Annotated in this window: 99 protein-coding genes, 1 tRNA gene and 1 pseudogene (1 of these 101 running past the window's edge); 49 read left to right on the top strand and 52 right to left on the bottom strand. The window is 72.6% G+C overall.

What is annotated here, in order from left to right; translation table 11 throughout:
• A protein-coding gene (locus tag IEY30_RS07145) for a ceramidase domain-containing protein (RefSeq protein ID WP_052358846.1) crosses the window boundary here: on the bottom strand, positions 1-433 show its 5' portion. Its footprint begins 251 nt before the window's first position; the window shows 433 of its 684 coding nt (coding positions 1-433); the start codon lies at positions 431-433; the stop codon falls past the left edge of the window.
• A 53-nt stretch (positions 434-486) separates the two neighbouring features.
• Here IEY30_RS07145 and tpx point away from each other — a divergent pair, with 53 nt between their 5' ends.
• On the top strand, positions 487-981 hold the full coding sequence (gene tpx / locus IEY30_RS07140) for a thiol peroxidase (RefSeq protein WP_030201524.1): 495 nt from the start codon (positions 487-489) through the stop codon (positions 979-981).
• On the opposite strand, the gene IEY30_RS07135 is transcribed toward tpx, so the two are convergent.
• Positions 951-2222: an MFS transporter gene (locus IEY30_RS07135; RefSeq protein ID WP_052358845.1), complete on the bottom strand. Its 1272-nt coding sequence runs from the start codon at positions 2220-2222 to the stop codon at positions 951-953. The genes tpx and IEY30_RS07135 overlap by 31 nt on opposite strands.
• 88 nt (positions 2223-2310) lie before the next feature.
• Between IEY30_RS07135 and IEY30_RS07130 the strand changes: the two genes are divergently transcribed.
• On the top strand, positions 2311-2814 hold the full coding sequence (locus IEY30_RS07130) for a MarR family winged helix-turn-helix transcriptional regulator (protein ID WP_030201520.1): 504 nt from the start codon (positions 2311-2313) through the stop codon (positions 2812-2814).
• A 13-nt stretch (positions 2815-2827) separates the two neighbouring features.
• Here the strand turns inward: IEY30_RS07130 and glpK are convergent, their stop codons facing one another.
• Positions 2828-4354 (bottom strand): glycerol kinase GlpK, encoded by a 1527-nt coding sequence (glpK, locus tag IEY30_RS07125; protein WP_030201518.1) that lies wholly within the window; start codon positions 4352-4354, stop codon positions 2828-2830.
• Positions 4355-4458: 104 nt separating this feature from the next.
• Here glpK and IEY30_RS07120 point away from each other — a divergent pair, with 104 nt between their 5' ends.
• From IEY30_RS07120 to IEY30_RS07095, 6 genes are all read left to right on the top strand, one after another.
• Complete coding sequence (locus IEY30_RS07120; protein WP_030201516.1) at positions 4459-5142, top strand: hypothetical protein; 684 nt, start codon at positions 4459-4461, stop codon at positions 5140-5142.
• Between the two features lie 35 nt (positions 5143-5177).
• Positions 5178-6902 (top strand): glycerol-3-phosphate dehydrogenase/oxidase, encoded by a 1725-nt coding sequence (locus tag IEY30_RS07115; RefSeq protein WP_030201512.1) that lies wholly within the window; start codon positions 5178-5180, stop codon positions 6900-6902.
• Positions 6903-6988: 86 nt separating this feature from the next.
• Positions 6989-7558, top strand: coding sequence for a TetR/AcrR family transcriptional regulator (locus tag IEY30_RS07110; RefSeq protein WP_030201509.1), 570 nt, complete (start codon positions 6989-6991; stop codon positions 7556-7558).
• Positions 7555-8745, top strand: coding sequence for an SGNH/GDSL hydrolase family protein (locus tag IEY30_RS07105; protein WP_229674879.1), 1191 nt, complete (start codon positions 7555-7557; stop codon positions 8743-8745). The genes IEY30_RS07110 and IEY30_RS07105 overlap by 4 nt, the downstream gene beginning before the upstream one ends.
• A gap of 76 nt (positions 8746-8821) precedes the next feature.
• Positions 8822-10075 carry a hypothetical protein gene (locus IEY30_RS07100; RefSeq protein ID WP_030201501.1) on the top strand — a complete coding sequence of 418 codons (1254 nt, stop codon included), beginning with the start codon at positions 8822-8824 and terminating at the stop codon, positions 10073-10075.
• A gap of 16 nt (positions 10076-10091) precedes the next feature.
• On the top strand, positions 10092-11018 hold the full coding sequence (locus tag IEY30_RS07095; RefSeq protein ID WP_030201498.1) for a carbohydrate kinase family protein: 927 nt from the start codon (positions 10092-10094) through the stop codon (positions 11016-11018).
• Positions 11019-11088: 70 nt separating this feature from the next.
• Here IEY30_RS07095 and IEY30_RS07090 read toward each other — a convergent pair whose 3' ends face one another.
• The 4 genes from IEY30_RS07090 to IEY30_RS07075 all read right to left on the bottom strand — a co-directional run bounded on the left by IEY30_RS07090 (position 11089) and on the right by IEY30_RS07075 (position 13558).
• Positions 11089-11682: a YdeI/OmpD-associated family protein gene (locus IEY30_RS07090; protein WP_030201496.1), complete on the bottom strand. Its 594-nt coding sequence runs from the start codon at positions 11680-11682 to the stop codon at positions 11089-11091.
• 50 nt (positions 11683-11732) lie between these two features.
• Complete coding sequence (locus tag IEY30_RS07085) at positions 11733-12143, bottom strand: VOC family protein (protein ID WP_030201491.1); 411 nt, start codon at positions 12141-12143, stop codon at positions 11733-11735.
• A 52-nt stretch (positions 12144-12195) separates the two neighbouring features.
• On the bottom strand, positions 12196-12621 hold the full coding sequence (locus IEY30_RS07080; protein WP_030201488.1) for a VOC family protein: 426 nt from the start codon (positions 12619-12621) through the stop codon (positions 12196-12198).
• Positions 12622-12688: 67 nt separating this feature from the next.
• A complete protein-coding gene (locus IEY30_RS07075) occupies positions 12689-13558 on the bottom strand; it encodes an Fpg/Nei family DNA glycosylase (RefSeq protein ID WP_030201486.1) in 870 nt (289 codons plus the stop codon).
• Between the two features lie 82 nt (positions 13559-13640).
• Between IEY30_RS07075 and IEY30_RS07070 the strand changes: the two genes are divergently transcribed.
• Complete coding sequence (locus IEY30_RS07070; protein ID WP_162181024.1) at positions 13641-16631, top strand: glycosyltransferase; 2991 nt, start codon at positions 13641-13643, stop codon at positions 16629-16631.
• On the opposite strand, the gene IEY30_RS07065 is transcribed toward IEY30_RS07070, so the two are convergent.
• Positions 16576-17790: a glycosyltransferase family protein gene (locus IEY30_RS07065; RefSeq protein WP_030201480.1), complete on the bottom strand. Its 1215-nt coding sequence runs from the start codon at positions 17788-17790 to the stop codon at positions 16576-16578. The genes IEY30_RS07070 and IEY30_RS07065 overlap by 56 nt on opposite strands.
• A gap of 13 nt (positions 17791-17803) precedes the next feature.
• Positions 17804-19684, bottom strand: a complete 1881-nt coding sequence (locus IEY30_RS07060; RefSeq protein WP_229674878.1) for a glycosyltransferase family protein — start codon at positions 19682-19684, stop codon at positions 17804-17806.
• Between the two features lie 216 nt (positions 19685-19900).
• Here IEY30_RS07060 and IEY30_RS07055 point away from each other — a divergent pair, with 216 nt between their 5' ends.
• The 9 genes from IEY30_RS07055 (at position 19901) to IEY30_RS07015 (ending at position 30789) form a co-directional block, all read left to right on the top strand.
• Positions 19901-21634 (top strand): glycosyltransferase family 4 protein, encoded by a 1734-nt coding sequence (locus tag IEY30_RS07055; RefSeq protein WP_052358842.1) that lies wholly within the window; start codon positions 19901-19903, stop codon positions 21632-21634.
• Positions 21631-22581, top strand: a complete 951-nt coding sequence (locus tag IEY30_RS07050; protein WP_030201471.1) for an ABC transporter permease — start codon at positions 21631-21633, stop codon at positions 22579-22581. The genes IEY30_RS07055 and IEY30_RS07050 overlap by 4 nt, the downstream gene beginning before the upstream one ends.
• Positions 22568-23365, top strand: coding sequence for an ABC transporter ATP-binding protein (locus IEY30_RS07045; RefSeq protein ID WP_030201468.1), 798 nt, complete (start codon positions 22568-22570; stop codon positions 23363-23365). The genes IEY30_RS07050 and IEY30_RS07045 overlap by 14 nt, the downstream gene beginning before the upstream one ends.
• Entirely contained in the window at positions 23362-24555 is a 1194-nt protein-coding gene (locus IEY30_RS07040; protein WP_052358841.1) for a glycosyltransferase, read from the top strand. Before IEY30_RS07045 ends, IEY30_RS07040 begins: the two co-directional genes overlap by 4 nt.
• A gap of 85 nt (positions 24556-24640) precedes the next feature.
• Positions 24641-25900: a UDP-N-acetyl-D-mannosamine dehydrogenase gene (gene wecC, locus IEY30_RS07035; protein ID WP_030201463.1), complete on the top strand. Its 1260-nt coding sequence runs from the start codon at positions 24641-24643 to the stop codon at positions 25898-25900.
• Positions 25901-25912: 12 nt separating this feature from the next.
• Positions 25913-27121 carry a non-hydrolyzing UDP-N-acetylglucosamine 2-epimerase gene (gene wecB / locus IEY30_RS07030; protein WP_052358840.1) on the top strand — a complete coding sequence of 403 codons (1209 nt, stop codon included), beginning with the start codon at positions 25913-25915 and terminating at the stop codon, positions 27119-27121.
• A 4-nt stretch (positions 27122-27125) separates the two neighbouring features.
• Positions 27126-28424: a nucleotide sugar dehydrogenase gene (locus tag IEY30_RS07025; protein WP_229674877.1), complete on the top strand. Its 1299-nt coding sequence runs from the start codon at positions 27126-27128 to the stop codon at positions 28422-28424.
• Between the two features lie 141 nt (positions 28425-28565).
• Positions 28566-29831 carry an extracellular catalytic domain type 1 short-chain-length polyhydroxyalkanoate depolymerase gene (locus IEY30_RS07020; protein WP_229674876.1) on the top strand — a complete coding sequence of 422 codons (1266 nt, stop codon included), beginning with the start codon at positions 28566-28568 and terminating at the stop codon, positions 29829-29831.
• A 73-nt stretch (positions 29832-29904) separates the two neighbouring features.
• Positions 29905-30789 (top strand): hypothetical protein, encoded by an 885-nt coding sequence (locus tag IEY30_RS07015; protein ID WP_030201453.1) that lies wholly within the window; start codon positions 29905-29907, stop codon positions 30787-30789.
• Here IEY30_RS07015 and IEY30_RS07010 read toward each other — a convergent pair.
• The 7 genes from IEY30_RS07010 to IEY30_RS06985 all read right to left on the bottom strand — a co-directional run bounded on the left by IEY30_RS07010 (position 30781) and on the right by IEY30_RS06985 (position 41970).
• Positions 30781-32862: a multicopper oxidase family protein gene (locus tag IEY30_RS07010; protein WP_229674875.1), complete on the bottom strand. Its 2082-nt coding sequence runs from the start codon at positions 32860-32862 to the stop codon at positions 30781-30783. The two genes, IEY30_RS07015 and IEY30_RS07010, sit on opposite strands and share 9 nt — an antisense overlap.
• Before the next feature lie 216 nt (positions 32863-33078).
• Positions 33079-38010 (bottom strand): ATP-dependent helicase, encoded by a 4932-nt coding sequence (locus tag IEY30_RS07005; protein WP_030201449.1) that lies wholly within the window; start codon positions 38008-38010, stop codon positions 33079-33081.
• A 139-nt stretch (positions 38011-38149) separates the two neighbouring features.
• The gene (locus IEY30_RS22175) at positions 38150-38401 is read right to left on the bottom strand and encodes a universal stress protein (protein ID WP_308423750.1); all 252 of its coding nucleotides are present in this window, start codon (positions 38399-38401) and stop codon (positions 38150-38152) included.
• Positions 38380-38598, bottom strand: a complete 219-nt coding sequence (locus IEY30_RS22170; protein WP_308423749.1) for a universal stress protein — start codon at positions 38596-38598, stop codon at positions 38380-38382. The genes IEY30_RS22175 and IEY30_RS22170 overlap by 22 nt, the downstream gene beginning before the upstream one ends.
• A gap of 113 nt (positions 38599-38711) precedes the next feature.
• Positions 38712-40523, bottom strand: a complete 1812-nt coding sequence (selB, locus tag IEY30_RS06995; RefSeq protein WP_030201446.1) for a selenocysteine-specific translation elongation factor — start codon at positions 40521-40523, stop codon at positions 38712-38714.
• Between the two features lie 3 nt (positions 40524-40526).
• Positions 40527-41849 carry an L-seryl-tRNA(Sec) selenium transferase gene (selA, locus tag IEY30_RS06990; protein WP_043417165.1) on the bottom strand — a complete coding sequence of 441 codons (1323 nt, stop codon included), beginning with the start codon at positions 41847-41849 and terminating at the stop codon, positions 40527-40529.
• A gap of 25 nt (positions 41850-41874) precedes the next feature.
• Positions 41875-41970 (bottom strand) — tRNA-Sec (locus tag IEY30_RS06985).
• Positions 41971-42055: 85 nt separating this feature from the next.
• Between IEY30_RS06985 and selD the strand changes: the two genes are divergently transcribed.
• Together selD and IEY30_RS06975 are read left to right on the top strand one after the other, a co-directional pair.
• A complete protein-coding gene (gene selD, locus IEY30_RS06980) occupies positions 42056-43066 on the top strand; it encodes a selenide, water dikinase SelD (protein WP_052358839.1) in 1011 nt (336 codons plus the stop codon).
• A complete protein-coding gene (locus IEY30_RS06975; RefSeq protein WP_030201439.1) occupies positions 43063-43461 on the top strand; it encodes a rhodanese-like domain-containing protein in 399 nt (132 codons plus the stop codon). The genes selD and IEY30_RS06975 overlap by 4 nt, the downstream gene beginning before the upstream one ends.
• A gap of 8 nt (positions 43462-43469) precedes the next feature.
• Here the strand turns inward: IEY30_RS06975 and IEY30_RS06970 are convergent, their stop codons facing one another.
• From IEY30_RS06970 to fdh, 4 genes are read right to left on the bottom strand one after another with little or no spacing between them, the layout of a single operon-like run.
• Entirely contained in the window at positions 43470-44780 is a 1311-nt protein-coding gene (locus IEY30_RS06970; RefSeq protein ID WP_052358838.1) for an L-lactate MFS transporter, read from the bottom strand.
• A gap of 34 nt (positions 44781-44814) precedes the next feature.
• Positions 44815-45927: an NrfD/PsrC family molybdoenzyme membrane anchor subunit gene (nrfD, locus tag IEY30_RS06965; RefSeq protein WP_030201433.1), complete on the bottom strand. Its 1113-nt coding sequence runs from the start codon at positions 45925-45927 to the stop codon at positions 44815-44817.
• Positions 45924-47027 carry a 4Fe-4S dicluster domain-containing protein gene (locus IEY30_RS06960; RefSeq protein ID WP_030201432.1) on the bottom strand — a complete coding sequence of 368 codons (1104 nt, stop codon included), beginning with the start codon at positions 47025-47027 and terminating at the stop codon, positions 45924-45926. The genes nrfD and IEY30_RS06960 overlap by 4 nt, the downstream gene beginning before the upstream one ends.
• Before the next feature lie 2 nt (positions 47028-47029).
• Entirely contained in the window at positions 47030-50356 is a 3327-nt protein-coding gene (gene fdh / locus IEY30_RS06955; protein WP_229674874.1) for a formate dehydrogenase, read from the bottom strand.
• Positions 50357-50577: 221 nt separating this feature from the next.
• On the opposite strand from fdh, the gene IEY30_RS06945 reads away from it, so the two are divergent.
• A complete protein-coding gene (locus tag IEY30_RS06945) occupies positions 50578-51354 on the top strand; it encodes an FUSC family protein (protein WP_052358837.1) in 777 nt (258 codons plus the stop codon).
• On the opposite strand, the gene IEY30_RS06940 is transcribed toward IEY30_RS06945, so the two are convergent.
• Positions 51331-52128, bottom strand: a complete 798-nt coding sequence (locus tag IEY30_RS06940; RefSeq protein WP_030201418.1) for an IclR family transcriptional regulator — start codon at positions 52126-52128, stop codon at positions 51331-51333. The two genes, IEY30_RS06945 and IEY30_RS06940, sit on opposite strands and share 24 nt — an antisense overlap.
• A 60-nt stretch (positions 52129-52188) precedes the next feature.
• On the opposite strand from IEY30_RS06940, the gene IEY30_RS06935 reads away from it, so the two are divergent.
• The 9 genes from IEY30_RS06935 to IEY30_RS06895 all read left to right on the top strand — a co-directional run bounded on the left by IEY30_RS06935 (position 52189) and on the right by IEY30_RS06895 (position 62238).
• Positions 52189-53541: an MFS transporter gene (locus tag IEY30_RS06935; protein ID WP_081920601.1), complete on the top strand. Its 1353-nt coding sequence runs from the start codon at positions 52189-52191 to the stop codon at positions 53539-53541.
• A 26-nt stretch (positions 53542-53567) separates the two neighbouring features.
• Complete coding sequence (locus IEY30_RS06930) at positions 53568-54728, top strand: cupin domain-containing protein (RefSeq protein WP_030201414.1); 1161 nt, start codon at positions 53568-53570, stop codon at positions 54726-54728.
• The gene (locus tag IEY30_RS06925) at positions 54725-55570 is read left to right on the top strand and encodes a fumarylacetoacetate hydrolase family protein (RefSeq protein ID WP_030201412.1); all 846 of its coding nucleotides are present in this window, start codon (positions 54725-54727) and stop codon (positions 55568-55570) included. Before IEY30_RS06930 ends, IEY30_RS06925 begins: the two co-directional genes overlap by 4 nt.
• Positions 55567-56280, top strand: coding sequence for a maleylpyruvate isomerase family mycothiol-dependent enzyme (locus IEY30_RS06920; RefSeq protein WP_030201409.1), 714 nt, complete (start codon positions 55567-55569; stop codon positions 56278-56280). The genes IEY30_RS06925 and IEY30_RS06920 overlap by 4 nt, the downstream gene beginning before the upstream one ends.
• 42 nt (positions 56281-56322) lie before the next feature.
• Positions 56323-57594 (top strand): FAD-dependent monooxygenase, encoded by a 1272-nt coding sequence (locus IEY30_RS06915; RefSeq protein WP_030201405.1) that lies wholly within the window; start codon positions 56323-56325, stop codon positions 57592-57594.
• Positions 57595-57638: 44 nt separating this feature from the next.
• Positions 57639-60185, top strand: a complete 2547-nt coding sequence (locus IEY30_RS06910; protein ID WP_030201401.1) for a DEAD/DEAH box helicase — start codon at positions 57639-57641, stop codon at positions 60183-60185.
• 2 nt (positions 60186-60187) lie between these two features.
• Entirely contained in the window at positions 60188-61030 is an 843-nt protein-coding gene (locus IEY30_RS06905) for an acyl-CoA thioester hydrolase/BAAT C-terminal domain-containing protein (protein WP_030201399.1), read from the top strand.
• 133 nt (positions 61031-61163) lie between these two features.
• Positions 61164-61364, top strand: coding sequence for a hypothetical protein (locus tag IEY30_RS06900; protein ID WP_156035447.1), 201 nt, complete (start codon positions 61164-61166; stop codon positions 61362-61364).
• 88 nt (positions 61365-61452) lie between these two features.
• Positions 61453-62238, top strand: a complete 786-nt coding sequence (locus tag IEY30_RS06895; protein ID WP_030201390.1) for a DUF1206 domain-containing protein — start codon at positions 61453-61455, stop codon at positions 62236-62238.
• Positions 62239-62353: 115 nt separating this feature from the next.
• Here the strand turns inward: IEY30_RS06895 and IEY30_RS06890 are convergent, their stop codons facing one another.
• From IEY30_RS06890 to IEY30_RS06880, 3 genes are read right to left on the bottom strand one after another with little or no spacing between them, the layout of a single operon-like run.
• Positions 62354-63085: a phosphatase PAP2 family protein gene (locus tag IEY30_RS06890; RefSeq protein WP_030201387.1), complete on the bottom strand. Its 732-nt coding sequence runs from the start codon at positions 63083-63085 to the stop codon at positions 62354-62356.
• Entirely contained in the window at positions 63082-63822 is a 741-nt protein-coding gene (locus tag IEY30_RS06885; protein WP_030201385.1) for a phosphatase PAP2 family protein, read from the bottom strand. The genes IEY30_RS06890 and IEY30_RS06885 overlap by 4 nt, the downstream gene beginning before the upstream one ends.
• On the bottom strand, positions 63815-64813 hold the full coding sequence (locus tag IEY30_RS06880; protein ID WP_030201383.1) for a diacylglycerol/lipid kinase family protein: 999 nt from the start codon (positions 64811-64813) through the stop codon (positions 63815-63817). The genes IEY30_RS06885 and IEY30_RS06880 overlap by 8 nt, the downstream gene beginning before the upstream one ends.
• A gap of 152 nt (positions 64814-64965) precedes the next feature.
• Here IEY30_RS06880 and IEY30_RS06875 point away from each other — a divergent pair, with 152 nt between their 5' ends.
• Both IEY30_RS06875 and IEY30_RS06870 read left to right on the top strand, forming a co-directional pair.
• The gene (locus tag IEY30_RS06875; protein ID WP_030201381.1) at positions 64966-65613 is read left to right on the top strand and encodes a DUF1345 domain-containing protein; all 648 of its coding nucleotides are present in this window, start codon (positions 64966-64968) and stop codon (positions 65611-65613) included.
• Between the two features lie 199 nt (positions 65614-65812).
• A complete protein-coding gene (locus tag IEY30_RS06870; protein ID WP_030201379.1) occupies positions 65813-65995 on the top strand; it encodes a hypothetical protein in 183 nt (60 codons plus the stop codon).
• Here IEY30_RS06870 and IEY30_RS06865 read toward each other — a convergent pair.
• Positions 65988-67241, bottom strand: coding sequence for an ATP-grasp domain-containing protein (locus IEY30_RS06865; RefSeq protein WP_188960109.1), 1254 nt, complete (start codon positions 67239-67241; stop codon positions 65988-65990). The two genes, IEY30_RS06870 and IEY30_RS06865, sit on opposite strands and share 8 nt — an antisense overlap.
• Entirely contained in the window at positions 67238-67972 is a 735-nt protein-coding gene (locus IEY30_RS06860) for an alpha/beta hydrolase (protein WP_052358836.1), read from the bottom strand. Before IEY30_RS06860 ends, IEY30_RS06865 begins: the two co-directional genes overlap by 4 nt.
• A 181-nt stretch (positions 67973-68153) precedes the next feature.
• Here IEY30_RS06860 and IEY30_RS21845 point away from each other — a divergent pair, with 181 nt between their 5' ends.
• Complete coding sequence (locus tag IEY30_RS21845) at positions 68154-69845, top strand: HNH endonuclease signature motif containing protein (RefSeq protein WP_052358835.1); 1692 nt, start codon at positions 68154-68156, stop codon at positions 69843-69845.
• A gap of 44 nt (positions 69846-69889) precedes the next feature.
• A complete protein-coding gene (locus IEY30_RS06850) occupies positions 69890-70330 on the top strand; it encodes a nuclear transport factor 2 family protein (protein WP_030201369.1) in 441 nt (146 codons plus the stop codon).
• A 61-nt stretch (positions 70331-70391) separates the two neighbouring features.
• Here the strand turns inward: IEY30_RS06850 and IEY30_RS06845 are convergent, their stop codons facing one another.
• Positions 70392-71108 carry an SPFH domain-containing protein gene (locus IEY30_RS06845; RefSeq protein WP_052358834.1) on the bottom strand — a complete coding sequence of 239 codons (717 nt, stop codon included), beginning with the start codon at positions 71106-71108 and terminating at the stop codon, positions 70392-70394.
• 746 nt (positions 71109-71854) lie between these two features.
• Here IEY30_RS06845 and IEY30_RS06840 point away from each other — a divergent pair.
• Positions 71855-73105, top strand: a complete 1251-nt coding sequence (locus tag IEY30_RS06840) for a DUF2786 domain-containing protein (RefSeq protein ID WP_052358833.1) — start codon at positions 71855-71857, stop codon at positions 73103-73105.
• Between the two features lie 36 nt (positions 73106-73141).
• Here IEY30_RS06840 and IEY30_RS06835 read toward each other — a convergent pair whose 3' ends face one another.
• Genes IEY30_RS06835 through IEY30_RS06825 form a run of 3 tightly spaced genes read right to left on the bottom strand, consistent with a single transcriptional unit; the run spans position 73142 to position 76313 of the window.
• Complete coding sequence (locus IEY30_RS06835; protein ID WP_030201362.1) at positions 73142-73492, bottom strand: TfoX/Sxy family protein; 351 nt, start codon at positions 73490-73492, stop codon at positions 73142-73144.
• Between the two features lie 7 nt (positions 73493-73499).
• Positions 73500-74954, bottom strand: coding sequence for an MFS transporter (locus IEY30_RS06830; protein ID WP_030201357.1), 1455 nt, complete (start codon positions 74952-74954; stop codon positions 73500-73502).
• Positions 74955-74987: 33 nt separating this feature from the next.
• On the bottom strand, positions 74988-76313 hold the full coding sequence (locus tag IEY30_RS06825; protein WP_030201354.1) for a M20/M25/M40 family metallo-hydrolase: 1326 nt from the start codon (positions 76311-76313) through the stop codon (positions 74988-74990).
• Positions 76314-76341: 28 nt separating this feature from the next.
• Here IEY30_RS06825 and IEY30_RS06820 point away from each other — a divergent pair, with 28 nt between their 5' ends.
• Positions 76342-77928 (top strand): LLM class flavin-dependent oxidoreductase, encoded by a 1587-nt coding sequence (locus IEY30_RS06820; protein ID WP_030201352.1) that lies wholly within the window; start codon positions 76342-76344, stop codon positions 77926-77928.
• Positions 77929-77940: 12 nt separating this feature from the next.
• On the opposite strand, the gene IEY30_RS06815 is transcribed toward IEY30_RS06820, so the two are convergent.
• Positions 77941-78489: a type 1 glutamine amidotransferase domain-containing protein gene (locus IEY30_RS06815; RefSeq protein ID WP_030201349.1), complete on the bottom strand. Its 549-nt coding sequence runs from the start codon at positions 78487-78489 to the stop codon at positions 77941-77943.
• Between the two features lie 150 nt (positions 78490-78639).
• Here IEY30_RS06815 and IEY30_RS06810 point away from each other — a divergent pair, with 150 nt between their 5' ends.
• Together IEY30_RS06810 and IEY30_RS06805 are read left to right on the top strand one after the other, a co-directional pair.
• Positions 78640-79368 carry an MBL fold metallo-hydrolase gene (locus tag IEY30_RS06810; RefSeq protein WP_030201347.1) on the top strand — a complete coding sequence of 243 codons (729 nt, stop codon included), beginning with the start codon at positions 78640-78642 and terminating at the stop codon, positions 79366-79368.
• A gap of 83 nt (positions 79369-79451) precedes the next feature.
• Positions 79452-80438 carry an LLM class F420-dependent oxidoreductase gene (locus tag IEY30_RS06805; protein ID WP_030201346.1) on the top strand — a complete coding sequence of 329 codons (987 nt, stop codon included), beginning with the start codon at positions 79452-79454 and terminating at the stop codon, positions 80436-80438.
• A 15-nt stretch (positions 80439-80453) separates the two neighbouring features.
• On the opposite strand, the gene IEY30_RS06800 is transcribed toward IEY30_RS06805, so the two are convergent.
• Both IEY30_RS06800 and IEY30_RS06795 read right to left on the bottom strand, forming a co-directional pair.
• A complete protein-coding gene (locus tag IEY30_RS06800) occupies positions 80454-80990 on the bottom strand; it encodes a DUF4395 domain-containing protein (RefSeq protein ID WP_030201343.1) in 537 nt (178 codons plus the stop codon).
• 69 nt (positions 80991-81059) lie between these two features.
• Positions 81060-82607: an MFS transporter gene (locus IEY30_RS06795; RefSeq protein ID WP_081920599.1), complete on the bottom strand. Its 1548-nt coding sequence runs from the start codon at positions 82605-82607 to the stop codon at positions 81060-81062.
• A 79-nt stretch (positions 82608-82686) separates the two neighbouring features.
• On the opposite strand from IEY30_RS06795, the gene IEY30_RS06790 reads away from it, so the two are divergent.
• Positions 82687-83484 (top strand): deoxyribonuclease IV, encoded by a 798-nt coding sequence (locus IEY30_RS06790; RefSeq protein ID WP_030201338.1) that lies wholly within the window; start codon positions 82687-82689, stop codon positions 83482-83484.
• A gap of 74 nt (positions 83485-83558) precedes the next feature.
• Here IEY30_RS06790 and IEY30_RS21840 read toward each other — a convergent pair whose 3' ends face one another.
• On the bottom strand, positions 83559-83822 hold the full coding sequence (locus IEY30_RS21840) for a hypothetical protein (protein WP_030201335.1): 264 nt from the start codon (positions 83820-83822) through the stop codon (positions 83559-83561).
• 310 nt (positions 83823-84132) lie between these two features.
• A pseudogene (locus tag IEY30_RS22250) lies at positions 84133-84354 on the bottom strand (DUF4118 domain-containing protein); the annotation flags it as partial.
• A 139-nt stretch (positions 84355-84493) separates the two neighbouring features.
• On the opposite strand from IEY30_RS22250, the gene IEY30_RS06780 reads away from it, so the two are divergent.
• The gene (locus IEY30_RS06780; RefSeq protein WP_030201330.1) at positions 84494-84904 is read left to right on the top strand and encodes a DUF3224 domain-containing protein; all 411 of its coding nucleotides are present in this window, start codon (positions 84494-84496) and stop codon (positions 84902-84904) included.
• 96 nt (positions 84905-85000) lie between these two features.
• Here IEY30_RS06780 and IEY30_RS06775 read toward each other — a convergent pair whose 3' ends face one another.
• Positions 85001-90121, bottom strand: coding sequence for a GH92 family glycosyl hydrolase (locus IEY30_RS06775; protein ID WP_030201327.1), 5121 nt, complete (start codon positions 90119-90121; stop codon positions 85001-85003).
• A 226-nt stretch (positions 90122-90347) separates the two neighbouring features.
• Between IEY30_RS06775 and IEY30_RS06770 the strand changes: the two genes are divergently transcribed.
• Together IEY30_RS06770 and IEY30_RS06765 are read left to right on the top strand one after the other, a co-directional pair.
• On the top strand, positions 90348-91379 hold the full coding sequence (locus IEY30_RS06770; RefSeq protein ID WP_030201320.1) for a LacI family DNA-binding transcriptional regulator: 1032 nt from the start codon (positions 90348-90350) through the stop codon (positions 91377-91379).
• 36 nt (positions 91380-91415) lie between these two features.
• Positions 91416-92462, top strand: coding sequence for a class I mannose-6-phosphate isomerase (locus tag IEY30_RS06765; protein WP_052358832.1), 1047 nt, complete (start codon positions 91416-91418; stop codon positions 92460-92462).
• A gap of 20 nt (positions 92463-92482) precedes the next feature.
• Here the strand turns inward: IEY30_RS06765 and IEY30_RS06760 are convergent, their stop codons facing one another.
• Both IEY30_RS06760 and IEY30_RS06755 read right to left on the bottom strand, forming a co-directional pair.
• On the bottom strand, positions 92483-93358 hold the full coding sequence (locus IEY30_RS06760) for an ABC transporter permease (RefSeq protein WP_188960108.1): 876 nt from the start codon (positions 93356-93358) through the stop codon (positions 92483-92485).
• The gene (locus IEY30_RS06755) at positions 93355-94395 is read right to left on the bottom strand and encodes an ATP-binding cassette domain-containing protein (RefSeq protein ID WP_030201313.1); all 1041 of its coding nucleotides are present in this window, start codon (positions 94393-94395) and stop codon (positions 93355-93357) included. Before IEY30_RS06755 ends, IEY30_RS06760 begins: the two co-directional genes overlap by 4 nt.
• Before the next feature lie 242 nt (positions 94396-94637).
• Between IEY30_RS06755 and IEY30_RS06750 the strand changes: the two genes are divergently transcribed.
• Entirely contained in the window at positions 94638-95036 is a 399-nt protein-coding gene (locus tag IEY30_RS06750; protein WP_030201311.1) for a helix-turn-helix domain-containing protein, read from the top strand.
• Between the two features lie 34 nt (positions 95037-95070).
• Here IEY30_RS06750 and IEY30_RS06745 read toward each other — a convergent pair whose 3' ends face one another.
• The 5 genes from IEY30_RS06745 to IEY30_RS06725 form a co-directional block, all read right to left on the bottom strand.
• On the bottom strand, positions 95071-96024 hold the full coding sequence (locus IEY30_RS06745; RefSeq protein ID WP_052358831.1) for a phage tail tip lysozyme: 954 nt from the start codon (positions 96022-96024) through the stop codon (positions 95071-95073).
• 12 nt (positions 96025-96036) lie between these two features.
• A complete protein-coding gene (locus tag IEY30_RS06740; protein ID WP_229674873.1) occupies positions 96037-97131 on the bottom strand; it encodes a peptidoglycan recognition protein family protein in 1095 nt (364 codons plus the stop codon).
• A 2-nt stretch (positions 97132-97133) separates the two neighbouring features.
• A complete protein-coding gene (locus IEY30_RS06735; RefSeq protein WP_030201305.1) occupies positions 97134-97883 on the bottom strand; it encodes a D-Ala-D-Ala carboxypeptidase family metallohydrolase in 750 nt (249 codons plus the stop codon).
• A 255-nt stretch (positions 97884-98138) separates the two neighbouring features.
• Positions 98139-98750 (bottom strand): ClpP family protease, encoded by a 612-nt coding sequence (locus tag IEY30_RS06730; protein WP_030201302.1) that lies wholly within the window; start codon positions 98748-98750, stop codon positions 98139-98141.
• The gene (locus IEY30_RS06725; RefSeq protein WP_030201300.1) at positions 98747-99355 is read right to left on the bottom strand and encodes an ATP-dependent Clp protease proteolytic subunit; all 609 of its coding nucleotides are present in this window, start codon (positions 99353-99355) and stop codon (positions 98747-98749) included. Before IEY30_RS06725 ends, IEY30_RS06730 begins: the two co-directional genes overlap by 4 nt.
• Before the next feature lie 128 nt (positions 99356-99483).
• Here IEY30_RS06725 and IEY30_RS06720 point away from each other — a divergent pair, with 128 nt between their 5' ends.
• Together IEY30_RS06720 and IEY30_RS06715 are read left to right on the top strand one after the other, a co-directional pair.
• Complete coding sequence (locus tag IEY30_RS06720) at positions 99484-100032, top strand: DinB family protein (protein ID WP_081920608.1); 549 nt, start codon at positions 99484-99486, stop codon at positions 100030-100032.
• Between the two features lie 24 nt (positions 100033-100056).
• A complete protein-coding gene (locus tag IEY30_RS06715) occupies positions 100057-101703 on the top strand; it encodes an FAD-binding dehydrogenase (protein WP_030201293.1) in 1647 nt (548 codons plus the stop codon).
• Here the strand turns inward: IEY30_RS06715 and IEY30_RS06710 are convergent.
• On the bottom strand, positions 101619-103031 hold the full coding sequence (locus IEY30_RS06710) for an MFS transporter (protein WP_043417160.1): 1413 nt from the start codon (positions 103029-103031) through the stop codon (positions 101619-101621). The two genes, IEY30_RS06715 and IEY30_RS06710, sit on opposite strands and share 85 nt — an antisense overlap.
• Positions 103032-103176: 145 nt before the next feature.
• On the opposite strand from IEY30_RS06710, the gene IEY30_RS06705 reads away from it, so the two are divergent.
• A complete protein-coding gene (locus tag IEY30_RS06705) occupies positions 103177-103629 on the top strand; it encodes a MarR family winged helix-turn-helix transcriptional regulator (RefSeq protein ID WP_030201287.1) in 453 nt (150 codons plus the stop codon).
• A gap of 181 nt (positions 103630-103810) precedes the next feature.
• Here IEY30_RS06705 and IEY30_RS06700 read toward each other — a convergent pair whose 3' ends face one another.
• From IEY30_RS06700 to IEY30_RS06670, 7 genes are all read right to left on the bottom strand, one after another.
• Positions 103811-104584, bottom strand: a complete 774-nt coding sequence (locus IEY30_RS06700; protein WP_229674872.1) for a phosphatase PAP2 family protein — start codon at positions 104582-104584, stop codon at positions 103811-103813.
• Positions 104585-104641: 57 nt separating this feature from the next.
• Positions 104642-105724 carry a DNA polymerase IV gene (locus IEY30_RS06695; protein ID WP_030201285.1) on the bottom strand — a complete coding sequence of 361 codons (1083 nt, stop codon included), beginning with the start codon at positions 105722-105724 and terminating at the stop codon, positions 104642-104644.
• Between the two features lie 94 nt (positions 105725-105818).
• On the bottom strand, positions 105819-106307 hold the full coding sequence (locus IEY30_RS06690) for a hypothetical protein (RefSeq protein WP_030201282.1): 489 nt from the start codon (positions 106305-106307) through the stop codon (positions 105819-105821).
• 72 nt (positions 106308-106379) lie between these two features.
• Complete coding sequence (locus IEY30_RS06685; protein ID WP_030201279.1) at positions 106380-107714, bottom strand: hypothetical protein; 1335 nt, start codon at positions 107712-107714, stop codon at positions 106380-106382.
• Between the two features lie 206 nt (positions 107715-107920).
• Entirely contained in the window at positions 107921-110101 is a 2181-nt protein-coding gene (locus tag IEY30_RS06680; RefSeq protein WP_043417156.1) for a penicillin acylase family protein, read from the bottom strand.
• Positions 110098-110508 carry a TIGR03618 family F420-dependent PPOX class oxidoreductase gene (locus IEY30_RS06675; RefSeq protein WP_030201273.1) on the bottom strand — a complete coding sequence of 137 codons (411 nt, stop codon included), beginning with the start codon at positions 110506-110508 and terminating at the stop codon, positions 110098-110100. Before IEY30_RS06675 ends, IEY30_RS06680 begins: the two co-directional genes overlap by 4 nt.
• Before the next feature lie 54 nt (positions 110509-110562).
• Positions 110563-111012, bottom strand: a complete 450-nt coding sequence (locus IEY30_RS06670; RefSeq protein WP_156035444.1) for a hypothetical protein — start codon at positions 111010-111012, stop codon at positions 110563-110565.
• Between the two features lie 82 nt (positions 111013-111094).
• On the opposite strand from IEY30_RS06670, the gene IEY30_RS06665 reads away from it, so the two are divergent.
• The 3 genes from IEY30_RS06665 to IEY30_RS06655 all read left to right on the top strand — a co-directional run bounded on the left by IEY30_RS06665 (position 111095) and on the right by IEY30_RS06655 (position 112978).
• The gene (locus tag IEY30_RS06665; RefSeq protein WP_030201266.1) at positions 111095-111490 is read left to right on the top strand and encodes a DUF2237 family protein; all 396 of its coding nucleotides are present in this window, start codon (positions 111095-111097) and stop codon (positions 111488-111490) included.
• The gene (locus IEY30_RS06660; protein WP_030201263.1) at positions 111487-112254 is read left to right on the top strand and encodes a pentapeptide repeat-containing protein; all 768 of its coding nucleotides are present in this window, start codon (positions 111487-111489) and stop codon (positions 112252-112254) included. Before IEY30_RS06665 ends, IEY30_RS06660 begins: the two co-directional genes overlap by 4 nt.
• 85 nt (positions 112255-112339) lie before the next feature.
• On the top strand, positions 112340-112978 hold the full coding sequence (locus IEY30_RS06655; RefSeq protein ID WP_030201262.1) for a hypothetical protein: 639 nt from the start codon (positions 112340-112342) through the stop codon (positions 112976-112978).
• Positions 112979-113060: 82 nt separating this feature from the next.
• Here the strand turns inward: IEY30_RS06655 and IEY30_RS06650 are convergent.
• The coding region (locus IEY30_RS06650) for a family 43 glycosylhydrolase (protein WP_188960107.1) at positions 113061-115343 on the bottom strand (2283 nt) is incomplete at its 5' end.

The following is a 115343-nucleotide window of genomic DNA, read 5'->3' as shown; positions in this document are numbered from 1 at the left end:
GCAGCAGGACGGCGGCGAAGAGGACGCGGCGCGACTCGGGCCAGACCCAGAGCAGCACGGCGAGCGCGACGAGGAGGGCGACCCCGCCGACGGCGGCGCGGCGGGGTGTCACCCGGCCGAGGCGCACGAGGGCGCCCGCGAGCAGGACGCAGCCCACGGCATACATGGGCAGGACGTCGACGAACTGGCCCCACAGCGTCAGGGTCGCGTGGAAGGCGAAGCTGCCGACGCCGACCGCGGCCAGGGCGACGGCGAGGAGCGGCATGAGCACGCGCTCGGGTCGCGTGGCCGGGCGCAGGAGCACGAGTGCAGCCACGCCCGCCACGACGAAGGCCAGCGACGACCAGGCGTTCGCGGGCTGCGCGATCCCTTCGGGGCGCACGAGCTCGCAGAAGCAGCGGGTCGTCAGGCAGGTCGCGCCGTCAGCGTGCATGCCGCGACGGTAGGCCCTCGGTGCCGTGCAGGGCACCCGTGTTAGATACCTCCATGGCCACCACCTCTCTCGGAGACACCCCCGTCCACACCGTCGGCGAGCTGCCGGCCGTGGGCGCGCCCGCCCCGGCATACACGCTGACCGGCACGAACCTGCGCGACGACGTCACGCTGCCCTCGGGCAAGCGTGTGGTCCTCAACATCTTCCCCAGCGTCGACACCGGCGTCTGCGCGACGAGCGTGCGCCGCTTCAACGAGATCGCCGCGGGCCTCGACAACGCGACCGTCGTCTGCGTCTCGGCCGACCTGCCCTTCGCCCTGAACCGCTTCTGCGGCGCCGAGGGCATCGAGAACGTCGTCGCGGCGTCCTCGTTCCGGTCCGGCTTCGGCTACGACTACGGCGTGCGGATGGAGGACGGCGGCTTCGCCGGGCTGCTGGCCCGCGCGGTCGTCGTCGTCGAGGCCGACGGCACCGTGGTGCACACCGAGCTCGTCCCGGCCATCGGCCAGGAGCCGGACTACGACGCCGCGATCGCCGCGCTGGCCTGACCGGTCCCTGCGGTCTCGTCCGTGACGGCCGGAGCGCCGCCGTCACGGACGAAACCGCGAACGCTCCGCACGAGGAGCGGACAGCACCCCGCGACCAGCATCCAGACAGCGATCGCCGTCATCAGGGCGTCCGTCGTGAAGTGCTCGCTCAGCGGTCCCGCGAGCACGTTGCCGACGGGCAGGGCGACGAACGAGATGAGCACGTCCCACGAGGCGACGCGGGCCAACCGGTCGTGCGGGACGCCCTGCTGGATCGCGGTCTGCCAGCCGACGTCGAAGTAGAGCAGCCCCGCCTGGGCGACGAGGGCGAGCGCCAGGATCGCGAGGAGCCCACCGGGCCAGGCGAACCCGAGCGGGAAGAGCGGGAAGAGGCCGAGGGCGACGAACGCCCAGAGCAGCATCCGGCGCGGCTGCAGTCGCATCGCGACGAGCCCGCCGACGAGGCCGCCGAGTCCCAGCGCCGCGGTGACGAGCCCGAGCGCGTGCGCGCCGCCGAGGTCGCGCACCGTCGTCACCTCGACGAGGACGATGAGGACGCCGCTCGCGACGTGGAACATCGCCGCCGACACGAGACTCGTCCAGAGCCAGTCCCGGCTGCGGATCTCGGCCAGGCCCTCGCGCACCTCGGAGAGCAGGCTCGTGCGGGCCGGGACGTGGCCGGCGCGGGCCCGCAGCCGCGCGACGCAGACGGCTGACCACGCGAAGGTCAGCGCGTTGACGGTGAAGCCCGGCACCGGGCCGAAGGCTGCGACGACGAGCCCCGCGAGGACCGGGCCCGCCAGCTGGGCGCCCGACTGCAGGAAGCTGATGGCGGCGTTCGCGGTCTGCAGGCCCACGGTCGGCACGATGAGGGGCCGGAGCGAGACGAAGGCGGGGAAGAAGAAGGCACCCGCCCCGGCGGTGACCGCCGCGAGGGCTGCGAGCAGCGCGACCGGCGGCTCGCCGAGGGCAGCGAAGGCGACCGCCGTGCCGCCGACCGAGGCCGCCCGGGCGAGGTCGGCGGCGACCATGATGCGGTGCGGCGTCACCCGGTCGGCCCACACGCCGCCGACGAGGCTGCAGAGCAGCCGCGCGACGACGCCGCTGGCCAGGATGACGCCGAGCTCTGCCGCGCCCCCGCCGGACAGGACGACCGCCACCGACAGGGCGATGGGGTTGAAGGCGTCGCCGACCCACGACAGCCCCTGACCGACGAGGAGGAGCCGGACGTCGCGGAGGCCGAGGAGGTCGCGGAAGGTCATGCCTTCGATATTAATTAGACGTCTGACTATCTGTCAACGAATAGTCAGAGGTGGCGCAGGACGTCAGGTCCTCTGCGAGACTGGGGGTATGGCGAGAGCGCGGCAGGACTCGGTCGACCGGCACGTCGCTCGCTGGAGCGGCCTGCTCGAGGACATGGACCCCGAGGTCGAGGGCGCCGTCACGCGCATGCAGGCGATCACGAAGCGGCTCAAGGCCGACGACCACGCCAGCTATGCCGGCACCGACGACACGATCGAGGACTACCGCACGCTCCACGCGCTGATGATCCAGCCGTATCCCGAGGAGGCGACCCCGGCGCAGCTCGCCGACGCGTGCGGCGTCACCCGGGCCGCGATGACCTCACGCCTCGACCGCCTCGTCCAGCGCGGTCACGCGACGCGCGAGGTCGACCCCATCGACCGGCGCCGCATCCTCATCCGACCCACGCCGTCCGGAAGGACCCTGTGGGAGAAGGGGATCGAGGCGGGCATGGCACGCGAGAAGGCCGCCCTCTCCGGTCTCAGCGCCAAGGAGCTGGCGACCCTCAACGGGCTCCTGCGCAAGGTCGTGCTGCACCTCGAGGGCGACTGAGCGGCTCCGCGCTTCAGGGGGTGTCCTCGTCGACCCAGTCGAGGGTGCGCTGGACGGCCTTCTTCCACGTGCGGAAGAGCCGCTCGCGCTCGGCCACGTCGAGCTGCGGCGACCAGCGCCGGTCCTCGCCCCAGTTCTCCCGGATCTCGTCGGTGCTGCGCCAGTAGCCGACAGCCAGCCCCGCGGCATACGCGGCCCCGAGGGCGGTGGTCTCGGCCACGACGGGCCGCACGACGTCGACCCCGAGCAGGTCGGCCTGGAACTGCATGAGGGTCTCGTTGGCGACCATGCCTCCGTCGACCCGCAGCTCGGTGAGCGGGACGCCCGAGTCGGCGTTCATCGCCTCGAGCACCTCGCGCGTCTGGAAGGCCGTGGCCTCCAAGGCCGCTCGTGCGATGTGGCCCTTGTTGACGAAGCGCGTCAGGCCGACGAGAGCACCGCGCGCATCCGGGCGCCAGTGCGGTGCGAAGAGGCCGGAGAAGGCCGGCACGAAGTAGGCGCCGCCGTTGTCCTCGACGCCGGCGGCGAGGGTCTCGACCTCCTTGGCGTCCTTGATCAGACCGAGGTTGTCGCGCAGCCACTGGACGAGCGAGCCGGTGACGGCGATCGAGCCCTCGAGGGCGTAGACCGGCTTGGCGTCCCCGAGCTGGTAGCAGACCGTCGTCAGCAGCCCGTGCGTCGAGGCGACGATCTCCTCGCCGGTGTTGAGGAGCATGAAGTTGCCGGTGCCGTAGGTGTTCTTGGCGGTGCCGACGTCGAGGCAGGCCTGGCCGAAGGTCGCCGCCTGCTGGTCGCCGACGATGCCGGCGACCGGGACGTCGATGAGGATGCCCGGCTTGCACGTGCCGTAGACCTCGGACGACGACCGGATCTCGGGGAGCATCGCGAGCGGGACGCCGACCGCCTCGGCGCACGAGGCGTCCCAGTCGAGCGTGCGCAGGTCCATGAGCAGGGTGCGGGAGGCGTTGGTGACGTCGGTGACGTGGATGCCGCCGTCGTCCGCGCCGCCGGTGAGGTTCCACAGCAGCCACGTGTCCATGGTGCCGAAGAGCAGCTCCCCCGCCTCGGCCCGCGCTCGGGCGCCGTCGACGTGGTCGAGGATCCAGCGTGCCTTGGGGCCGGCGAAGTAGGTCGCGAGCGGCAGGCCCGTCACGGCCTTGAAGCGGTCGGTGCCACCGTCGCGGGCCAGCTCGTCGCAGATCGCCTGCGTGCGGGTGTCCTGCCAGACGATGGCGTTGTAGACGGGTCGGCCGGTCGCGCGGTCCCACACGACGGTCGTCTCGCGCTGGTTGGTGATGCCGACCGCGGCGATGTGGGTGGCGTTGAGGTTGGCCTTGCCGAGGGCGCCGCCGACGACGAGGCGGGTGTTCTCCCAGATCTCCATCGGGTCGTGCTCGACCCAGCCGGCCCGCGGGAAGATCTGCCGGTGCTCCTGCTGGTCGACGGCGACGACCCGCCCCCGGCGGTCGAAGACCATGGCCCGGGTGCTCGTGGTCCCCTGGTCGATCGACACGACATGGCTGCGCTGCTCCGTCGGCATGACCAGACCGTACCGTCGGGGTGCATGGTCGTCACGGGTCCCGCCACACGCCCCGGCCCGGGGGCCGACCACGGGTCGCGACCCTCGCTGACTAGCGTTGCGCCGTGACCATCGAAGAGCTTCAGGCAGAGCTGACCTCGAGCCGAGGGTTCGCCGCCCGGGTCGTGCCGCCGAGAGGGCTGCGCCACTTCGGCGGCGGCATCCTCCTCGTCCTCGTGCTCATCGCGGTGACGGTGCTCTTCCAACGGGATCTGCCCACGATGTGGCCGAGCCTCGTCGCCTGGGGGCTGGTCGGTCTGGCCGTCATCGCGGCAGGGCTGCTCCACGAGCGGGTGCGCCTGCGATGGATCCACGCCGCCTACCTCGAGCGGGGCTGGGTCACCGCGCAGGTGCCCAGCGGTCTCGTCCGCGAGTCCGGCGACTCCACGACGTGGCTGCGGCGCGACACCGCGATCACCTCGGGCGAGGCGGACGAGCACGTCGACACGGTCGTGCTCGTCGGAGGTCCCCAGGTGACGCCCGAGAGCCTTCGGAGCGCCGCCGCGACGGTCCGGGAGCGGCTCGCGCCCCTGTCGAAGGACGACGAGAGGGAGCTGGGCCACCGGCTCCAGACGACCGTGCTCTACCGCGACGAGGACGCCGCGCGGCACCTCCCGGTCCCGCGGGACATCCGGCTGACCATGCAGACGGGGAGCTCGGACTTCGTCGTGGCGGTCGCGCCCCGGGAAGGATCCCGGCGCCGCCGCACCCGGTACTACGGCATACGGCCTTCGGGTGCGGCTCGATAGAGTGGCCCTCTCTGCAGCGACGTGAAGGGACACCGATGACGAGCCCAGTGCGCCTGGACACGGACTATCGCGAGCAGGCGTGGAAGCGCCTCGGCACCAAGCACTTCGACGTGCTCGTCATCGGCGGCGGGGTGACCGGCGGCGGCGTCGCCCTCGACGCGGCGACGCGCGGCCTGTCGACGGCCCTCGTCGAGCAGCGGGACTTTGCGTCCGGCACGTCGTCGCGCTCGTCGAAGCTCTTCCACGGCGGCCTGCGCTACCTCGAGCAGATGAACTTCGACCTCGTGCGCGAGGCGCTCAAGGAGCGCGAGCTCATGCTGAGCCGCATCGCCCCGCACCTGGTCAAGCCGGTCTCGTTCCTCTATCCGCTGACCAGCCGCGGCTGGGAGCGCCCCTACGTCACGGCCGGCCTGACGCTCTACGACTCGATGGGCGGGGCGCGCTCGGTCCCTCGGCACAAGCAGCTGACCCGCACCGGCGCGCTCAAGCTCGCCCCCGCGCTCAAGCGCGAGGCACTGACCGGCGGCCTGCTCTACTACGACGCCCAGGCGGACGACGCCCGGCACACGCTGACCACGGTCCGCACCGCCGCGGCATACGGCGCCACGGTCGTGGCCTCGGCCCGCGTCGTCGAGCTGCTCCGCGCGGGCGAGCGCGTCGTGGGCGCGCTCGTCGAGGACGTCGAGACCGGCGAGCGCACCGAGGTGCGCGCCTCCGTCGTCATCAACTGCACCGGCGTGTGGACTGACGACATCCAGACGATGGCGGGCGGCCGCGGCCGCTTCCACGTGCGCGCGAGCAAGGGCGTGCACATCGTCGTCGCGCGCGACCGGATCAACTCCGAGACCGGCCTCATCCTGCGCACCGAGAAGTCCGTGCTCTTCGTCATCCCGTGGGGCACGCACTGGATCATCGGCACGACCGACACCGACTGGGAGCTCGACCTCGCGCACCCGGCGGCGACCCGCGCCGACATCGACTACATCCTCGAGCACATCAACACGGTGCTCAAGGTGCCGCTGACCCACGACGACATCCAGGGCGTCTACGCCGGCCTGCGACCCCTGCTGTCCGGCGAGAGCGAGGACACGAGCCAGCTCTCGCGCGAGCACGCCGTCGCGCGTCCGCAGCCGGGGCTCATCTCCATCGCCGGCGGCAAGTACACGACCTACCGCGTCATGGCGGCCGATGCCGTCGACGCCGCCCGCGAGGACATCGGCGGCGACGTCTCCGACAGCGTCACCGAGTTCATCCCGCTCTCGGGCGCCGAGGGCTACGTCGCGCTCGTCAACCAGATCGACCGGCTCGCCCGGCACCAAGAGCTGCCCGTCTGGCGCATCACGCACCTGCTCGAGCGCTACGGGTCCCTCGTCCACGAGCTTTTCGCGCTCGCCGCCGACGACCGCTCCCTCTTCGAGCCGCTCCCGGGCGCCGAGGAGTACCTCCGGGTCGAGGCGTTGTATGCCGCGACGCACGAGGGAGCGCTGCACCTCGACGACGTGCTCGCCCGCCGCACCCGCATCTCCATCGAGACCCCGAGCCGCGGGGTCGAGAGCGCCCGCGCGGTCGCCGAGATCGTCGCGCCCGTGCTCGGCTGGGACGCGGAGCGCATCGAGGCCGAGGTCTCGGGCTACCTCGCGCGGGTCGAGGCGGAGCTCGAGTCGCAGAAGGAGCTCGCCGACTCCGAGGCCAACGCCGAGCGCCTCAGCGCGCCGGACGCGCGCCGCATCCCGGTGAGCCGGGCGCCCGAGGGCTCGTGATCACCGGCTACATGCATATGGGATTTGCCTAAAGGCTTTAGGGATGCGATGGTTCGGGGCATGACGAACCATCGCGAGCGCCAGACGTGCCCCGCGCCGGCCTGACGACCGAGAAGGTCGTGCTCGCCGGTGCGGATCTGGCTGACGAGATCGGCTTCGCCGGGCTGACCGCGTCGGAGCTGGCACGTCGGCTGGGCGTCCGCACGGCGAGCCTCTACTCGCACGTCGACGGCACCGACGACCTGCGGAAGCGAGTGGCCCTGCTGGCTCTCGCCGAGCTCGCCGACCGTGGCTCGGACGCGGTGGCGGGACGCAGCGGGCACGAGGCCCTTGTCGCCCTCGGCGACACCTACCGGGGGTATGCCGCGGAGCATCCCGGGCGGTACGACGCGACGCGGCTGCGCCTCGACGCGCAGACGGCTGCCGCGAGCGCCGGGCCGCGTCACGCCCAGCTCGCCCGCGCCGTCCTGCGCGGCTACCGGCTCTCGGCGGACGACGAGACGCACGCCGTGCGCCTGCTCGGCACCGTCTTCCACGGCTTCACCACCCTCGAGCTCAGCGGTGGCTTCGCCCATAGCACCCCCGACTCGCAGGCCTCCTGGGCTCGCATCCTGGACGGCCTGCACCACCTCCTCGACCACTGGAGCACCCCATGACCCAAGCCATGCCACAGCTGCCACTGCAGTCGGTCCCCCTGTCGCCCGAGATCGTCCGCGGCGTCGCCGAGCTCGAGCCCAGCGCCCGCGGCCTGGTCCCGCACCGGCTGCCTGCGTGGGCGCGTGCCCAGGTCCCCGACCCCCAGCTCCTCATGGCGGAGGGACAGCCGTCCGGGGCGAGGATCGCGTTCCGCAGCACCGCGACGGTGATCGAGCTCGACGTCCTGGCCACCAAGCGCCTCTATCCCGGCCTGCCGCCGCGGCCCGACGGCGTGCTCGACCTCGTCGTCGACGGCCGCCTCGTCGACCGGGCCCGCGTCACCGAGGGCGACACGATCACCATCGACCTCGCGACCGGCACGAGCGAGACCACCCGCGGACCGGTCGCGACGGTGCGCTTCGAGGGGCTGGACCCCCGCGACAAGAACGTGGAGCTGTGGCTCCCCCACCTCGAGACGACCGAGCTCGTCGACCTGCGGACCGACGCCCGCGTCGAGGCCCTCGGCGACCGGAGCCGCCGCACGTGGGTCCACCACGGCAGCTCGATCAGCCAGGGCTCCGGTGCCGATCGCCCGACCTCGACGTGGCCCGCCCTCGCGGCGCGCCTCGGCGGCGTGGACCTCGTCAACCTCGGACTGGCCGGGAGCGCGCTCCTCGACCCTGCCGTTGGTCGGGTGCTGCGCGATACGTCGGCGGACCTGCTCAGCATCAAGATGGGCATCAACGTCGTCAACGCCGACCTGATGCGTCGCCGGGCGTTCGGACCGGCACTCCACGGGCTGCTCGACACGGTGCGCGACGGACACCCCGACATCCCCCTGCTCGTCGTCACTCCCCTGCACTGCGCGATCCACGAGGACACTCCGGGCCCCGGGGCCTTCGACCTCGAGGCCCTGGCCGAGGGTCGGCTGGGCTTCCGGGCCACCGGCGACCCGGCCGACGTCGCGGCCGGCCGGCTCACGCTGGGCGTGGTCCGCGAGGAGATGGCCAGGGTCGTGGCGCAGCGGTCCGCCACTGACCCCCACCTGCACCTGCTCGACGGGCTGTCGTTGTATGGCGCCGACGACGCGATCCGGCTGCCCCTTCCGGACGGGCTGCACCCCGACGACGCCACGCACCGGCTCGTGGGCGAGCGCTTCGCCGCCCATGCCTTCGCACCCGCAGGACCGTTCGCCGACCGGTCCTGACGCCGCAGGTCCACTGCTCTGCAGGCCAAGGCTCGACAACGGCTCCTCTTCGCGCCGACGTTCCTACACTGACGGGATGAGGACCCGACGCGGTGTGCCCGCGGTCGCCGCCGCGCTGGCAGCGTTCGCGCTGCTGGCGGCCGGCTGCGGCACGCCCAACCCGACGGTACAGGCGAGGCTCGAGGGCCATGCGGCCGGCCACACTGCGACGACGGGAGCCACCGGGCCCACCGCATCCACCGGGTCCGCCGGGCACACGGACGCCACCGCGTCCGGCCACGGCGCGAAGCCCGTCGTCCCGGCCCAGCCTGCGGCGCTGCGCGGCGGCGAGACGATGCGGACGGTGACCTCTCCGGTCGCCTACACCCCCAAGGCGCCGACGACCGGCACCGACGACTACCGCTGCTTCGTCCTCGACCCGAAGCTCGCGCGCGATGCCTTCGTCACCGGCTTCGACATCGCTCCGGGGCAGCCGCAGGAGGTGCACCACGTCATCCTCTTCCGGGTGCCTCCGTCGGCCGCGGCGGCGGCCCGGGCGAAGGACGCCGAGAGCGGCGGCAACGGCTGGACCTGCTTCGGCGGCACCGGTCTGGGCTCGCGGGGGGCCAGCCTCGACGACGCGCCGTGGGTCGGCGCGTGGGCGCCCGGCGGCCGCGAGAACGTGCTGCCCTCCGACGTCGGCATCCCCCTGCAGCGCGGCTCCCTGCTCGTGATGCAGGTGCACTACAACCTCCGACACGGCACGACGCCCGACCGCACGTCGGTCAAGCTCCGCCTGTCGTCGTCGACGAAGCTCAAGCCGCTCGAGACCATGCTCTACCCGGCTCCGGTCGAGCTGCCTTGTCGTGCAGGCAAGTCCGGGCGCTTGTGTGACCGCTCCGCAGCCGTCGCCGACGTCACCGAGCGCTTCGGCCCGATGTCGCGGCCCATCGTCAACGGGCTGCTGCTCGTCTGCAACGGCACGGTCATCCCGACGCCGGGACCGACCCAGTCGTGCACCCGCAAGGTCGAGGCGCCGGCCACGATCCGCGCCGTCGCCGGCCACATGCACCTGCTCGGCTCGTCGCTGCGCATCGAGCTCGACCCCGGCACGCCCAAGGCCAGGACGCTGCTCGACATCAAGGTCTGGGACTTCGACAACCAGGGCTCGGTCCCCATCCCGGCCACGGCCATCCGCCCGGGGGACTCGATCAAGGTCAGCTGCACCCACGACCAGGCCTGGCGCGACAAGCTGCCGGACCTCAAGGGACTGCCCGAGCGCTACGTCGTGTGGGGTGAGGGGACCACCGACGAGATGTGCCTCGGGCTGCTCAGCGTCACCCGTCCCTGACGTGCAGAATGGCCCGGTGACACCGCAGACCACTGACGTCCTCGTCGTCGGCGGCGCCGGCGTCGACACCATCGTGCGCGTCGAGACGCTGCCCGTTCCCCTGGCGGACTCGTACGGCGTCCCGCCGATCGACACGGTCGTCGGGCACACCGGCAGCGGGGTCGCGCTCGGCTGCCACCGCCTCGGCCTCGCCACGCGTCTCGTCGACGTCATCGGCGACGACCACGAGGGCCGGATGCTTCTCGACCGCTTCGCGGACGAGGGCCTCGCCTTCGACCACGTCGTCCACGAGAGCGGCACGCGCCGGGCGGTGAACCTCGTGGACGCCACCGGGCGACGGCTGTCGTTCTACGACGCGCGCCACCCCTACGACCTGGCCCCCGACCCAACGCTCTGGCGCGGACCGCTCGCGCACACGCGGCACGTGCACGCCTCGATCATGCCGTGGACCGTGGCCGCGCTCGACGACGCCGCCGCGGCCGGGGTCACGACCTCGACCGACCTGCACGACTGGGACGGGCGCAACCCGCACCACCGGCCGTTCGCGTATGCCGCCGATCTCGTCTTCGTGTCGGGCTCGCGCCTGACGGGGATCGAGGGCGACGTCGTCGCCGACGTGCTCGACCAGGGCCGGGCCCGGCTCGTCATCGTCATGGACGGCGCGCGGGGCAGCCGGGTCACGGTGCGCGACGGCGGGTCGTTCGCGGTGCCGGCCATCGACATCCCGGACCGACCGGTCGTCGACTCGAACGGCGCGGGCGACGCCTACGTGTCGGGCTTCCTGCACTCCTGGCTGGCGGGTGGCGACGCCCACGCAGCCGCACGGAGCGGTGCGGTCGCCGGCGCTTGGGCGTGCGGGGTGGCCGGCACGCACACGAGCCCGATCGACGCGGACGAGCTGGCCCGTCAGCTCGACAGGCCCTCCGGGTCAGCCACGTCCTGACCTCCTCCGGCGCGCCCCCTCCACGAGCCCACCGCGAGGCCGCCGCGAGGTCGCCGAAGCGGCTCACCCGTCAGTGGAGGGTCTCGTGGTCGTGGCACATCTCGACGTACTTCGCGATGCGCGCGGCCCGGGTCTCGGGCTTCTTCGCCTCCTGGACGCGGTAGAGGACGGCGAAGCGGTTGGCGCCGCTGAGCGTCTCGAAGAACGCCTGAGCTTGCGGATCGGCAGCGAGCGCCACAGCCAAGTCGTCGGGGACGGTCGCGCTTCTCTGGCCGGCGTAGGCCGCCGCCCAGCGGCCGTCGGCCTTGGCAGCATCGACCTGGGCCTGCCCCGCCGGGCGCATGCGACCGGCCTCGGTCAGCGCCTCGACCTTGTCCCGGTTGATCCGGGACCACGTGCTCCGCGGCCCGCGCGGGGTGAAGCGCTGCAGCCAGTGGGTCTCGTCGCAGCCCCGCTTCTGCCCGTCGATCCAGCCGTGGCAGAGCGCGACGTCGAGAGCCTCGGGGTAGGTGACGGTCTGCGCGACGCCCTTCCTGCCGATCTTGAGCCAGATGCCGCGGTGGTCGGCGTGGTGCTCGGAGAACCAGGCCTCGCAGTCGGACACGCTCGCGAACGAGATGACCGGCTGACCCGCCACCTCCTCAGGTGCCTGCTCGTCCGACATGCGGCCATCGTGCCACCGCCCACCGTCAGGACGGCCCCTCGGCGAACGCCCTACCCCCTCGCGGGCCAGACGGGTCCCTGGTCGGTCCACGTGACACCCTTGTTGCGGCAGAGGCAGAACGGATGCCCCACCGGGTCGGTGTAGACGCGCCAGCCGTACCCGTCGGGCCCGACGGAGTCCTGCTGCAGGATCGCACCGAGAGCCAGGACGCGGTTCTGCTCGGCCTCGATGTCGTCGACCTCGAAGTCGAGATGGAACTGCTTGGGGTGCTCGCCGTCGGGCCACTGGGGAGCGCGGTAGTCCTCGACCCGCGTGAAGGCCAGCTCGATCTCGCCGAACTGGACACCGGCCCAGTCGGCGCTGCTTCCGCCCTTGACGGGGCGACCGGTCACCTCGGCGTAGAAGGCTGCCAGCGAGACCGTGTCCGGACAGTCGATGATGAAGTCGGTGAGTCGCAGCACGCGGCGATCGTGTCACGCTGCGACACCGTGCGGTGGACGACGCGGACGGGCGTCAGCCGGCGGCGTCCGCGGAGTGGTCGCCGGCGATGTTGACGAGCCAGCCGATGCCGAAACGGTCGGTCAGCTGGCCGAACTCGTCGCCCCACATCTGCTTCTCGAGGGGCGTCGAGACCGTGCCGCCGTCGGCGAGACCCTCCCAGTAGCGGCGCAGCTCGTCGCGGTCGTCGCCGCTGAGGCTCACGGTGATGCTCGAGCCCTCCTGGTGCGTCATCCCGGGCGGGGTGTCGGAGGCCATGATCGTGTAGCCGCTCGGGGTCTCGAGCTGCGCGTGCATGACACCGTCGGAGCCCGGGCCGGACTGGCCGTACTCACCGAAGGTCGAGACGTTGAGCTCCCCGCCGAAGACCGACTGGTAGAACTCCATCGCCGCACGGGCGTCGTCCTTGAAGCTGATGTAGGGGTTGAGCCGGGTTGCCATGGCGGTGCTCCTCTCGGATGAAACGGATCCTTCACGGTAGGACGCTCCACCGACAGGCACAGCCCTTTCAGTAGGAGCGTCTGGAGCGGGCGGCTCCGCGGCTGGACCCCAGCGGCGCCTGCGGCCGTCCGTCGTCGGTGGGTCCGAGCCCGCCCTGGCAGCCCGGGCAGTAGAACATCGTGCGCTCGCGCGTCGGCTCGCCGATCATCGCCACCCGCACCGTGGTGCCGCAGCGTCGGCACGGCCGGCCGCTGCGGGCGTGGACGTAGTGGGCCTCGTCGAGGCGGTAGCTGCCGGTGCTCGACTGGACCGCGTTGCGCCGTCCGTTGTCGATGAGGCGGTGGGCCCGGGCGACGACCCGCTCGACCCGCTCGCGCCCCAGCTTGTCCGCGGGCGTCCACGGTGGCACCCGCTCGAGGAAGAGGGTCTCGGCGCACCACATCGTGCCGACGCCTGCGAGGTTGCGCTGGTCGAGCAGGGCCTGCCCGATCGGGACGTGGCTGCCCGCGACGTTGTCGACGGCGCGGGTCAGGTCCCAGTCGGAGCCGAGCACGTCGGGCCCGAGGTGTCCCACGACGTCGGCCTCGCGCGCGGTCGGCACGAGGTCGAGCATGCCGAGCCGCAGCCCGAGCGCCGTCCAGTCGGGAGCGCCCACGAGGGCCCGCAGCTGCGGGTTGCGACGCCAGCGCGACGCCAGACCCTCCGTCGCCTCGACGCGCCACTGGCCCTCCATGCGCAGGTGCGAGTGCAGCGTCAGGCCTCCCTCGACCCGGTGCAGCACGTGCTTGCCCCGGCTCACGACCTCGAGCGTCGTGCGACCCGTGAGGTCGACGGTCGAGATGTCGGGCCAGCGCAGGTCGCACTCGACGATCTCGCGGCCGGCGAGCGCCTCGTTGAGCCGGGCGGCGGTGCGCCACACGGTGTCTCCCTCGGGCACGCCACCTCCTGATCACCGGTCGTTCACCTGCGCGGGTGCGCGTCCGTCCAGCCTATTCACATGCCCCGGCTACCTTCGCCGGGTGCGTGACCTGACTGTCGTGGTGTCCGTTCCCGGCTCCAGCGACCGCGTGGCCGCGTGCCTCGGGTCGCTGGCCGCCCAGACCCTCCCGGCCGACCGCTTCGAGGTCGTCGTCGTGGTCCACGGGCCGGGTGATGCCGCCCGGGACGCAGTCGAGCGGGCCTGCCGCGGCCCCTTGGCCGGCCACGAGGTCGAGCTCGTGGACGCCGTCGCCGCGTCGTCCGCCGCCGCCCGCAACGTCGGCGTCTCGCTCGCCCGGGCCACGTGGACGACGTTCGTCGACGCGGCGCAGACCCTTGCGCCCCAGCACCTAGAGGCGTTGTATGCCGTCCGCCACCCCGAGCGCGTCGCCGTGGCCACCGCGCCCGCCGCCGACACCCGCGCCGCACCCGTCCCAGCGCCCGCGCCCGCGACCGCGCACGTGCGCCCGCACCTGGCCGCCGCGGCCCTGCGGGGGCGGGGCAGCCGGCTCTACCCGACCCGGTGGCTCGTGGACACCCCGTTCGTCGAGGGGGTCTGCGGCGCAGAGGACACCGTCCTGCACGGCCACCTCTTCAGCCGCTTCGACCTGCAGTTCGCCGAGCTGGACCTGACGCCCGGCCCGCTCGCGAACGGCCACGACCTCCCGCAGCCCGGACACCCTGACGCCGACAGTGACCATGCCGTCCGGTCCCGCCTCGCCGTCCTCACCGCCCTCACCGTCGGGACGCAGGCCGACCCCGCCGACCGCAGCGCCGTGACGAACGCCCTCGTGGCCGCGGAGGTAGAGGACCTGAGGCACCTTGCCACCCACCACCCGCGCGGACGCGACCACGTCGAGTCCATGCTGCGCGCGGCCCACGTCGCGGGCGTCACCTCCGTGACCACGACGGGGCTCGGCGGGGCTGCGGAGGGGTTCGCGCTCTTCCACAGCCCGCCGTCGGGGCCCCGGGCCCTCGTCGTCGTGGCGGGCAGCGCCGGGTCGGTGAACGAGCACGCACGCATGCTCGCCTTCCTCGCCCGCAACGGACACGGCATACGCGTCCTGCACTACCGCGGCCGGCTCCAGCACCAACTGCGCACGCTCGCCGAGACGCACCGCGTCGAGCTGCTGCCGACGTCGATCGGGTGGATCGAGTCGCGCGTCGCCGCCGGCGCCCCCCGCCATCGCCGGGTGGCGCTGCGCGTGTCGCAAGAGGGCCTGCGGGTCGGACGCCGCGCGCTCCCGGAGCTGCTCCCCGCCCGGCTCGGCGCCCCGGTCTTCGCCCGCGTCGACACCCGGGCGGACGCGCTGCTGGCCGAGCCCGGCACGCGGGTCGTCCTCGACCGGGCCGGCACCACCCTGCTGCGCACGTGGGGCGACGACTCCCCCACCGTCGGGGCTCACGAGGTCGCCGCGCTCGTCATGCGCACCGCCGCGAGCCAGCTGCGGGGGTCGCTCGCCGACGCCCACGCGGTGCGCCGCGCGTCCCGGGTGCTGCGCGCGGAAGCCGCCCGCACCCGCGCCGAGGTCGACCCGGACCTCTGGACGATGGTCGCCTACCGGCTCCTGCGGTCTCAGCGGCTCGAGGCTGCGACCCAGCTCGTCGAGGACCGGGCGGCCGTCTTCGGCCCCGGCGGGCACCCCGCTCTCGGGGCCTTGCGCCGGCTCCTCACCGGGACCGACGTGCCGACCGACGTCGTCGTCGCCGCGGCGGTGGCGACCCTGCGCGAGGCCGACGACGCCCTCGCCGCCGGCGACCTCGAGCGGACCGCGTTCCACACGACGACCGCCCTCGACCTCCTCTTCGCCCGGCGCCTCCACACGGCCGAGACCCGGTCGGCGCTCGTCTCCGAGCCCGACACCTTCCTCGCCCCGCTCCGCGACAGCGAGGTCGGGCGGCTCCTCGGCCGGCGCACCCCGAGCCCGACCACCCGAGCGCCACGCACCCTGACCGGTGCCCGGCCCCGGGTCACCGTGGTCCCGGGCGCCTACCCGAAGTTCGCCGGCGCGGTCGTCGCGGGGCTCGAGGGCCATGCCGACGTCGAGGTGCTCGACCTGTCGGCGCGGCAGAAGCGCTTCGCCAACACCGGCGTCGACCCCGTCACGGTCCGCGAGCGGCTGCTCGCCGCCACGGGGCACCCGCCGACGCCCGACCTCGCGACCGCCGAGGCGCTCTCGGCCGACGTCGTCTTCGTCGACTGGGCCGACAAGGGGCTCACGTGGGTCACGCAGCTCGTGCCCGAGGGCACCCGCGTGGTCGTGCGCCTGCACGGCGTCGACACCCTGAGCGCCTGGCTGCACACCGCCGAGTGGGACAAGGTCGACGACGTCGTCTTCCCGAGCGACCACCTGCGGCGGGCAGCCGCGGCAGCGCTGGGAGGACGCCTGGACGGCATACGCCAGCACGTCGTCGCCAACCTCGTCGACGTCGAGCGCTACGTCCTGCCCAAGAGCGAGGCGGCGCGCACGACGCTGGGCATGGTCGGCTGGGCGCAGCAGGTCAAGGATCCGCTGTGGACCCTCGAGGTGCTCGCCGCGCTGCGTCGCCACGACCCGCGCTGGCGGCTGCGCCTCATCGGCGCCGACTTCGCCGTCGACGCGGCGAACCCCGTCGAGCGCGAGGCCGCCCAGGCCTTCCACGAGCGCATGGCCGACCCGCACGTCGCCGACGGGGTCGACTTCGTCGGCTACACCTCGCGCCTGCCCGAGCACCTGCGCGAGATCGGCTGGGCCGTCAGCTCGAGCCGCCGCGAGGGCTTCCACATCGGCCTCGTCGAGATGGCCGCGAGCGGCGCGGTTCCCGTCGTGCGCGACTGGCCGGTGTATGCCGGGATCGGCGGCGCCACGGGCCTCTTCCCTCCCGACTGGGTGTCGACCACCCCCGCCGAGGCCGCCGAGCGCATCCTGCGCATCAGCGGCTCCGGCACGTGGGACGACGCGAGCGGGCGCACCGTCGACACGGTGCGCGACCGCTTCAGCGGGACGGACTCAGCAGAGCGTCTGCGCCGGATCGTGCTGGGAGAGAGCTGATCCGGCGGAGCACCTGCACAGCCGCGCTCACGTGCTCGATCGGTGAGCGGTGGTCGAGCGGCTGCTCGTCGAGCGCGCTGCCCTCCTCGACGACGCCCCAGACCTGGGTGCCACTGCCGCGGTAGTCGCTCCACTTCGACGGCAGGAACGGGTTGGGCGCACCCGGCGGGCTCACCGCGTCGTTGACGAGGAGGCAGTCCATCCGCCGCGACAGCGCGAGGAACTCGAGGTAGCCGACGAAGGGCCCGACGCGCACGCAGTCGGCGAGGCCACGGGCGACGACGACCTCGTGCAGCTCGTCCGGCTTGGAGGTGAACACGTGGAGCATGACGCGGTCACGGGCCTCCCTCGGCAGGAGCGCGAGGGCGTCGAGCATGCCCGAGACCCCGCGGTTGGCGTAGAAGTTGCCGAAGTAGCCGATGTGACGCCGGCCCGGATCGAGCTGGTACGTCGAGGGTTTCGCGTCGTAGAGCGCGGCGGGCGGGGTCGGGTGCGGTGACACGACGGAGATGGACTCGACACGCGCGGCGAGCTCGGCGTCGTGGCAGTGCTCGAGCATGAAGTCGCGCTGGCGCGGGTTGGTGAACATCACCGAGTCCGCGAGCGCGAAGGCAGCGACCTCGCACCATTCGAAGGCGTTGAGACCGGCCGGCGGGCGGAACCCGGCGGTCTCGACGGCCGACCGCAGCCGGCCGAGGGCCCGGTCGTCGTGCGCCGGGGCCGTGCGGACCTGGCCGACGACGTCGTGCGACAGCGGGTCGGAGAACTCCGCGTCCCAGTGGAGGGAGGGGCGGGCCGTCTTGAGCGCGGCGGCGAGGAAGTGCGAGGCCGCGAACTGCGCTCTGCTGTAGAGCGACTCGTACTCCCCCTGCAGCGACTCCCATCGCACGAAGGTCTCGAGGCCGAGCTGCTGGTAGTCGACGATCGAGCCCCACGAGCTGAACGCGGTCCGCGACGGCACCGCGGCGAAGCGACGGACGAGCCCCCCGCAGATCCGGACGAGGTCGGGGTCCTGGTGCCGGATCGAGTCCATCGCGTTGCAGATGACGTCGACGGGCTCACCCCGGTCGTGGACGCGCTTGGCCGCGACGACCGCGGCGGTGTCGCTGTAGGGCGGGAAGCAGTACGACGCGACGAGGCGACGGGCTGGTGCTGACACGGGGATCCGCCTCTCAGACGGTGACGTGGTCGGTGGGGTCGCCGTGGAAGGCGAGCACCCCACGGCGGGAGAGCAGCTCGACGTCGGAGACCGGCCAGGTGTGCCCGTCGGGCGTCGAGGCGCGGACCGAGACGAAGTTGAAGCGGTCGGTGGAGTAGACGCGGCCGCCGTCGGCGCGCACCTTGTCCAGGAACGTCGTGTCGACCCGGCGCGGCAGGTCCTCGAACCGCAGCCGCGTGGCGAGGTCGCGCCCGAGCAGCAGCGTGCCGCCCTGGACGAGGTCGACGTAGCGGTGCTCGGCGTCGGGGAAGCGCAGCAGCGTGGCCCCGGTCGCGGTGAGGTGCGCGTAGTGCGCCCACTTCCCGACGACGACGGCGTCGGTGTAGTCGAAGGCCCGGACGAGGTCGCGGAGGTAGTGCTCGGTGTAGACGTTGTCGTCGTCCATCTTGGCGACGTAGCGACCGGACGCCGCGTCGACACCGGCGTTCATGCACGCACCGAGCGTGTCGCTCGAGGGGCGCGCCACGACGACGACCCGGGCTGGGTCGAGCCCTGCGACCTCGGCTCGGCGGCGCACGTCGTCACCACCGACCTCGAAGCCGTGCGTCACGAGCACGAGCTCGACGTCCTCGTGAGCCTGGGCCGCGAGGAACCCCAGCACGTGGTCGACCTGACCGGGTCTCATCGTCGGCACGACCGCCGAGATGCTGCGGTCACGCGGACGGACCTGCAGGCCGACGGTGTCGAGCACCGTGTCGATGCGGTGGCCGTAGGTGTGCGCGTCGAGCACGCGACGGTGGGCGCGCAGCCCGAGCCGGTCGCGGTAGTCCTCGTGCTGCAGCAGGGCCCGCAGCTCGCGCGTCGTCTCCTCGGCGCTGCTCGTCACCCGGACCGTGTCGCCGAAGAACGGCTCGATCGACGCGGCCGGCCCCGACAGGACGGGCGTCTGCGCGGCGGACAGCTCGAAGAGCCGCCGGGCGCACATCGTCGGCGAGCCGGTGACCGAGTTGACGTTGAGGAAGACCTTGTAGGCCGTGTAGGCACCGAGCATGCGACGGTACGGCAGGCTCCCGACGAGCGACGCGGCATACGCCCTCGGGAACTGGTAGCGCGGGTCACGCCCCGCCAGGCGCGAGAAGACCTCGAGCCCGAGCGGGAGTGCCGGCTCGAGGACGTACTCCATCTGCGCGCGGCGCTCGTCGTGCTTGTCGGCGAAGTAGCTCCCGGCGAAGGCGACCTCGCGCGTGCGGCCCGCCCCGTGACGGACCGGCGTGTGGATGCGCGGCTGGGCGCCGAAGGGCAGCAGCCGGATTCGCGTGTGCCCGAGGTCGCGCTCGTAGTCCGGGATGCGTCCCGCGTCGACGGTGAAGACGTGGTCGAAGAGCCGGGCCGTCTCGAGGAAGAGGCTGTAGTTGGGTGGGTCCTCCTTGTTCCAGAAGACCGTCGGGACCCCTGCCGACCGGCAGTGCTCGACGAGCGACCGCAGCTCCGGTGACGGGCCCTCGTCCGTCGTCATGGCGAGGCGCCACGTGCCCCCGTTGCCGTTCCACGCCGACTCGACGAAGAGGACGTCCACGGGGTGGGCAGCCAGCTGGTCGCGCCAGTCCTGCGGGGTGACGCTGACCTGGACCCACTCGTAGCCGAGGGCGAGCTGCGAGAAGTCGTCGAGGATGACAGCCGCCACGACACCCGGACGGGCGACGGGTCCCGTCGGGATCTCGGGTCGGGGCAGGTCCACCCGCAGCCTCGCCGACCGCACCCGCGGCAGGCGTCGCTCGACCTCCTTGCGCACCTTGCGAGGGAGCTCCGTGCGCGCCCGGGGGTCCCGCACGGCCCGCACCGCGGCGGTCCGCGCCCGGTCCAGATCCGACAGCAGCTGGTGCCGCGTGTTCACCACAAACTTCTCTCTCTGTTCGACTTTCGTTCTGCCTGAACGGGTTTGCCGTTGGGGGTGGGCTGCGACGTTCATTGCGTGACCCCCAGACTCGGCGCCAGTGTGGCATCCGCTCTTGGCGCCCCCGGTCCACGCGATGCAACGCGGAGCCGAACAGTTGGTGACGTCCCGACCACCACGGCGCTGCTCGTCGCCAACCTCCCGCTCGCTGCCTGCGTGGCCCGCGCGCACGTCGCCCGCAACCCCTGGCAGGCCGTCTGGGTCGGCGCCCGGGTGCTGCCCGCGCCGGTCCGGCGTGAGCTGAGCCGCCACAGCCGCGGGCCGCTGTCCGTCATCGCCGCCGCGGCCTCGGGGCAGCGCGAGCTGGCCCGACGCCGTCTCACCGACGAGCTGCGCGGCGCGGGTCCGCGCCGGTCGCAGCACCTGCTCGCTGCCGCCGCGGCCACCGGTCAGCTGACCGAGCTCGACCGCGCGACTGGCGGGCCCGCCGTGTCGCCGACCGGGTCGTCCGCCGCCTACCTCGCCTGGTCCGCCGGCGACGTGAGCGGCGCCGAGCGCGCGCTCGACGGCGCCCGCAATCCGCTGGCCCGGGCGCACCGGCGCTGGCTCGTGGGCGAGCGCGCCGTGCTGACCGGCAGCGCCCTCGACGGTCTTCGGACCGGCGCGCGGAACGACTCGCGAACTGACCTGCAGCGCAAGGGATCGCGCCCGACCACGTCCCCCGCGAGCGCCTCGCGCACGTCCGTCGTCCACGTCGTCACGAACTCGCTGCCCGAGGTGCAGGCGGGCTACACCGTGCGCACGCAGGGTCTCGTCGCAGCCCAGCGCGACGCCGGGATCGACGCCCACGTGTGCACCCCGCCCGGCTTCCCCGTCGCGCAGGGCCACCTCGGCGCCACTGCCCTCACGACGCTCGCCGGCGTGCCCTACCACCGCGACCTGCGGGTCGGGAGCCGCGTCGACCTGCCGGACCGGCACCTGCAGGCGTATGCCGCAGCCGTCGCCTCGCTCGGCAGCGCGGTCGGTGCCGACGTGCTGCACGCCCACTCCAAGCACGTCAACGCCCAGGCGGCCCTGCTCGCGGGCGAGCGCCTCGGCGTGCCCGTCGTCTACGAGGCGCGCGGCTTCCTCGAGGACACCTGGCGCACCCGCGGCGGTGACCCGCACAGCGACTTCTACCGGTGGACCCGCGAGACGGAGACCCGGTGCCTCACCCTCGCCGACGCCGTCGTGACGCTCTCGCAGAGCATGCGGGACGACGTCGTGGCCCGCGGGGTCGACGCGGCCCGCGTGCACGTCATCGGCAACTGCGTGCCCGACGACCTCGTCACGGCGCCCGTCGACGGCGGACCGGTGCGCACCTCGCTCGACATCCGGCCCGACGACGTCGTCGTCGGCACCGTGTCGACGCTCAACGCGTACGAGGGCATCGACGTCCTCGTCGAGGCCGGCGCGCTGCTCGACGACGCCCGGCTCGTCGTGCTCGTCGTCGGGGACGGGCCGGCCCGTGACCGGATGGTGCGCCGCGCGGCCGAGCTGCGCCGGTCGGGCAACCGCACCCGGTTCGTCCTCACCGGCCGCGTGCCGCACGACCGGAGCGCCGAGCACCACGCGGCCATCGACGTCTTCTGCGTGCCGCGCCGGGCCACCCCGGTCACGGCCCTCGTGCCGCCGCTCAAGCCGGTCGAGGCCATGGCCCTGGGCCGACCCGTCGTCGTCACCGACCTGCCGCCGCTGCGCGAGCTCGTCGGCGCCGACCGGGGCGTGGTCGTGGCGCAGGCCGACCCAGCCGTCCTCGCCGAGGCGCTGCACCCGCTGGTCGCCGACCCGGGCCTGCGCGCTCGGCTCGGGGCCAACGGACGCGACCACGTCGCGAGCCGGCGCACGTGGTCGGCGGCGGCGACGGCATACGAGCAGGTCTACGACCGGGCGCGGACGGTGGCGGCATGACGATCGGGAGCGACCAGGTGGTGCAGGACGTGCAGGACGTGCAAGAGGTCGAGAGCGGCGAGGACGTGGCGGAGCGGAACCGACCGGTCGCGCTCGGCCCCGAGGAGGCGGCGGCGCTCGCGCGCGCCGCCGGCCTCGAGGAGCTCGGCGTGCGGCCGGGGCTGCGCGGCTACGTCCGCGAGGTGTGGAGCTACCGGCACCTCGTGTGGCACCTGTCGTCGGCCCAGGCCTGGGCCACGAACCAGAACAACTACCTCGGCCAGCTCTGGGCGGTGCTCAACCCGCTGCTGCTCGTCGGCTCGTACTACCTGATCTTCGGGCTGCTGCTCAAGACGCGGGGCGGCACGTCGAACTACATCGCCTTCCTCACGATCGGCATCTTCGTCTTCGGCTACTCGGCGAGCGCGATCATCGCGGGGTCCCGGGCCGTCGTCGGGCAGATCGGGCTGGTGCGCGCGTTGCGCTTCCCCCGGGCCGTCCTGCCGATCTCGGTCACCCTGACGCAGTTCCTCGTCAACGTGCCGGCCTTCGCGGTGCTGATGGTGATGATTCCCCTGACAGGAGAGCCGTTCTCGCCGCACTGGCTGCTCTTCCCCGTCGCGCTGCTGCTCCAGAGCCTCATCAACCTCGGCCTCGCGTTCTTCCTCGCGCGGCTGGTCAACGCGGCCCGGGACTCGGCCAACCTCGTGCCGGTCGGCGTGCGCCTGGCCCGCTACGTCTCGGGGGTCTTCTTCTCCATCCCGCACTACGCGGGGCACGGGCTCGTCAGCGCGCTGCTGCTCTACCAGCCGCTCGCCGTCAGCATGACGACCGCACGGGAGGCCCTCATGGACCAGTACCCCCTGACGTGGGGCAGCTGGGTCGCCGCGGCGGTGTGGGGCGTCGTGCTCTGCGCCTCCGGACTCGTCTTCTTCTGGCGCGGGGAGGGTCGCTATGGGAGCAACTGACGTGGCGCCGGACGCGACGACGCCGAGCGTCGTGTGCTCGGGGCTCGACATCGTCTACACCGTCTTCGGCGCGAAGCAGAAGGGCACCGACACGGGCGGCGAGTTGCCGCTGGTCGAGCGCCTGCTGGCGAGACGCAACCCGGTCAGCTCGGTGCGCAAGGTGCACGCCGTCAAGGACGTCTCGTTCGTCGTCAACCACGGTGAGGCCGTCGGCATCATCGGCCGCAACGGGTCTGGCAAGAGCACGCTGCTGCGCGCGATCGCGGGGCTCATGCCACCGACCAACGGCCGGGTCTGGGCGGCCGGTCGGCCCTCGCTCCTCGGGGTCAACGCCGTGCTGCTCACCGGCCTCACCGGCGCCAAGAACGTCATGATCGGCGGCCTCGCGCTCGGGCTGACGCCGGCCCAGGTGCGCGATCGCTACGCCGGCATCGTCGACTTCAGCGGCATCGGCGACTTCGTCGACCTGCCGATGAGCGCCTACTCCTCGGGCATGGGCGCACGGCTGCGCTTCGCCATCTCCACCGCCGCAGCGCCCGACATCCTCATGATCGACGAGGCCCTGGCGACCGGCGACGCCGAGTTCCAGGCTCGCAGCCGCGACCGGATCGCCGAGATCCGCCGCGACGCGAGCACCGTCTTCCTCGTCAGCCACAGCAACGCCGCCATCCGCGAGTCGTGCGACCGCGTGCTGTGGATGGAGCAGGGGCGCCTCGTCATGGACGGCCCCACCGACGAGGTCGTGCGCGCCTACGAGCAGTCTCACCGGAAGGCCACGGCGTGAGCCGCGCACCGGTCGGTCGCGCCCCGACGCTCTCGGCCCTCGTCGTCACCGTCGTGCACCATCCCGAGGACGCGCGCATCCGCCACCGCGAGATCGGTGCGCTCCTCGACGCCGGGGTGCAGGTGACGTATGCCGCGCCCTTCTCCGCGCACGCCCTCGACCTCCCCGACGTGGCCGGCCTGCGACCCGTCGACCTCCCGCACGCCACCGGACGGTCGCGCGGGCAGGCCTTCCGCGCCGCCCGCCGGCTGCTCGCCCGCGAGGCGGCCGACCACGACGTCGTGCTCGTCCACGATCCCGAGATCGTCGCCGCCGCAGCGGGACTGCGCCTGCCCAACCTCGTGTGGGACGTCCACGAGGACACCGCCGCCGCGATCGAGGCCAAGCCGTGGGTGCCCGAGCGGGCGCGCCGCCCCCTGGCCCGCGCGGCCCGGGCCATCGAGCGGCACGCCGAGCGCCACCACGAGCTCATCCTCGCCGAGTACGCCTACGCCGACCGCTTCGAGCGCGAGCACGTCGTCGTGCCCAACACGGTCCGGGTGCCGGCGACCGCGCACGTCCCCGGACCGCGACGCGCGGTCTACCTCGGCTCGCTGACCATGCCCCGGGGCGCCGCGACGCTGCTGCAGACCGGGCGCCTGCTCACCGGCGCGACGCGCGGCGAGGTGGCCGTCGAGATCATCGGCGCGGCCCGCGACACCCGCACCGCCGAGACCCTCGCCTGGGGCGTCAAGTGCGGACACGTGACCCACCACGGCTTCGTGCCGAGCGCGCGGGCCCTCCCGATGCTCGACGGCGCCCTCGCCGGGCTCTCGCTCCTCGAGGACCGCCCCAACTACCGGCACTCGATGCCGACCAAGGTCATCGAGTACATGGCCCGCGGCCTGCCCGTCATCACCACCCCGCTCCCCCTCGCCGCCGACCTCGTCGAACGGGCGGGCTGCGGCATCGTCGTGCCCTTCGGCGACGCGGAGGCCACCGCCGCCGCCCTCGTCGAGCTCGCCCGCGACCCGGAGAGACGGGAGGCGCTGGGACGCGCCGGCCACGCGTACGCCCGCGAGCACCACGACTGGAACGCCATCGGGCGCGACTTCGTGCGCCACGTCACCCACCTCGCGCGGGGACGCCGCGGCGGCGCAACCGGCGCGACCGACGAGGTGGCCCGCAGCCGCCGCGGCCTGGCCGTCTGACAGTCAGCAGCACGTGCCCATCCCCTCCACCACCACCGCATCCACAGCCGGACTCACAGCAGCACTCACAGCACGGGAGACCCACATGTTCGACGACGGAATCGCCGTCATCGGCCTCGGCTACATCGGCCTGCCGACCTGCGCCGCCCTCACCCGCCACGGCCTGCGCGTCACGGGCGTCGACGTCAACGAGCGCACCGTCTCGGAGATCAACGCCGGGCGCGTGCCCATCGTCGAGCCCAACCTCGACGTGGCCATCGCCTCGGCCATGGCCGACGGGCTGCTCACCGCGACGACGAGCATGCCGCACGCCTCGGTCTACCTCATCGCCGTGCCGACGCCGTTCACGGGCGACCACGAGCCGGACCTGCGCCACGTGCGCTCGGCGACCGAGGCCATCGCGCCGATGCTCCGCGGCGGCGAGGTCGTCATCCTCGAGTCGACGTCGCCGCCCGGCACGACCGAGCTGATCTCGCAGTGGATCTCGGACCTGCGGCCCGACCTCAAGCTGCCGCACATGGGCGGCATCTCCGACGTGCATCTCGCCCACTGCCCCGAGCGGGTGCTGCCCGGCCGGATCATGGTCGAGATCTTCTCCAACGACCGGATCGTCGGGGGGCTGTCGCCCGAGTGCGCGCAGCGGGCCGCCGAGGTCTACCGGCTTTTCGTCACCGGCGACATCATCCTCACCGACGCGAAGTCGGCCGAGATGGCCAAGCTCACCGAGAACGCCTTCCGCGACGTCAACATCGCCTTCGCCAACGAGCTCGCCGAGATCTGCGAGCACATCGGCCTCGACGTCTGGGAGGTCATCTCGATGGCCAACCACCACCCGCGCGTCAACATCCTGCAGCCGGGCCCGGGGGTCGGCGGCCACTGCATCGCCGTCGACCCGTGGTTCATCGTCTCGGCCGCACCCGAGCAGGCGCGGCTCGTCCGGGCGGCTCGTGAGACCAACGACGCCCGGCCGCGCACCGTGCTGACGAAGATCTCCGACGCGCTCGCCCTGACCGGTCGCACGGACGGCGAAGGTGGCACCGTCGCCTGCCTCGGCCTCGCCTTCAAGGCCGACATCGACGACCTGCGCGAGTCGCCGGCCCTGTCGATCACCGAGACGCTTGCGAAGGAGCGGCCCGGCACGCGGGTCCTCGCGGTCGAGCCGCACATCGACGCGCTGCCCCGTGGTCTGGCGGCGCTGCCGAACGTCGAGCTCGCCGCGACGGAGCAGGCCCTCGCCGAGGCCGACGTCGTGGTGCTGCTCGTCGACCACGCGGCCTTCCGCGCGATCACGCTCGCCGATCTGCGCGGCCGCGAGCTCGTCGACACCCGCGGCCTCTGGCGCTGAAGGAGAGCCGACATGAGCGCATCAGTCCCCCGGGTCATGACCGTCTACGGCACCCGCCCCGAGGCCATCAAGATGGCGCCCCTCGTCGCAGCCCTGCAGGCCGACGAGCGGGTCGAGCCGGTCGTCGCCGTGACGGGCCAGCACCGCGAGATGCTCGACCAGGTCAACGCCCTGTTCGGCATCCGCCCGGCCCACGACCTCGACCTCATGGCCCCGGGCGCGACGCTGGCCGAGCTCACGGCCCGCACGGTGCTCGCCACGTCGACGCTCCTGCGCGAGACCCGCCCCGACGTCGTCGTCGTGCAGGGCGACACGACGACCGTGCTGGCGACCGGCCTCGCCGCGTTCTACGAGCACATCCCCGTCGTTCACCTCGAGGCCGGCCTGCGCACGGGCGACGTCCGATCCCCCTTCCCCGAGGAGGCCAACCGCCGCCTCACCGCCCCGCTCGCCGACCTGCACCTCGCCCCGACCGCGACGTCCAAGGCCAACCTCGTGCGCGAGTCCGTCGACGCCGCAAGGATCCCCGTCACCGGCAACACCGTCATCGACGCCCTGCAGTGGACGACCGCCCAGCCCGTGGAGTTCGACGACCCGCGCGTCGCGGAGGCCGTCGGCGACGCGTCCGGCGGCCGCGACCTGCTCCTCGTCACCTCGCACCGGCGCGAGTCGTGGGGACCCCGGATGGTCGAGACGATGTCCGCCGTCCGCGACCTCGCCCGCGACCGTCCCGACCTGCAGGTGCTCCTGCCGATGCACCGCAACCCCGTCGTCCGCGACGTCATCGAGCCGCTCCTCGGGTCGCTCGAGAACGTGCTGCTGACCGAGCCGCTCGACTACCACCAGTTCGCCCACGCGCTCGCCGGCTCGACCGTCGTCCTCACCGACTCGGGCGGCGTCCAGGAGGAGGCGCCCAGCCTCGGCAAGCCGGTGCTGGTCATGCGCGACACGACCGAGCGGCCCGAGGCCGTCGAGGCCGGGACGGTCCGGCTCGTCGGCACCGACGGCGCCACGATCCGCGCGGCCGTCGAGGAGCTGCTCGACGACGTCGAGGCGTATGCCGCGATGGCCGGAGCCGTGAACCCGTACGGGGACGGCCGGGCCGCCGAGCGCTCCGTCGCCGCCATCGCGGAGCTGCTCGGACTCGGCCACCGCGCACCCGACTTCGACCCGGGTGACCCCACGGGCTCGTCCGAGACCTCCGAGCTGCTCCGTGTCTGAACCCGTGTCTGACTCCGTGTCCGACCGGCCGCGTCACGACGTCGTCGTCGTGGGCCTGGGCTACGTCGGCCTGCCGCTGGCACAGGCGGCCGTCGGCGCGGGGCTGTCCGTCGGCGGTCTCGACGCGAGCGCCGGCGTCGTGGCCTCGCTCGCGGCAGGGCACTCGCACGTCGACGACCTCTCCGACGAGGACGTCGCCAAGATGGTGTGCGCCGGCTTCGAGCCCACGACCGACCCGTCGTGCCTCGCCGACACCGCCGCCGTCGTCGTCTGCGTGCCGACACCCCTCGGGGCCGAAGGGGGTCCCGACCTCGCGGCCGTCCGCGCGGCGACGACGGAGCTCGCAGCCCACCTGAGGCCCGGGACCCTCGTCGTCCTCGAGTCGACGACCTACCCCGGCACCACCGACGAGGTCGTGCGACCGATCCTCGAGACGTCCGGGCTGCGCGCCGGGGTGGACTTCCCCCTCGCGTTCTCGCCGGAGCGCGTCGACCCGGGCAACACGGCATACGGGATCCGCAACACCCCCAAGGTCGTCGGCGGGCACACGCCCGCCTGCACGGAGGCGGCGACGGCCTTCTACTCGCTCTTCGTAGACACCGTCGTGCCGACGCGCGGCACGCGCGAGGCCGAGACGGCCAAGCTGCTCGAGAACACCTACCGCCACATCAACATCGCGCTCGTCAACGAGATGGCGCGCGTCTGCCACGACCTCGACATCGACCTGTGGGAGGTCATCGCGGCCGCGAGCACGAAACCCTTTGGCTTCCAAGCCTTCTACCCCGGTCCGGGTGTCGGCGGCCACTGCATCCCGATCGACCCGAACTATCTCTCGCACAACGTGCGCACGCGCCTGGGCTACCCGTTCCGCTTCGTCGAGCTGGCGCAGGAGATCAACGCCGCGATGCCGGCCTACGTCGCGCGCCGGGTGCAGGACGCGCTCAACGAGGACGGCAGGGCCCTGCGCGGCGCCCGGGTGCTGCTGCTCGGCGTGACCTACAAGGCCGACATCGCCGACCAGCGCGAGTCCCCCGCCGTTCCCGTCGCGCGCCGCCTGCTCGAGCAGGGCGCCGAGCTCGCGTTCCACGACCCCCTCATCGGGCGGTGGGACGAGCTCGCCGACGAGCTCGGACCGGCCGCCACCGCCGTCCCGGACCTCGATGCCGCCGTCGCCGGCGCCGACGTCGTCGTGCTGCTGCAGCGCCACCGGGGCTACGACGTCGACGCGCTCGCCGCCCGCTCCCGACGCTTCCTCGACACCCGTGGCACCGTGACGCCGAGCGCCCACGCCGAGCGCCTCTGACCCGATCGCGCCCCGGCGCAATGGCCCCGCGCACCACCGTCGGGCCGAGGCGCTGGCGGGAGCACCCACGCCGCGCGTGGCCGACCGGTGCAATCGTGACGAAACGGGCACCGACGGCGTTGCCCAGGACCGGAGGCGACGATGACGTCCACCCGCACACTCACCCTGGCCGTGCCCGTGAGGGCGGCCCGCGCGGTCGGCATGGTGCTGGCCCTGGCAGTCGCCGCGGCGACCGCGTTCCTCGTGACCGCGCCGCCACCCGCGCAGGCGGCGACCCTCCAGCAGGTCACGAGCTTCGGCAGCAACCCCGGCGCGCTGGCGATGTATGGCTACCGTCCCGACGGGCTGCCTTCTGGCGCACCGGTCGTCGTCCTGCTGCACGGCTGCACGCAGGACGCGACGACGTACTTCACGAACTCGGGCTGGCGGACGTTCGCCGACCGGCACGGCTTCGCGCTCGTCCTCGCCCAGCAGGGCAGCGGCAACAACTCGAGCAAGTGCTTCAACTGGTTCGAGTCCGCTGACACCGCCCGCGGCCAGGGCGAGGCCGCGAGCATCGCCCAGATGGTCGACTACGCGACGACGAACTACGGCAGCGACGCCCGCCGCGTCTACGTCAGCGGCCTGTCCGCCGGCGCGGCCATGACGGCCGTCATGCTCGCCACCTACCCCGACAAGTTCGCCGGTGGCTCGATCAACGCGGGCCTGCCCTACCGCTGTGCCACGTCGAGCACCGCCGCCTTCTCGTGCATGAACCCTGGCGTCGACAAGACCCCCTCGGCGTGGGGTGACCTCGTGCGGGGAGCGTATGCCGGCTACTCGGGTCCCCGACCGAAGGTGGCCATCTGGCAGGGCCAGTCCGACACGACGGTCGCGCCGATGAACGGCGTCGAGCTGCGCGACCAGTTCACGAACGTCGACGGCGTCTCGCAGACCCCGACCTCGACGGGCACCATCAGCTCCGGCGTCACGTGGGAGGACTACGGCGGCCAGGTCCGGCTGACGAAGATCGCGGGCATGGGGCACGGCACCGCCGTCGACCCGGGCACGGCCTCGAACCAGTGCGGCACGGCCGGCGCCTACTTCATCGACACCGTCTGCGCGGCCTACTACGACGTCCGGTTCTTCGGCCTCGACGGCGGCGCCACACCGCCCACCACCAGCACGACGTCGACGCCCCCGCCCACCACGTCGACGACCTCGACGACCTCGTCACCGACGACGACCACCACCACGGCTCCGACCTGCATCACGTCGAGCAACTACGACCATGTCGTGGCCGGGCGTGCCCATCAGTCGGGCGGCTACGCGTACGCCCTCGGCTCGAACCAGAACCTCGGGCTCTACAACACCTTCTACACCGCGACGCTCAAGCAGTCCTCGCCCGGCTACTGGGAGAAGTGCTGAGCTCGCCACTCACCCGCCCGAGGCGTGCGCGCGGCTAGCATCGCCAGATGCCCACCGCCCACGCCCCGGCGCCATGATCGGCGGCTACGCCTCGGCCGGTGCGTGGGGCGCCCGCAACGGTCCGGTCCTCATCCGCCGGGTGCTCGACCGGGAGCGGGCGGGCGCCTACCTCGCCCTCCTGCTCGTCGAGGTCGTCCTGCTCGCGGCGTTCGCCGGGGTCCTCGTCGTCGTGCTGCAGGTGTCCGAGGCCCAGCCGCTCTGGCTGCGGGCACTCGTGGCCGGCACGTTCGGGATGACCGTGGCCGGGGCGGTCGCGTGGGTCGTCGAGGCGGTGACCCGGTGGTGGTGGAGCACGCGCCGCCCCGGGCACCTCGTCGTCGCCGACGCGCCGTCCGGGGTCGCCGCCACCGCGGTCCTGCGGTCCCGCGCGTCGCTCGTGACGCCGTTCGCGCTCGCCGTCGTCGCGCCGGCCTGGTGCGTCCTCATGGTCGTGGTCACCGCGTCGGTGCCGTGGGTCGCCATCCTCTTCGGACTGCTCGCGCTCGTGGCGTGCGCGCGGCTCGCACCCTTCGTGCTGGGTCGCGTCGCAGCCGGAGGCGTCTACCTCACCCCGTCGGGCATCGAGCTGCGGCGGGGCGTCCGGACGGCGCGCGTGCGGTGGGAGGCCGTGCAGGCCCGGCCCGACGACCTCGCGCACGGGCTGGCCGGCGGTTCCGAGGAGCGCAGCTTCCCCGTGGACGTGCCGCTCGACGTGACCGACCAACCGCTCCCGGGGCGGGTGCCGGTGCCCGTCGCCTACCTCTGGCTGCGCCCGGACGCGCTCGCGGACCTCATCGGGTGGTATGCCGTGCAGCCGGCCCTGCGGCAGCACCTCGGCACGCGCGCGTCCCTCGAGTGGGGACCGTCGACGCCCAGCGCCGTGACGATGACCGACGGCGACGCGTTCGGGTCAGCCTGACGGCTGCCCGGCCTGTGCGGGGCCGATCCGGTAGGGCCGCATCATCTCGTTGTCCTCGTGCTCGACGATGTGGCAGTGCCACGTGTACTGGCCGGCCCTCGTGAAGCGGGCACGCACCCTGGTGACTTCGCCGGGATAGGCGATGACGGTGTCCTTGAACCCGGTCTCCCACCCCTCCGGAGGCCGCGGCTCCCCGACGAGTCGCGCCGGGGCCTCCGCCTCGCCGTCCTCGTTGGTGACCAGGGCCTGACGGTCGGCGACCTGGAACGTCGTCTCGTGGATGTGGATCGGGTGGGCGTCGGCAGTGAAGTTGTAGACCTCCCACACCTCCGTGTCGCCGACCGAGGGGTTCTCGGTGACCTCGTCCATCCACATCCGGTGCACGGGGTGGCCGTCCGCATCGAGCTCGCCGAGCATCGCCTCGGCCGGCCCGTCCCAGGCCGACGACATCATCTCGATGAGCGCCAGCCGTCGGGTCCGCGTCCGAGCGGGCAGACTCGGCACCGGCGGGAGGACGAGGAACTGGGGCGGCGTCGAGGGGTCCGGGGAGACCGGAGCGACGACGCGGAACTGCAGCACCTGCCCGGTGGTGCGCGGGTCGGCGCCGTCGAAGTCCGAACCGGGCTCGCCACCACCGAAGGGCTCGTCGGGTCCCTCGTTGCCGAGGACGTAGCTGCCCTCGGGGACGTTCGTGAAGTCGACGACCAGGTCTGCGCGCTCGGCAGGAGCCATGAGGAGCCGGCTGCCGTTGGTCGCCGTGAGGTCCACCGGCGCGGCCAGGAAGCCGCCCTCGTTGCCGATCGCCCAGACCTGCGCTCCCGGGATCCGGCTGAAGTCGAGAACGAGGAAGCGGGCCTGGCAGCCGTTGAGCAGGCGCAGCCGGTACCGGCGCCGCTGGACCACCTGGAAGGGCCACGTGTTGCCGTTCACCATGATCGCGTTGCCGAAGAACTCGGGGTTCCAGATCGGCGAGAGGTCCGTGGCCGGGGCGAAGCCCGGGTTCTGCGCCGTGGCGCCGTCGAAGAACTCACGGCTGTCCGGGTAGAAGAGCGAGCCGTCCTCGTTGAAGGCGCGGTCCTGGATCACGATCGGGAGCTCGAAGTAGGTCTTGCGGGACGGGACCCTATCGCCCTCCTTGGGTGCCGGTCCGGGCAGCACGGCCATCGCTCCCGAACGGCTGTCACGGATCGCACTGTCCCCTTGGGGACCTCCTCTGACGAGGAAGAAGCCGGCAGGCCCCGCATACACGTTGAGGCGGGTCATCCCGAGGGTGTGGTCGTGGTACCAGAGCGTCGAGGCCCGCTGGTCGTTCGGGTACTCGAAGGTGACGAAACCAGGACCCCACTCGAGGCCGAGGGCGCTGGAGGCCTTGCCCCTGAAGAACGAGTGCCACGTGCCCTCCGTCGCACAGCCCGCCGGCACGTTCCTGGCCGCCGGGAGGAACCACGCCTCGGCGTAGCCGTCGCTCTCGTCACCGACGCCGACGGCGCCGTGCACGTGTGTCACCAGAGGCACGGGTCCCGTGTAGGCGCCCGGAGTCGCTGCGAAGGTGGGCCTGCTGTCCCGCCCGTCGTCACCGCCCGGGGGGTTGGCCCAGTGCAGCGTCGGGTCGACGGGCAGCAGGTGCGGCAGGTAGTTCCCGGCGCTGTCCACCAGGTCGTTGACCCACTTGACCTGCACCGGGCGCTTCCATCTCGCCTCGATCGTGAGCGAGGGCGCGTGGTGGACCAGCAGCCCACGCCTGTTCGCTGACCGTACGGCGCCGTAGCCCCACACCGTCGTGGCAGGCAGCCCCACGGGCAGGATCTGTTGGGACAGCTGCCGGACCGAGATCTCGTAGTAGTCGACCGGCTTGCCGCCCTTGCGCCTGATGGTGCCGGCGCGCGGCATCACCGGCGGCACGAGCATCGGCGTCACGAACTTGGGCACGGCCAGAGGATCGAGGGTGCCGCCCGGGATGGCGGCCACGGCCCGCGTCGCGCCACCCGGCGCGCAGGCGTAGAGCACGAAACCTGCGCCGGCCACGCCCGCTGCCCTGATGAAGGTCCGCCGGCTCAGCGGTCGGCCCCTCACGCCACACCGATCATTGGTCATGGTCATCACCCAGTCTCTTCACCACTGACCGTCGGCGCGTCCCCGGTCACGCCCTCTGCCTGCCAGCGTGACACCACGAGCGGGCTCCTGAACGCCGAATGGGAGGCTGCTGTGAGCTCAGACGCATGTTCCGATGGCGCCGATCACCCACCTTGTCAACATGATTCGTGCTTTGACGGGCACCGGCGGCACGAGTCAGCGACGCAGTCGCAGCCCGCGTGGGGTCATGTGGAAGCCGGCCTGAGACAGCGCCTGCACGAGCGGGTGGGCCGAGCCGAGCACCGAGGCACCGTCGGCCTTCTCGACGGTGAGCCGGCCGAGGGCGCCCTCGCGGACGGCGAGAGCCAGGGCATCGGCCGCGGCCTGCAGGCGCTCGGGGTCGTCGGACCAGCAGAGCATCGTCTTGCCACCCCGCTCGACGTAGAGCACGAGCTCGCCGTCGACGACGACGACGAGCGCTCCGGCCTTGCGGCCCGGCTGATGGCCCTTGCGGCGGGCCGCCCTGGGGGCTGCATCGTCGTCGCCGTCCTTCGCGGCGGCCGGGTCGTCGGCAGCCGCGTCGGTGAGTCCCCGCTCGGGCCAGCCGATGGAGGCGCCATAGGGGTTGGCGGGGTCGCTGGCGGCGAGCACCAGGGCAGGAGGTCCTGTGCGTTCGCGGCCACGCTGGCCGCCTCGCCCGGGACCGCCTCGCCCCGGACCGCCGGTGGGTGAGGGCGCGAGCCACTCATCGCCATCGGCGGCATCGACGCGTCGTCCGCCGACTCCGGCGTCGTCGGCACCCGGGAGGCGTGACATCGACCGCAGCCGGTCGACGGCGCCGGTCGAGGCGAACTGCGAGGCGCCCAGCCCCTCGACGAAGTAGCCGCGGCGCACCTTGCCGGCCTCCTCGGCGGCGGCGAGCACCCGGTAGACGGCGGCGAAGCCACCGGGCACGTCCTCCGTGACGACCGACCCGCGGGTCAGCACGCCGTAGCGGTCGAGGAGCAGCTCGGCGTTGGTGACGGCGCGCACCGTCGGGTCGGTCTCGGCGGGCGGGAGCGCGGTCCAGCGGCCGACGCCGGTCGAGGGTCCGGACCCGACGGCCCGTCCGGCCGCGAGCGCCTTGCCGGTGGCGGCCTCCTCGGCCGCCTCGACCTGGGCCGGGCTCGTGCCGGCGAGGGGGCCACGCAGGGAGCCGAAGCGGCCGAGCGAACCGCGCCGGCCGGCATACCTCGTCGACCGAGGGCCGCTCGTGGTGCGCTTGTGCGCGGTGCGGCCGCCGGCGAGCAGCGCCCGCAGCGGCGCGATGGTGTCGTTGGTGATGCGGCCCGACCACAGCAACGACCACAGGGCGTCGTTGAGCTCGCTGTCGCCGAGGCCGACCCGGGTCGAGAGGGCGCGGAAGAAGTAGGCGCCGCCGCCCTCCAGCGCGTCGAGCACGGCCTGCTCGTCGTCGGTCAGCGGGGCGACCTCGGGCGGGGTGAGCGTCAGGTGCGCGGCGTCGGCGAGGTGCAGACTGACCCAGCCGTCGTCGCCGGGCAGCGACCCGTGGCCGCGCCAGACGACCTCGCCAGAGCTCATCACCTCGTCGAGCAGCGCGGGTCGGTAGTCGGCGACGCGCGCGGGCAGGACGAGCGACTCGAGCGCGCTCGCCGGCACCTCGGCCCCGGTCAGCTGCTCGACCGCGCGGAGCAGGCCCTCACGTCCGCGCAGGCCGCCCCCGACGCCCTGCCACTGCGGCAGGAAGCGCGCCAGGTCGGCCTGGTCGACGGGCTCGACCTCGTGGCGCAGCGCGGCGAGCGAGCGGCGGCGCAGCAGGCGCAGCACCTCGGCGTCGCAGAACTCGGGACCGTGGCCGCCGCCGTTCTCGGTGGGCAGCAGCTCGCCCTCGACGACGCGCCCGGACGACACGAGCCGGCGCAGGGCGTCGTGGACGACGGCGGGCCCGAGGCCCCACCACGCGGCGACGGTCTGCACCGCGAACGGCCCGTGGGTGCGGGCGAAGCGCGCGACGAGGTCGGCGAGCGGGTCGGGCGCCGGCTCGAGGAAGGCCTGTGGCACCCCGACGGGAAGCGACGTGCCGAGCGCGTCGCGCAGTCGGGCGGCGTCCTCGATGGCGGCCCAACGATCCTCGCCGCCGACGCGCACGGCGATGACCCGGCGCGCGGCCTCGAGCTCCTTCAGGGCAGTCTCGACGGGCGCCGGCTCGAAGCCCTCGGCCGCTCGGGCCACGACGTCACGCACCGACAGCGGACCGAGCACGCGCAGCAGGTCGGCGACGTCCTCGGCGTCACGGGCACCGCGCTCGGGCGTCAGCCGCTGCAGCTCGGCCTCGGTGCGGGCCACGGCCTCGGGGTCGAGCAGGTCGCGCAGCGCGAGCGCCTCACCCTGGCCGAGCAGCTCGGACAACAGCGACGGGTCGAGCGCGAGGGCAGCGGCCCGACGCTCGGCGAGCGGCGAGTCGCCCTCGTAGAGGTACTGCGCGACGTAGCCGAAGACGAGCGACTTCGCGAAGGGGCTCGGCTGGCTCGACTCGACGTCGACGACCTTGACGGCGCGGGAGCGGATGTCGCCCATGAGCTCGACGAGCCCTGGCACGTCGAAGACGTCCTGGACGCACTCACGCACGGCCTCGAGGACGATGGGGAAGGACGGGTATTGGCTGGCGACCTCGAGCAGCTGCGCGGCGCGCTGGCGCTGCTGCCAGAGCGGTTGGCGCTTGTCGGGACGACGGCGCGGCAGCAGCAGGGCCCGGGCCGCGCACTCCCGGAACCGCGCTGCGAACAGGGCGGATCCGCCGATCTCCTGGGTGACGAGCTCGCTGACCTCCTCGGGCTCGAGGGTGACGAGCTCGACGAGCTGCTGGCCGACGGCCGCGCCGTCCTCGAACTCGAGGTCGGGCAGGCGGAAGACGATGCCGTCGTCGCCGTGCATGGCCTGGACGTCGATGCCGAACCGCTCGCGCATGCGGGCCGCCACGCAGAGCGCCCACGGCGCGTGCACCTGTCCGCCGAAGGGCGAGAGGACGGCCACGCGCCAGTCACCGATCTCGTCGCGGAAGCGCTCGACGACGATGGTGCGGTCGTCGGGGACGTGCCGGGTCGCCTCCTTCTGCTCGGTGAGGTAGCTGATGAGGTTGTCGGCGGCCCACTCGTCGAGGCCGGCCGCGGTGACCCGGGCCCGGGCCCGTTCGGGGGTCAGGCCGACGATCTCGCGGACGAACCCGCCGAGGGCACGACCGAGCTCGGCGGGGCGCCCCTGCTGGTCGCCCTTCCAGAACGGCAGCTTGCCCGCCTGCCCCGGCGCCGGCGTGACGAGCACGCGGTCGTGGGTGATGTCCTCGATGCGCCACGTCGACGTGCCGAGGGTGAAGACGTCGCCGACGCGCGACTCGTAGACCATCTCCTCGTCGAGCTCACCGACCCGGCGACCGGGCCCCTCACCGGAGGCGAGGAACACGGCATACAACCCCCGGTCGGGGATGGTGCCGCCGCTCGTCACGGCGAGGCGCTGGGCACCACGGCGGCCGGAGAGCGTGTCGGTGACGCGGTCCCAGACGATGCGCGGGCGCAGCTCGGCGAACTCGTCGGACGGGTAGCGGCCCGCGAGCATGTCGAGCGTGGCCTCGAGGACCGAGCGCGGCAGCGAGGCGAAGCTCGCCGACCGGTGCACGAGGGCCTCGACGTCGGCGACCGACCAGTCGTCCATCGCGCACATGGCGACGACCTGCTGGGCCAGCACGTCGACAGGGTTGGCGGGGATGCGGAGCGACTCGATGGCCCCGGCGCGCATGCGCTCGACGACGACGGCGGTCTGCACGAGGTCGCCGCGGAACTTGGGGAAGAGCACGCCCTGGCTGACGGCCCCGACCTGGTGGCCGGCGCGGCCGACGCGCTGGAGACCGCTCGCGACCGACGGCGGGCTCTCCACCTGGATGACGAGGTCGACGGCGCCCATGTCGATGCCGAGCTCGAGGCTGCTCGTCGCGACGACGGCGGGCAGGCGCCCGGCCTTGAGGTCCTCCTCGATGGTGGCGCGGTGCTCCTTGCTCACCGAGCCGTGGTGGGCGCGGGCGAGGACCGCCGGCGCGCCGCGCGACGACCCGGCCTGCGCCATGACCTGCGCGGGTGGCTGGGTGGAGAGGGCCGCGAGGCTCGGGACCGGCAGGCCCTCCTCCTCGGCGAGCCGCTCCTCCCAGATCTCGTTGAGCCGCGACGTCAGTCGCTCGGCGAGACGGCGCGAGTTGGCGAAGACGAGGGTCGAGCGGTGGTCGGCGATGAGGTCGACGATGCGCTCCTCGACGTGCGGCCAGATGCTCGCCTGCGGCGCCTGACCCGCGGCGGGCCCCGACAGGTCGGGCACCCCCGGCGAGATCTCGGCAGGCGCGCTGCCGAGCTCGCCCATGTCGGGGACGGGCACGACGACGTCGAGGTCCCACTGCTTGGTCGACTCGGGCTGCACGATCTCGACCGGCCGACCGCCCGCCAGGTAGCGCGCGACCTCCTCGACGGGGCGCACGGTCGCCGACAGCCCGACGCGCTGGGCCGGCTTGGGCAGCAGGGCGTCGAGCCGCTCGAGGCTGAGGGCGAGGTGCGCGCCGCGCTTGGTGCCGGCGACGGCGTGGACCTCGTCGAGGATGACGGTCTCGACGCCCTTGAGCGCCTCGCGCACCGAGGAGGTGAGCATGAGGAAGAGCGACTCGGGCGTCGTGATGAGGATGTCGGTGGGCGTGCGCGCGAAGGCGCGGCGCTCGTTGGCCGGGGTGTCGCCCGAGCGGACGCTGACGCTGATGTCGGGAGGTGGCAGCTCGAGCCGGGTGGCGGCGTGGCCGATGCCGACGAGCGGGGCCCGCAGGTTGCGCTCGACATCGACGGCGAGCGCCTTCATCGGCGAGATGTAGAGCACGCGGCACCGCTCGAGGCGCTCCTCGGGCACCGGCTCGCTCGCCATCCGGTCGATGGCCCAGAGGAAGGCCGAGAGCGTCTTGCCCGAGCCGGTCGGCGCGACGACGACGGTGTGGTGCCCCGAGCTGATCGCGTCCCACGCGCCTGCCTGGGCGGTGGTGGGCGCGCTGAAGCTGCTCCGGAACCACTCGGCGGTCGCCGGAGAGAATCGGTCGAGCACGTCGGCCCGCTTGCCCTTCGCCATCGGGGTCAGCCTGCCATCCCGCACCGACATCCCCCAGTGAGGCCACTGCGACGTCCCCGGCGACGTCCCCGGCGACGTCCCCAGCAAGGCCCGCCGGCGTCGTCCCGGGCAGGCCCTCCCCGCCCTGCCCGGGACGGCGTCAGTCGCGGTCGTGGAAGACGAGCACCGGGCAGTGCGCGTGCTCCGAGCACGCCGAGCTCACAGACCCGAGCAGCAGCCCGGCGAATCCGCCGTGCCCGCGACTGCCCACGACGAGGAGCGAGGCGCCCCGACTCGCCTCGATGAGCACGGTCCGGGCGGATCCGTGCACCACCTCGGGCTGGAGCCCCTCCGGCCGGTGGCCGCCGAACACCTCGTCCAGCGTCTCCCTCAGCACGGTGTCGGCGTCCACGTCAGGACGCCAGCCGACGTCCACCGGCGCGTTGAAGGACTGCGGTGGTCCCACGCCGTGACCGCCTCGACGCGGCTCCCGTCGGCCGCGGCGAGGCGCGCCGCCCAGCGCAGCGCGTGCTTCGACGACTCGGAGCCGTCGACCCCCACGACGATGCGTCCCGGTGCCGTGCGCTCCTCGCCCGCGACCTCGCCCATGGCTCTCCACCTCTCCCTCTGTCACCCCAGCCTGTCGTGGGGCGGGCGTCACGGGCAGGGCCTTCGGTCCCGCTTGTCCGCGACACGGCATACGAGGGCGTATGCCGTGTGGCTCAGCGGGCGACCTCGCGGTGCGAGCCGTCGAGACGTCGCGTCCATCCGCGGCGGTCGAGGTGCTCGAGCAGCGGGATGACGATGCGGCGCGTGCTGTCGAGCGCCTGGCGGGCGTCGCTCGTCGTGAACGGCTGCGGGAGCGCCGCGAGCTCGCGCATCGCGAGGGCCGGCGCGTTGGGGAGCAGGACCACGTCGCCGGGCAGGCGCAGGATGCGGCCGGTGCCCTCGGCGGCGGCCAGCTCGCGCGGCCCGAGCCCTGCGGCGTCGAGCTCGTGCTGCTCCGGAGCCGTGAAGGGGCGCTGCCGCAGGCGTTCCTCGATCCTGCCGAGAGCGGCCTCGGCGGGGGCCGAGAGGGCTGCGGTGCGCCCGGGCAGCCCGACGCGGCCGTCGCGCACCTCGAGCCCCACGGCCGCGGCGAGGTCGGTGACGAGGGCACGATCGGGTGCCCCGGCAGCGGCGCGCGCGGCCTCGAGGGCGAGCACGGGGTCGATCGGCGTGGTGTCGGCCCGGCGCTGAACCGCGGCGCGCAGCCGCTCGGCTGCGTCCTGCCAGGCGGAGTCGTCGACGAGCCAGGCACCCCGGCGCGCGACGGTCTCGGCCGGCCGCTCACCGGCCGGCACCGTGATGCCGAGCGAGCCGGCATCGGCCTGCCTCATCCAGCCGCGCCGGGCGACCTCACGGGCCAGGTCCGGCGCGCCGTCGAGGCCCCGGACGACCTCTGCCCGTCGGGCTGCGGCGCCCCGCCGGTCGAGCCTCGGGGGGTCGGCGTCGACGACGACCGCGCCGACGACGTGACGCGAGCCCGGGTCGCGCAGGACGACCCGGTCGCCGCCGACGAGGGGCAGCGTCGACGGCAGGAGCAGCCTCACCGCGCCCGGTCCGAGGGGACGCACCCGCGCCTCGAGGGCAAGCGTGCCGACGTGGACCATGAGGCGGTTCGGGAGCCGCTCGGCGGCGACACCGCCGGGCCCCGACGCCTTCGCCCCGACGAGCCGCACGTCGAGCGACGTCGTGACGTGCCAGACCCGTGGCGTCAGCAGCACGTCGCCGCGCGCGACGTCGTCGACCCCGATGCCGCGCAGGTTGACCGCGACGCGGGCCACGGCGGGCACCTCGTCGTGGGTCCGGCCGAGGCTCTGCAGCCCGCGCACCGTGACGGTGTGGGAGGCGCCGTTCGCGCGGTGCACGAGGAGCTCGTCGCCGACCCGGACGGTCCCGGCCCCGAGGGTGCCGGTGGCGACGGTGCCGCTGCCGCGGACCGAGAACGACCGGTCGACCCAGAGGCGGGTGCGTCCGTCGCGGTCGGGGGTGGGGAGCGCACCGACGAGGTCGTCGAGGGCGCCGCGGAGGGCGTCGAGCCCCTCGCCGGTGCGCGCCGAAACCGCGAGCGCGGCACTGCCGGCGAGGCTGGTGCGGCCGACGTGGTCGAGCGCCTCCGCCATCGCGGGACCGGGATCGGCGAGGTCGCTGCGTGTCACGACGACGAGCCCGCGCGAGATGCCGAGCGCGTCGACGGCCGCGAGGTGCTCGGCCGACTGGGGGCGCCAGCCCTCGTCGGCGGCGACCACGAGCATGACGGCGGGCGCGGGGCCCAGCCCGGCGAGCATGTTGCCGATGAAGCGTTGGTGCCCGGGCACGTCGACGAAGGCGACGTCAGCGCCGGACGCGAGGGTCGTCCACGCGTACCCGAGGTCGATCGTCATGCCCCGGCGGCGCTCCTCGGCCCACCGGTCGGGTTCGATCCCGGTCAGGGCCCGCACCAAGGTGGACTTGCCGTGGTCGACGTGGCCGGCGGTCGCGATGACGTGCACGGGTCAGTCGCCGCTCGGCCGGTCGACGCCACGGACGTCGAGGACGGCGCGGACCGCGAGGATCGCGCGCTCGACGTCGGTATCCCGCGCCGGCGGCACGCAGCGCAGGTCGACGAGGCAGCGGCCCCGCTCGACGCGGGCCACGACACCGGGCTGACCCCGCCTCAGGCGCTCGGCGCACTCCTCCGGAAGCGCCACGGCCCAGCCGGGCAGCGGCAGCCCCGGCGCCCCGCCGCCACCGACGCGTCCCTCGACGGCGACGACCTCGCCCGACACGGCGGTGGCCAGCCGCTCGGTGCGGGCCCGCAGCCGGTCGCGGTCGACGTGGAGGTAGTCGGTGACCGGCGGCACCGGTCCGCGCAGGGTCGCCTCGAGAGCGGCGAGCGTCAGCTTGTCGACGCGCAGCGCCCGCGCGAGGGGGTGGCGCCGCAGCCGCTCGACCGTGGCGGCCTCGCCGAGGACGAGACCGGCCTGTGGGCCGCCGAGCAGCTTGTCGCCGCTCGCCGTGACGATCGTGGCGCCGTCGGTGAGCGCCGTCGTCGCATCGGGCTCGTCGGGCAGCAGGTCGTCGCGGTGGAGCAGCCCGCTGCCGATGTCGACGACGAGCGGCGCGCCCAGTGTCGCGAGCTCGCGCACCGACGCGGCGCTCGTGAAGCCCTCGACGCGGAAGTTGCTCGGGTGCACCTTGAGGATGCAGCCGGTCTCGGGTCCGAGGGCGTCGGCGTAGTCGGCGAGCCGGGTGCGGTTGGTCGTGCCGACCTCGCGGAGCCGCGCGCCCGTCGACGCGATGAGGTCGGGCAGGCGGAAGCCGTCGCCGATCTCGACCATCTCGCCCCGGCTGACGAGGACCTCCCGGCCGGCGGCGAGGGCGGTGGTGGCGAGGACGAGCGCGGCCGCACCGTTGTTGACGACGAGCGCGTCACCGGCCGCGGGGACCGCCGCCCGCAGGGCCTCGAGGGTCCCGCGCCCGCGACGGGCGCGCGCTCCGGTGGCCGTGTCGTACTCGACGTCGAGGTAGGCCGCGGCTGCCACAACCGCGTCGACGGCGGCGTCCGACAGCGGTGCCCGGCCGATGTTGGTGTGCACGACGACGCCGGTGGCGTTGAGGAGCGGCCGGAGGGTCGTGCTGCGGGACGGGAGCATCGCGCGCGCCGCCGTGAGCACGTCGTCCGGCGCGATCTCTCCGGAGCGGGCCAGGGACTGTGCCGAGCGCACCGCCTCCTTGACCGTGGCAGCACCGTGCCGGGCCACGGCGGCGACGAGGTCGGGGTGGCCCATCAGCACGTCGGTGCGTGGGACCGCCCGACGCGGGTCCGACTGCGCCACGCGCGGCTCCTCTCCTGCAGGACGTTGGCGGAGGTGGACGGGAATCGAACCCGCCAGACCGAGATGCTCGGTCTCACCGGTGTTGAAGACCGGGGGGACCACCAGGTGCCCAGACACCTCCACGGGTCACCGTACCCATCCCGTCCCCATCCCGAGGCGCGGCCCCTCGACGGGGCACACGGCATACGGCGACCTACGGTGTGGGTATGACGGCGAGCGTGGACAAGGTGCACGACGGGACCCGGGTGAGACTGACGCAGTTCGCCCACGGCGGCGGCTGCGCGTGCAAGATCCCGCCGGGCGAGCTCGAGGAGATGGTGAGCGGGCTGACCGGGATCGCCGACGCGAACCTGCTCGTCGGGCTCGACGACGGCGACGACGCGGCAGCCGTACGCATCAACGACGGCCTGGCGGTGCTCGCGACGGCCGACTTCTTCACGCCCGTCGTCGACGACGCCTACGACTGGGGGCGCATCGCCGCGGCGAACGCCCTCTCCGACATCTATGCCATGGGCGGTCGTCCCGTGCTCGCCGTGAACCTGCTCGGGTGGCCGCGTGACGTGCTGCCCCGCGAACTCGCGGCCGAGGTGCTGCGCGGCGGTCTCGACGTCGCTCGGCTCGCCGCGTGCCCCGTGGCCGGCGGCCACAGCATCGACGACCCCGAGCCGAAGTACGGCATGGCCGTCACGGGCGTCGCGGACCCGGATCGCCTGCTGCGCAACGACGCCGGCCGGGCGGGGCTGCCGCTCAGCCTGACCAAGCCGCTGGGCGTCGGGGTGCTCAACAACCGGCACAAGGCGACCGGTGAGGTCTTCCCCGAGGCCGTCGCCTCCATGGCCGCGCTCAACGACGTCGCGTGCCGGGACGCACTCGAGCGCGGCATCCGGGCCGCCACCGACGTCACCGGCTTCGGGCTGCTCGGCCACCTCTACAAGCTGGCGCGGGCGTCGGGCGTGAGCGCGGTCGTCGACTCGGCCGCGGTCCCCTACCTCGACGGGGCGCGGGCCTCGCTTGCAGCCGGCTTCGTGCCCGGCGGCAGCCAGCGCAACCTCGACTGGGTGAGCCCGCACCTCGACGCCACCGTCGACCACGACGAGCTGCTGCTGCTCGCCGACGCGCAGACGAGCGGCGGCCTGCTCGTCGCCGGCGAGGTGCCCGGCGGCACGGTCATCGGCGAGCTCGTCCCCCGCGGCGAGCATGTCCTGCAGGTGCGATGAGCCGAGTCGACGACGTGCTGGCGCAGGCCCGCTCAGGCCTGCAGCGGCTGTCGCCCGAGCAGGCGTGGCGCGAGGTCCGGGCAGGCGCCCTGCTCGTCGACACGCGCACGCCACCGCAGCGCGCCCGACAGGGTGAGCTGCCCGGCGCGCTCGTCATCGACCGCACGGTCCTCGAGTGGCGGCTCGACCCCACGAGCCAGGCCCGGATCCCGGAGGCGGACCGCGACGACCTGCGCGTCATCGTGATCTGCCGGCAGGGCTACAGCAGCTCGCTCGCCGCCGCCTCCCTGCACGGAGTCGGACTCGCTCGGGCCACCGACGTCATCGGCGGGGTCGAGGCCTGGGCAGCCGCAGGGCTACCCCTGGCACCCGGACCCGCCGATGTGCGTGAGTGACGGCCGTTCTACCGGCGGCTCGCGCCAGTCCCGTGGCGGTCCTCGACCGGTGCCGGCTCGTGCCGCGGCTTCTTGGTCACGAGCGGCAGGACGAGCGCGACGAGCGTGATGACGCCGATGACGGTGAAGCCGAGGTTGTAGGCCTTCTCGCTCCCGATGAGCGACGCGATGAGCAGCGGACCCACGACACCGCCGATGCTCCAGCCGATGAGCATCAGCCCGTAGATGGCGCCGACGTTCTTCACCCCGAAGAACGTGCCTGCGGTGGACGGCATCGTGCCGAACGCCCCGCCGTAGCAGAGGTAGACGAGCGCCGCGAGCACCGCGAAGAGGGCCGTGCTGCTCGCGTGCGGGATGAGCAGGAGGCAGATGCCCTGGATGCCGAGGATGCCGAGGAAGGCCGGCATCTTGCCGATCATGTCGGAGATCCAGCCCCAGAAGATGCGGCCGGCACCGTTGAAGAGGCCGAGCACGCCGACGAGCGCGGCGGCTGCGGCGGTCGAGTAGCCGGCCACATCTGTGGCCGTGCCAGCGGCGACGGCGATGAGCGAGATGCCGGCCGTGACACTCATCGTCAGGATGGCGGTGAGGAGGTACCACTGCTTGGTGTGCATCGCCTCGCTCGGGGTGAAGTCGCGCGGGCCCGTGCCGTTCTCGACCCTCGGTGCGTCCTTGCTGGTCGCCCCCGTCACGTCGGGCAGGACCGCGGGGTTGCGGAAGACCGAGGTGCAGACGAGCAGGATGACGAGGTAGCCGATCCCCAGCCACAGGAACGCCTTGGTGGGCACGCTCGGTGACTGGTCGATGAGGGCTTGCCCCACCGGTGCCGTGACCACCGCGCCGAACCCGAAGCCGGCCACGGCGAGGCCGGTGATGAGGCCCGGCTTGTCGGGAAACCACTTCTGCAGCATGGCGATCGGGACGATGTAGACCATGCCGAGGCCGAAGCCGCCGATGACGCCGTAGCCGAGGACGAGCAGCCAGAAGGAGTCGGCCGACTGGGCGAAGGACGCGAGGATGACACCGACGGCGTAGATGACCCCGCCCGTCATGGCGACGACCCGGGGGCCTCGGGCGTCCTGGAGCCGGCCACCGACGTAGCTGCCGACGAAGATCATCCCGATGACGACGCTGAAGGGCACCGCGGCCTTCGACTTCGACCATCCGAAGGCGGCGTCGCTCTGCAGCGCCTTGGCGAAGACGCTCCACGCGTAGACGGAGCCGATGGCGAGCTGCACGAGTACCGCGCACACGAGGATGACCCAGCGGTTGCCGCCGGGCGAGGCGGTGCTGTCGTTCCGAACCGCACTGGTGCTCATGAGGCTCCCCTTCTCGTCCTGGTGGCGCGGCGCGTCATCGCGCCGTGGTGATCGAGTCGTCGACGACGCCGGCCGCGCGGCGCTTCTCGAGCCGCTCGCGCTGGGGCTCGACGGTGTACTTCGGGTCGATCGCCGAGACCATGCCGGCCTCGAAGACGCCGAAGCGGGTGCACACCGAGGCGGCCATGAGTGCCGCCCCGCTGAGCGCGGCGGTGACCCGGTTGCCACCGAGCGCGACGGCCCCGAGGGCTCCCCCGACCGTGAGGGCCCGGCTGGCCTTGAGCAGTCGCCCGGCCTTGCCGGTGCGCAGCGGCTCCGAGAGCGTGGGTCCGAGCTTGTCCTGCATGCGCTCGAAGGCGACGAGCTCGGCGAGCGCGCTGACGGCGGCGAGCTTGCGGGCCGGGCCGTTCTCGCGCGTCGGGACGGTGACGAGGGCGAGCCCCGAGGCCGCGAGGTTGGCCGAGCTGACGAAGACGAACGGCAGCTCGCGGTAGGACTCGTGCCACGTCGGGGTGGCCGTGTCGGCGAGGAGCACCGCGGTGTAGGCCGCCAGCGGCGGCGCGAAGAACGCGGACCCCACCGTGGCCGGCCCGTCGGCGAGCTTGAGCGCCTTGGCGACCAGGGCGACCGCGCCGCCGGATCGCGCCCCGCGAGAACGGCGCTCGATGACCGGGCGCGCGACCTCGGAGACGAGCGCGGCACCGGCGAAGCTGCCGAAGGCGGTGAGGATCCACGAGCCGACCGACATCGGCGACGTCAGCTTGACGGTGCGCATCATGTTGAGGGCACGGCTGGGCTTGCCGAGGTCCTTGGCCAGCGCGGCACCACCGAGCGCGGCACCGGCGACGGCACCGATGCGCCCGGCGCGCTGCAGGGCCGGGTAGCCACGAGCCGCACCCCCGGCGCCGAGCAGCGCGGAGCCCGCGGCGATGCCGCCGAGGAAGAGGTATGCCGCCACCTCCTTCTCCCACGGTGCGGGCTTGACGATGTGGCGCCCGTAGTAGCTGTCGAAGCTGACGTCGGGGACCATGATCGACTCGTCACGACGCTTGCCGCCGTTGCGACCGCCACCGCCGCCACCGCCGCCGTTGCCGCGACGGCGCGTCCGCTCCGGCGGGCGGTCGGCGTCGAAGGGGTTGGTCGTCACTTGCGTCTCCCCACGAAGGCGGCCGCGGCCATCGCGAGCATCGTCAGCCCCGCGTAGCCGGCCTTGCGGAACATGTCGGGCAGGTCGGCGGTCGTCACCCGCGGGTCCGGCGGCAGGCCGTAGACCTCGGGCTCGTCGAGCAGCAGGAACGTCGAGCCCGTGCCGCCGACGCCGTCGTGCTCGTCGACGCCGTAGAGGCGGGCCTCGGGATAGCCGAGCTCGTGCAGCTGGGCGACGCGGGCGCGCGCCGTGGCCCGCATCTCGTCGAGGTCGCCGAACTTGATGGAGGTCGTCGGGCAGGCCTGGGCGCACGCGGGCGTCTGTCCCGCGCCGAGGCGGTCGTAGCAGAGCGTGCACTTCTGGGCGATGCCGACGTTCTTGACCTCGCCGTTGCTCGAGGCGTGGGCCGGCTGGTTCTGGTGCGAGCCCTTGGCCGTGTCTCCGGCGCCCCCGGCGCCCTTGATGCTGATGCCGTGGGACTGCGGGCCCTTCTCGTGGCCCTCGTTGCCGCTCCGGCGCTCGATGACGCCGAACGGGCAGGCGGCCACGCAGTAGCCGCAGCCGTTGCACACGTCGTCCTGCACGACGACGGTGCCGAACTCGGTGCGGAAGAGGGCCCCGGTCGGACACACGTCGAGGCACGCGGCGTGGGTGCAGTGCTTGCACACGTCGGAGGCCATCAGCCAACGCACGTCGGGCACCGGGTTGTCCGTGAGCGTGTCCGTGAGCGTCGCGGTCGCCGTGCCCCCGCCACCGGCGAGGGCGGGCTCGTCGCCTGAGCGCACCGACGGCATACCGAGCGAGACGAGCTTGCGCCCCGACTCGCGGGCCTGCTCGATGCGGTCGCTCGTCTGCTCCACGAACGCGACGTGCCGCCACGTGCTGGCCCCGAGGGCGCCCGTGTTGTCGTAGGACTGGCTCAGCAGGTCGAGGCCGTCCTCGGGGACGCCGTTCCACTCCTTGCAGGCCACCTCGCAGGCCTTGCACCCGATGCAGATCGAGGTGTCGGTGAAGAAGCCCTTGCGGGGTTCGCTCGTCTCCCACGCGGCATCGGCGGCCGGGTCGGTGGGGCCGGAGAGCTGGTTGCGCCAGAAGCCCATCGTCAGCCTCCTCTCGTGTCGGGGGTGGACTCCGGGTGACCGGTGCGCAGCTCGTTGCTCGTCATGACGGTGCTGCCGGCCCTCGACTGGTACTCGGCGACGAGCCGCAGCAGCTCGTCACCCGCCGGTCGGCGGCCGGGCACGATGTCGCACGAGCCCGCCTTGCTCTCCTGGATCTGGACGTTGGGGTCGAGAGCCACACCGAGCAGGTCGTTGGCGGCGTCGCCGCTCACGATCGCGTTGCTGCCGACGCCCCAGTGGTAGGGCAGCCCGATCTGGTGGATCGTGCGGCCCCGGACCACCAGGGGCGTCATCCGCTCGGTGACCATGACGCGGGCCTCGATGGCGGCTCGGGCCGACACGATGGTCGCCCACCCGCCGTTCTCGAGGCCGCGCTCGGCCGCGAGCTCCGGCGACACCTCGCAGAAGAACTCCGGCTGGAGCTCCGAGAGGTAGGGCAGCCACCGGCTCATGCCGCCGGCCGTGTGGTGCTCGGTCAGCCGATAGGTGGTGAAGACGTACGGATAGACGTCGGCACCCGGCGCGTCACCGGAGGGGCTCCACAGGTTGTCCTTGCGCGGGAACACCTTGCGGGCCGGGTTCGACTGCTGGGCGTAGAGCGGGTTGCTGACCGGAGACTCCTGCGGCTCGTAGTGGGTCGGCAGCGGCCCGTCGAGCATGCCTTTGGGCGCGAAGAGCCAGCCCTTGCCGTCGGCCTGCATGACGAACGGGTCGTCACCGGCGAGACCTGCGGGTCCGCCCGTGCCCGGCTCGGGCCGGTAGCTCGGCGCCTTGTCCGGCACGAAGTCCGGCACGTCGTGCCCGGTCCACTTGCCGGCCTCGGCGTCCCACCAGACGTAGCGCTTGCGCTCGCTCCACGGGTTGCCCTCGGGGTCGGCCGAGGCGCGGTTGTAGAGGATGCGGCGGTTCGCCGGCCAGGCCCAGCCCCAGTCGAGCGCCGTGAGGTCCTGCTCGCGGCCGGGCTTGCGCGCGGCTGCGTGGTTGACGCCGTCGGCGTAGACACCCGTGTAGATCCAGCAGCCGCCGTCGGTGGAGCCGTCGGCCTTCATCTCGGTGTAGGACGAAAGAGGCTCTCCCGCCTTGTCGCCCGTCAGGTGACGGCCGTTGACCTCGGCGAGCACCGCCTCGGCGTCGGGCTCACCGTGCTCGTCGGTGGGGTAGTCCCACGTCAGGTCGAGCAGCGGACGGTCCCGCTCGTCGGTCGAGTCGGCGAGCAGCTCGCGCACCCGGCGTCCGAGCTCGTAGAAGAACTGCAGCTCGCTCTGGCAGTCGCCCGGGGGCTCGACCGCCTGGTGGTGCCACTGGAGCATGCGCTGGGTCTGGGTGAACGACCCGCTCTTCTCGGTGTGCGCGGCCGCGGGGAGGAAGAAGACCTCGGTCCCGATGTCCTCCGTCTTCAGCTCACCGGAGGCGATCTCCGGCCCGTCCTTCCAGAAGGTCGCGGACTCGATCATGTTGAAGTCGCGCACGACGAGCCACTTGAGGTGCGACATGGCCTGGCGCTGCATGCGGCCGTGCGCCGACCCGACGGCGGGGTTCTGGCCGAGCAGGAAGTAGCCCTCGACCTGGTCGTCGAGCATCGCCATCGTCGTCTGGTAGGTGCCGTGCGCACCGCTCAGCCTCGGGAGGTAGTCGAAGCACCAGTCGTTCTCGGCGGTCGCGGCCTTGCCCCACCACGCCTTGAGCAGGCTCACGGCATACGTGTCGGCGTTGGCCCAGAAGCCCTTCTGCTCCTTGTTGCCGATGGCGCCGAGGTAGTCGTCCCACGTGTCGTGCAGGCCTGCGACGGGCATCGCGAGGTAGCCGGGGAGGATGTTGTAGAGGGTCGGAATGTCGGTCGAGCCCTGGATGCTCGCGTGGCCGCGCAGTGCCATGATGCCGCCGCCCGGACGGCCCATGTTGCCGAGGAGCAGCTGCACGATGGCGGCGGTGCGGATGAACTGCGCACCGAGCGTGTGCTGGGTCCAGCCCACGGCATACACGAACGCCGTGGTGCGCTCGCGCCCGCTGTTCTCGGTGACCGAGCGCGCGAGGTACTCGAAGTCGTCGACGCCGATGCCGCAGGTGTCGGCGACCATCTCCGGGGTGTAGCGGGCGTAGTGCTTCTTGAGGATCTGGAAGACGCTGTTGGGGTCCTGGAGCGTCTCGTCCCTCAGCACCTTGGCGTGCTCGAGGGCGGGACCACCCGACCCGTGCTCGTCGCCCGCGGCCCGCTCGGACTTGGTGTGACCGTGCTCGTGACCCGCCGCGGGACCGCCGATGGTGCCGGGCGTCTCGTCGTCCGCGCCGTCGTTGCTGGCGTAGGCCCACGTCTCCTGGGAGTAGCTGCCCTTCTCGTCGTCGTAGCCGGAGAAGAGGCCGTCGAGGTCCTCGGTGTCCTGGAACTTCTCGCTGACGATCGTGGCCGCGTTGGTGTACGCGACGACGTACTCCTTGAAGTACAGCTCGTTGTCGAGGATGTACTTGATGAGGGCGCCGAGCAGCACGACGTCGCTGCCCGCCCGGATCGGGATGTGCTTGTCAGCCGTGGCCGACGTACGCGTGAAGCGCGGGTCGACGTGGATGACCCGGGCACCCTTGAGCCGAGCCTCCGTCACCCACTGGTAGGCGACCGGATGGCACTCGGCCATGTTCGATCCCTGGATGACGATGCAGTCGGCGTTGGACAGGTCCTGCACGTACTGCGTGGCGCCGCCGCGCCCGAACGAGGACCCCAGACTGGGGACCGTGGAGCTGTGTCAAATACGAGCTTGGTTCTCGATCTGGATGGCACCGGCGGCGGTGAAGAGCTTCTTGATGAGGTAGTTCTCCTCGTTGTCGAGCGTCGCTCCGCCCAACGAGGCGATCCCCATGGTGCGCCGCAGCGGGCGCCCGTGCTCGTCGTGGTCCTGCCACGTGCGGCGGCGCGACTCGACGAAGCGCTGCGCCACCATCTCGACGGCCGTCGACAGCTCGATGGACTCCCAGTCCGTGCCTCCGGGTCGGCGGTAGAGCGCCTTGCGCTGCCGACCCGGGTTGTTGACGAGCTGCTCGCTCGCGGACCCCTTGGGGCACAGACGCCCTCGCGACACCGGTGAGTCCGGGTCTCCCTCGATCTGGACGACGCGGCCGTCCTTGACGAAGACGCGCTGGCCACAGCCGACGGCGCAGTAGGGGCACACGCTCTGGACGACCTTGTCGGCCGTCGCGGTGCGGGGCGTGAGCTCGCGCGTGTGGGCGGACGTGACCGCCGGCCCGCGACCGAGGAAGTCACCCGAGCGCACCTGCCGGACGACCGGCCAGGACAAGAACGTCTTCTTGGGATCCACCGCTGCACCTCTCTGGACTGGGCGACCGCACCATGACAACACGTCTGTCTGGGAGCCGCCACAGAAGCATTACCCACTTCGGCGGATCGCGAGACGGCCGGCACCCGAGCCGTCGATAGACTCGGCGGACCGATGACCAGCGACCCCGAACCGCGCACTCCCGCCACGTCCTTCGTGCGGCGTCTCGTCGCCCTCGGTCCCCACCGTGGTTCGCACCGGGGGTGCCCGACTCGCGCTGGGTCGTCGTCCCCGTGGGGGCGCTGCTCGCGGCCGGCGGGTCGCTGACGTCGGATGCGTACGGCTGGCACCCGCCGGGACCGCTCTTCCTCGTCTTCGGCTTCGCCGTGTCGGCCGTCGTGCCGGCCACCGCGGCCACCGTGCCCGTCGCCGCGGCGATCGCGGCCGCCAGCGCGCTCTTCTCGATGCTCGTCGCGCAGGTCGGCGTGCTGCGCGAGCCCGCCTCGTGGTCTCCCCCGATGCTCCCGGCGCCGCGCTTCCGCGACGCGCTCGCGCCCCGCGGCGCCGTGACCCACCTCGTGCGCCACGTCCTGGCGCTCACGGTCGCGGGCGGGATCGCCACCGCCCTGGACTGGCAGCACCCGTACTGGGCCATGGTCGCCGCGGTCGTCGTGCTGTCGGGTCCCGACCTGCTCTCCCGGCTCACCCGCGGCGTGCAGCGCGTCGTCGGCACGCTGCTCGGCCTCGGCGTCGCGGCGCTCGTCCTGCCGTGGCACCCGCAGGGCGTCGCGGCGGTCCTGGTCATCGTCGTGCTCCAGGTGCTCACCGAGCTGTTCGTCGGCCGCAACTACGCCGTGGCCCTGCTCTTCATCACTCCGCTGGCCCTGCTCATGGGTCAGCTCGCCCACGACGCCCCCATCGGCCCGCTCCTGCGCGACCGCCTGCTCGAGACGGTCCTCGGCGCCGTCGTGGGCGCGGTCGTGCTGCTCGCGGTCCCCGACCGGTTGGACCCCGAGCTAAACGCCGAGCTCGACGCGTAGCGCCGCGTGCAGGTCGTGCTCGATGTCGCGGGCCGTGAGGGCGAGTGCGGTGACGACGTCGACGAGGCGTGACTCGTCGAAGCGCACCGTCGGCATCGAGACGGTGACCGCCGCCCCGACGCGGTCACCGACGCGCACGCCGCGCCCGACCGCCGTCACGCCGCTCTCGGTGCGGTCCTTGTTGATCGCGAAGCCGCGCTCGCGCACGACGTCGAGCTCGCGCTCGAGCGCACCCACGTCGGGACGCTCGTCCGACCGACCTCGCCAGCGCTCCACGGCATACAGCTCGGCCCGCTCGTCGACAGTGAGGTCCGCGAGCATGAGCTTGCCCCCTGAGGTCAGGTGCGCCGGGAAGACCATGCCCTCGCGGTTGCCGACGCGCAGCGCCTGCGTGCTCTCGACCGAGCCGATGAAGCGGGCGTAGTCGCCGGCGAGGACGAGCAGGTTGGCCGACTCGCCGAGCCGCCCGACGAGGGCGTGCAGGTGCGGCATGGCGATGGTGCGCAGCAGGGCGGTGCGGGACTGGGCGTCCGCGGTCAGCGAGATGACCGGGCCGGCGTGGTAGCGGCGGTCGTCGCCCTGCCGCGCGAAGTCGCGGTAGACGAGCATCGTCAGCAGCCGGTGCGCGGTCGAGCGGGCCACACCGAGACGCTCGGCGGCGTCGGAGACGCTGAGCGGGCCCTCGACCTGGAGCATCACGGCAAGGCGCAGGGCGTGGTCGACGCTCGTCAGGGCGTACTGGGGGCGGTTCTTCAGGGCGCGGTCCTGGGCCATTGGTTCCTCATAGCAGAATCTTCTATTCCGTCATGGCGAACCTAGTTCACAGTCGTCCCCATGGCAACGACGCCCCCCACCCAGAACCGGCCCCTGGCCGACCGCGCCACCGGCAGCGCGAACCGGCCCGCGTGGCTCGTGACGCTCCTCTGCTGGCTCATCGTCGTCTTCGACGGCTACGACCTCATCGTCTACGGGACGACCCTCCCCAGCCTCCTCAAGGAGAAGGGCTGGGACCTCACCCCCACCACCGCCGGCTTCATCGGCAGCCTCGCCTTCGCCGGCATGCTCGTCGGCGCGCTCGGTGCGGGCCTGCTCTCGGACCGGCTCGGCCGCCGCCGCACGATCCTCTGGGCCACCCTGTGGTTCTCGGCCTTCACCGCGCTCTGCGCCTTCGCGCCGAGCGCCGAGGTCTTCGGCGGCTTCCGCTTCCTCGCGGGCCTCGGCCTCGGCGGCCTCGTGCCGTCGGCCAACGCCCTGACGGCGGAGTTCGTCTCGCGCAAGCACAGGTCGGCCATCTCCACGATGATGATGTCGGGGGTGCCGATCGGCGGGTCCGTCGCCGCGCTCCTCGGCCTGTGGCTGCTCCCCGCCTACGGCTGGCGCTCGATGTATGCCGTCGCCTTCGCGGCCGTGCTCGTCCTCCTGCCGCTGTGCTACCTGCTGCTCCCGGAGTCCCCGACATGGCTGCGGGCCCACGGCCGGGTGGCCGAGGGCAAGGCGGTCGAGGCGAAGTTCGGCCTCGTCCACGACCCGAGCGACCACAGCACCGAGCAGCACGCTCCCGGCTTCCGCACCATCCTGCGCGGCCGGTTCCTCCGGCCGACCGTCCTGTTCGCCGCGGCCACCGTCGCCACGCTCTTCGCGTGGTACGGCCTCGGCACGTGGCTGCCCAAGCTCATGGGCTCCGACCCGCGCTTCGACATGGGCAAGCCACTCGCCTTCCTCCTCGCCCTCAACCTCGGCGCCGTCATCGGCTCGGTCGTCACCGCTTGGGCCGGCGTGCGGTTCGGCCCGCTGCGCAGCTCGGTCGTCGCCGCGGCCGTGGCCGCCCTGGCCCTGGCCTACCTGCTGACCTATCCGAGCGACGTCGCGCCGGTGTATGCCGCGCTCATCCTCGCCGGGGTCGGCACCCACGGCACGCAGTGCCTCATCATCGCCGCCGTCGCGACGCACTACCCGCCCACCCTGCGCGGCACGTCGCTCGGCTTCGCCCTCGGGGTCGGCCGCATCGGCGCCGTCCTCGCACCGCAGGTCGGCGGCCTGCTCCTCGACGCCGACCTCGGGGTCGGCAGCAACTTCCTCGCCTTCTCCATCGCGGCCGGCCTCGCCGCGGTCCTGCTCGCCGTGACGGCCGTCGTGACGAAGCCCGCCGTCGCGGCGCGGCCCGTCGCCGACGTCCTCGTCCACTGAACGCCCTGACCTCGAAAGGAACGACCATGACCCAGGCAGCCACCTCGCCCGTGCGGATCGAGGCCGTCGACTCCCCCGACCAGCCCGCCCCCACCCCCGAGCTCGAGGCGCTCTACCGCGGCTTCGAGGACGAGCTCCTCGTGCCGCTGTGGACGGAGATCGGCGACCTCATGCCGGCCCACCCGCAGAGCAAGGCCACGCCGCACCGCTGGCAGTGGCAGACCCTGCTCGACCTCGCCGACCGGGCGGGGCACCTCGTGCCGGTCGGACGCGGCGGCGAGCGCCGGGCCATCGCCCTGGCCAACCCGTCGCTCGGGGGCCGTCCCTTCGCGACGCCGACCCTCTGGGCCGCGATCCAGTACCTCATGCCCGGCGAGGACGCCCCCGAGCACCGGCACACGCAGAACGCGTTCCGCTTCGTCGTCGAGGGCGACGCCGTGTGGACCGTCGTCGGCCGGGACCCCGTGCCGATGAACCGCGGCGACTTCCTCCCGCAGGCCGGCTGGAACCTGCACGCCCACCACAACGCCGCCGCGAAGCCGATGGCGTGGATCGACGGGCTCGACATCCCCTTCCAGTACTACACGGAGTCCCAGTTCTTCGAGTTCGGCCGCGACGAGATCTCCGACGCCGAGCGGGTCACCCCCGAGCGCTCGCGGTCGCAGCGACTGTGGGGCCACCCGGGCCTGCGACCCGTCTCGGTGCCCGGCCCGATGCCGGCGAGCCCGCTGCTCGCCTACCGCTGGGCCGACACCGACCTCGCCCTCCAGGACCAGCTCGACCTCGAGGACGAGGGGTATGCCGCCACCGTCGAGCCGGGTCACGCGGCGGTCCGCTTCACCAACCCCACCAACGGCGGTGACGTCCTCCCGACGATCCGCACCGAGTTCCACCGGGTGCGCAGCGGCGCGGAGACCGCGCCTCGCCAGGAGGTCGGCTCGTCCGTCTTCCAGGTCTTCGACGGCGCCGGCACGGTGACCGTCGGCGACACGACGTGGAGCGTCACGCGGGGCGACCTCTTCGTCGTGCCGTCGTGGCAGCCGTTGTCGATCCGCTCCGAGGCATCCGCCTCCGACTCCGACTCCGGCGCGCTGGACCTCTTCCGCTTCAGCGACTCGCCGATCTTCGAGGCGCTCAACCTTGCCCACACCTCTGTCTCCGCACCTCACGAAGGACTGTCCCGATGAAGCTCGCCACCCTCCGCAACGCCGACGGCACGACCGAGGCGGTGCGCGTCGACGGCACGACGGCGACTCGCCTCGGAGCCTCCGACGTGGGGTCCCTTCTCTCCCAGCCCGGTTGGCGGGACTCGGCCGAGACGGCGGCCGGCGCGGCCGTGGACCTCGGCGACGCGGCATACGCCCCCGTCGTCACCCGCCCCGGGAAGGTCGTCTGCGTCGGGCTCAACTACCGCAACCACATCCTCGAGATGGGCCGCGACCTGCCCGAGTTCCCCACGCTGTTCAGCAAGTTCGCCGACACGCTCATCGGCGCTCACGACGACATCCAGCGGCCCGTCGAGACCGACGAGTTCGACTGGGAGTGCGAGCTCGCCGTCGTCATCGGCGCGACCGTGCGGCGGGCGACGACGGCCGAGGCGGAGGCCGCGATCGCCGGCTTCGCGACCCTCAACGACATCACGGCCCGCGACTGGCAGTTCCGCACCAGGGAGTGGCTCCAGGGCAAGAACTGGGAGGCGACGACCCCGGTCGGCCCGTGGCTCGTCACGCCCGACGAGCTGCCCGGTGGCGTGCGCCCGACGCTCGCGATCCGCACCGAGATCGACGGCGAGGTCGTGCAGGAGGACAGCACCGGCGACCTGCTCTTCGACCCCGTCGCGCTCGTCGAGTACGTCTCGACGATGGTCACGCTCCGCCCCGGCGACCTCATCGCCACCGGGACGCCCGGCGGCGTCGGGCACGCGCGCAAGCCGGCCCGCTACCTCACCGCGGGCCAGAAGGTCGTGACCGAGGTCGAGGGCCTCGGTCGCTGCGAGAACGTCGTCGTGGACGACGGCCCCCGCCGATGAGCCACCATCTCGCCCTGACACGGGCCTGGACGCAGGAGGGCACGGCCCTCTTCGCCAAGGCCCTCGAGAGCCTCGACGACCATATGCTCGCGGGCCCGGGCACGCTGCCCGGCTGGACGGGCCGGCACCTCGTCGCGCACGTCGCCGCGAACGCCGAGGCGCTCGGCAACCTCGTGCACTGGGCCCGCACGGGCGAGGAGACCCCGATGTACTCCTCCCCGGTGCAGCGCACGTCCGACATCGAGGGCGGGGCCCTGCGGCCGGCCCGGGAGCTGCGCGACTGGTTCGCGTCGTCGGCGGCCCGGCTCGCGGACTCCCTCGACGAGCTGACCCCGCCGCAGTGGTCGCGCGAGGTGCTCACCGCGCAGGGCCGCACCGTGCCGGCGACCGAGATCCCGTGGATGCGCTCGCGCGAGGTCATGGTCCACGCCGTCGACCTCGGCGGGGCCGTCGGCTTCGACGACCTGCCGGCCGCCTTCCACGCCGCCCTGCTCGACGACGTCGCCGACCGGCGCTCGGACGCCGGAGACGGCCCGACGATCGTCGTCGTCCCGGACGACGAGCGCCGTACCTGGCTCGTCATGGGCACCGGCCGCCCCACCGCCGTGCGCGGACCGCTCGCCCAGCTCACGGCCTACCTCACCGGCCGGCCGGCCACGGGGCTGCACGCCGACGGCGGCGCCCTTCCTCCCCTTCCTCGCTGGCTCTGAGCCGACCCGGCCGGACCTGACCTGACCTCCAAGGAGAACGACATGACCGCCCACAGCACGGAGAAGGCCGTCGACAACGCAGTCGACGGAGTCGACGCAGTCGATGTCGTCGTCGTCGGCGGCGGGATCGGCGGTCTCGCCAACGCCCTCGCCCTGACGCAGAAGGGACTGCGCGTGCGCGTCCTCGAGCGCGCCGCCGAGTTCGGCGAGGTCGGCGCGGGCCTGCAGATCGCCCCGAACTGCACGCGCATCCTCGACCACTGGGGACTGCTCGACGAGGTGCGCAGCCTTGGCGTGCTGCCCGAGAACATCGTCATGAAGGACGCCGTCGACGGCTCGGAGCTGACCCGCCTCGACCTCAAGGACGTCGAGGCCCGCTACGGCGCGCCCTACCTCGTCATCCACCGCAGCGACCTGCACGGCGTGCTGCTCCGGGCGTGCCGGCGGGCCGGCGTCGACCTCGTCACCGACGTCGCCGTGACCGGCTACGAGCAGGAGGACGGCCGCGCGACCGCGATCCACGCCGGAGGGCGGGAGACGGCCCCTGTGGTCATCGCCGCCGACGGGATCCACTCCGTCGCACGGCCGCTGCTCTCCGACGACGAGCCGGTGAGCTCCTCCTACGTCGCCTACCGCGGCGCGGTGCCGGCCACCCAGGTCGAGGCGCTCGGCGTCTCGATGCGCGACGTCGTCGTCTACGTCGGCCCGAAGTGCCACTTCGTGCAGTACCCCCTGCGCAGCGGCGAGATGTTCAACCAGGTCGCCGTCTTCGAGTCGCCCAAGGCGCGCGCGGGCGAGGAGGACTGGGGCACACCGGACGAGCTCGACCACGCCTTCGCCGACACGTGCGAGGAGGTCCGGGCCGGGCTGCCGCTCATGTGGCGCGACCGCTGGTGGCGGATGTTCGACCGCGAGCCCATCCCGACCTGGGTGACGGGTCGCATCGCCCTCTCGGGCGACTCGGCGCACGCGCCGCTGCAGTACCTCGCGCAGGGGGCCGTCATGGCGATCGAGGACGCCTACGTCCTGTCGGAGCACGTGGCTGCCCAGCTCGCGGCGGGCATGGGCGCAGACGGCCTCGACTGGGACGCTGCCCTCGCGGCCTACGGGGCGGTGCGCCCCGAGCACTGCCGCCGCGTCCTGACGACCGCGCGCGCCTGGGGCGAGCTCTGGCACCACGTCGGGGACGAGCGGCTGTGGCGCAACGAGGTCATGCGCTCGCGCGACGTCCACGACTACTCCTTCGTCGACTGGCTCTACGGCCCGACAGCCCTGACGCCCGACGAGGAGCCGACGATGTTCGCCCCCGCCTGACCGGCGGTTGGGAGCGACAGGCCACCGGACGGCATACTCACGAGGTGACGAAGAACCTCAGCGAGCGCATCCCGCGGGATCCCGATCCCGACGGCCTCTACGAGGTCTTCACCGAGTGGACGACCGAGCGGGGGCTCACGCTCTACCCGCACCAGGAGGAGGCGTTCCTCGAGATCCTGAGCGGCAGCAACCTCATCCTGTCGACGCCGACCGGGTCGGGGAAGTCCCTCGTCGCCACCGCCGCGCACCTCGCGGCCCTCTCCGACGACCGCGTCAGCTTCTACACCGCGCCGATCAAGGCCCTCGTCTCCGAGAAGTTCTTCGCGCTGTGCGAGCAGTTCGGTGCCGACAACGTCGGCATGATCACCGGTGACGCGTCGGTCAACGCCGACGCGCCGATCATCTGCTGCACCGCCGAGATCCTCGCGAACCTCGCTCTGCGAGAGGGCAGCTCGGCCGACATCGGCCTCGTCGTCATGGACGAGTTCCACTTCTACTCCGAGCCCGACCGCGGATGGGCGTGGCAGGTGCCGATCCTCGAGCTGCCGCAGGCGCAGTTCGTGCTCATGTCGGCCACGCTCGGCGACGTCACGATGTTCAAGGACGACCTGACCCGGCGCACCGGCCGCTCGACCGCCGTCATCACCGGCACCGAGCGCCCCGTGCCCCTCGAGTTCTCGTATGCCGTCACCCCCCTCCACGAGACCATCGAGGAGCTCCTCGAGAAGGACCGCGCGCCCGTCTACGTCGTGCACTTCACGCAGGCGGCCGCCCTCGAACGCGCGCAGAGCCTCATGGCCGTCAAGATCACGACCCGCGAGGAGCGCGAGGCCATCGCCACGCGCATCGGCGGCTTCCGCTTCGGGGCCGGCTTCGGGCGCACCCTGTCGCGGCTCGTGCGGCACGGCATCGGCGTGCACCACGCCGGCATGCTGCCGAAGTACCGCCGCCTCGTCGAGCAGCTCGCCCAGGACGGCCTGCTCAAGGTCATCTGCGGCACCGACACCCTCGGCGTCGGCATCAACGTGCCGATCCGCACCGTGCTGCTCACCGGCCTGACGAAGTTCGACGGGACGAAGCAGCGCACGCTCAAGGCGCGCGAGTTCCACCAGATCGTCGGACGTGCCGGTCGCGCCGGCTTCGACGCCCGCGGCTGGGTCGTCGCCCAGGCGCCGGAGCACGTCATCGACAACCTGCGCGCCGTCGAGAAGGCCGGCGACGACCCCAAGAAGCAGAAGAAGATCCAGCGCAAGAAGGCCCCCGACGGCTTCGTCAACTGGTCGGAGGAGACGTTCGAGCGGCTCATCGCCGCCGAGCCCGAGCCGCTCCAGCCGCGCCTCAAGGTCTCGCACTCGATGCTCGTCAACCTCCTTGCCCGAGAGGGCAACCCGGTCGCCCACGCGCACCGGCTGCTCTCGGACAACCACCACGAGCCCAAGGACCAGCGGCGCCTGCAGCGGCACGCCCTCGTGCTCGCCAAGGAGCTGCTCACCTCCGGGGTCGTCGAGCGCCTCGCCACGGCCGAGGAGTCCGGCCGCCGGCACGCCCTGACCATCGACCTGCAGCGCGACTTCGCCCTCAACCAGCCGCTCGCGCCCTTCGCGCTCGCCGTCATGGACACGCTCGACCCCGAGAGCGACACCTACGCCAAGGACCTCGTCTCGGTCATCGAGGCGATCCTCGAGGACCCGCGCCAGGTGCTCTGGGCCCAGGAGTTCAAGGCCCGCGGCGAGGCCGTGGCCGCCATGAAGCTGGACGGCATCGAGTACGAGGAGCGCATGGAGCGGCTCGAGGAGGTCACCTGGCCCAAGCCGCTCGCCGACCTGCTCGAGGTGACGCTCGCGGCCTACCGCCAGAGCCACCCGTGGATCTCGCAGGACGCCCTGTCGCCGAAGTCGGTCGTGCGCGAGATGTACGAGCGCGGCATGACGTTCAACGAGTTCGTCTCCTACTACGGCCTGTCCCGCTCGGAGGGCCTCGTCCTGCGCTACCTCACCGACGCCTACCGGGCGCTGCGCCGCACCGTGCCCGAGAGCCACCGCACCGAGGAGCTCGAGGACATCATCGAGTGGCTGGGCGAGCTGGTGCGCCAGACCGACTCGAGCCTGCTCGACGAGTGGGAGGACCTCGTCAACCCGAGCGACGCCGTGCTCGCGCAGACCGACGTCGCCCCGCCCGCGCGGCCGATCACGGCCAACGAGCGGGCCTTCACCGTGATGATCCGCAACGCGATGTTCCACCGGGTCGAGCTGGCCTCGCGCGACGAGTGGGAGGCGCTCGGCGAGCTCGAGGCCCGCGTCGCCGAGCTGACCGACCCACCGCAGAAGGTCGTCATGGACGCCCAGGCCTGGAACGACGCGCTCGGCGCCTACTACGACGACCACGACGCCATCGCGACCGACCAGGGCGCCCGCTCACCCGCGCTGCTCCAGGTCGACAAGGTGCCGGGTGAGTGGCGCCTGCGCCAGGTCGTCGTCGACCCCGACGAGGACAAGGACTGGGGCATCACAGCCGTCGTCGACCTCGAGGCGAGCGACGACGTCGGCGCCGCCGTGCTCACGGTCACCGGCTTCGAGAGGCTGGGTGGCTGAGCGTGGGACTGCGTGAGACGCCGCGCGAGCACGACGGCGTGCTCGTCGAGCCCGAAGGCGGCGGCAACGGCACCGGCGTCCTCGTGCTGTCCGGCTCGAGCGGCCGCGTCGAGCGCGACCGCGCGCGACTGCTGGCCGCCGCCGGGGTGTCGGCCGCCCTGACCTACCGCTGGTTCGGCGGTCCCGGCCAGCCGGCCGGCATCTGGGAGTACCCGCTCGAGGCCTTCGCGCCCGCCGTCGCGTCGCTCGCCGAGCGCTGCGACCGTGTGGTGCTCCTGGGTTCCTCGAAGACGGCCGAGGCCTTTTTGCTGTATGCCGTGGGCGATCCGGCTGTCGACGCCGTCGTCGCGCTCGCGCCGAGCCACGTGGCGTGGGCCAACGTCGGCGCGGGACCCGACGGCGCGCTGCGACCGCAGCACTCGTCGTGGAGCCGGGGCGGGGAGCCCGTCGCCTTCGTGCCCTACGACGACGACGCGGAGGCACCCGGGGAGCCCCCGGCATACGCCCCCGTCTACGCGCAGAGCCTGCGCACGCACGCCGACCGAGTGAGCTCCGCGACGATCCCCGTCGAGCGCTTCTTCGGCGACGTGCTCCTCGTCGCGGGAGGCGACGACCAGGTGTGGCCGTCGCTGGCCTTCGCCCGCGCCGTGCAGGCGCGACGGGCTGCCCTCGACCTGCCGACGACGCTCGTCACCCACCCGGAGGCCGGCCACCGCGTCGTCCTGCCCGGCGAGCCCGTCGTGTCCGGCGGCCGGCCCATGGCGCGCGGCGGCACCGAGGCGGCGGACCGCGCCCTCGGAGAGCAGGCCTGGCCCGAGATCCGGCGCGTGCTCGACCTGCCCTGAGACGTCGGGTCATGGAGCGCGCCGATCTGAGGTAGCCGGCGACACGGCATACGTCATCCTCCCGATGTGGGAGGGCCCGCCTCAGAACGACGCTGGAGAGGTCAGCAGCACCACGACCTCGAAGGATCCCACCATGCTCTCTCCCCACATCGTCAGCGCCCTCGTGGCCGAGCGCGAGGCCGACCTCGAGCGCCGGGCGGAGCTCGGGCGTCGACGGCACGTCGACCCACCGGCCACGGCGCGGGTGACCGCCACACCGACCCACGGCCCGCGCACCCCCGTCGACCGCCGCCGTCGGCGCGCCTGCGGCTCGTGTGAGGCCCCCGCGACGTGACGGCGCCTGACGCGCCGATTCAGGGCCCCGTGCGGGTATGTTCCCCAGTGCCCACATCGGGGACCCCTCGACCGACAGGACCAGCCGCATGGACTCCACCGACGTCACCGCCGCCTCACGGCGCGCAGGTGACCATCCCGCCCTCGAGACCGCCGCGCGCGTCGGCTACGCCGTCAACGGCGTGCTCCACATCGTCATCGGCGTCATCGCGCTCCAGCTCGCCTTCGGCTCGAAGGGCAAGAGCGCCGACCAGTCCGGCGCCCTCGGCTCGATGGCCGACAACGGCTTCGGGCTCGTCATGCTGTGGGTCGCCGTCATCGCCTGGCTCGGCCTCGCGGTCTGGCAGGTGACCGAGGCGATCTCCGGCGGCTGGGAGACGAGCGACCGGCTCAAGGCCGCCGCCAAGGCGGTCGTCTACCTCGTCCTGTCGTGGACGGCGTTCAAGTTCGCGAGCGGCAGGGGCTCGTCGAGCAAGAGCCAGACCGCCGACTTCACGGCCAGCCTCATGAAGCAGCCGGCCGGCCAGTGGCTCGTCGCCCTCGTCGGTCTCGTCGTCATCGGCGTCGGCGTCTACCACGTCGTCAAGGGCTGGAAGAAGAAGTTCCTCGAGGACCTCGAGACCCACCCCGGCGAGTGGATCGTCAAGGCCGGCCGGATCGGCTACATCGCCAAGGGCATCGCCCTGGCCATCGTCGGCGGCCTCTTCGTCCTGGCCGCCGTGCGCCACAAGCCGAGCGAGGCCCGCGGTCTCGACGGTGCGCTGCGCAACCTGCTCGGCGCCCCCGGCGGCCCGGGGCTGCTCGCGCTCGTCGCGCTCGGCCTCATCGCCTACGGCGTCTACTCCTTCGGTCGGGCGCGTCACGCCGACGTCTGACACCTGAATCGACACCCTCGGCACCTCGCGACTCACACGAACGGCCGGGAACCCCAAGGGTTCCCGGCCGTCGGCGTGTCCGGGCCAGCGGCTGATCCGGCCCAGGATTGATCGGTCAGCGCGACATGGCCTCGCGAGCCGCACCCGTGACGCGGCCGCTCGCGGTCTTGCGCCGCAGGTAGTTCCAGGCGAGCAGCGCGCACACGACGCCGTTGACGAGCCCGACGAGGATGTCGACGAGGTGGTGCATGCCACGGTAGAGGCGGGCGTAGCCGACGAGCAGCGGGATGACGGCACAGACCACGGTGACGAGCCGGCGCAGCCACACCGTCTCGATCCGCTGCGCCATGAGCGCGAAGGTCAGGTAGAGCGCCGTCGCGGCACCCATGTGACCGCTGGGGTAGCTCGACGTCGGCGGCGCGGGGTCGAGGTGCTCCACCGTCGGTCGCTTGCGGTCGGCGATGGTCGTGGCGGCCACGAAGACGCTGGCCTGCATGGCGATCGCGATGGCGGGGATGACGGCATACCACCACTGCTTGGTACGCCACCAGATGAGGGCCACGGCGATGACGCAGACCCCGATGATGATCTCGGTGTTGCCGATGTGCGACCACACGGCGGTCACCGAGTTCATGAGCGACGTGCGGCCGGCGGCGACGGACTTGCTGATGTCCTCCTCCGCGGGGAGGCCGCCGAGCGGGCCCATGATGAGGAAGCCGAGACCGACGATCGCGCCGAACAGGATCACTGCGGGTGCGAGGACACGCAGTGCGAAGTCGCGCAGCGCCGACCCGACCGTTGGTCGTGAGGGGTCGATCTCGTAGCGGTGGACGAAGGTGTGGTTCACGTGCTGCCTTTCGATGACTCGGGCCCGGTCTCACCCTCCGGCGGAGGGGAGTCGTCCGGACCGGGGTTCCACCCGAGGTAGCCGACGTAGGACGCCGTGCCGAGTCCGGCGCCGAAGATGATCCCGGCGAGGACGTCTGAGGGGTAGTGCACGCCGAGGAAGACCCGGTCGAGCGCGGTGAGGAGGACGTATGCCGTGAGGCCGCCGACCAGCCACCGGCGGGCCACCGGGGTGAGCACCGGCCATAGCAGCAGCGCCATGATCGTCGCGATCGCGGCCGCGCAGGCGACGTGCCCCGACGGGAAGCTGTAGCCCGGCGCGTGCGAGACCGGGTCACTGACGACCGGGCGCGCACGGCGCACGATCTCCTTGAGGACGAGCTGGAGGTTCCACGACACCATCAGGGTGATGAACGCCCAGAGGCAGCGCGTCGCGAGCTCGCGGTGGCGGCGCCACAGCACGAGGCAGACCGCCGAGGCGACGATGTAGACCCACTTCGGCTGCGTGATCTCCTGCCACACGAGAAGCGTCGACTTCAGCCACGGGTTGTCGCGGGTGATGTCGGTGGCGGCGATGATGAGCCGCTCGTCGAGCTCGATGACGGGCAGGAACTTCTCGCGCACGACGAAGGCGAGGACGGTGACGGGGACGGCGAAGAGGAGCCCGTACCCGACGGCCTTGAGCAGGCGACGGCCCCGGCCCGCGGGCCGGATCTCGCCTCGTCGTCGGTCAGTCAACGCGGATCACCAGCGAGTCGGGCAGCACCCGGATGCCGAGCGCGACGTGCTGACCGATGGGGTCGCCGTCGATCTCGGCCTCGACCGGGCGGCCGGCCGTCACGGTGAACTCGCGGGCGCGGAGGCGATCGAGCCGACGGTGGCCTGCGCGGTGCCGGGTGACGACGTCGGAGACGACGGAGAGCCAGCCGATGGCGCCCTTGGGGGCGACGACGACGGTGTCGAGGATGCCGTCGTCGATCTTGGCGTCGGGCATCAGCTCGATGCCGCCCTGGAGGGTGCCGCAGTTGCCGATGACGACGGTGCGGGCGTGCCGGTTGACCGTGTTGCCCGCCTTCTCGACGATGCCCTCGCCGCCGCTGGAGCTCACCTCGACCCGGAAGCCGCGGCTGAAGAGGTGGCGGAAGAAGCTGAAGACGTAGGCGACCCAACCGACGACGGCCTTGACCTTCTCGTTGGTGCCGGCCATCACCTGGCCGTCGAGGCCGAGGCCGGCCATGACGAGGAAGACCTCCTCGTCGTCGTCGACCTGCGAACCGCCGTCGTGGGTGCCATGGCTCTCGCGCGGACGGATCGGCTTGTCGGACACGCGCATCAGGCCGACGTCGATGCGGCGGTCCTGGCCTGCGAGCACGGCCTCGACGGCGTTCTCCAGGGAGTCGACGGGCAGGCCGAGGTTGCGGGCGAGCAGGTTGCCGGTGCCGCCGGGCAGCAGGCCCAGCGCGACGTCGGTGCCCACGAGCGCCGAGGCCACGGCACGGACCGTGCCGTCACCGCCGAGCGAGGCGACGACGTCGGCGCCGGCACGCACGGCCTCGCGGCCCTGCTTCTCGCCGGTCTCGTCCTCGGTCGTCTCGATCCAGGACGGGTCCTCCCAGCCGTGCTGCGCCGCGGCCTTGGCGACGAGCTCCTTGGTCGCGGCGAGATCGTCGACCTTGACCGGGTTGTAGACGACGGTGAGGCTGCGACGAGCGCTGGGGGTGTCAGGCATGGTGGGGATCCTAGGGCTCTGGGCAGGAGGGGAGGCGGCCGTCAGAGCTCGGCCGACCGGTGACATACCCGTCCGGCGCACCCAGCCGACCACCAGCGCATCCCCAGCCGGCGTCCAGCCGCTGGGACCCCCGCGGCGGTAGCCTCCGGGACGTGGCCACCATCCGCCGCCGCCTCGGCGTCGCACTGCTCGTCGGGGTCGTCGTCGGCCTCTTCGTGCCGCTCGGCCCCGCGGGCGAGCTGCTGACCCACCTGCTCACCGGCTTCGTCGCCGGCGGCCTCACCTTCGCCGTGCCGCTGCTCGTGCACATCCTCGGGCACGACGCGCCGTCGACCCGGGCCCGCGTCGAGGGCCGCGACGGGGACGCCGCCTGGTACGACGTCGTCGTCATCCTCGTCGGCCTCGCGAGCCTGGCCGGCGTGGGCGTGCTGCTCGTCGGCGGCCAGTCCAAGGGTCTTGCGCAGGTCATCGACGCCCTCGTCGGGGTCGGCGCGGTGGCGGTCGGCTGGCTCTGCGTCCACACCGTCTACGTGCTGCGCTACGCCCGGGTCTACTACGCGAGCCCGGAGCCGCCGATCGACTTCAACCAGGACGAGGACCCGACGTTCTCGGACTTCGCCTACTTCTCCTTCAACCTCGGCATGGCCTACCAGGTGTCGGACACGGCGCTGCGCACGTCCGACATCCGCCGCGTCGTGCTCGGCCACACGCTGCTCGCCTACCTCTACGGCACGATCGTCATCGCGTCGACGATCAACCTCGTGGCCGGCATCGGCGGGTCTGGCGCCTCGGGCGGCTAGGCCTGCCGATCGGGACGAGGCGGTCGGCATGAGGCGAACCGCTGACCGGCGCCGAGTCAGGCGTAGGGTTCGAAGGAGGGTTGACGCAAGGTGCGCCGGCAGATCGGAGTCCGCGATGCCAGGCTCGTCGTCGATACCGCCCTCATCCGGTTCGCACCTGGACGACCTGAGGACGGCCGTTCGTGCCGCGCGCTCCGACGTGGAGCTGCTGAGGTCCGGGAAGGTCGACCCGGCCCTGCTGCTGACGGCTCGTGGCGTCCTGCTCGAGGCCTTGGAGATCTACGCCGCCGAACTGGTCAGACGCAGGCTGCCCATGCCACCGGCACTGCGTGACGACCTGCGCCTGCAGCGGGGGATCCGCGCCGCCCGCGGGCTCAGGTAGCGGCCAGCCGGGCCTTCTCGTCCTTGACCCACAGGCCGATGAGGCCGCCGAAGTGCGCCATGAACGTGTCGCGCTCGTGCGCGGGGTAGGTCGTGACGACGGTCGAGCGCAGCAGGCTGTCGAAGGCGTCGGACTGCACCCACTCGAGGACGGCCGCGTCGAGGTGCGAGAGGTGGCGGTCGCACCACGCCCAGTAGGCGGCCGTGTCGAAGTACTCGTCGGCGATGGCGAGATAGGCGTCGAGCTTCTGCTCGTCGTCCAGGTCGTCGCGGTCTGCCACGTCGAAGTAGCGGCGCATCTCGAGGTCCATCGGCCCCTTGCGGCCCGTGACGAGGCAGAAGGCCGACCAGCGCACGAGCGCCTTGATGGCCCACGGGAAGTAGTAGTGCAGCGAGGTGACGGCGACGTCAGGACAGGCGTTGGCGTAGTCGATGGGATAGACGTCGTCACCCTTGACGAGCATCTCGCACGAGTTGAACTCCCAGCCGAACATCGCGTTGACGATGCGGCTGATCGCGGCGGTCTGCTTGCCCGCGGAGGGCTGCAGGAAGTCGTAGCTCACGGCATACCGGTTGTGCATCGGCTGCTCGGGACGGAAGTCCATGACCATCGTCTCGGGACCGATCGACAGGGCACGCGCGAAGTGGTCGTACTCGACGGTCGACTGCAGGTGCATGAGCATCTCGCCGGACTCGTCGTAGGCCTTGACGAGGTCCTTCTCGTCGTCGATCCGCGAGACGCCACGCCAGCCGCCGCCGTCGAAGGGCTTCATGTACATCGGGTAGCCGAGCTCGTTGGCGATGGCCTTGAGGTCGAAGGGCTGGTTGTACTTGGCGCTCGTGTAGGCCCAGCGCACGTTGTCGACGGGGTTCTTGTAGGGCACGAGCCACGTCTCGGGGACCTTGAGCCCCAGGCGCATCAGCGCGACGTAGGCGCTGTGCTTCTCCATGGACTGGAAGGTGAAGGGGCTGTTGAGCAGGTAGGTGTCGTTCATCAGCGCGGCCTTCTTGAGCCACTCGCGCGGGTGGTAGTACCAGTGGGCGAGGCGGTCGATGACGAGCTCGGTACGCACCGGCTGGCGCAGGTCGAACGGCTCGATGGTGAGCCGCTCGCTCGTCAGCTCGTGGGTGACGCCGTCGTCGGTCGTGATCGGCCCGACGAGCGCGAGCAGCGCCTCGAAGGCGGTGGGCCAGTCCTCCTCGGCCCCCAGCAGCAGCCCGATCAGGTGGTTGCGCGTCTGCGTCATGTGCCTCTCCTGCTCGACGATCCGGGTGACCCCGATCCTTGCAGCAGTGTCAACAGGAACGGGTCGAAGGCCGACTCCCAGGAGCGCCAGTCGTGCCGGCCCGGCAGCTCGGCGAACGACACGTCGTGACCGCTCGCGGCGAGCGTCTGCGCCATCTGCCGGTTGTTGGTCAGGTTGCCCTCGTCGAGGCCGCAGGTGAGGACGACGCGTGCGTCGGTGCGCGGTCGCCGGACGCGCCTGACGTTGCTGACGAAGCCCGTGACGCGGTGCCAGAACTCGAAGTCCTCCTCGTCGTCGACGCGCTTGCGGAAGAACGATCCGGACTGGAGGAAGAGCGCGCCGAACGTCCCCGGGTGGCGCCACTCGGCCTGCAGCGACGCGAGCGCTCCGAGGCTCGCTCCCATGAGGGTCGGCCTGCCGTCGAGGGCGTATGCCGTGCGCACCGTCGGGAGCACGTGCCGAGCGAGCGTGTCGGCCCAGTCGGGATTGGCGGCATACCGCTCGTTGCGAGGGCCGGGCTCGAGCAGGACGACCCGGGTGGGCGGGACCCTGCCTTCGGCCGTCGCGGTGCGCAGCCGCGAGAGCAGGTGCGCCCGGCGGGAGTACTCCGGGCCGTCGTGCGCGACGAGGAGCGGGAGCGGATGCGCACGCCGGGTGCCCACCGGTGAGACGACGGAGAGCTCGACGTCGCCGACCGGCGTGCCGGTGACCGTGAGCCTCGTCCGCGCCATGTCCAGACCCTATGCGCGACCGGGGACACGATCGCGAGCGCCGGTCCGGCCGCAGGTGTTCGAGCGGCGGATGTGGCTGTGCGCGAGGCGAATTCGCTGTCCACAGGTGCGCTCGACCCCTTGATCCTGATTCGAACACGTGTTCTCATTGAGGCAGTCCCGAAGCGAGAGGAGCAGTGCCGTGCCATACGTCGCATCCACCCGCTCGGGCCTGCTCGCCGTCGAGGACGACCAGGTGCGCAGCGCGGCCATGGCCGACGTCCAGGGCAGCCTGACGGCGATGGGCGAGCGGATGATGGGCACCATCGCCTCGCTCGAGCGGGAGAAGGCTCGCCTCGAGGCTCGGCTGCTCGCGGCCTACGGCGGGCTCCACACGATCGAGTCCCAGCAGCTCGAGACCCTGGCGCTGAGCCGTGGGTCGCTGCACGCATCCGCCGACCGGGTCGCGTCCGAGGAGATCGCACTCGCGACCGGGGTCGGTCTGGGCGAGGTCTCCCGCCGGATGTCGCTCGCGACGGCCCCGCGCCGGCACCGGCGGGTGCTGGACGCCCTCCGGTCCGGCGCCACGTCGCTGCACCGGGCCCTCCAGGTCGCCTCGGAGACGGCAGCGCTGTCCGACGCCGACGTGGCCGCCGTCGAGGAGGCCGTGCTCGCGCCGTCCCGGGACGGGCAGCCGGTGGCGCAGCGCACGTTCGTGACCCGGCTGCGTCGAGCCATCGCCTCCGTCGACGAGCGCGGGTCCGACGAGCGGCGGGCGCACGCCCGGTCGAGGCGCGGCGTGTTCGGCCGTCTCACCGCCGACGGCATGGGCTGCCTCACCCTCGTCACCGACGCCGACGCGGTCGCGGCGGTCATGGACCGCCTCGACACCGACGCCAGGGCGGCCCGCGGCGCCGGGGACCCCCGCACGCTCGACCAGCTCCGCTGCGACCTCGCCACCGAGGCGCTGCTGCGCAGCCACCTCGACGTCCTGCAGGCCGGCATCGAGGCGCACCCATCGACCGACACCCCGACGGGTGGCCCGACGGGTGGCCCGACCAGCAGCCCGACCAGCAGCCCGGACGGCAGCCCGGACGGCAGCCCGGACGGCCCGGACGGCCCGGACGGCGGGAGCTCCGCGCCAGCGAACGTGGCGCCCACACCCGAGCGGCGCCGCGGTACGCCCCCAACGTCTGATACCGCTACCTCTGCGGCCGCGAGCGCCGCCCACGCTCGTTCCGAGCCGCCCGTCCCGGGCACGTCGGCGACGGGTCGGCCGGCCGCCTCGGTCTGGCTCATCGTCCCCTTCGAGGTCGCGACAGGGTCGTCCGACGCCGCGTGCGAGCTGCCCGGCCATGGCTGGGTCACCGCCGCTCACGCCCGCGAGATCATGACGCGTCCAGGGTCGGTCTGGCGCACCCTGCCGGTCGACCTGCGCACCGGCGAGGCACTGAGCCGACCCACGCGCGCCTACCGGCCGACCGCGGCGATGGTCGAGCACGTGCAGGGCGTCGACGGCCGGTGTCGCGGACCAGGCTGCGAGGTGGTCGCGACCCGCTGCGACCTCGACCACGAGACACCGTGGCCTCGAGGTGAGACGTCGGTCGCCAACCTCCGCTCCAAGCACCGGCTGCACCACAACCTCAAGACCGACGGCATCTGGACCTCGACACCGGTCGGCGACGGGGGTCTGGAGTGGACGACCCTCACGGGGCGCACCTACGTCACCCACCCGAAGGACTGGCGTGAGGGAGTCGACCCGCCTCCGACAGCCACGCGTCCCACGACGCCTGCGACGTCCACGACGTCCACGACGTCCACGACGTCCACGACGCCCACGACGCCCAAGACGTCCGACGGTTCTGCGGTCGACGTGCCACCGCCTCCGTTCTGAGCCGTACTCTGAGCTGACTGCCGCAGCGCCCCGAGGAGCCGACGATGGATCCACGACCTCCCCTCCCGCCGTTCACCGAGGAGTCCGCGCGCCGCAAGGTGCAGGCAGCCGAGGACGCCTGGAACACCCGCGACCCGGAGCGCGTCGCCGGGGCGTACTCGGAGGACACCGAGTGGCGCAACCGGGGCGAGCACGTCGTCGGGCGGGCCGCGGTCGTCGCGTTCCTGACCCGCAAGTGGGAGCGCGAGCTGGACTACCGCCTGCGCAAGAACCTGTGGGCCTTCTCCGACAACCGCATCGCCGTCCGCTTCCAGTACGAGTCGCGCGACGCCTCCGGGCAGTGGTGGCGGTCCTACGGCAACGAGCTCTGGGAGTTCGACGACCTCGGCTACATGCGCCGCCGCGAGGCGAGCATCAACGACGTGGCCATCGAGGAGTCCGAGCGACGCGTCACCCCGGGCGAGGGCGAGCTGCCCGCCTTCTGAGCCCGGGCGTTCGGGCCCAGAAGGCAGACACGCCGGCGACCGTCGGCGCGCTTGTCGGGCGCTAGTCGGTCGGCCGGTCCTGGACCGCGTCGACGACCACCGCGTCGGACACCGCACCGGGCACCGCTTCCGACACCGCGAGGACGATGCGCGTGCCGGGGGGCGCGGCCTGCACCAGTCGCAGCCGGGCGAGCGCAGGGTGCGCATCGAGCAGCTTGGCGCCGTTCGCGAGCGAGCGCAGGGCGGCCGTCTCGGCACGGGCCGCCTCGAGCTGCGCCTCACCACGACGCCGGGCCGTGGCCAGCTCGGCCGCTGCAGACCGCAGCTCCACCGGCACGATCACGTCCTTGACGACGACCTCGATCACGTCGGCGCCGACCCGTCGCGCGACCTCCGCCGTGGCGGCGGTGATGCGCTCCGTCGGCAGGGCTGCACCGCGACCGACGAGCTCCTCGGCCGTCAGCGTCGCCAGCGCGTCACGGAGGGCGACCTGGGCCGCGAGGTAGACCGTCGCGGCCGGCTCCTCGGAGACCTCCACGAATGCCACCGGGTCGGCCACTGCCCAGCGCACGACGGCGGACACACGGACCGAGACACCGTCGGAGGTCAGGACCTCCTGGGGCGAGACCTGGGTCAGGCGCTCGCGCAGGTCGAGGACCACGAGCCGCTGCCCGGCACGACGACGGTGCCGACCGGCCGGAAGGACCTGCTCGAGGACGCCGTGGCGGTAGCGCAGCGCGCAGTGGCGCGGCTGGATCGTGAAGCGGATCAGGGACATTCGGGCGACCTCCTTCAGGTCGTTCGGTGGGACAGGCTTCGTGGGACAGGCCTCGTTCCCAGACTTCGTCGGGCAGGGCAGCAGTGGGGAACGATGACGCAGACGCGAGCGGGTGCCGCCGGCCGTGCAGCGCGTGCCGCGGGGACCGGGCTCGAGTCCCGGCCCGCAGGGCGACACCCGTCGGGACACGGTCGACGACACCCTGAGGATTTGAACCTCTGGTGCTGGGCACCGTTACCTGGAGTGGGCGCTTGGACAGAGCGCTGCATCCGAGGGCGGGTCCGACACACAGGACCTCCGGTGGCACGCCACCTCGGCTGCTTGCCCGCCCCGTGCGGTCCAAGGATGACGCGCCGGCAGGACTGGGCGCCAATGGTTTTGCCTGCCCTCGCGTCAGCCACCCCGGCACGCCCACCGTCGCGGCCGCCGTGACGGAAGCCGTCCACACCCCTCCGCGCGGTCGCCCTGTCGTCCACAGGCACCTGCCTGCGGTGCGGACCACCGGTGGGCCAGATGACAGCATGAGGACGACATCGCGAGGAGGTCACATGGGCAAGGCGAGTCGCAGCCGGCGGCGGGGTGCGCACGGCACACCGGGAGCAGCCGGCGCTCCCGGCAGTGCGCGTCAGGGAAGCGCCCGTCAGGGCCGCACCGCGCGGCCGTTCGGAGGTGCGGCCGCCGCATCCGCGCAAGACGCACCGGATGCCACGACGAACCATGGCCTGCCGGCCGACGAGCAGGCGCGCGTGGTCCTGCGTGACCTGCTGGGTCAGGCCTTCGCGGCCCTCGACCGGGCAGATGCGCACTCGCTCGACGACGTCGTCGCAGGCGTCGCAGCGATGTGCGCCTCGCCGAGCACGCACCGCGTCGCCGTGCTGTCCCTGCTCGACGCTATGACCCGCGCGGCCACGCACGCCTGGGAGCTCGGCTGGCAGCCCGCCGACATCCACCGCATCGTCGGTCGGCGTCTCGGCCCACCGGAGCAACAGATCGCCGTGCACGTCATGACCGACGAGCTCGGCCAGTACGCACCGGCGACGATCGACCGGCTCTGGGTCGCCCAGCTGCGCGAGCTCGGCGGCGGCTCGCCCCGCCCGCGCTCGGTCACCTGGATGGAGGCGTTGCGCGCCGCCGGCACGGACTGGTTCACGCTCGTGTCGCGGTCGGTCATCGTCCTCCACCTGCTGGCCCGACTGCCTCGGCTCGAGGTGCTGACGCCGCTGCCGGGTCAGGCTCTCCCCGAGGCAGGCACGTCGCAGACCGGAGGCGCCGATCCGGCAACGCCCGCCGACGAGCGCATCCTCAGCCGCGTGCGCATGCTGCTCGCCAAGGCCGAGTCGACGACCTTCGAGGCCGAGGCCGAGACCTTCACGGCAGGAGCCCAGGCGCTTATGGCGCGACACAGCATCGATGCCGCCCTGCTGTCCCGCGACTCCCGAGACGGCCATGGCGGGACGGGTCCCCAAGGGCGGCGCATCGGCGTCGACAACCCCTACGAGGGACCCAAGGCCGTCCTGCTGCAGGCCGTCGCGTCGGCCAACCGGTGCCGGATGGTGTGGTCGCGCGAGCTGGGCTTCGCCACCGTCGTCGGCTTCGAGGCCGACCTCGAAGCGGTCGAGCTGCTCTTCACCTCGCTGCTCGTCCAGGCGACGCGCACGCTGGCCGCGGCGGGCTCGCGCAGCGACCAGCACGGCGGCAGCCGCACCCGGTCGTTCCGGCAGTCCTTCCTCTCCGCGTTCGCCGACCGCATCGGTGAGCGGCTGCACGAGGCGACCGCCCAGGAGGAGGAGGCCGCCGTGGCGGAGAGCACCCACGGTCGTGAGCTGGTGCCGCTGCTCGCCGCCCGCGCGGAGGAGGTCGACGAGCAGCTGGACTCCTGGTTCCCGGAGGTCCGTCAGACGAGGGTCAGCGCGGCGCGCGACGCAGAGGGCTGGCACCACGGCAGGTCGGCCGCCGACCGGGCGCACCTCGGCACGGCTCGAGGCGTCCAGGCCTGACCCGCCCGGCCCGGCGAGACCGACGAAAGCCCGCCCCTACCGCTTCGGCTTCTTGACCTTGGGGGGCAGGGTCGCGACGTGGTCGCGGGCGCGGTCGAGCCATGCGGACTGCTCGGCGTCGTCGAGGTCGGACGGCAGCGACAGGTAGCCACCCATCGGTCGCCCCTCCGGCCCGAAGGGGCCGCTCCCCGGCACCGCCCGCAGCTCCTCGAGCCCGGCCTCGTCAAGCTTGACGCCGACGTTGGGGCCGAAGAGCCCAGCGAACATGTTGCCGTTGACGAAGGCGCCGAGGCTGCCGAACATCGGCTTGACCTCGACCCCGGGGCCGGGCGTCACGAGCGAGCGGAAGTGCTCCTTGGCCTCGTCGGTGTGCTTCGGCAGCTGCATGGATCCATCACACCACCAGAAGGGGCGCTTCGGCTGGGGTCGAGGCCCGGACGACGGCGAGGAAGGCCGCAGCCACCAGCGCAGTGACGCCGCAGATCGCCCACACGGTGAGGTAGCCGGACAACGACGCGTGAGCCGTGGCCTCGGCGTCCACCGTCCCGGTCGAGGCGAGCGCGATGGCGAAGACGCTCGAGGCGAAGGCGCCGCCGATGGTCTTGGTCGTGTTGGTCATCCCCGTCGTCAGGCCGGTGTGGGTCGGGGGCGCCTGGGCCGCCGCCGCGGTCGGCAGACCCGCCACGAGCGCGCCCGAGCCCAGACCGGCGATGACCATGTTCGTCATCGTCTGGGCGAGCGTGTCGTGGAACGGCAGGAAGAGCAGGTAGCCGACGGCGACGAGCACCGCCGCCACGACCATCGCCACCCGCGTGCCGGTGCGATGGGCGAGCAGGTGGAGCAGCAGCGCCCCGACGGCGAGCGAGAGCACGTAGCCGCCGATGATGATCGAGACCTTGCCGGCGGAGGCCCCGAGGCCGTAGCCCGTGACGGCCGGGTCGGTGCGCGCGAACGTCGACAGCGGGATCTGGGCGCCGAGCACCGAGACGCCGAAGAGGAACGCCGTCGCCTGCACGGGCCACTGGCCGCGGGCGCCGAGGATCCGGAGGTCGACGAGCGGCTCCGGGTGGGCGAGCTCGACCCGCGCGAACGGCACGAACGCCGCGAGGCCGGCCACGACGAGCACCCACGGCCACGGGCTGCCCGGGCCGAGGACGCGCAGCATGACGAGTCCACCCATGACGAGGCCGAGCGCGGCCGTGACGAGCCAGAAGCCGCGCCAGTCGATGGACCCGTGGGCAAGTACCGGCGACTCCTCGATCCCGAACCAGATCGCGACGAGGGCGAGCGTCACGACGACCGCCGGCAGCGCGAGCAGCGCTGTCATGCCGAGCGACTCGGCGAGCGCACCGCTCGTCAGGGCTCCCGCGATGACGCCCAGCTCGAGCCCCGCGACGAGCAGGCCAGCCGCCCCGCGCACGCGCCGTTCCGCTCCGCCGGTCCGGCGGTGGATGATCGCCACCTCCATCGGCAGCCACACGACGTAGAAGCCCTGGACCGCCCACGCCACGAGGAAGAGCCCGAAGCTCGGCGCGAAGGCCACACCCCATGACGCGAGCGCCGTGACGACCGTCGAGAGGAGCAGCACCTTGCGGTGGCCGATGAGGTCACCGAGGCGCGCGAGCAGCGGCACGACGAGCGCCGACACGATGAGCTGCGCGGCCTCGAACCAGTTGACGTCGGCGTCCTTGATCGACAGGTGCCGCGCGATGTCGGTGAAGATCGGCGTGTAGTAGCCCTGCAGCACCCCGCTCGCGAGCTCGACGCAGATGAGGAAGCCGACGACCTTGGTGATCGGGCTGCGGGCCACGGCCCGGGCGGCGTCGGAGACGGCCGTGCTGTCTGACATGCGGATCCTGTTCTCGCGGAGTGGTGCTGGGTGTCAGAGCTGTTCGATGAGACGGCGGTACCACGTGACGCCGTCCCGCAGGTCGTCGACCCCGATGCGCTCGTCGACGCCGTGGATCGACGCGCGCTGGGCATCGGTCATCCGAAACGGCGTGAAGCGGTAGACCCGTGGCCACACGCGGTGGAAGTGCCGTGAGTCCGTGGCCGCGAGCATGACGTAGGGCACGGCGACCGTCCCCGGAAACACGTCCGCCAGTGTCGACTCGAGGAGGGCGTATGCCGTGTCGTCCGTCGGCGACACCGGGCTCGGTTCGTCGCCGCTGACCAACGACACCTCCACGTGGGGGTCCTTGACCGTGCTGCGGATCCGCTCGATCGCCCCGTCGACCGTCTCCCCCACCATGACGCGCATGTTGACGTGGGCCCGGGCCGTCGCGGCGATGACGTTCGCCCCCGGCGACCCCGAGAGCTGGGTGACCGCGACGGTCGTCCTCGTCAGCGCGGCCGTCTCGTGGCCGAGCCGCGGAAGGACCCGGGAGAGCACGGGGCGCAGCCGGCGCGCGTGACCGAAGACCGCGGCATACGGCATCCGCGCGTGGGCGCCGGCGCGCTCGAGCATGTCGACGGTGGCGTCCGGCAGGTGGCTCGGGAAGGGCTTGCGCTCGAGGCGCAGGATCGCCCTCGCGAGCCGGGTCGTGGCGCCCATCCGGCGGGGCGCGGAGGCGTGGCCGCCGTCCCCGCGCGCGGTGAGCTCGACGTCGACGGTGCCCTTCTCGGAGACGCCGATGACGGCCATCGGTGCGTCGACGCCGGGCAGGGCTCCCTGGACGATGGCGCCGCCCTCGTCGATGACGAACCACGGCTCGACGCCGCGCTCGCGCAGGATCGAGACGGCATCCTTGGCGGCGCGACCCGACACCTCCTCGTTGCAGCCGAACGAGAGCCACACGTCACGACCCGGCGTCACCCCGTCGGCCACGAGCTCCTCGACCGCCTGGCAGGTCGCGACGAGCGAGCCCTTGCAGTCGAGCGCCCCACGGCCCCAGACGTGCCCGTCGGCGAGCTCCGCAGCGAAGGGCGGGTGGGTCCACGCCGACGGGTCGTCGACCGGCACGACGTCGAGGTGCGCCATGAGCACGACCGGGGCCTCACGCGTGCGCCCGGGCCACCGGACAAGCAGGGCGTCGCCGCTGATCCGCTCGACCTCGCACGCGGCGTGCAGTCGGGGGAAGCGCTCGCGCAGTTCGGCGAGGAGCGCCTCGAACGCCGTCCGGTCCTCCTTGGTGGGGTCCCAGTCGGAGACCGTGGGGATGCGGATCAGTGCCCGTAGCGCCTCGACGGCGGCGTCGTCCCCGTTCATGGCCCGGAGCGTATGCCACGCTGACCGCATGGACTACGGGCACGAGCTGCAGTTCGGGGTGTTCGCGAGCCCCGACGCCTCACGAGTGCACGAGACGCTCGAGCTGGCGCAGCTCGCGGACGTCGTGGGGTTCGACCTCTTCACCGTCCAGGACCATCCCTACAACGCGAAGCACCTCGACACCTCGACGCTGCTCACGGCGGCCGCCGCCCGCACCAGCGCGATCCGGGTCGCGGCCAACGTCGCCAACCTGCCGCTGCGACCCCCCGTGGGCCTGGCCAAGCAGGTCGCAACGCTCGACATCGTCAGCGGCGGCCGTGCCGAGCTCGGGCTGGGGACCGGGGCCTTCTGGGACGCCATCGTCGCCGCCGGCGGCGAGCGCCGCTCGCCCAAGGAGGCGGTCGACGCGCTCGTCGAGGCGATCCGCGTCATCCGCGGTGTCTGGGGCCAGGACCCGGACGACCCCGGCGCCCGGTCGGTGACCGTCCGGGGCGAGCACTACGCCGTCGCCGGCATGCACGCCGGGCCGTTCCCCGTGCACCGGGTCGAGATCTGGCTCGGCGCCTACAAGCCGCGGATGCTGCGCGTGACCGCACGGCTCGCCGACGGCTGGCTGCCGAGCCTGGGCTACGCCGACCCCGACGCCCTCGCCGGGATGAACGCCGTCATCGACGAGGCGGCCGACCGGGCCGGACGCGGGCCGCAGGCGATCCGGCGGATGTACAACGTCTTCGGCCAGTTCGGCACGGGTAGCGGCTTCCTGCGCGGCACGGCCGACGACTGGGCCGAGCAGCTCGCCGAGCTCACCCTCACCCATGGGATGAGCACCTACGTCCTCGGCACCGACGACCCCGACGTGCTGCGCCGGTATGCCGCGGAGGTCGCCCCAGCCGTGCGTGACCTCGTCGACGCCGAACGGTCCGGACGCGCCGGCCGCGCCGGCGGTGCCGGCGGTGCCGAGCCACCCGCCGCCGCTTCGCCCGCGCCCGTCGACAGCTCCCCGCTCACGGTCCGTCCGACACCCGATGACGGCACCCGCCTCAGCGCATCGCTGCCCTGGCGCGAGGACGACCGTCCGGTGACCGCGAAGCCCGACGACGCGGCATACTCCCCCGCCGAGCAGGCGGTGCCCCAGCACCTCGTCGACGTGCACGACCACCTCCGCGGCGAGCTCGCCCAGCTGCGCGACATCGTCGGCCAGGTGCGACGTGGGGCCCTGTCGACGGGCGCGGCGCGCTCGGTCATCAACACGATGGCGATGCGGCAGAACAACTGGACGCTCGGCGCCTACTGCGAGACGTACTGCCGGCTCGTCACGGGGCACCACACGCTCGAGGACCGCAGCATCTTCGTCCACCTCCGCACCGCCCAGCCCGACCTCGGGGCCGTCATCGACCGGCTCGAGGAGGAGCACCACGTCATCGCCGACGTGCTCGAACAGGTCGACGACGCCCTCGTCGGGCTCGTCGGCACCGACGGCTACGGGCAGACGGGCGAGGGCGCGCTGGAGGAGATCCAGCGCGCCCTCGACCTGCTCACCGACACCCTGCTGTCACACCTGGCGTACGAGGAGCGCGAGCTGCTGCACCCACTGGCCAGGCACGGGTTCGGCTGAGCGACAAGCGGTTCAGGCCGGGCTGGCAGCCGCGCCGTGCTCGAGCGCCTCGACGACGGCGCCGCAGAAGTCCGGCAGGTCGTCGGGGTTTCGGCTCGTGATGAGGTTGCCGTCGACGACGAGCGACTCGTCGACCCACTCGCCGCCCGCGTTGCGGATGTCGGTCTGCAGGCTGGGCCACGAGGCGAGCCGACGGCCCTTGAGGACGTCGGCCTCGATGAGGGTCCAGGGTGCGTGGCAGATCGCAGCCACGGGCCGGCCCGACGCGACGAACTCGCGCACGAGGGCGACGGCGGCCTCGTCCGTGCGCAGGGCATCGGGGTTGGCGACGCCGCCCGGCAGCACGAGCGCGTCGAAGTCCTCGACCTTCGCGTCGGCGACGGTGACGTCGACCTTCTTCGTGTCGCCCTTGTCGAGGTGGTTGAACATCTGCACCTCGCCGGACTCGGGACTGACGACGACGGCCTCGTGCCCGGCGTCGGTGACGGCCTTCCACGGCTCGGTCAGCTCGACCTGCTCGATGCCCTCGCTCGCGACGAGGAATGCGACTCGCTTGGCCATGTGGCCCTCCTTTGCTCGCCCCGACGAGCGGGGCGTTCGGTGGTGCTGTGGCGTCGACCGCCACCTTCGGCTCCTACCCGCCCGACCGGCGAGTGTCACCGAGGTTCGACAGCCCGGGCGCGTGAGGCCGGTCGCGGCTACTGTCGGCGCATGGCCAAGGACCTCGTGGTTCCGCTCGCGCCGAACGTCTGGCGCATCCCTCTCGTGCGCGACCTCGTCAACGGCTTCATCCTGCGCGACGACGACGGCCAGGTGACGCTCGTCGACATGGGGGTCTCGAGCTCGGGTCCCAAGGTCGTCGCGGCCCTCGGCGCCATCGGGGCCGGGCCGTCCGACGTGACGCGACTGGTGCTCACCCACGCGCATCCCGACCACGCCGGCGGGGCGGCGCACGTGGCCCGCGAGACGGGCCGCGGCTTCACGATCCACCACGACGACGCGGCATACGCCATGGAGGGGTCCTCGCCACCGCGAGACCGCAGCTTCCTGCTGGGACGCCTCTTCGATCGCTTCTCCCGGCCGGGCCGCGACTTCGAGCCGCTGACGGTCGAGCGCGAGATGGTCGACGGCGAGGTGCTGCCCGTGGCGGGCGGCCTGCGCGTCGTGCACACGCCGGGCCACTCCCCCGGGCACGTGTCGCTGCTCCACGAGGAGTCGCGCACGCTCATCACGGGTGACGCGATCTTCAACGTCATGGGGCTGCGCTGGCCCGTCAAGGCGTTCTGCACCGACTTCCGGATGACGCAGCGCACCGCGCACGAGCTCGGCGAGCTCGACTACGACGTCGCCGCCTTCACCCACGGCACCGAGCTGCGCGACCGGCCGCGTGAGGCGATCCGCCGCTTCCTCTCCGCGCACCGCGCGACAGCGGACGGCTGACGCGCGAGACTGGTCCACAGGCTCATCCACAACTGTGGACAGACCTTGGACACCCCGTGCTGCGGAGTGGGTAAGGGGCAGGTGTGACGAACTTCGGATACACCCTGATGACCGAGCAGAGCGGCCCCAAGGACCTCGTCCGATGGGCCGTGGGCGCCGAGGCGGCGGGCTTCGACTTCGAGGTCTCGAGCGACCACTACTCGCCGTGGCTCACCGAGCAGGGCCACGCCCCGTACGCGTGGTCGGTGCTCGGCGCCGTCGCCCAGGCCACCGAGCGCGTCGAGCTCATGACCTACGTGACCTGCCCGACGATGCGCTACCACCCAGCCGTCATCGCCCAGAAGGCCGCGACGATGCAGCTGCTCGCCGACGGGCGCTTCACCCTCGGCCTCGGCAGCGGCGAGAGCCTCAACGAGCACGTCGTCGGCCAGGGCTGGCCGGGCGTCGTGACGCGTCAGGACATGCTCGTCGAGGCCATCGAGATCATCCGCAAGCTCCACTCCGGCGAGCTCATCACGCACCACGGCGAGTACTTCGACGTCGACTCCGCCCGCGTCTGGGACCTGCCCGACATCCTCGTGCCGGTCGCGGTCGCGGTGAGCGGCGACCTGTCGATCGAGCGGCTCGCGCCGCTGGCCGACCACATGATCGCCGTGCAGCCCGAGGCCGAGCTCGTCGACACGTGGAACCGCACCGAGGGCGCCGAGCGCATCGGCGCGGGAGCCCGCGCCATCGGCCAGATCCCGATCTGCTGGGACCCCGACGAGGACGCGGCGGTCGAGCGGGCGCACGAACAGTTCCGCTGGTTCGCCGGCGGCTGGAAGGTCAACTCGGACCTGCCGACACCCGCCGGCTTCTCCGGGGCGACGCAGTTCGTGCGCCCGGAGGACGTCGCCGAGTCGATCCCGTGCGGCCCCGACCTCGACAGGATCGTCGAGTCCGTCCGCGCCTACTGGGAGGCCGGCTTCACCGACATCGCCCTCGTGCAGGTCGGCGGCGACGCCCAGGAGCGCTTCCTCGACGAGGCCGCCGGCCCGCTGCTGCAGAAGTTGCGCGCGGCCGCCGGCTGAGGCGGCGCGAGCGTCTCAGGCGGCCTGGCGCTCCGCACGCTCGGCGAGGATCCGCTCGCGGCGCTTCGTGATGTCCGCGCACTCGAGGCAGACCTCCTCGGGGATGACGCCGAGGCGCATGAGGCCGGCGAAGGCGATGCAGCCCACGCAGATGCCGAAGACCGACTCGAGGGCCGGGAAGACCACCATGACGACGCCGATGACGACCACGGCGACGATCGGCCCGGTCGAGCCCGTTACGAGGCTGAGCACCCAGAGCACGGTCGCGGCGACCGTCATGACCGCCCCGATGGTCGCCGCGAACCGCTTGGGCGGGCCGGCCGTGGGTCGCTTGGCCGCGGAGACGGAGGGTCGGATCCACCGCTGCACGAGCCGGGCCACCGGGCTGGCCGAGGGTCCGAGCGCTGCCCGCAGGGTGAAGTCGACGGCGAGGACGGCATAGAGCCACCACTGCGAGGTCGCGAGGGCGATGACACCGACGACGAGGACGACGGCCGCGATGAGCCGGACGGTCACGTCGTCGACGACAGCGGGGAAGCGCGAGGAACTCATCCACACATTATTGACGACATAAGGTCTGGTTATGCAAGTCGTCTCGCGATGTGACGCATTCGCGGCCCCTCAGCGGGCGCGGAGCACCCGCACCGCCACGGCCGCGCACACCACGAAGAGGCCGGCGCCGACGCCGGCCACGACGCCCAGGCTCGTCGTGAACGCGGCCTGCGCTGCGGTCACGAGGTCGTGCCCTGCCGCTGCCGGCAGGGACGTCGCCGCGCGGACGGCGCCCGCGAGGGAGTCGAGCGCAGCGGTCGTCGCGTCCCCGGCGTGGGCGGCGGCATACGGCCCCAGCTGCGCTCGGTAGACGAACGTCGCGAGCGACCCGAGACCGGCGATGCCGACGGCGATCCCGAACTCCCCCGACGTCTCGGACATCGACGCGACCGAGCCGGCGCGCTCCGGCGGTGCGGACTGCATCATGACTCCCATCGTCAACGTCGACGGGAGCATGATCCCGAAGGACGTCAGGCACATCCCGAGGACGAGCAGTCCGAGACCGTGAGCCGGGCCGACCTGCGTGTAGAGCACGAGTCCGGCGGCGCAGACGAGCAGGCCCGTCGCCATGGTGCGGCCGGTGCCGAGGCGCTGCGCGATCCGCGCCGACGACGCCGACCCGACGAGCAGGGCCACGTTGGCCGGGAGCATCCACAGGCCGGCGCCGAGTGGGTCGAGGCCCGCGACGAGCTGGAGCCACTGGGAGCTGAGGAACGACACCCCCGCCATGACGACCCCTCCCACGAGCATCACGGCGAGCGCGGCCCCGAAGGCACGGCTGCGGAAGAGCGCCAGGTCGACGAGGGGGTTGGCGATGCGGCGCTGGCGGCGGACGAAGGCGATGCCCAGGACGGTGCCGGCCGTCATCGTCAGCAGTGCCGTCGAGGTGCTCCCACCGCGCGCGATCTCCTTGAAGCCGTAGATGACCGGCAGGATCGTGGCGAGCGACAGCACCGAGCTGAGGACGTCGACCCGCGACCCGGCCTGCCGCTCCGACTCCGGCAGCACCCGACGGCCGACGACGACGAGCAGCACCATGAAGGGCACCCCGAGCAGGAACGCGGACCCCCACCAGAAGTGCTGGAGCAGGAGGCCGCCCACGAGCGGGCCGACGGCCATGCCACCCATGAAGCACGAGTACCAGACCCCGATCGCCGCCATCATCTGCTTCTCGTCGGTGAAGATCGTGCGGATGAGGCCCATCGTCGACGGCATCAGTGTGGCCCCGGCGATGCCGAGCACCGCCCGCCAGACGATGAGCTGGCCGGGGCTGCTCGCGTAGGCCGCTGCGGCGCTCGCGAGACCGAAGCCCACCGCGCCGACGAGGAGCAGCCGCTTGCGGCCGATGCGGTCGCCGACCGCGCCCATGGTCACGAGGAACCCGGCCAGGACGAAGGAGTAGATGTCGAGCATCCACAGCTGCTGCGTCGTGCTCGCGCCGAGGTCGGCGGAGAGCTCGGGCAACGCCAGGTAGAGCACGCTGACGTCGAGCGACAGCAGCAACGCCGTCAGGGCCAGCACCGCGAGGGCGAGCCACCGGCGCCGGGTCGGCAGTTCGGGGGCGGTCGAGATGGAGGCAGAGGCGGATGCGGACCGGGTCTCGATGGGTGTCGTCATGCCCACACGTCGAACGGGACGGATCCACCTCGACACGCCACGCAGAATCGGTGTCGGCCAGCCGGCATACGCTGACGGCATGGCTCTACACATCGGTGCGCACGTCGACCAGGAGGACCCCATCGCCGAGGCGAAGGCGCGGGGCGCCTCGCTCTCCCAGCTCTTCCTCGGCGACCCGCAGAGCTACAAGGGCCCGGTCATCCGGTATGCCGGTGGCGCGGCCGCGCTCAAGGCCGACGCCGAGGCCGAGGGCATCGACCTCTACGTCCACGCGCCCTACCCGATCAACGTCGCGAGCCTCAACAACCGCATCCGCATCCCCGGCCGCAAGCTGCTCCAGCAGCACCTGACCGCCGCCGCCGAGATCGGCGCCAAGGGCGTCATCGTCCACGGTGGCCACCTCGGCGTCGACGAGGACGCGGCCAAGGGCTTCGACAACTGGCGCAAGTGCATCGACGGGCTCGACCTGCCCGTGCCGCTCCTCATCGAGAACACCGCGGGCGGCGACAACGCCATGGCCCGCCGGCTCGAGGCGATCGCCCGGCTCTGGGACGCCATCGGCACGGCGTCGGGCGCCGACCGGGTCGGCTTCTGCCTCGACACCTGCCACGCACACGCGGGCGGCAACGACCTCGGCACCGTCGTCGACGAGGTGCGTGCCATCACCGGCCGCATCGACCTCGTGCACGCCAACGACTCGCGCGACGAGTTCGACTCCGGCGCCGACCGGCACACGAACTTCGGCTCGGGGCACATCGCCGGCGACGCGCTCGCCGGTGTGATCCGTGCCGCAGGAGCGCCCGTCGTGTGCGAAACACCCGGCGGACTCGAGGGGCAGACCGCCGACATCGCATGGCTGAGGTCTCAGATCGACTGATTCCGTCGTTCCCAGCCCGGTCTCAGGATTTCCTGACCGACTCTTTACCCAACGGGCCCCCGCTGGCACCTAGGTTACTCAGGGGTTGCGGTCGGGTCGTCGACGATGCCGTTCCGACGCACCCGCTCACGTACGCCGCGTCCCGCCATCCCCTCCTCGGTGGCGGGCCGCGGCGTTTCTGCGTCCGGGACCCGGTCGGCCACCCGGTCGGCCATCCGGTCGGCCAGGAGCACCGCGACGCGCAGCTGCTCCGCGGTCGGGCGCACGACGACGGCTGCGTAGCCGTCGGTCGGCAGCCCGACCCGCTCGACGGGCAGGCGCCGTCCCCCGGACCTCACCTGGCCGTCCGCGTCGACGACGGCGTCGTTCCAGCGCGGGTGGCCCGGGTCCCACTCGCACCGGTCGGCGCCGAGGACCTCGTGATGGCGGTCGCGATCGCGGTGGCGCGGGCCTGGTCGGTCGTGTCGGGCGGAAGGTCGAGCAGGTGAGTGAGGCCCGAGATGTAGCCCTCCCGCCGCTGCGCCGCGGCCTGCTGGCGCCGCCCCCCAGAGGGCGATCTCGGTGACGGCGAGCCCTACCACGACGAGCGCGACGGCGAGCTCCAGGTCGGCCTGCCGGTGGATCGAGAGCGAGTAGTACGGCGGTGAGGAAGAAGTCGAAGCTGCCGGCGGCGGCGAGGGCCGCGATGACTCCCGCGAGCCGGTCGCCGGTGGCGGCCGCGGCCACCACCGGGAGCACGAGCACCATCGCGGCGGTGCTCGGGTCGAGCGCGTCGCGCAGGAGGCCGAGGACCGCGCCCACGACGATCGGCAGGAGCAGGGCGCCCCACCGTGTCGCCCTGCGGTGGGTGGTGAGCCAGTCGGTGGTCATGACTCCACGCAACACCCGCGGGGGGCGCGCCGTCCGCGCGTCGGTCCCATCCTGATGCGATCTTGACGCCGTCCTGACGACGACCGCGAGGTCGGGAACGTTCTAGCCCGGTCGGACCCGCGTCGCTAGGTTCGGGCCCATGCTCAGCACCTCGACCTTCACGACGTCCGACTTCGACGTCACCGACTACGTCCCCGACGTCACGACGGCGCTGCCGACGGGGCACCTGCGGATGCGCAAGACGTATGCCGGCGACGTGGCCGGGCGCAGCGTCACCCAGTTCACGTCGGCCTTCGACCAGGACTCCGGCGTCGGCACGTACGTCGCGATGGAGTCCTTCGAGGGCACCGTCGACGGGCGCCGCGGCGCCTTCAACTTCGTGCACGCCGCGTCGACGAGCGGCACGGACCGGGCCCACGAGTACGGCCTCATCGTGCCGGGCAGCGGCACCGACGAGCTCGTCGGCATCGAGGGCACCGTGCTCCTGCGCATCGACGACGACGGTACGCACCGGATGGACTTCGACCACAACCTCGGCAACCTCGGCTGACACGGCCGACGGGCCACGGACCGGGTGTCGCAACCCGGCCCGTGGCCCGTCGTGGGTCGGTGCGCAGGGGGCGTGTCCCCGGCACCGGTGTCTCGGCTACCCGACGGTGACCTTCAGCAAGGCGAGCACGTCGGACCGGGAGTCGGACACGAGCACCCGCACCGTGTAGGTGCCGGCGGCGGCCCAGGCGTGGCCGCCCTTGACGGTCGCCGTGCCGTCCGACGCGGTCGTGACGGTGGCGTCCTCCGTCACGGTGCCGTCGCCCCACTGGACGCGGGCCGTGTAGCCGGTCGACGCCGGGACGCCGCCCTTCGCCGTGCCCAGCGTGACGTCGGTGTCGGCACCGGCCTTGGCCGTGGCGTCAGCGCCGGCCGCGACCTCGAGCGCCGAGCCGTTGTCGGCGACCGCGAAGACGTGGATCCGACCCGCCGTCTTCGGGTCACCGGTCTGTGTCGGCAGCGTCACCGACTCGACCGTCTTGCCCGTCGGCACGGTGAGCGGCGCCGTGGCGAAGAGCTTGACCTGGCAGCCGTCGGTGCCCGTCCCGTTGAGGCGGTAGGCCATCTGGATGGCGACGGTGTTGCCGAACTGCGGCGAGCCGCACCAGTCGCCGTACTGCACCTTGTAGCTCGTGCTCGAGCCGTCGGTGAAGTTGACGGTGGCGGTGGTGTCCTGGTTCTTCTGCGTCGCCGTGCCGATGAGCGACAGCTTCGTCGCCCCGGGGGCCAGCGTCACCGGGAGGGTCTGCCCCGCACCGGTGGCGTTGTCCTTGTCCCCGACCGGGATGCCCGGCATCGAGTAGCGCAGGTCGGTGCCCGGCACGGTCAGCAGCTTGCCGGGGATGCCGCCCGCGGCGACGAGCGCCTCACGGGACAGGCCCGCCCGGTCGCCGTCGCACGGGACCGAGTCACCCACGTTGCCGAAGCACACGGAGTCGAACCCCGCGGCATACGCAGGTTTGGACGCCTGGTGCACCGTGGCGTCGGTGAGTGCCGACCCGCTGTCGTTGGCCGTCGTGACGGTCACCTTGGGCTGGTACGGCCCCGGCTCGGCCCACGTGTGGCTGCCGCGGATCGTGAACGACCCGAGGTCACCGGCCGTGATGGTGCCGGCCGAGGTCGTGCCGTCGCCCCAGGCGATCGTCGCCTTGGCCGTGGCGGACGGGTCCTGGCCCTGGCCGACGCCTCCGGAGAAGGTCGCGACGGTGCCCGACCACGCGGTGTCCTCGGCGACCTCGAACGGCTCGGCAGCCGAGACCTTGATGCCGGTGTTCTGCGCCTTGGAGCCGTCGGTGAGCAGCTCGAGCTCGGACAGGTTGGGCGCCGCACCACCGGCCGTGGCCGTGACCACGAGGCGGTAGGTCGTGAACGTGCCCGTGTGTGCCATCTCGAACGGGCGCGTCTGCACCCGCCACGGGAAGGTCTGCGCCGTCCGCGTGTCGAGCGTCTGCCACGTCTTGCCGTCGTCCTTGCTGCCCTCGAGGCGCCAGGCCGACGGGTCGCCGGCCTTCGGGCCCGAGGTGACGGTGTACCAGGTCGCCCGCTGGCCGACGCCCGAGAGGGCGAAGGTCACCGACGGCGTGGCCGAGGTGAAGTCCACCGAGGTGCGCGAGGTGTTGTCGAAGAGCGCCTTGGCGTCGTCGCCCGACGCGAGGTCGGTCGCCGTCGCGGTGCCGCGGCCGGGGCCGGTCGCGTCCTTGAGCGGCTTCGGCGCCTCGGTGCCCTGCGTCAGCGACGGCGGGGCGTCCTGGGCGCGGGACCCGAAGTCCGAGGGCTTGCCACCCATCGCGAAGTCGACCGTGGTCGGGCCGGTCAGCTCGTCCTGGCTGATCGAGACGCTCTTGTGCTTGGAGCCGTTGACGGTCAGGCCCTGCACGTAGATGTTCGTCTCGGAGTTGCCCGGCGCGTTGACGACGAGGTCACCCTGCGTGCGCTTGACCCGGACCTGCTCGAACTTCGGCGAGCCGACGGCCCAGTTGGCCGAGCCGACCTGGAGCGGGTAGATGCCGAGCGAGGACAGGACGTACCACGCGGACATCTCGCCGTTGTCCTCGTCACCCGGGTAGCCCTGGCCGATCTCGCCACCGACGTAGAGGCGGCGCATGATCTCGCGGACCTTCTCGGCCGTCTTCCACTGCTGGCCGGTCCAGTCGTACATGTACGCGATGTGGTGGCTCACCTGGTTGCTCTGGCCGAGCTGCCCCATGCGGACGTCACGTGCCTCGAGCATCTCGTGGATGACGCCGCCGTAGCCGCCGGGCTTCGTCGCCGTCTCGGGCGTCGCGAAGAACGTGTCGAGCTTCTTCGCGAGCGCGTCGCGGCCGCCGTACAGGTTGGCGAGGCCGTTGCCGTCGAACGGGGCGTGGAAGGCGAAGTTCCAGGCGTTCGTCTCGGTGTAGTCGCCGCCCCAGTCCTCGGGGTCGAAGCTCGTCGGGAACGTGCCGTCAGGCGCGCGGCCCTGGAAGAAGCCGACCTTCGGGTTGAAGAGGTTGCCGTAGTGCGTCGCCCGCTCGAGGAAGTACTTCGACTCCTCCGTGAGCTGGGCGCGGCGCGCCTCCGGCGTGGCCGGGTCCTTGGCGAGCTTGGCCGCCATGGTCCCGATGCCGAAGTCGTTGACGAGCCCCTCGAGTCCCCACGACACGCTCTCACCGGTGTTGGTGCTCGTGTAACCGAGGAAGGTGGAGGTGTCGAGGCCCTTGCGACCGACCGCGCTCGACGTCGGGAGCACCGTGGCGTTCTTCACGGCCGCGTCGTATGCCGCGAGCGGGTCGGGCAGCTTGACGCCCTTCGCGTACGCGTCGGCGAACGCCACGTCCGAGCTCGTGCCCGTCATGAGGTCGGCGTAGCCGGGCGAGCTCCACCGAGCGACCCAGCCGCCGTCGCGGTACTGCTGCACGAAGCCGTCCGCGATCTCGGCCGCCACCTCCGGGTAGAGCAGGCTGTAGGCCGGCCACACGGTTCGGTAGGTGTCCCAGAAGCCGTTGTTGACGTAGATCTTGCCGTCCTTGACGGCGGCGTTCGTCGTCGTCGCGGTGGCCGAACCGCTCTTGGCCGCAACGGGGCTCGCGTACTGGTAGCGCGGAGCCGCAGCCGTGCCGGTGTTCTCGAACTGGCTGTTCGGGTAGAGGTTGAGGCGGTAGAGGTTGGAGTAGAGCGTCGTCCGCTCGGAGTCGTTGGCGCCCTTGACGCTGACGACGCCCAGGCGGGCGTTCCAGGCCTGCTTGGCCGCGGCGCGCACCGCGTCGAAGTCGCGGCTCGCGAGCTCGAGCGCGTGGTTCTTCTTCGCCTGGTCGAGCGAGATGAACGACGTCGAGAGCTTGAGCGTGACCTGCTTGTCGGTGCTCGTGTCGAAGGTCGCGTAGCGGGTGCCCGTGTGACCGTTCGGAGCGGTGCCGACGGCCGTGGCCGCACGGTCGAACGTGCCGTAGACGAACATCCGGCTCCGGCCGGCGGACAGGCCGCTGCCGTTGTCGACCCAGCCGGTCATCGTGCCGGTGGCCGCGTCGACGGTGAAGGTGCCGTTGTCGTCGATGGTGTCGACGACGAGGTGCCCCTTGGCGGCCGAGGCCGGGAAGGTGAACCGGTAGACGCCGCCGTGGTCGGCCGGGGCCGTCTCGGCGGTGAGGCCGCCGGCGAGGGCCACCTTGTAGTAGTCGGGGTGGGCCACCTCGGTCGCGTGGTCGAAGGCGAGCCCACGCCCGGACGCGCTGCCCGTCGGCGTGCCGGTCGCGACGGACGGCATGACCGACATCTGGTTGCGGTCACCCATCCACGGGCTCGGCTCGTGCGAGACGGCAAGTCCTTGCAGCACAGGGAGGTTCGCCGCGTTGTTGGCCGACTGGTAGTAGTACTCCCACGACTGCGAGTTGGCGTTGGTCACCGGCGTGAAGAAGGTGAAGCCGTTGGGCACTGCGCTGATCGGCAGGTTGTTGCCGCGCGAGAAGCCGCCCGACGCGTTGGTGCCGCGCCGCACGTCGACGTAGTTGGTGAGGTCGGCGCCGTCGATGACCGCGGGGTTCGCCTGCACGGAGACGTCGTCGATCCAGCCGCCGAAGCGGGTGTCCTTCGTCGCGCCGCCGGTGTTGTCGTAGCCGACGAGGACGCGGTCGATCGTCTTGCCGGCGGCGACCTTGCCGACGTCGAGCGAGACGGCGTTCCACTGGTTGGCGTAGAGGATCTTGCCCTTGCCCTGGCCGCTCGGGCTCGCGGCGACACCGTGCTGGTCGTCGGCGCCGAGGTCGGACAGGTAGGTCCCGTCGGTGAAGCGGACGTCGAGGGCCGCATACGTCGACGGGTACTTCAGGTCCCCGGCGATCATGTCGGGGAAGATCTTGTAGCTGAGCCGGGTCTGCGCGGTGACCGGCAGGTCGACGTCGAAGAGCCGGTTCCAGGCGTAGCCGCGGCCGTCGGCCGTGTGGCCGCCGGAGTAGCGCAGCGCCTTGACGCCGGTCCAGCCGACGAGCGGCTTGATGTTGAAGCCGGAGATCGGGCCGGAGCCGACGACCGTCCGCATGGGCGTGGCGGGGCCCGAGCCGGTGCTGCCGTCGGAGAGGTCCCAGTCGGCGAGCTGAACGATGCCACCGGAATGGACCGCGGTCACGTTGAGCCGGTAGTACGCATACGTCCCCGGCGTCGTGACGTCGAACGTGCGCTTGGCGAAGCGGCCCGAGAAGTCGATGCCGGTCTGGCGGTCGAGGTCGGTCCACGTCGTGCCGTCGGTCGAGCCCTGGAGGGTGAAGTCCTTGGGGTCGCGCTCGGGTGCGTCGTTGGCCGAGGTCAGCGAGTAGCGCACCGCCTTGGCCGGGGTGCCGAGCTGGTAGCGCACCCACGCGCTCGAGGCGAAGGCGAGCCACTTGCTGTCGGGGTTGGCGTCGGCGAGGTTGGCCGCCACCTCGCCCGGGGTGTTCTCCGCGCTCGCGGTGACACCGACGACCGAGCCCAGGAGGCTGCCGTCGGCGCTCGCGGTGCCGGAGACGTTCTGCTGGCGCGGGCCGCTGCCGCCCACCTCGACGGTGGACAGCTCCGGCTGCGGCTGACCGGCCTCGAACGAGGTCGAGAAGTCACCCGCCCCGTCAGCGGCGGCAGGTGCCGAGAGCGGCGCCGTGGCAGAGCTGCCGAGGGCGTCCGCCTGGGCGGGACCGGCGACCGCACCTGCGGTCGACGTGGCCAGGACTGCCAGGGCGATGACGCCTCTGTGGATCCCGGATCTCTTGGGCATGAGTTCCTCCGTGCTCGTCGTTGAGCCGTGCTGAATGTGAGGTCGGCGCCGACGACCCCGAGCCGCCTCCGACCCGGCGAGACTTGCCGCACGGGACAAAGGGCGTCAACACCCCGAACCGATCCTGTCCGGTCAGGACATCGGATCGGACAGAACGGGGCGTCCGGACCGGGGGTGGACCCCTCTCGCGTTGCCAACCGGAGCGCGCAGTGGTCAGACTGCCGGCATGACAGCGTTGTCTGACCACCGGACAGTGGTCCGCCCGACCATGGCCGACGTGGCCGCCGAGGCCCACGTCTCCGTCAAGACCGTCTCGCGCGTGGTCAACCACGAGCCGGGCGTGCGACCCGACACGGCCGAGCGCGTCCGCGCCGTCATCGAGCGACTCGGCTTCCGGCGCCACGACGGCGCCCGCCTCATGCGTCAGGGCCGCACCTTCACCATCGCGCTCGTCGTCGAGGACCTCGCCAACCCCTTCTACTCGCAGGTCGGGGCGGCCGTCGAGCGCGAGGCGCGCATCCGGCAGCACCAGCTCATCACCGCCTCCGCGGAAGGCTCACCCTCCCGCGAGCGCGCCGTCATCGAGGCCCTCGTCAACCGGCGGGTCGACGGCATCGTCGTGGTGCCCGCCGACGAGAGCGCGTCGTCCGACGCCGTCCTCGAGGCGAGCCACACCCCGATCGTCTACATGGACCGGCCGGTGCGCGGCACACCGCGGGACACCATCCTCAGCGACAACCACGGCGGCATCCGCAGCGCCGTCGAGCACCTCGTGGCCCACGGCCACCGCAACATCGCCTTCTACGGTGACGACCCCGCCTTCTGGACGGCACGCCAGCGGCGCGACGCGTTCGTCGCGACGCACGAGGGGCTCGGCCTCCCTGGCAGCCCCCGCGTCTCGATGGGCCCGCACAGCTCCGGCTCGGTGCAGGAGACCCTCGTCCCCTGGTCCAGGGGGCCGGAGCCCATCACCGCCGTCATCACCGGCAACAACCGGATCACCCTCGCCGTGCTGCTCGCCCTGCGCGAGCAGCGGTTGCCGCTCTCGCTCGTCGGCTTCGACGACTTCGAGCTCGCGGCACTCATCGACCCGCCGGTGACCGTCGTGCACCAGGACCCGGCGGCCATGGGGCAGAAGGCCGCCCAGCAGCTCTTCGCCCGCCTGCTGGGTGACGAGTCGCCGGCGCAGACCGTCGTCATGCCGACCCGGCTCATCGTGCGCGCTTCAGGCCTGCGACGTGCGGCCCTGAACCGATAGTCCCCGAGCCCTCCCCCACCCAAGGAGCACCACCCCGTGTCCGAGACGACCGTGTCCGACCTGACCCGCCCGAGCCGCCTGCCGCTCAACACGCCGCACCGCTTCTACCGCGGCGGCACGCGGATCCTCGACTTCCGCGGGCTCGACGTCCCGGCGGACTTCGACGACCACCGCCCGGAGGACTGGCTGGCCTCGACCACCCGGCTCTTCGCCGAGGGCGGCGGCGGTGTCACGGTCCTCGACGACGGCACGACGCTGCCGGACGCCCTCGCCGCCGACCCCGACCACTGGCTCGGCCCGGACCACGTCGCCGCGCACGGCGTCGAGCCCGGCCTGCTGACCAAGCTGCTCGACGCGGGTGAGCGCCTGCCGGTCCACTCGCACCCCGACCGCGCCTTCGCGGCCGCCCACCTGGACTGCGACCACGGCAAGACCGAGGCGTGGATCGTCCTCGACGCCGAGCCCGGCGCCTGCGTCTGGCTGGGCTTCCGCGACGAGCTCCCGGCGGACGAGCTGGCCGAGCTCGTCGAGGCCCAGGACGACCGGCTCCTCGAGGCGCTCAACCGCATCGAGGTGTCACCCGGTGACGCCCTGCTCGTGCCCGGCGGTCAGCCCCATGCCATCGGGGAGGGAGTCTTCGTGCTCGAGCTGCAGGAGCCGACCGACCTGTCGGTCATGCTCGAGCACCGCCGCTTCGGCCTGGAGGAGGCGCACGCCTTCCTCGGGCTCACGGTCCCCCGCGCCCTCGAGAGCGTCGACCGCGGCCCCCTGACCGCCGACGGCCTGGCGGCCCTGCGGCGCCGGTGGACCGACGTCTCGGGCTCGGGCCACGCGCTGCCCGAGCAGGCGGCTGAGTTCTTCCGGGCCGAGGTGCTGAGCTCGACGACCGGGTCGCCGGTCAGCGGGGCTGCGGCGTTCGCCGTCGTCGTCGCGGTCGACGGTCAGGGGCTCCTGACGACCGGCAGCGACGCGCCCCGCACCACCGAGGTGGCACGGGGCGACGTGCTGCTCGTGCCCCACGGCGCCGGCGACGTCCGGGTCGAGGGCGAGCTGACGGTCATCCGCTGCATGCCGTCGGTCTGAGCCGACTGCCTCCCCGCTGGTCAGTCGGTCGTGCGGCGGACGTAGGCGCGCACCGCGAGCGGCGCGATCACGGCGGTGATGAGCACCGACCAGGCGATGCTCGTCACGACGGGGTGCTGCAACGGCAGGGCCGCGTCGGCCGGCGCCGGCGGAACGTTGCCCCACAGCTCGCGCATCGCCTGCACGAGCGAGCTGATGGGGTTCCACTCCGCGATGGTGCGCAGCACCGGGGCCATCGCCTCGGTCGGGGCGAAGGTGTTGGCGAGGAACGTGACGGGGAAGATCGTCGTGAACATCAGCCCGTTGACGGCCTCGGGTGAGCGCATGGCCGAGCCGACGAGGATGCCGACCCAGATCATCGCGAAGCCGAAGAGGAGCAGCAGCAAGAAGGCGAGCACGCCGTCGACGAAGCCGTTGCGGATGCGCCAGCCGATGACGAGCCCGGTGATCGACATGACGAAGATGCCGATGCTCGAGTGGATGATGCCGTAGACGCTGCGCCCGATGAGGACCGAGCCGCGCGAGATCGGCAGCGACCGGAACCGGTCGATGATGCCCTTCTCGAGGTCCATGTTGAGCCCGTTGGCCACGATGAACGACGCGAACGCCATGGTCTGGGCCATGATCCCCGGCAGCAGCCACTCGCGGTAGGAGCTGCTGTCGGTCTGGATCGAGCCGCCGAAGACGAAGGCGAAGAGCACGACGAACATGACCGGCTGGATGGTGACGTCGGTGAGCATCTCGGGCTGGCGGCGGGTGTGCTTGAGGTTGCGCCAGACCATCATCTGCACCTGGCGGGCGAGGCCCGGCGGCCGGTGGTCGACGGCCGGGGCCGCGACCGCGGTGCGCGTGGCGGTGTCGATGTCGGTGTCGGTGTCGGTGGTGGGCTGGCTCATCGGGACTCCCCCTGGTGAGTGGTCTGCTCGGCGGGCGCCTCGGTCTGCCCGCCGGCGTCCTGCTCGGCGCGGTGCCCGGTCAGGCTGAGGAAGACGTCGTCGAGGCTGGGGCGCTTGAGCCCGAGGTCGTCGAGCACGATCTCGGAGCGGTCGAACACCGCGGCGACGCGGGTCATGTCGGACAGGCCGTCGGCCGGAGCCGTGAGCTGGCGGGCCGACTCGTCGACGTGCACCTCGCTGACGTGCGAGGCCAGCAGGGCGCGTGCCTCCTCGAGCTGGTCGGCGTGCGACACGGTGAGCACGATGGCGGCCTGCCCCGACTGGTCCTTGAGCTCGAGTGCCGTGCCCTCGGCGATGACCCGGCCGTGGTCGATGACGACGATGCGGTCGGCCAGCTGGTCGGCCTCCTCGAGGTACTGCGTCGTCAGCAGCAGCGTCGTGCCGTCGCGGACGAGTCCGGACAGGACCTCCCAGAGCTCGACGCGGCTGCGCGGGTCGAGACCCGTGGTCGGCTCGTCGAGGAACAGGACGGGAGGTGCGGCGATGAGGCTGACGGCGAGGTCGAGCCGGCGCCGCATGCCGCCGCTGTACTCCTTGGCGACCTTGTCGCCGGACTCGGCGAGCGAGAACCGCTCGAGCAGCTCGGAGGACAGGCGGCGGACCTCCGCCCTGGGCAGGCCGTAGAGCGACCCGATGAGCCGGAGGTTCTCGCGGCCGGTCAGCATCTCGTCGACCGTCGCCGCCTGACCGGTCAGGCCCATGCTGCGCCGGACGGCCTCGGGGTCGCGGACCGCGTCGTGCCCGGCGACGCGGGCGGTGCCGCTCGTCGGGACGGTGAGGGTCGTCATCATGCGGACGGTGGTGGTCTTGCCGGCGCCGTTGGGGCCGAGCAGACCGAGGACCGTGCCCTGCGGCACGGAGAAGCTGACGTCGTCGACGGCGGTCATGTCGCCGAAGCGCTTGACGAGGTGCTCGGCCTCGATGGCCGGGCCCGTGAACCGTTCGCGCACGGCGCGCGCGTCGGTGGTGATGGTCATGTGGGCTCCCCCGGAGGATCGTGCGTGAGTCGTGACGTGCGGGTGCGCCCGACGGTAGGCGCCACCACCGACAAGCGTCGGCGACGAAGTGCACGCCGTCAACATTTTTCTTCTCAACCACCCATCAGGGGGCGCCCGGGCCCACGAGTTCGCCCACGGCGTACGCCATCGGTGACCTCTCGGGACACCATCCGCGCACTCGCGTGCGACGCTGGACGAACGCACCCAGATCGGAGACGGCCATGACCCAGCTCGCCCCGCGTCCGCGCCCCGGCGTCCCCACCCCGCTGCTGCGCGAGGTCTACGGCCGGCTGCTCCGCGGCCTGCGCACCCGGCAGGGGCGCACGCTCGCCGAGGTCGCTGCCTGCGCCGGCATCTCGGTCGCCTACCTCTCCGAGGTCGAGCGCGGCCTCAAGGAGCCCTCCTCCGAGGTGCTCGAGGCGGTCTGCGTCGCGCTCGGGTCGAGCATCACCGGCCTCGTCGGCGCGGCCCACCGCGAGCTCACCTCCGACACACCCGCGGCTGCCGGCCGAGTGCTCGACCTCACCTCTCGCGTCGGCTCGAGCATCGGGTCGGGCATCGGGTCGAGCGCCGCGGCACCCGCCGACGCGTCGACGGGGCCGGTGCTGCTCGTCGCGTGAGCAGCGCCGACCCCGTCGATGGCGTTCCGTCCCGTCAGTCGACGAGGCTGCCCCACGTGTTGTTGCCGACCACCCCGTCGACGACAAGACCCACCTTCGACTGGTAGGACCGCACCGCGCTGGTCGTCGCGGGCCCGAACGACCCGTCGACGGTCAGCGAGTAGCCGGCGTCGACGAGCTCGCGCTGCAGGCCCTTGACCGCCTCCCCGGTGCTGCCCTCGCGCAGCACCGGCAGGATCGAGTACCACGTGTTGTTGCCGACGACCCCGTCAACGGTCAGGCCGTGGGCCGACTGGTAGCTGCGCACCGCGGAATCCGTTGCGGGACCGAAGGACCCGGCGGCGGTCACGCTGCGGCCCGAGGCCCGCAGCAGGTACTGCAGGGTGCGCACCGCAGCGCCGCTGCTGCCGCTGCGCAGCACCGGCAGGCTGGTCTCCGTCGTGCTGCCGCCCGTGCCGCCGGTGCCGTACTTGGCGAGCACGTCGTTGGCGTACGCGATGCGCTGGGTCGTCGCGCACGTGCCGCACCGCTCGAACTTCTGCATGAAGACGGTCGTCGCGGTGCTGACCGACGTCGACGCCCTGAGGTCCGCGAGGCCGTAGCCGGAGAATGTCGACAGCTCGTACCACGTGAAGTCGAGCTGGGCAGCCAACGCGTAGCGGCTGCGCCCCGAGAGCCCGGCGTACCAGACCATGTTGTCGCGGGAGTCGGTGTCCCAGCGGCCGCCCTCGCTCCACTGCGCGATGCCCATGCCGGGGCCACTCGGCTGGTTGGCGTACGGGTTGATCGGGCTGCCCGACTCCTGGATGAGGTTGCCGACGATGCCGGCGGACTGACGCTCGGTCAGTCCCTTGCCGACGAAGTAGTCGAAGGCGATCTCGTCGTTCGAGGCGGCCAGGGCGCTCGGCGCCGCGACGACGCCGAGAACGGCGGCGGCTGCGGCGGCGAGGAGGCCTGCAAGTCCTCGACGGGTGGTGCTGGTCCTCATGGTTCCTCCGATCTACGCGAGCAGCCTGCTCCACGTGTTGGGACCCACGACCGCATCGGCGTCGAGGGCATGGGCGGTCTGGAAGGACTTCACGGCCGAGGCGGTGCCCGAGCCGAACACGCCGTCGACCGTGACGGCATACCCCTGCGCGGTGAGGGCGGTCTGGACGCCCCGCACGGCGTCGGAGGTCTGGCCCTGGCTGCACGTCACCGCGAGCGGCGACTCCCACGTCCCGGCGCCGATGACGCCGTCGGCAGTCAGGCCCTTGGACTGCTGGAAGGAGACGACCACGGCCTTGGTACCCGCACCGAAGGCGCCGTCGACCGTCAGGGTGCGACCCGAGTGCCGCAGCAGGTACTGCGCCGCGGTGACGCGGAAGCCGCTGCTGCCCTGCTGGAGCGTCGGCCAGGTGCGCGTCGGCGCGGGCGTCGGGTTGCTCGTGCCGAGCCGGGTCGCCACGTCCGAGCGCAGCTGGGGGAGCTTGGCGTACAAGGCGCCTCCCGGGCAGTCGGTGTCGAGGAAGTCGCGGTGGCCGTAGATGTCCTCGGGCCCGAGGCCGTAGGTCTGGCACAGGTAGGCGCAGAGCGTGACGAGCGCGTTCCACTGCCCGGTGGTGGGCAGCGAGGTCATGTAGGTGCCCTCGTTCTCGATGCCGATCGACGTCGAGTTCTGGCCCGTGCAGTGCGCGCCGAGCGGGAAGACGGTGCTCGCACCCGAGCCGAGACCCTCGATCGACCGGTGCCGGCCCTCCATCGTGTAGCCACCACGGCTGATCGTGAACTGCTGCCCCGAGTCGATCCAGCCGCGGGCGAAGTGCCACTGCTGGATGTTGCGGGCGAGGGCGTATGCCGCCGCCTGCGAGTAGTCGGTCGTGTTGGCCGAGGCCGTGTGGTGGACGAGGATCTTCTGCGGTGGTCCGGTCATGCTGACCGCGCCCGTCGCGGGCTGGGCTCCCCACGTGGCGCACGACGCGATCGTCGGGCGGGCGACGGCGGTGACGGCCGCGTTGGAGGGGGCTGCCTTGGCCACCCCGAGCGCTCCCGCCGCGCCGACGCCGAGGGCGCCGACGAGGAGGGAGCGACGGGCGAGCCCGGGCGAGGGGTTCACCGTCACCAGCCGGCGCACGCGTCGGCGTCCCAGGCGATGCTGGTGCGGATGTCGACGTGCGCGTGGTCGTCGTGGGCCGGGTAGCCGGGGCCGAAGATGCCGCCGAAGCCGGCGTAGCGGGCCTGCTTGGCGATGCTGCAGATGGAGGTGGCGCTGTCGCCGGGCACGAGGTCGAGGGCGCCGCCGGTCAGGTGGACGCTGTTGCTCGCGCCGCCGACCGAGGCGTTGCACGTCGAGTCGCGGTAGCCGGAGGTGACCTTGAGCGGGTGGTCGCCGAGCTGGTGGCGCAGCGCCTCGGCACGCCACAGCGCTCGCTTCATGTTCTCCTTCTCGGTCGCGCCGCCCGTGAAGCCGCGCCCGCAGTTGTAGCTCGCCTCGGCGTAGGTGAAGTGGGCCGGTGAGCAGTCGGGGTCCTGCAGCTCGTAGATCTTCGAGAAGGTCGCGGGGCCGGCCACCCCGTCGGCGGTGAGGCCGTACGCGCGCTGGAAGTTCGCCACGGCCGTCTGCGTCTGCGGCCCGTAGGAGCCGTCGATGCCCATCACCTGACCGCGCGGCACCCAGCCGGCGACGCGGATCTGGAGCTGGGTGACGTCGGCACCGGACGCGCCGGAGCCGAGGGTGCGACCCCACGAGTAGCACTCGTCGGCGTGGGCCGTCGGTGCCGTCGCCGTGACGGTGGCGGTCGCGACGCCGAGGCCTCCGAGGACGAGGGCGACGGCGGCGAAAGCGTGGGTGAGTCGGTTCCTGCGCATGCGGGTTTCCTCTCGTGAGCTGTCTGTGGCTACAGACCGAGAGTGTCCGATGTGTCCGGATATCGCGCGTCGAGCGCATGGGGAGAACTGCCCGGGTGCTCCCGGGTGGCGGCGTCGCGCGCACGCAGAACGGTGGCGATGACGCCTCCCTGCGCCACCGCCACCCCCTCCCCGGGACGCCGCAGGGCGTCACCCGGCTGATCCGCGCCGAGGGCCGTTCGAGCGGCTGGGGCGCGGGTTCGCCGACAACTCTACTCAGCCCTGTCCGAGCTGCGCCTCCGTCGCGCGCTCGATGACATGGTCGACGAGGCCGAACTCCACGGCCTGCTGCGCCGTCAGCACCTTGTCGCGGTCGGTGTCACGGCGCAGCTGCTCGACCGAGCGCCCGGTGTGGTGGCTCAGCACCTCCTCGACCTGCGCGCGGACCCGCAGCAGCTCGTCCGCCTGGAGCGCGAGGTCGCTCACGGTGCCCTGCCCTCCGGCGGACGGCTGGTGCAGCAGCACGCGCGAGTGCCGGAGCGCGAAGCGGCGCCCCGACTCGCCCGCGGCGAGGAGCACGGCGGCCGCGGACGCCGCCTGCCCGAGGCAGTAGGTCGCGACCGGCGCCGGGACGAACTGCATGGTGTCGTAGATCGCCATGAGCGCCGTGAACGAGCCGCCGGGGCTGTTGACGTAGAGCGAGACCTCCCGGTCGGGCGCGACGTCGGCGAGGTGGAGCAGCTGCGCCATGACGACGTTCGCGACGCCGTCGTCGACCTCGGTGCCCACGAAGATGATCCGCTCCTGGAGCAGCCGGCTGTAGATGTCGAAGCTGCGCTCCCCCGCGGGCGTGCGCTCGATGACGTAGGGGATCGTGTAGCTGCTCACCGCAGTCCCACCTTGCGCTCGACGCCGACGGGACGCACGTCGGTCAGCGAGCTGACCACGTGGTCGACGATGCCGTATGCCGCGGCCTCCTCGGCGCTGAACCATCGGTCGCGCTCGCTGTCGTGGGTGATCTGCTCGACGGTCTGGCCGGTGTGCTCTGCCTGCAGCTCGTTGACGCGGCGCTTGACGGCCTTGAGGTTGGCGGCCTGGACCTCGACGTCGGCCGCGGTGCCCTGGATGCCGGCGGACGGCTGGTGCATCATGATCCTCGCGTTGGGCAGGGCGAAGCGCTTGCCGGGGGTCCCGGCGCCGAGCAGGAACTGTCCCATCGATGCCGCGAATCCCACTGCGAGAGTGGACACGTCGTTGGGGATGACGCGCATCGTGTCGTAGATGGCCAGGCCCGCGGTGACGGATCCGCCGGGGCTGTTGACGTAGAGGCTGATGTCGGAGCGCGGGTCACGGGCCGAGAGCAGCAGCAGCTGGGCCGTGATCCGGTTGGCGATCGGGTCGTCGACCTCGGCCCCTAGGACGATGATCCGCTGGTGGAGCAGCTGCATCGAGAGCTGGTCGTCGAGCGCGGCTGGCATGGGTGAGTCGGTCATCCATCCAGCATGCGTGTGCACTCCACCGGCAGGAATCCCGCTCTGCCACGGGCAGATTCGCCGACAGCGTATGCCGTCCGGCTGATATCGCGTGGCGCACGGGCCGACACTGCACCACCATGGCACGCATGGCCGGACAGAAGCACCCCGACATGTGGGTCGACCCCGAGGACGACCCCCGATCGCAGGAGGCGGTGCTCGGCGACGAGCGGGCCACCCTGCTCGACTACCTGCGCAGCTACCGTCTGACCCTCGAGCTGAAGTGCTCGGGGCTCACCGCCGAGCAGCTGGCGACGCGGTCGGTCCCGCCCTCGACGCTCTCGCTCCTCGGGCTCGTGCGTCACATGGCCGCGGTCGAGCGCAACTGGTTCCGCCGGACCATGGCGGGCGAGGACGTCCCGCGGCTCTACCGCACCCCGGACGACCGCGACGCCGACTTCAACGGTGCGGTCGGCGACGACGCCGTCGTCGAGGAGGCCTGGGCGCGGTGGCGCGAGGAGGTCACCCACGCCGAGGCCTTCGTCGACGCGGCCGAGTCGCTCGACCTCGTCAGCCTCGACCCGCACACACGCATCAACCTGCGCGAGGTCCTCGTCCACATGATCGAGGAGTACGCCAGGCACTGCGGCCACGCGGACCTGCTGCGCGAGTGCGTCGACGGCGCCACCGGCCAGTGACCCACGGGTGACATGATCGGACCCATGGAAGCCGACGTCGTCGTCGTGGGTGCGGGCCTTGCCGGGCTCGTCGCCACCGCAGAGCTGGCCGACCGCGGGAAGCGGGTCGTGCTCGTCGACCAGGAGGGCGAGCAGTCGCTCGGAGGCCAGGCCTTCTGGAGCTTCGGCGGCCTCTTCCTCGTCGACAGCCCCGAGCAGCGCCGGATGGGGATCAAGGACAGCCTCGAGCTCGCGACGCAGGACTGGATGGGCTCGGCGCAGTTCGACCGCGACGAGGACTTCTGGCCGCGCAAGTGGGCCGAGGCCTACCTGCACTTCGCGGCCGGCGAGAAGCGCGCGTGGCTGCACGAGCAGGGCCACCGCCTCTTCCCCGTCGTCGGCTGGGCCGAGCGGGGCGACGGCCGCGCGGACGGCCACGGCAACTCCGTGCCGCGCTTCCACATCACGTGGGGCACGGGCCCCGGCATCGTCGAGCCGTTCGAGCGGCGTGTGCGCGCCGCCGTGGCGAGCGGCCGCGTCACCCTCGCCTTCCGACACCGCGTCGACGAGCTCGTCCTGACCGCCGGGGCGACCACGGGCGTACGCGGTCGCCTCCTCGCGCCCGACGGCGTCGAGCGCGGCCGGCCGAGCAGCCGTGAGGAGGTCGGCGACTTCGAGATCACCGCGCAGGCCGTCGTCGTCACGAGCGGGGGCATCGGCGGCGACCACGACCTCGTGCGCCGGGCCTGGCCCGAGCGGCTCGGGACTCCCCCGGCGCGCATGGTGGCCGGCGTGCCTGCCCACGTCGACGGCCGCATGCTCGGCATCACGCAGGCGGCCGGGGGCCACGTCATCAACCCCGACCGGATGTGGCACTACACCGAGGGCCTGCGCAACTGGGACCCCGTGTGGGACAACCACGGCATCCGCATCCTGCCTGGGCCCTCGTCGCTGTGGCTCGACGCGCGCGGCCGCCGGTTCCCGGCGCCGTACTTCCCGGGCTTCGACACTCTCGGCACGCTCGGCCACATCATGCGCAGCGGCCACGACTACTCCTGGTTCGTGCTGACCCAGCGCATCATCGAGAAGGAGTTCGCCCTCTCGGGCTCCGAGCAGAACCCCGACCTCACCGGCAAGGACGTCAAGCAGGTGCTCGGCCGGGCCCGCAAGGGGGCGCCGGGGCCCGTCGAGGCGTTCAAGACCCACGGCGAGGACTTCGTCGTGGCCGACACTCTCGACGAGCTCGTCCGAGGCATGAACGCGCTGACCGGCGACGACCTCATCGACGTCGAGTCGCTGCGGCGCACCGTCGTCGCGCGTGACAACGAGATGGACAACGACTTCAGCAAGGACGCCCAGGTCACGGCGATCCGCGGAGCCCGGAACTACCGCGGGGACAAGCTGATTCGCGTGGCGAGCCCGCACAAGCTGCTCGACCCCAAGGCCGGCCCGCTCATCGCCGTCCGGCTCAACATCCTGACCCGCAAGACCCTCGGCGGGCTCGAGACCGACCTCGCCGGGCGGGTCCTGCGGCCGGGTGGCGACCCCCTGCCCGGGGTGTATGCCGCGGGCGAGGTGAGCGGCTTCGGCGGCGGTGGCATGCACGGCTACAACTCGCTCGAGGGCACCTTCCTCGGTGGCTGCCTCTTCAGCGGCCGCACGGCCGGACGCTCGGTCGCCGCCGCCCTCTGATCCCCCTCGGTTCGAGGTGATCCCGGCAGGCGCGTGCCTGCCGGGATCACCTCGAACCACCTCGAACCCGTGTCAGGCGACGGGGCGGGGGCGTCCAGCGGCTCGGGGTGCTCGGCGCCAGCAGCCTCCGTCGGCCCCGGTGCCGTCCGGCGCTCGGCTGCCGTGGCGGCGAGGAGCACGACGAGTCCCAGCGACGCGAAGCCCGCGCCGACCCACAGCGGCGAGGTCCAACCGAGGCCGGCGCTGATGGCCAGGCCCGAGATCCAGACGCCGAGGAAGTTGCCGACGTTGAAGGCCGCGATGTTGGCCGAGGAGGCCATCGTCGGCGCTCCGGCAGCGTGGCCGAGCACCCGCATCTGCAGGCCGGGCACGGCGGCGAAGCCGAAGAAGCCCATGGCCAGCAGCATGGCCGCCGAGCCGACCTGGCTGCCGGAGAGCAGCGCGAAGGCGACGAGCGAGACGGCGAGCGCGAGCGTCAGCACGACGAGCGTGCGGGCCAGGGCGCGGTCGGCCCAGCGACCGCCGAGCAGGTTGCCGGCGAAGAGGCCGACACCGAAGAGGACGAGCAGCCACGGCACCGCAGACCCGTCGAAGCCGGTGACGCGGGTCAGGAGCGGCTCGACGTACATGAAGGCGCCGAACATGCCGCCGAAGACGAGGACGGTCATCGCGAGCGAGAACCAGACCTGGCCGGTGCGGAAGGCGGCGAGCTCGGCGCGCAGGCCGGCGGCCCGTCCCGCCGACTGCGGCGACTGCGCCGACCCACCGGACTGCGTCTCGGCGGTGGCGTCCGGGACGAGCGCAGCGATGCCGGCCGCGGCGACGACCCCGACGACGGCGATGACGGCGAAGGTCGCCCGCCAGCCCCACTGCTGGCCGACGAAGGTCCCGAGCGGGACGCCGAGGACGTTGGCGAGCGTGAGCCCACCGAACATGATCGAGATGGCGCCGGCCTTGCGGTCGGCCGGCACGAGCGAGGCGGCCAGCACCGAGCCGATGCCGAAGAACGCGCCGTGCGCGAGCGCCGCGACGACCCGACCGGCGAGGAGCATGCCGTAGCCGGTGGCGACGGCCGACAGGGTGTTGCCGACGATGAAGAGGACCATGAGGGCGAGCAGCGCGCGCTTGGGGCGCCAGGCGCCGAGCACCGGCGTGAGGCCCAGCGCGCCGACGACGACGGCGAGCGCGTAGCCGCTGATGAGGTAGCCCGCGACGGGGATGGAGACCCCCATGTCGGTGGCGACCGTGCTGATGAGACCGGCGATGACGAACTCCGTCAGGCCGATGCCGAAGCCCCCGAGAGCGAGGGCGATGAGACCGAGTGGCATTGGGTTCCGAGTCCTTCCGTTGAGGAGGTGGGCGCCGGTCCGAGCCTCTCTGCTTTCGCCGGTATGCCGCGTGTGCAACTAAGCGATGACGAGCGACGTTAGTTGCATGCGCGGCATATTGCAAACGCGCGTTATGATGGTCCGCATGGGAATCGCTGACTCCGCCGTCGAGGTGCGCGCCTCCGGGTGGCGCACCCTGGCCGCCCTGCACGGACACATCGAGAGCGCTCTCGAGCGAGAGCTCGTGCGTCGCCACGAGCTCTCGGTCGTCGAGTTCACCGTGCTCGACGCCCTCTCGCGTCAGGACGGCTGGCACATGCGGATGAGCCAGCTCGCCCGCGCCGCCGCCCTCTCGTCGTCGGCGACGACGCGACTGGTCAACCGCCTCGAGGACCGCGGCCTGCTGACCCGGGTGCTGTGCGCCGACGACCGCCGGGGCATCTACACCGAGCTCACCGACCGTGGCTGGGCGCTCTACCGCGAGGCCGCCCCCACCCACGACGAGGTGCTCGAGGAGTCGCTCCAGAGCGCCGGCGACGTGCCCGAGCTCGCCCCCCTCGTCGGCTTCCTCCACCAGGCCCAGCCGGCTCGGGTCTGAGCGGCCCGCCCGGCCGGCCCGGCTCGGTCAGCTCGGCTCGGTCGGCCCGGCTCGGTCTGCCCGGCTCGGTCGGCCCGGCTCGGTCGGCCCGGCTCGGTCGGCCCGGCTCGGTCGGCCCGGCTCGGTCGGCCCGGCTCGGTCGGCCCGGCTCGGTCGGCCCGGCTCGGTCGGCCCGGCTCGGTCAGCTCGGGTCGGCCGTCCCGCCGTCCGCGCCCTCGTCGGGGAGGTCGCTGGCGGCATACCTCGGCTCGTAGCCCTGGCCGACGGCACGACGCCAGCGCGGCGACCCGGACGCGACCGACCGCTGGAGCAGCCGGTGCGCGGTCGGGGCCAGGGCCCACGTGCCGAACCACACGACGAGAACCCCGACGGCGAGGCCGGCGACGACGTCGTGCCAGTAGTGCGCGCCGGTCAGCACCCGGGACGCGCCGACGGCGAGGGCGAGCGGGACGGCCAGGCGCCACCACATCGGGGCCAGCACGACGATCGCCGTCGCGAGGGAGCCCGCGATCGTGGCGTGGTTGCTGGGCCAGGACCAGTCCCCGGACGCCGGGCACGCCGCGACGGTGTGCACCGACAGCGTGCGGCACGGCCGCTCCTCACGCACGAAGCCCTTGACGACCTCGCTGAGCACGTAGGCCGCGACCGTCGAGACCGCGGCCACGGCGGCGACGGCGAGGTGCTCGAGGCCCTGCGAACGAGCGCGCCAGGTGAGCAGGACGGCTACCCCGGCGAGGACGACGAGCCCCAGCTCACCGATGACCTCGAGCAGCCCACCGACGACGGAGGGCAGCGCCACGGCGCCTGAGGCGGTCGCCCGGTAGGCGGCGTCACGCACGACGAAGAGCAGGACGACGACGACCGCGACGACCACGACCACCGACAGGGCGCCCGTCACCGGACCGCCGCCGAAACGTCGCCGGACGTCCACCGCACCGTCATCTCGAGAGGACATGCGCACGACCGTAGGTCACGAAGATGAGAGCCCCGTTCCGGACCCGCCACGAACCCGTCAGAGCCGCCCGCGCACCGGCGTGCGCTCGACGGGGTCGCCCTCCTCGGGCATCACCATCTCGGCACGGACGCCGAGCAGCCGGACCTCGCGCCCGGAGTCGAGCGACTCGGCGAGGGCGACGGCGGCCTTGACGACGTCGGCCCGCTCGGTCGTCGGCGCCGGCAGCTTGCGCGCCTTCGTCGCCGTGAAGAACGGCGCGTAACGCACCTTGAGGGTGACCCGGAAGACCGGCCGCCCCTCCTTGACCGTGTCGTCGAAGACCTGCGAGGCGAGCTCGCGCACGGCGTCACGCACCTCGTCCGACGTCGTGAGGTTGCGCTGGTAGGTGGTCTCACGGCTGTGCCCGCGCGCGACCCAGGGCGAGTCGTCGACCACGGCGGAGCCGATGCCGCGGCCGAGCTGGGAGTACCAGACGCCCATCCGCGGACCGAACTCGCCGACGAGCACGGACTCGTCGGCATCGGCCAGCTCGCGCACCGTGTTGATCGCGTGCGCGGCCAGGCGCTTGGACACCTTGGAGCCGACGCCCCAGAGGTCGATGGTGGGCCGGGAGCCCATGACCTCGAACCAGTTGTCGCGGGTCAGGCGGAACACGCCGCGCGGCTTGCCGAAGCCCGTTGCGATCTTGGCGCGGACCTTGTTGTCGCCGATGCCGACCGAGCAGTGCAGCTCGGTCGCGTCGAGCACGGCGGCCCGCGCCCGCTCGGCGAAGGCCTCGGGGTCGTCGGTCTCGACCCCGAGGAAGGCCTCGTCCCAGCCGAGCACCTCGACGACGACCCCGAGCCCGCGCAACGCCTCCATGACCCGCTCGGACGCCTCGGTGTAGGCAGGGGCGTCGACGGGCAGGATCACCGCGTCGGGCACCTTGCGGGCGGCGATGCGCAACGGCATGCCGGAGCCGACGCCGAACTGCCGGGCCTCGTAGCTCGCCGTGGAGACGACCGCGCGCTCGGTCGGGTCACCACGACCGCCGACGATGACGGGCAGGCCCGCCAGCTCGGGACGGCGCAGCACCTCGACGGCAGCGATGAACTGGTCGAGGTCGACGTGCAGCACCCACGCGGTGCGGCCGGCGCTCATCCCGTCATTGTGCCCGGCAGGTGCGACGTCGGCCCGATCTCAGCCCGACGTGAGCGCGACGTGAGCGCGACGTCAGCGCGACGTCAGCGCGACGTCAGCCTCTCGAGGGCCGGTCCCGCCGCGCGGGACGGGCGCCCCGCTCGACGACCGGCTTGCCGCCGCGGAAGGTGTAGACGTCCGGGCCCTGGTCATGAGTTCTGTCGTGAGACCCGTCGTCGGATCTGTCGAAAGGCTCGTCCCGCTGCTCGGCCGGCCGGGCGGCCGGCGCCCAGCGCTGGTCGTCTTCGTCGGCGTAGTCGTCGTCGGCGTAGTCGTCCTCGTCGGGACGGACGTACGGGTCGACGCGCTCGCGCGGGCTGACAGCCCGAGGCGAGCGTGCGGCCGCGGCGTCCTGCTCGCGGGCGGCGAGCATGACGCCGTGGAAGAGCATGAGGGCCGCGAGAGCGGTCAGGGCGAAGGCGGCGACCGCGAGCGGCAGTCCCGTGTGCGAGCCGCCGATGGCGGAACGGAGCAGATGCAGGCCCCCGGCGACGACCCCCACGATCGCCGCTCCGACGAACCAGATCATCGTGGCCCGCGTCATAGTTTTACCCACGAGGTCACTGTGGCACAGGTCCCCAGCGACCGAGAGCAGCCGCGACCGACGCGGCAGGTCTCAGCCCAGCGCCGATACCAGGACGGACCGCGCAGCTGCGACTGCGGACGCCGTGGCGGCCTTCGCCGCCTTCGACGCCTTCGCGCCCTTGGCCGTCGTCGTTGCCTTCGTTGCCTTCGTTGCCTTCGTTGCCTTCGCGGCCTTCGCTGCCTTCGCGGCCGTGGACGCCTTCGTGGACGAGGTCGCCTTGGTCGCCTTGGTCGCCTTCATGGTTTTGGGAGCCTTGGGCGTCTTCGGGGCCTTGGGAGGCGTCGGGGCCGTGGTCTGCGTCGGGGCGGGCCTCGGGCTCAGCGCGTCGGGCGACAGGGTGAGGATCCCACCGAGCGTGAGACCCGGGAGCGCGACGGAGGCGCTGGCCTTGACGCCGGGCTTCGCCGGAGTGGCCGGAGTGGCGGGGACCGCAGGGGTCGCGGGCGTGCCCGCGCCGCCGGGCACGGCAGCCTTGGCCGGCACCGCGGGGGTCGCCGCGGTGACAGGTCTGGCGGGAGCCGGAGTCGTCGGCGCCGCGGGGGCACCGCCCTTCGTCGCGTCGTGCGCGCGTGCGGTCGACGACGCCTGGGACGGGCGGGTCGTGGCCGCGGACGGGGGGACGGCGGCATAGGCCGTCTCGGTGTCGGAGTCCGAGCCGGGCTGACCGCTCGGGTCGGCCGAGCCGGTGGAGCTGAGCGTGCTGACCGGGACGAGCGCGGCCTCGACGCCACGGGTGCCGCCGGGCCGGTCGTGCGCGGCGACCGAGCCGGCGATCAGGGCCATGACGGCCGCGCCGAGGAGCAGACCGGCGCCCCGCTGGCCGCCGACCCGGGCGAGCGAGAGTCCACCGCGCACCAGGGCCGCGCTCGCAGCGAGCAGGGTGGAGACGCCGAGGACGACGAGGCCGCCGATGGGGCCGCCGACGAGGACGCTGATGATCAGGAGCGTGGCGAGGGCCGCGAAGCCACCGAGGGTCCCCTCGGGCAGGCGGCGGGACGCCTGTCGGTCGGCGAGGAGGTCGACCCGCTCCTCGCTCGGCCAGGCCTCGTCGACGAGGGCACTGGGGCGGGTCGGCAGCGTGAACGAGGCATCCTCGATTGCGACCAATCTCGGCATTTCGGACAGCACGTCGTCAGTGTGGTGCATCGGGGCGCCCGAGTGCACGCTGGAGTCGCGCGCGATCTCGCGGCGCGCTCGCCCGGGGCCCGAGGCGGAGCCGGCGGCCGCCCACAGCTGCCAGCCGCGCGGGGGCACGGGCCAGGACGGGTCCGGGAGCCAGCGCTCGGCGTCGGCGTCGGCGCCGCGCGCAGCACGTGGAACCGGGGTGCGCGGGTCGCCGTGCGTGGGCGTCATGCTCGTCGTCACCAGACTCACTACTCCTGCGATCACGCGAGGCACCGGCCGAGGTGGTGCCCTTACAGGGAGACAGTAGGGGTCAAAGTCACGTTTTGTACCGTAAATAGTAAAAGAAGGGCAAAATTCGTGTTCCGTCCCGCTTCGGCGGGGCGACAGACGTCCTCCATGCTGCAGCTCGGCGACCGGACGCCCGGTGACGCCCTCGACGCAGACGGCTACCTCTTGCGGTCCGACCCCTCGGACGCGAGCGGCCGCACCGGGTGCAGCGTCCCCTCCAGCCAGGCACTGGTCTGGTCGGCGAAGTGCGGGTCCCGGGCGTCGCCGCTCGCGCCGAACGGCACCACCCACCGGCTGGCGTCGCGGTCGGCGAGGTCCCAGACGTAGCGGGCCGCAGCGCCGCCGTAGCAGTGGTCGGTGACGCCGGGCGCGCTCGCGGCGGCGTGCACGCAGCCCTTGTCACCGCTCACCGGGTCACGAGGCACGCGCGGCGCACGACCCGACACGGACAGGGCGTGGACGGGATCGAGCCAGTGCCGCTCACCCCACGGGGTGGGCGAGTCCGCCTGCGCGGCAACGCGATCGAGCGCCACGCATACGCCCTCGTGCACGTCGATGCCGTGCCGCGGACCGAGCAGCGCCATCGAGTGCCAGCCGGCCCCGATCTGCGTCGTGACGTCGGTCCACGCGGTGAACAGTCGTGAGTGGCCGCTCGGCTCGTGCAGCACCGCGAGCCGCGGGTGCTCGGAGAACCATCGCACGAGCGCGGTCCGCCACGCGGCGAAGAGCGCGGCACCGGTGCTGCCCGCGTCGCTGCGCGCGTCCCACGCGAGCAGCTGCGCCCGGACCTCGGCCGCGGGCCCCGTCACGTCCGCCGCCTCGACGAGCTCGCGCATGAGGTCGGCCTGCCCGTTGAGGGTGTCGACGTGGATGGCCGCGCAGTCGTCGACCGTGAGAGCACGGCCCGAGCTGCTCAGCGACTCGATGAGCGACCGGATGCGGTCGGCGCGGAACGGCGTCGCGTACTCGACGCCCAGCCCGCCCCCGCTGTCCCGGTCGTTCGCGCTCACCATGACGTCGTCGACGTCGCGTGCCGGTCCGCGCCGGTAGCCGTGCCACTCGTGCCGGGGGTCCCACGCGTCGACCGGGAGGACCCCACCGATCTCGTCGCGCTCCGGCACCCGGCCGACGACGAGGTGGCGCATGCGCCCCGAGACGTCGGCGACGAGGACGCTGTTGACCGGCTCGACCCACCGCGAGAGCGCCTCCTCGACGTCGGCGACGGTCCGCGAGCGCAGGAGCGGCAGGAGCGCGCCGAAGCCGAGGTCCTCCTCGACGTGCGTCGGCGTGCGCAGGCTGTGTGCGGCAGGGTGCGCGCGCCGCGGCTGCACGCTCTCGTCGGTCCACTGCGGGGGCGCCTCCGCCTCGGCGGCGAGGCGCTCGATCTCGGCCTCGAGCCCGGTGACGACGGGACCGCGCGCGGTCACGACGACGGGCACCGTCACGTCGTCGCCGCCGCGGACCCGCACCGTCTCCGTCGACGACCGCACGGGCTCCCACCCGTCGATGCCCCTGGCCTTGAGCAGCGGAGAGCCGTCCTCCGCGTGGCCGACGTGGCCGAGCGACTCGACGGTCAGGTCCTGGTAGTCGGCCATCGCGTTGGTGATGCCCCACGCGACGGTGCCGGTCTGCGCGAAGTGCTGCACCCCGGGCACGCCGGGGAAGGTGAAGCCGACGACGTCGAACTCGGGGCAGGCCAGACCCACCTGCTGGTAGCAGCCGGGCAGCTCGATCGTGCGGTGCGGGTCGCCGGCGACGAGCGGCAGCCCGCTCGCGGTGCGCGCTCCCCCGACGACCCAGGCGTTGCTGCCCGAGGTCGCCGCGCGCTCCACCCCTTCGGCGTTCAGCAGCTCGAGCGCCGGGGCTCCGAGGCGCTCGGCGACGTGCGCGTTGAACAGCTTCGCCGGGAAGGTCCCGAAGAGCAGGTGGATCCCCCAGAAGATGCCGAGCGGCGTCCACGGCTCCCACGGGCGCGGCGACGCTGCATACGCCCCGAGGTCGAGCCGGGCGACCTCGGGAGTGCCGGCGAGCCCTTCGGCCAGGGTGTCGTTGACCCCGTCGACGTATGCCGTGAGCCACGTCCGCGTCTCGCGGTCGAGCCGCTCGAAGCAGCGCTGCACGGTCGGCTCGAGACGCACCTGGCGGGCGAACCGGTCCCAGGGGAGTCCGTCGGGTCCGACGTACTCGGCGGTGCGGCCCTCCATGCGCCAGCGGTGGTGCTCGACCTGCCAGCCCCGGTCGAGGGCGGTGATGCGGCCCTGGAGCCGGGCGAGCTCCATGACGTCGTCGGCGCGCAGGTGCGGGACGCCGACGGCGTCGCGCCGCACCTCCGAGCTCACCTGGCGTCCTGCAGCCGGCCCCAGCCGTGCCACCGGTCGACGTCGATGCGCGCCGTCACGCGCGGACGGTCGCGCACGCGGTAGGGCCGGCCCGTGTAGTGCGTGGCGATGCGGTCGATGTCGACGAGGTCGGCGTCCTCGACGATCTCGACGACACGCCCCTGGAGGCTGACGTGGGTGATCCAGTCGACCGGGTCCATGGCGCTGAGGCTGACGCGCGGGTCGGCCCGGAGCCACTCGAGGCGCTTGCGTCCCGCGTCCATGTTGACGACGACCTGGCCGTCCTCGACGAGGTACCACGTCGGCACCGAGACCGGCGAGCCGTCGGGGCGCAGGCAGCTGATCGTGGCGTGGTTCGGGTGGGTCAGGAACTCCACCACGTGGGCGGGCATCGGCGCGCGGGGCATTGCGGATCTCCTTCGACCTCAGTGCTTCTCGGGTGTTCGATGGTGGTGCAGGCGTCAGTCCTCCGCGCGGGAGAACCTGCTCTCGATCTCCCGCAGGAAGGCGTCGGAGATCCGGCGGTACTGCTGCAGCGTCAGCGTCACGGGAGCGCCCACCTCGAGCCGGAGGACGCTGCGGGACGGGTCGAGCCCGATCGTCGGGTCCGCCATGACCGTGCCGCCGTTCTCCATGAGCGACCGGACGAGCACGCGGACCTCGTTGAGGGCGTTGCCGTCCTTGCCCTCGACGCCCCGGAGCCGGTCGACGAAGTAGCCGTCGAGGACGATGAGCATGTTGTTGAAGTACTCGTACTCGAGCGACTCGAGGGCGCCCTCGAGGCCGGAGACGTCGGCGTCGCCGTGGTCGCGCGCGGCCTGGGCGACCTCGTGGAACACCGCGACCTGGGACTCGATGCGCGAGCGGCAGGCGTCGATGTAGTCCTGCTCGTACTCCTTCATCCCCAGCATGACGCCAGCCTAGCCATCCGCCCGTCGATGCACGCCTGGTCGAGCGAGCCTTCGCGGCCCGGTCGAGCACTAGGTTTGGGGCATGGCAGCGCGGGAACGGAACGTGCTCGGCACCGAGCTCGAGGCGTGCGGCACCGACCCGGTGACCGGCTTCTACCGCGACGGCTACTGCACGACCGGACCCGAGGACCGGGGCAGCCACACCATCTGCGTCGTCGTCACCACCGAGTTCCTCGAGCACCAGCGCAGCGTCGGCTACGACCTCGTGACGCCGCGCCCGGAGTGGCGCTTCCCGGGGCTGACCCCGGGCGACCGGTGGTGCGTCGTCGCGAGCCGCTGGCTCGAGGCGCACCAGGACGGCGCCGCCGCGCCGGTCTTCCTCGCGGCGACGCACGAGCGTGCCCTCGAGGTCGTGCCCCTGCAGCTGCTCCAGTCGTATGCCGCCGACGTCCCCGACGACCCGAGCTCGCTGCTGTGAGTGGCCTCGAGGCCGACTGCTCCCGGTGCTTCGGCCTGTGCTGCGTCGCGCTCCCGTTCGCGCGGTCGGCGGACTTCCCCGTCGACAAGCCGGCTGGTGAGCCGTGCCGCAACCTGCTCGCCGACCACCGGTGCGGCATCCACGACCGCCTCGTCGAGGGCGGCTGGCGCGGCTGCGTCACCTTCGACTGCTTCGGTGCCGGGCAGCAGGTCTCGCAGGTGACCTTCGGCGGGGTGTCCTGGCGCGACGCGCCCGGCACCGCGTCGAGGATGTATGCCGTCCTGCCCGTCATGCGCCAGCTGCACGAAATGCTCGCCCACCTGCGCGACGCCCTCGCGCTCGCGCCGGACGAGGTGACGCGCGCCGAGCTCGCGGCCGCGGCCGACGACGTCACGGCGGCGACGGCCGGATCGCCGGACGAGGTGCTCGCCGTCGACCTCGTCGCCGTGCGCTCCTGCGTCGGAGGCCTGCTCCGGACCGTCAGCGCGACCGAGCGCGACCGGCAGCGGCGGCGACACGGCATACCGAAGCCGCCCCGTCGGGTGCGGGCGGGCGCCGACCTCGTGGGCGTCGACCTGCGCGGACGCGACCTGCGGGCCGCGGACCTGCGCGGCTCGCTGCTCATCGCGGCCGACCTCCGGGACGCCGACCTGCGGTGGGCGGACCTGCTCGGAGCCGACCTCCGGGACGCCGACCTGCGGGGCGCGCGGCTCGACGGGGCGCTCTTCCTGACGAGGCCGCAGCTCGCCGCCGCGCGCACGTGACCAGACGATTGGCGCATTCCCTCCCGCTGCGGCCCTCCAGCGATGACAATCGACGCACCGTCCACGTCGAGCATCGGAGCCGTCCGTGCACCGCGCCAGGGTTGCAGCCGCACTCGCGCTGTCGGCTGCCGCCGCGCTCGGGGCGTGCTCGTCGGGCAAGCCCGCCATCGAGCTGAGCCAGGTGCCCGGAGGCACCGGCACGCCGGTGCCGACCCAGACGGTGACGGTCACGGAGGTCGAGACCCGGACCGTCACGGCCACGACGACGGTCGTGACGACGGCCACCGTCACTGCGACCCCGGCGGTCACCGTGACCGCGCTGCCGCGTCCGAGCCTCACGTCGAGCACGGTCTTCAACCGTCCCGTCGCCCTCGCCGACTACACGAACCTCGTCTCCGACGTGCAGCTGCTCGACCGGATGTCGTTGTCCGGCAACGCTGCCGCGCTCCAGCTCGACCTGCTCTCCCAGCACCTCGCGCGGCTGGGGGCCAACGGACCGCCGCCGGGGCTCGACGCCCCGAGCTACTACGGACGGCTGGGCTCGCTCGGGCTGTTCGCCGCCGCGGCCTCGAACGAGGCCCAGGCGAACTCGCCCGTGGCACAGAGCCGCTACGCCGTCATCCGCCAGGAGACCGGCGTCCTGCTGACCCTCGTCAACGGCGCGTTGAAGACGACCTTCGCGCTGCCGACTCCCCCACCGAAGCCGACGACCACCACTCCGTGACGGAACCCGGCGGACGTACGCCGTTCGGGCCGGGAGGCGACAGGGCCGCGCTCTCGGCCCGACGGCATACGTGCTCGGCCGGTCAGCCGAGCGGTGGCACGCTCTCGAGCGTCGGGACGACCTTCGCGATGGTGCCGTCCGCGTTGTAGCGCAGGCGGTCGATGGTCACCTCGCGGTGGGTGCCGTCACCGCCGAGGATCGCGAACCGGTGGTAGGCGATGTACCAGTCGTCGGTGCCGGGAACCTGGACCACCGAGTGGTGACCGGTGCCGAGGATGCCGAGCGAGGGGTCCTTGGAGAGGATCTCACCTCGGTTCACGAGGCCGGCGCCGAGCGGGCTCGTCATCGTGGCGTAGCCGACCCGGTAGTTCTCGCTCCGTGTGTCGTCGATGGACCACGACAGGTAGTAGGTGCCCTGTCGCTGGTGCATGAACAGACCCTCGCGGAAGTCAGTGAGCCCGGTGAGCCGCTCGACCTTCGCCGGGTCGAACGAGGTCAGGTCGGCGTTGAGTGGCACGACGTAGGCGTTGCCGTTGCCCCAGTAGAGGTAGGTCTGGCCGTCGTCGTCGGTGAAGACGGCCGGGTCGATGGCCTGCCCGCCGTCGGGGTTGGCGGCGACGAGTGGCTTGCCGATGGCGTCCTTGAACGGGCCCGTCGGCGAGTCGGCCACTGCGACACCGATCTTCGCGTCAGCGCAGAAGTACAGGTAGTACTTCCCGTTCTTCTCGATCGCCGCGGGCGCCCACGCCCGACCGTCGGCCCACGTGACGTCCGGACCGAGGTCGAGGATGACGGGGTGCTCGGTCCAGTGGACGAGGTCGGTGCTCGACCACGTCTTGAACGTCGTCCCGCTCCAGCCGTCGAAGCCGTCGGTCGTCGCGTAGATCCAGTACGTGTCGCCGAAGCGGACGATGTTCGGGTCCGCGTTGTAGCCGGGCAGGACGGGACTGTTCATGACGACCGCCCGCACGGTCCACTCGCGCGAGCTGCCGTCGGCGCCGGTGACCCGGTAGGTGAACGGGGTGGTGAAGTCCTGGGTCGACGAGCTGCCCGGCGTCATGCGCGCGTCGGCCGAGATGCCGAACGACGGCTTGAGGTGCGAGACGTCGGTGCCCGGCTTGACGGGGAGGGTGACGGTCGAGCTCGCGGGGTCGATGATCGCCGGCACCTTGAGCTCGTCGAGGGCGACCGAGCCGATCGCGGTCTCGTTGCCGGGCAGGCCCAGCACCTCGCTCGCCGAGAGGCCGTGGTCCCACAGGGTGAAGGAGCGGACCTTCCCCTTGAGGAAGCGGTCGCCGGTGTAGAGCGAGCGGCCGATCCAGTTCGAGGTCGTCGTGCCGCCGCCGAGCTGGCCCGGCGTCGTCGTGACGTTCGTGTTGCGCGCCACCTCGACGCCGTTGTCGTAGAGCACCGCGGTGCCGCCCGAGAGCGTGTAGGTCAGGGTGTGCCACGAACCGCGCCGGAGGTCGCGGCCGGCGGCGGTGTTCTGCTCGGTCGAGTAGTTCCCCGCCGCGATCGCGGTGCGGTAGGCGTTGCCCGTGGTGAAGAGGTAGCCGTTGCCGGACCCGTCGAGACTGTTGCCGAGCCCCCACAGGAAGTAGGGCGTCGGCTGTGACGGGTCGATCCAGACCTGCGTCGAGACGGTCGCGGCGTCGAGTCCGGCGAGCAGGTTGTCGGGCAGGTCGACGTAGCCGTCCGTGCCATCGAGCTCGACGGCGTCGGCCGTGCGGGTCGCGCCACCCCGGACCGTCGCGGCCGGCTGGTGGCCCGACGCGTCGGGGACGCTCGTCCCCGTGCCACCGGCCGACGTGCCGAAGCGGTAGTCGGCGATGACGCCCTGGGCGTCGGTCGGGGCCTTGGTGGATCCGGCCTTGAGGCGCTCGAGCTCGGCCTTGGTCACGGGCAGCACCGTGCCGTGGCGCGGTCGGCCCGGCAGCTGGTAGTCCTTCGACATCGTGAAGGTGCCGGCGTCGAGGTCGGTCGTCTCGAACGGGACGTAGCCACGCCCGCCGAACTCGTCGATGAAGACGTACCACTTCTCCTCGGTGTTCGACTTGAACACCGTCGGCCCCTCGCCCTGGTTGATGCCGGGCTCGGTCGCCGTGGCCTTGCCGATGCAGTCCTTGACGAAGCCCCAGTCGGTGGAGCGGAGCGAGGTCGACTTCTGCTCGAGGATGAACTTGCTGCACGGCGTCGACGAGGTGTTGTTCCGCTCGTCCTTGGTGAAGCGATAGTAGGTGTCGCCGTGCTTGACCACCGTCGAGTCGATGACCGAGTAGCCGGGGTCGACCCAGACCTTGGGCGCACTGAAGGTGCGGAAGTCGCGGGTCGTCGCGTACATCATCTTGTTGTAGGTGCTGCCGGT

This window comes from Terrabacter tumescens (genome assembly GCF_014646815.1).
In the GTDB taxonomy this organism is placed as follows: Bacteria; Actinomycetota; Actinomycetes; order Actinomycetales; family Dermatophilaceae; genus Terrabacter; species Terrabacter tumescens.
Note: the sequence above shows the minus strand (reverse complement) of the source record. Positions and strands in the feature narration are given on the sequence as shown.

Coding starts and splice junctions, on each gene's coding strand:
- IEY30_RS06710 (WP_043417160.1), bottom strand. CDS start 103,031: ATGCCACTCGGTCTCATCGCCCTCGCTCTCGGGGGCTTCGGCATCGGC.
- IEY30_RS06745 (WP_052358831.1), bottom strand. CDS start 96,024: ATGAGGACCAGCACCACCCGTCGAGGACTTGCAGGCCTCCTCGCCGCC.
- IEY30_RS06920 (WP_030201409.1), top strand. CDS start 55,567: ATGAGCCACCATCTCGCCCTGACACGGGCCTGGACGCAGGAGGGCACG.
- IEY30_RS07135 (WP_052358845.1), bottom strand. CDS start 2,222: ATGACCTTCCGCGACCTCCTCGGCCTCCGCGACGTCCGGCTCCTCCTC.
- IEY30_RS07020 (WP_229674876.1), top strand. CDS start 28,566: ATGACGTCCACCCGCACACTCACCCTGGCCGTGCCCGTGAGGGCGGCC.
- IEY30_RS06865 (WP_188960109.1), bottom strand. CDS start 67,241: ATGACGCAGACGCGCAACCACCTGATCGGGCTGCTGCTGGGGGCCGAG.
- IEY30_RS06750 (WP_030201311.1), top strand. CDS start 94,638: ATGACCCAGCTCGCCCCGCGTCCGCGCCCCGGCGTCCCCACCCCGCTG.
- IEY30_RS06690 (WP_030201282.1), bottom strand. CDS start 106,307: ATGACGCGGGCCACGATGATCTGGTTCGTCGGAGCGGCGATCGTGGGG.
- IEY30_RS06970 (WP_052358838.1), bottom strand. CDS start 44,780: ATGAGCACCAGTGCGGTTCGGAACGACAGCACCGCCTCGCCCGGCGGC.
- IEY30_RS06790 (WP_030201338.1), top strand. CDS start 82,687: ATGGCTCTACACATCGGTGCGCACGTCGACCAGGAGGACCCCATCGCC.
- IEY30_RS06850 (WP_030201369.1), top strand. CDS start 69,890: ATGGATCCACGACCTCCCCTCCCGCCGTTCACCGAGGAGTCCGCGCGC.
- IEY30_RS06735 (WP_030201305.1), bottom strand. CDS start 97,883: ATGCGCAGGAACCGACTCACCCACGCTTTCGCCGCCGTCGCCCTCGTC.
- IEY30_RS06820 (WP_030201352.1), top strand. CDS start 76,342: ATGGACTACGGGCACGAGCTGCAGTTCGGGGTGTTCGCGAGCCCCGAC.
- IEY30_RS07015 (WP_030201453.1), top strand. CDS start 29,905: ATGATCGGCGGCTACGCCTCGGCCGGTGCGTGGGGCGCCCGCAACGGT.
- IEY30_RS22170 (WP_308423749.1), bottom strand. CDS start 38,598: ATGGGCGAGGTCGCGGGCGAGGAGCGCACGGCACCGGGACGCATCGTC.
- IEY30_RS07090 (WP_030201496.1), bottom strand. CDS start 11,682: ATGTCGGACGAGCAGGCACCTGAGGAGGTGGCGGGTCAGCCGGTCATC.
- IEY30_RS06665 (WP_030201266.1), top strand. CDS start 111,095: ATGGCAGCGCGGGAACGGAACGTGCTCGGCACCGAGCTCGAGGCGTGC.
- tpx (WP_030201524.1), top strand. CDS start 487: ATGGCCACCACCTCTCTCGGAGACACCCCCGTCCACACCGTCGGCGAG.
- IEY30_RS06815 (WP_030201349.1), bottom strand. CDS start 78,489: ATGGCCAAGCGAGTCGCATTCCTCGTCGCGAGCGAGGGCATCGAGCAG.
- IEY30_RS06975 (WP_030201439.1), top strand. CDS start 43,063: ATGAGCCGAGTCGACGACGTGCTGGCGCAGGCCCGCTCAGGCCTGCAG.
- IEY30_RS06810 (WP_030201347.1), top strand. CDS start 78,640: ATGGCCAAGGACCTCGTGGTTCCGCTCGCGCCGAACGTCTGGCGCATC.
- wecC (WP_030201463.1), top strand. CDS start 24,641: ATGTTCGACGACGGAATCGCCGTCATCGGCCTCGGCTACATCGGCCTG.
- IEY30_RS06940 (WP_030201418.1), bottom strand. CDS start 52,128: ATGGCCCAGGACCGCGCCCTGAAGAACCGCCCCCAGTACGCCCTGACG.
- IEY30_RS07050 (WP_030201471.1), top strand. CDS start 21,631: ATGACGATCGGGAGCGACCAGGTGGTGCAGGACGTGCAGGACGTGCAA.
- selD (WP_052358839.1), top strand. CDS start 42,056: ATGACGGCGAGCGTGGACAAGGTGCACGACGGGACCCGGGTGAGACTG.
- IEY30_RS06775 (WP_030201327.1), bottom strand. CDS start 90,121: ATGCCCAAGAGATCCGGGATCCACAGAGGCGTCATCGCCCTGGCAGTC.
- IEY30_RS06915 (WP_030201405.1), top strand. CDS start 56,323: ATGACCGCCCACAGCACGGAGAAGGCCGTCGACAACGCAGTCGACGGA.
- IEY30_RS06880 (WP_030201383.1), bottom strand. CDS start 64,813: ATGCCTGACACCCCCAGCGCTCGTCGCAGCCTCACCGTCGTCTACAAC.
- IEY30_RS06670 (WP_156035444.1), bottom strand. CDS start 111,012: ATGCTGGGGATGAAGGAGTACGAGCAGGACTACATCGACGCCTGCCGC.
- IEY30_RS06700 (WP_229674872.1), bottom strand. CDS start 104,584: ATGTCCTCTCGAGATGACGGTGCGGTGGACGTCCGGCGACGTTTCGGC.
- IEY30_RS06835 (WP_030201362.1), bottom strand. CDS start 73,492: ATGCAGCTGCCGAAGCACACCGACGAGGCCAAGGAGCACTTCCGCTCG.
- IEY30_RS06960 (WP_030201432.1), bottom strand. CDS start 47,027: ATGGGCTTCTGGCGCAACCAGCTCTCCGGCCCCACCGACCCGGCCGCC.
- IEY30_RS07005 (WP_030201449.1), bottom strand. CDS start 38,010: ATGGCGAAGGGCAAGCGGGCCGACGTGCTCGACCGATTCTCTCCGGCG.
- IEY30_RS06720 (WP_081920608.1), top strand. CDS start 99,484: ATGGCCGGACAGAAGCACCCCGACATGTGGGTCGACCCCGAGGACGAC.
- IEY30_RS06860 (WP_052358836.1), bottom strand. CDS start 67,972: ATGGCGCGGACGAGGCTCACGGTCACCGGCACGCCGGTCGGCGACGTC.
- IEY30_RS06755 (WP_030201313.1), bottom strand. CDS start 94,395: ATGACCATCACCACCGACGCGCGCGCCGTGCGCGAACGGTTCACGGGC.
- IEY30_RS06830 (WP_030201357.1), bottom strand. CDS start 74,954: ATGTCAGACAGCACGGCCGTCTCCGACGCCGCCCGGGCCGTGGCCCGC.
- IEY30_RS07100 (WP_030201501.1), top strand. CDS start 8,822: ATGAGGACCCGACGCGGTGTGCCCGCGGTCGCCGCCGCGCTGGCAGCG.
- glpK (WP_030201518.1), bottom strand. CDS start 4,354: ATGCCGACGGAGCAGCGCAGCCATGTCGTGTCGATCGACCAGGGGACC.
- IEY30_RS07115 (WP_030201512.1), top strand. CDS start 5,178: ATGACGAGCCCAGTGCGCCTGGACACGGACTATCGCGAGCAGGCGTGG.
- IEY30_RS06725 (WP_030201300.1), bottom strand. CDS start 99,355: ATGACCGACTCACCCATGCCAGCCGCGCTCGACGACCAGCTCTCGATG.
- IEY30_RS06925 (WP_030201412.1), top strand. CDS start 54,725: ATGAAGCTCGCCACCCTCCGCAACGCCGACGGCACGACCGAGGCGGTG.
- IEY30_RS07105 (WP_229674879.1), top strand. CDS start 7,555: ATGACCCAAGCCATGCCACAGCTGCCACTGCAGTCGGTCCCCCTGTCG.
- IEY30_RS06705 (WP_030201287.1), top strand. CDS start 103,177: ATGGGAATCGCTGACTCCGCCGTCGAGGTGCGCGCCTCCGGGTGGCGC.
- IEY30_RS06935 (WP_081920601.1), top strand. CDS start 52,189: ATGGCAACGACGCCCCCCACCCAGAACCGGCCCCTGGCCGACCGCGCC.
- IEY30_RS07130 (WP_030201520.1), top strand. CDS start 2,311: ATGGCGAGAGCGCGGCAGGACTCGGTCGACCGGCACGTCGCTCGCTGG.
- IEY30_RS06930 (WP_030201414.1), top strand. CDS start 53,568: ATGACCCAGGCAGCCACCTCGCCCGTGCGGATCGAGGCCGTCGACTCC.
- IEY30_RS06715 (WP_030201293.1), top strand. CDS start 100,057: ATGGAAGCCGACGTCGTCGTCGTGGGTGCGGGCCTTGCCGGGCTCGTC.
- IEY30_RS07045 (WP_030201468.1), top strand. CDS start 22,568: ATGGGAGCAACTGACGTGGCGCCGGACGCGACGACGCCGAGCGTCGTG.
- IEY30_RS06770 (WP_030201320.1), top strand. CDS start 90,348: ATGACAGCGTTGTCTGACCACCGGACAGTGGTCCGCCCGACCATGGCC.
- IEY30_RS06895 (WP_030201390.1), top strand. CDS start 61,453: ATGGACTCCACCGACGTCACCGCCGCCTCACGGCGCGCAGGTGACCAT.
- IEY30_RS06760 (WP_188960108.1), bottom strand. CDS start 93,358: ATGAGCCAGCCCACCACCGACACCGACACCGACATCGACACCGCCACG.
- IEY30_RS06825 (WP_030201354.1), bottom strand. CDS start 76,313: ATGAACGGGGACGACGCCGCCGTCGAGGCGCTACGGGCACTGATCCGC.
- IEY30_RS06675 (WP_030201273.1), bottom strand. CDS start 110,508: ATGCCCCGCGCGCCGATGCCCGCCCACGTGGTGGAGTTCCTGACCCAC.
- wecB (WP_052358840.1), top strand. CDS start 25,913: ATGAGCGCATCAGTCCCCCGGGTCATGACCGTCTACGGCACCCGCCCC.
- IEY30_RS06900 (WP_156035447.1), top strand. CDS start 61,164: ATGCTCTCTCCCCACATCGTCAGCGCCCTCGTGGCCGAGCGCGAGGCC.
- IEY30_RS07080 (WP_030201488.1), bottom strand. CDS start 12,621: ATGGCAACCCGGCTCAACCCCTACATCAGCTTCAAGGACGACGCCCGT.
- IEY30_RS06795 (WP_081920599.1), bottom strand. CDS start 82,607: ATGACGACACCCATCGAGACCCGGTCCGCATCCGCCTCTGCCTCCATC.
- IEY30_RS06845 (WP_052358834.1), bottom strand. CDS start 71,108: ATGTCCCTGATCCGCTTCACGATCCAGCCGCGCCACTGCGCGCTGCGC.
- IEY30_RS06695 (WP_030201285.1), bottom strand. CDS start 105,724: ATGAGCGCCGGCCGCACCGCGTGGGTGCTGCACGTCGACCTCGACCAG.
- IEY30_RS06780 (WP_030201330.1), top strand. CDS start 84,494: ATGCTCAGCACCTCGACCTTCACGACGTCCGACTTCGACGTCACCGAC.
- IEY30_RS06800 (WP_030201343.1), bottom strand. CDS start 80,990: ATGAGTTCCTCGCGCTTCCCCGCTGTCGTCGACGACGTGACCGTCCGG.